Below are 114647 nucleotides of genomic sequence, written 5' to 3' on the forward strand. Positions count from 1 at the left end.
AGCGTCTCGAACGTCCGGTCCACCTTGAAGATGGGGTTGAACGAGCTGAACGGGTCCTGGAACACCCCCTGGACCTTGCGGTAGTACTCGCGCCGCGCCCGGAAGCCGAGGTGGGTGACGTCGCGCCCGTCGAAGGTGATGGTGCCGCCCGAGGAGTCGAGCAGGTGGAGCACCATCTTGCCGATGGTGGACTTGCCGCTGCCGGACTCCCCGATGAGCGAGACCACCTCGCCGCGCTGCACGTCGAGCGTGACCTGCCGTACGGCGTGCAGGTCGGACGTGCCGAAGGTGCCGGTGCGGTAGACCTTGTCGAGCCGGTCGAGGGTCAGCATCAGCTCACCGCCCAGCAGGCGACCTGGTGGCCCTCGGCCACCTCGCGGAACGGGGGTGCCTCGGCGCACCGGTCGTGGGCGAGGGGGCAGCGGTCCCGGAACCGGCAGCCCGTCGGCGGGTTCAGGAGCGACGGCGGCCGCCCCTCGATGCCGCTGAGCTGCTGCTCGTCGTACCGGTCGCCCACCTGGGGCAGCGCCCCGATGAGCATCTTGGTGTACGGGTGCAGGGGCTCGTCGATGATGGTCCGGGCGGGGGCCTTCTCGGCGAGGTGCCCGGCGTACATGACCAGGATGGTGTCGGCCACCTGGAACAGCACGGAGATGTCGTGGGTGATCACGACCATCGACCGGACGAACCCGTGGTCGCGGAACTCGACGAGCGCCCGTGCCACGGCCTTCTGCGAGGAGACGTCGAGCGCGGACGTCACCTCGTCGCCGATGAGCAGCGACGGGTTGAGCAGGGTGGAGAGCACGAGCACCACGCGCTGCTTCATGCCGCCGGACAGCTCGATGGGGTACCGCTTCAGCACCTCGGCGTCGAGGCCGACGAGCGCGAGACGCCGCTCGAGCTCGGGCAGCACCTCGGCGTACCGCACGCCGTGCGCGGCGAGCAGGTCGCGGATCATCTTGCCGATCTTGCGGGTCGGGTTCATCGCCGACATCGCGTACTGCGGGATGAGGGACACCTCGCGGTAGCGGTGCCGCCGCATGGCGGCGTCGTCGGCGATCGGGAGCTTCTCGCCGTCGAGGGCGACGGTGCCGCCCGCGTGCCGCATGCGGTTGTCGAGCCGGATGAGGGCCTTGCCGAGCGTCGTCTTGCCGCAGCCGGACTCGCCGGCGATGCCCATGATCTCGCCGTCGGCCACGTCGAACGTGACGCCGTCGAGGGCCTTCACGTCCCCCTTGAGCGTGCGGTAGTAGACCCGGAGGTCGGTCACGGAAAGTGCCATCACGTCTCCCGCAGCTTGGGGTTGAAGACCTCGTCGAGCCCGACGTTCATGATGTAGAGCGAGCCCACGATGAGCGTGATGCCGAGCCCCGGTGGCACGAACCACCACCACAGGCCCAGGTGGAGCGCGCTCCACTGCACGGCCTGGTTCATCATCAGGCCGAGCGACATCGCGTTGGTGGGCCCGAGCCCAATGAAGTCCAGCGAGGCCGCCGTCAGGATGGACCCGCCGAACAGCAGCACGAACGTCATGAAGAGGTAGGAGTACATGTTGGGCGCGACCTCGCGCCGCAGGATGGTGCCCACCCCCACCCCGGACAGCCGCGCCAGGTCGATGAAGTCCCGCGAGCGCAGCGACAGCGTCTGGGAGCGCACGGCGCGCGCGACCCAGGGCCAGCTGAAGATGCCGATGTACAGCGCCTGCATGGGCACGCTGCGCACGCCCAGGTAGGCGTTGATGATGATGAGCACCACGAAGCCGGGGATGACGAGCACCACGTTGGTCAGCATGTTGAGCAGCTCGTCGATCAGGCCGCCGCGGTAGCCCGCGACGAACCCGATCGTCATGCCGATCACCGCGGCGACGGCGCCGCCCAGCACGCCCACGAGGAACGTGGACCGCAGGCCGGCCACGAACTGCGCGAACACGTCCTGCCCGAACGTCGTGGTGCCCAGCGGGAAGTCGCCGCCCGGCGGCGCCATCGGCGGCCCCGCGTAGTCCATCGGCGCGTACCGCAGGAACGCGGGCCCGATGAGCCCCAGCAGCAGGAAGGCGAGCACCACGAACCCGCCCACCAGCACCTTCGGGTTGCGCAGCGCGAAGTACAGCGTCTCGCGCACGTCTCCCCCGGGCTTCCGGCTACCCGACGGCGCTCCGGTCACCCCGGGCTGCTCGGTCGCCTCGGTCCCGGGTCCCGTGGTCGGTTGTGTCGCGGTCATGCCGTCGCCCCCGTCAGCCCGGTCCGCGTGCGGGGGTCGACCAGCACGTAGACGATGTCGATCACGAAGTTGGCCACCAGCACGCCGATCACCACGAACAGCAGGGTGCCCTGCAGCAGGAAGAAGTCCTGGTTCTGGATCGCGGACAGCACGAGCTTGCCCAGGCCCGGGTAGGCGAACACGATCTCGGTGACCAGGGCGCCGCCCAGCACGGTGCCGAGCTGGAGCGCCAGGCCCGTGATCTGCGGCAGCATCGCGTTGCGGAACGCGTACCGCCGCACGAGCCGCCGCGGCGCGCCGAGCGCGGACAGGTAGTTCGAGTAGTCCGACTCCAGCTCGTAGATGATGAGGTTGCGCATGCCGATCGCCCACCCGCCCAGCGAGACCAGGAAGAGCGACAGGAAGGGCAGCACCCAGTGGTGCAGCAGGTCGGCCGCGAACGACCACGACCACTGCGGCACCAGCCCGAAGTCGTACCCGCCCGCCACGGGGAACCAGCCGAGCGCGACGCCGAGCCCCCAGGCGAGCAGGATCGCGAGCCACATGTACGGCATGGCCGTGATCAGGTACCCGACGGGCAGGGCCACGTTGTCGAGCCAGCGGCTGCGCGCCGCCATGGCCCCCACGGTGTTGCCGATCACGAAGCTCAGCACGATCGCGGGGATCATGATGCCGAGCGTGTAGGGCACGGCGTCGAGCACCACCTGGCTCACGGGCGTGGGGAACAGCCACACGCTCGTACCCAGGTCACCGCGGAACAGCGACCCCCAGTAGTTCAGGTACTGCTGCCAGATCGGCAGGTCGAGCCCGAACATGCGCTCGTAGTACACGGTCATCGACTCGATGGTCTCGGGATGCTGCACGGCGGCGCGGGCCACCATGCGCTGGACCGGATCCCCCGGCATGAGCCGGGGGATCAGCCAGTTCAGCGTGACCGCGACGACGAACGTGAGCCCGTACACCAGGGTCTTGCGGGCGAGGTAACCGCGCATGCGTCAGGAGGCGGGCTCGAGGGCCAGCAGGGTGTTCAGACCACCGAGCTGCACGTACCCGTTCCACAGGACCGGGAAGTACGCGTCCTCGCGACCCTCCTTCGGCCAGTTGGTCCACTGCGACTCGTTGTACTGGGCCCAGGCGCCGTTGTACCAGAGCGGGATCAGCGGCAGGTCGGTCATGAACTTCTCCTGCACGGCCGACAGGGCCTCGGTGAACTCCGGGGTGCCGCTCTCGGTGCGCGACAGCGCCTGCACCAGCTCCCACGCCTCCTTGTCCTCGTACCGGCCGAAGTTGCCCGCGAGCATCTGCTCCTGGATCGGCTGGTAGAACGCGTAGTTGTAGTACGTCCACGGGGTGTTGCTCACGCCGGCGTTGCCGTTGATGAGCAGGTCGAAGTCGCCCGTGGCACGGGCGTCGTCCAGGGCACCGGCGTCGGGGAAGTCGGCGGTGACCTTGATGCCGGCGGCCGAGGCGTCCTCCGCGATGACGCGGGCCGCCTCCATCCAGTCGGTCCAGCCCGCGGGCACGATCAGCTTGAGGTCGATGGCCTCGCCGTCCGGCGTCTCGACGAACCCGTCGCCGTCGGTGTCCTCGTAGCCGGCGTCGGCCAGGATCGACCTGGCCTCGTCGGCGTCGAACGCGAAGCCGTGCTCCGCGGCGACGTCCTCGTCGTAGTACTCCTCGAACGCGGGCACCAGGCCGGACGGGTGCGCCTTCTGCACCAGGCCGCCGTACGCGTTGGTGACGATCTTGTCGACGTCGATCGAGCGGGCGAGGGCCTGGCGGAAGTCGACGTCGTCCATCGGCGCCCGGGTCTGGTTCGGGATCAGGTTCGCCGACGCCGCGGCGAGCATGTACGGCTTGCCCTCGTAGTAGGTGCTGACCTGGCCGGAGTCGGCGAGCGTGTTGACGCCGGGCAGGAAGTTGTTGCTCAGGTCCAGGCTGCCGGAGAGCATCAGGCCGAGCGCCACCTCGTTGGACGTGTTCACCACGTCGACGATGTACTTCATCGGCATCTCGAGGCCGAGCTCGCTCTTGGCCCACCAGTCGTCGTTGCGCTCCCAGACCATGCGGTCCTGGCCGACGGCGGAGAACTTGAACGCGCCGGAGCCGACCGGGTCCTCGTTCGGGTTGGACAGCAGCTCGTCGTCCGACCAGTCACCCATGATGTGCTCCGGCACGATCATGGTGGTGTACAGCCAGTTGTCCCACTCCTGGTAGCGCGGGTCGGAGAAGGTGAACTCGACGGTCGTGTCGTCGGTGGCCTCGACCTTGTCGAGCCAGGTCCACAGGTTGCTCCACGGCACGGCGTCGACCTTGCCGAGCTCCGCGGTGAAGACGACGTCCTCGGCGTCGAGGGTCTCGCCGTCCTGCCAGGTGAGGCCGTCGCGGAGGGTGAGCTCGTAGGTGTCGTCGCCGGTCCACTCGCCGCCCTCGGCGAGCCACGGCTTGAGCTCGAGGCTGATCGGGTCGAACTGGAAGAGCGGCTCGTAGACGAGCCCGCCGAGGCCGGTCGCGCCGCCCGCACCCGGGATCGGGTTCCACGACGACGGCGGACCCCACTGGGTGCCGCTGGTGAAGACGGTCTCCTCGCGGGGGTACTCCCCCACGAGCTCGTTGGCCGCATCCATACCTTCCGCGGAGGCGTACGGGTTGGACGTGGGTGCGCTCCCACCGCCGCCACCGGAGCAGCCGGCGAGCAGTGCGCCCGCCGCCGTGGCCGCCACCAGGGCCGCCACGCCCCGGGACCTGGTCTGTCGAAGGAACATCGTCGATCCTCTCGTCCAACCCCGCACGGCCGTCGTGCGGACCGGCCGCTCCGTCGCGTCCGGGTTGGTGAGCATCGTTCTAGCCCCGGCGCGGGTTGGTCAAGGTTTGTCACCTATGTTGCGCAATTGACACCTTCGCCCGGTCCGGCGCTTCGCGCTCCGCACCGGGCGGACGTTAGGCTGTGTGCGCTGGTCCGGGCTCCTCCGGACCGAGCGCCTGTAGCTCAGTGGATAGAGCACCGCTCTCCTAAAGCGGGTGTCGGCAGTTCGAGTCTGCCCAGGCGCACCAAATCAGTGACTTTCAAACTTCCACCCCCTGCAACAGGGGTGGCAAGTTCCCACCGAAGCCCCCCGGTAGCGCCCAACGCTCCGGGGGTATTCGCGTTGGCTTCGTTGTCGGCGATGTTGTCCAGGACCTCCGCCATGGACGGTGCGCCCTGCCCGTTCTTCTCCTCAATCACTCGGCCGACGTCGAGGACGTTGTCGGCAAGGAGCGTGGCGAACGGTTCGGCGTACTCGCCTTGGATGCTGGCCTCGTCGATGTAGAGGTGGGTGAAGAACGCCTGGTTGAAGAGTCGGCGAAGGCGGGGCTCAGCCTCGACGTACGCGGCGTAGCAATCACGGGCTAGATCGAGTGCGCGGGCGAGGTTCGCGTTGATCACGTTGAGTGTCGTCGCCGCAGCGTTCAGTCTTGCCTCGATGGCGGTGAGCTGGTCGGTGATGCGCTGTTGCTCACCGGCGATTAGGTCCATCGGCACTGCGCCCGTGTAGATCGCGTCCAGCAACTTCTTGCGCTGGTTGTTGAGCTTGATCTTCTCTGCCGCTAGGTGCCTCTGCTCGTCCTCCGCCTCTTTGCGGTGTGCTGCGATCTCAAGCTTCAACCCTGCCTCGATCGCGTCTCGAAGCTCGGGGGCTAGACGCACGGTGGCCCAGTAGTCCTCGACCAACTCTTCGAGCTTTGTCACAAGCATGGCCTTGCGGGTACAGGAGGTCCGCTTCTGATGCCTCCCAAGGCACACGAAGTACGGATAGATCGTTCCAGATGGGTTCTTGGCGTTCGTGATGATCAGGCGACTGCCGCAGCTCCCGCAGAACACGCTCGACTTCAGATAGTGGTTGTGCTCGCGTTGCTTCTCTCCGGCCGCGTGCGAGGCAAGCACATCTTGAACCTTCTGCCAGGTGATCGAGTCGATGAGTGGCGTGTGATGGCCAGGGTAGAGGACACCCTGATAGGTGACTTCGCCCTTGTAGTAGGGGTTCGTGAGGATGCCGTGCAGCCCGTTGGGACCGATCGCCCGGGAGGGCAACTTTGGGGTTCGCCTGGTGGTCAGCCCTCTGGCTTCAAGCTCGTTCGTCATAGAACGGAGCGTCCACTCGTCGGTGGCGAAAGCGGTGAAGGCCCAGCTGATCAGTTCACCCCGCTCGCGATCGACGATCACGGTGCGTACCTCACGCCCATCGCTGGTTCGCTCCGACACGTTGATGTACCCCAGCGGTGCCCTGCCGGGCGTGCCGCCCGACATGGCCTTCTGGCTCATCCCCTTGTGGACCTCAGTCGCAAGGTTGCGTGAGTAAAACTCTGCAATCGAGGACATGATGCCGTGCAGCAACATGCCGGAAGGCGTCTCATCGATGTTCTCAGTGGCGGAGACCAGCTTTGCGCCAGCCTTCGTGATCGCCATCGTAATTCCGACGTCATCCACCCGGTTCCTCGCGAGGCGATCCACCTTGTGGACAAGCACGTAGTCCACCGGGTTCACGGTGAGGTAGGCCAGCATCCGCTTGAGGTCGGGGCGGTCGGCAGATTTGGCTGACTCGCCGGCGTCTACGAACTCCTCGATGATCACCGCCCCTAGGCTCTCAGCCTTTCGTCGGTTAGCCTCGCGCTGTGCGGGGATGGAGAAGCCCTCCACCTGGCCGCCCTTCTCCGCCTGCTCCTTCGTCGATACGCGAAGGTAGGAGACTCCCGTCTTCATGGTCTGGGTCGCGTCGTCGGCCATCACAGCCCTCCTCCCCTTGATGCACATGCACCATGACTCGCGGCCGGATTCCCAGCCGTCTGGTCCTGCTCGATGTGGTCTGCCTCCATGGCAACGTTCGCGAAGTGGCTCGCCAGGGCGTCCCACTCTGGTTCTCCAAGTTCGCTGCGCTTCTTACGCAGCGGGTGATCCACGATTCGCTTGAGATGCCAGAGCACCGTGAAGGTCTTCACGTGAGCTGGATCCTCCTCGCGCAAGTGGATATGCCAGCGGTGATTCGCCCAGTAGGTGATTCCCTCGGCGGGCAGACGGGCAACTTGCACCACCACGATGCTCGGAATGAGTACTGAGATGCGGGCAGGGAGCTTGTGGATCGCTCCTGCCAAGGCTTCACGCAGCAGGTGCGCCTGCCCCGAGGCGATGCGGCGCATCTCGGCGGCCGAGGCCGTTCCGGAGTTCCCGAGGTTCCGGAGCGTTGTCAGGAGACCGGTTGGCGAGATAGGGACGGAGCTTTCATTTGTAGTGATCACGTTGTTATTCCTCCTTCCCCGCCCCTAGTTATTCTTGTGACCGCTTTTCGTCTTCGCGCGGGCCTGGTCCGTTTGGCTGCAGGCCCTCCTCGTTGACAAGACGGTTCACGTAGTTGTTAATCGAGGCCACGGTCTCGTCAGAGAGATTGCCGTGACAGATACGCAGGTAGGTGCTCATGTTCGGTAGGTCGGATGGGGCGAGGTACCCGACGGCAGCGAACAGGTCACCAGATGGCACTTTTAGGGCCAAGGCCAGCGCTCTGAGGGTGTCTGGCCCGGGCGAGCGTGAGCCCTTTCCTTGCTCCAAACGAACGAGCCCGCCATTGTCGAGGCCTGATCGTCGTGCAAGTTCGCGGATGCTGATATTGCGCGCTTCGCGTAGTTCTTTGAGATACTTACCAAATTCGGTCGGCGTGTCGCGCTTCATTGTTCACTAAACTCCTTTATCTGCTTATTTTGCCTATCGTCCCATTTTACCTCCTTTGCTGAGGGAAGTCAGCGGTTGTTGATGATTCCGCAACGCTTTCTTTTCTCCCGTGGAGAACACTGGTCGTCGCTATTTGTTGAACACGTACCAGCTCTGGCCGATCTGAACGATGTCCCAGGTTTCTCGTGCCATAGCCTCAATGCGGGTCGAGTCCAGCTGGACGTACCCGTTGATTCCTAGGCGGTCTTCGAGCTCCGAGACGGCCCGCCGCCAATGTCTGATGTCGGTCAGGTCGATGAGCAGTTCGTCCATGCCGGGGTATGTGCCGATGTAGAAGGCGCGGAACCGATCCAGCAGGTCAGAGGCCCGGGAGTCGGTGTCCGGGAGCGTCAGGAAGGCGCGGAAAGCGTCGCCATGTTCGCGAATGCCCTCGGCAACTTGTGGATGTTCCTCCCGATGCGGGGCCTCTGCGGGCGGTGATGCATCCGCGTGCGCCACAAGATATTGCTGCAGGCGCACGGCCCAGGTGTGGAGATCGGGCGAGCGCCAGCTGCGCTCTACGAGCCGCCGACATTCGTCGAGGGCAGCGGGATCAGTCTCACCCGTGTCAGCGAAGCGCCGGATAGCAGCGTCGGGCGGGAGCAGCGGTCCGAGCATGGTCGCGATGGCTTGGGCGTCTTCCTGGGATATGGGTTCGCCACGCTCGTCGGCTTCTGCAAACGCGATGCGGAGGTAGGCGCGGACCTGGTCCAGTGGTGTCCCGCCGATGGGCACCTCCTCCGCTGGTGGTGGGCCGGGTTCGGGTGCGTCGTCGGACGGCAGGCTGGTGATGTAGCGGTCAAAGTGAGCGATCCACTCCACGATCTCGGCGTCCCTGGTGCTCGTGTAGATGCTCATCAGCTCGGTGCCGATCATCGGCTTGTCGACGCGGCCGGTGATGGCGAACCGATGCAGGGCGCCGCTCTGCGGGTCGGGGAGCTCGTTGGCGAGGGCACGAGCTAAGGTGCGCGCGCCCCATTCAGGCACGGGGTTCTCTGTTCCCTCGACCTCACTGATGGCGTCGTAGATGACGTCGACGAGTGCGTCGTCCTGGGAGACAGCGCCGGTGAGATCAATCTCGCCGGGCCAGAGGCGTTCCTGTTCGGGGACGTCGTCATCCGGGTTATGTGGCGGTTGTTCCATAGGCATTCCTCCTTTCGGTGGTTACTGGTTGGGTCATCGGGACAGGGTGGTCGGGCGGGTCCGGGGTATCGACCGCGACCACCTCCTGGAATCGGTCGACGGTCGTGATCCGGAACAGATCCGTCTGAACTGCGGGGTCGGCCGAGAGAGCGGCCTCTAGTGCCTTCTTCCGCCGGTCGTCTGGCACGACCCACAGGACGGCCGGGAACACGCCGTGCCGATCCTGGTAAGCGCCGGTGGCGGCGTAGCGCTGGTAGACCTTCGCTTTGTTGACAACTTCTGGCGGATGCTCGGTAGAAAGGTCTGCCTCCACGAACCAGTGCGATTCGTACTCCGCGGTGGCGGTAATGGCGCTCAAGTCAGGCTTGAGCCACTCCCGCGTCCCGTGCGGGCCGACGAACGAACGCCAGCAGTCCGGTTCGGTCTCCAGATTGAGGAGCTCGATGGCCTCAGTCTCTGCCAGCTCGTGGAGCTGGATGGCGAGCTCGGCCTTGAGCAGCGTGTGCTTGACGAAGGCGCCCGACGGCTCGACGTACCGGCGACGCTTGGTCTCGCCGTGCATCCGGCGCAGGAGTCGTTCACCAGTGGCACCGAGCTGCCAGGTAATACCGGTGGAGCCTGCCCGTACCCCGCCGATGCGTCGCATCAGGCGAGCGACCAGGCCATGGTCCTCGAGGCGGGTCAGGACACGCATCGTCGCGCCGGACGCTGCGCCGAGCGTGGCGTGGCCACGAGCGAAGTGCAGCCGGCGGATATGGGCGGTCGTGAGGAGCCGATGGATGCGCAGTGACTCCAGCACCGCCAGGTCGCGCTCGGACAGGCGCTCCAGGAGCGCGGAGATGTCCTGGGGGCTCATGAGGTACCTCCTAGCTGGCCTTCGTTGACGAGGTTGCAGGAGCTGCGTCTGGCTCGGGGACCCCCGGAACGGGGGTCAGTCCCATCCCAGAAAGGTCCGGACAGGGCCAGTGAGCTGGGACGACCCGAACGGGCGGACGTCGTGAACCGAGGGGCGAACCTACGGGCGAGCAGACCGATACGGAGACGACGCGGGAACCTCATGGCTGCCTCCGCTTCCTGCCGACCTGCTCAGCAACAACGGGCGGTGATGCAGCCACCGAGCGTCGCTTCGGTCGGTCTGGCTTAGCGGGCTCTGCGGTCGGCTCGGCTTCCGGCGATGTAGCGCCGTAGCCAGCACGGCTGGCTGCCCGCACCTCGTCGGAGTCGGTGATGGCGGGTGGAGGCGGCAGCGTCTTGATCAGCGCCCAGCCAGACGGGTGGCCGAGCGCCACGAGGTTGGCGTAGGCGTGGTATTTCGGGAGCGCCATGAAGTCCTCGGGCGTGAGGTTGCTGGCGAGCTTGGCGGTGTCGCGCGCGTCCTCATATTCCGTTGAGAACACGATCTTGGAGCGAGCATTCATGTCCACGGCTGAGCGCAAGGCGGGCGGAAACTGGCTGCGGAACTGGGCGGCCAGGAACCACCCCACCCCGAGCGAGCGGGAGACGGCCAGGGCGTCCGCCAGCGAGGTTGGGAGGTGGAGAAAGCGCGGCGCCTCGTCCACGACGACCATGCCAGGGCGTTTGGCGGGGTCCTTCTCCTCGGCGCGCTCCTGGGTGGCCTGCCAGATCTCAGCGACGGCCAGACTGCCGAGCAGGCCCGCGGTGCCAGTACCCACCAAGCCCTCGTTGAGCGGCATCAGGACGATCTTGTCCTCGCGAAAGAGATTGCGGAGACGGAACTTCCCCGAGCGCTGGTCGAGCATGCGCACCACTGCAGGTCGAAGCAGGAGCTGCCTCAATTTGTTGAGCGGTGCGGCGATGGCGGCGGCCTGGGACCTCGGGGACTGCGCCTCGTACCAGGCCCAGAAACCACCGAGGGCAAGGTCGTCCTGGACTTGGGCGGTCTGTTGCCGACGGAAGCGCGAATCGGTGAGTAGCCGGGGTAGATCGATGAGGGTGGCTGATCGATCAGGCGTGCTGGCACGGGCCAAAGTGCGCAAGGCGGCGCTGAAAATATCTGCCGTCCGAGGGCCCCAGCCATCCGAGAACACAGCTTCGAAGACGGCCAGGATGCCGTCGACGACAACGTCCGGGTCCCGGCCGGCGACGTCGAGGGGATTGAAGCCGACCGTCGGGTCCGCGGCGTCCAGGATGACGACGTCTTTGATCCGCTCCTTTGGCATGCGAGCGAGGATGTCGTCGACGAGCTGCTTCTTCGGGTCGAGGACTGCGACTGGTCGTCCGGCCTTGATGTCCGCCAGGATTAGATGCAGCAGGGTGTTCGTCTTACCTGATCCGCTCGGCCCGTACGCCACGGCATGGAACGTCTGGTCCGCTGGCGATATGCCGACCTGGCGGTCGTCGCCGGGCGCGGCGCTTGTGGCGAAGACACGCGGGCTCGTGTGCACGGCGGCGGCTGGGCGTAGCGGCTTGGGGTGTGCGGGCGGTAGTCCCGGCAGATCGTCTCCGCCGATTGGCCAGCCCAGAAGCCCGATCAGCTCCGTGACGCCTAGGTGTAGCGGCCAGCGCCACGGGAGGCGTACGTCGTTGAGTTGCTTGGCAGGTTGGCGTACCAGGTCGAGCCGGACGCCGGGGCTTTGGGCGGTCGAGAGAGCGCCGAGCAGGTTCATGATGAGCCGTCGACGCCGGCCACGGTCCGGGCTAGCCGCACCGATGCGGATCGTGACGACAAACCCCGCTTGGGAGAGCCGTTCGCGCAGTCGCAGCTTCGTCTCGGGAGCGGCGGGACGGTTCCCGCCAGTGAGGGCCTGGGCGAGCGTCATACCGGGCTCTACGGCACCTCGCGGGACGGGCCGGGGCGCGTGGTGTGGTCCGAGAACCACCTGGAGGACGGCGACCTCCCCGAGCTTGAGCTTGGCGGCCATGGCTGAGAGAAGCGACCGTGTGGTGGCCTCGGGAGCATCGGTTCGCAGTGGCAAACCACCCGGCTTGAGTCGGAGGCGGGCGGCCATCTCGACATCCGGTCGACCATGCTGGCCGCCGCCCTTGAGCTTGGTGAGCAGGCTGCCGGGGATGAGGTCAGCGAGCAGGCGTCGCAGGCGGTGAACGTCTGTGGGGCGGCATCCGAGCAGGTGCTGCACACCGCTGCTGTCCGCCCGCAGTTCGAGCGCGACGCGAGGTGCGTCTCGTTCGGAAGCGATGCGGGTGAGGAACGCGCCGATCTGCGGGGGATCAAGTGGCCGCGGGAGATGGAGCTGAGAGAAGACGAACTCGGTCGGATTAGTCATTGCGAGGTGCCCTCCTCGACTCGTTGGCTCTCGCGCCAGTGCCTCGGGCCTTGCGGGCGGCCTGTTCAGCTTGGGCTTCCCGCTCAGCTTCGGCCCGTGCCAGTTCGATGAGCGCTCTGGAGAGCTTGCGAAGGTCCGGGGGATTGCGGCGGACGCCTCGTACTCTGAGTTGACGCTCGATGCGCCTCCTGTTGATCTGGTTCTTCTTTTTGGACGACAAAGACCACCTCCTTTCTTTGGCGGGGGCGCTGACTGTAATCAGCATCCACTTACCTCTACTTATTCTGATTTTCTGTTTAGAGTCAATACACGTTGTCTATTCCACATCGCTTGACCTCTGAATGCGCAGCGCAGCGTAGGCGCTAGTACTTTGACCGCTGCCAACGAATGATCGCGGCGGTGACCCACGTCCCGGCGATGAGGACGGCGGCGCCAGCTAGCCAGTGTGTGATTGGCCGGAGCCAGGCGACGGCGAGATTGAGCACGATCGCCGTGCCAAGCAGCAGCAGGCTGGCGCGGAAGATCCAGGCGAAGGGATCGTTCGGTAGCGAGCTCTTGTCCTCTCCCACGAGTGCCTCACCGGGCCTTCTGGTCGTGGCTGGCATCGCTTGGCACGGGGTAGCCCGGCAGGCTGATGTCGGCGTCGACCTCGTTGCCCCATACGAACCACTCCCGATTGCTCGGCGGCCGACGTCGGGCGAACAGCTCGAGATAGGGCCCGTCCGAGATGCGCTCGACGATGGCGAACTGCTCCTCGGGCTTGTGGCTGTGGCCCTGGACGGGTGCGTTTATCCAGGTTGGCTGGGAACGGAAGTTCACCGGTGCCTTGCCTCGCGTAGCAAACAACAGATGCTCGGTGGCATGGCGCAGGTAGTTGCCGAGGCCGAGTCGGAACTTGATCCACGTGATGGGTGCGCGCACCGTAAAGCCCCAGGCTTCGGCGACGTCGTAACCGTCGCGCAGGGTGCCGTTGGTGACCCAGAGCCAGAGGTGAGCATTCTCCTCGGCCAGGTCCCGGATGGGCATTGCCTTGATCCGCTCCAGACTCATCAGCGGGTAGTGCTGCGACGCTCCTCGTGCGCCCCGCTGGTCGGTTTGCCATGGCGGATCTGCCAGGATGGTGCGGAACTTCGCCGGTACTGGGTTGATGCTGTTGGTTGTCATGTAGGTGGTTGCCTCCTCTCTGTCCCGGATTCGCTGCGCGGCTCGGGAGCTGGGGCTAGTTATGAACGATGTGGAGCTGGATCGAAACCAGCGGTTCGGGCGAACTGTCGAGCGAAGATTCGCCCGAACCGCTGGGACCTTTCCCCGGAGACACAGCCGCCTCGTGGCTACGGCGGGCACCGGAGAATCCGTTGTGGAATCTGCTACAGGGGCTCGGCGACGTGGCTGCCGGGGCGGTTTGCGATCAGCCCGGCGAAGATCGCCCGCGCCACGACGCCTGGCCGCGATTCGTACGTGACCACCGTCGTGGTGACGCCCTCGTTCAGGACGCCCGCGGGGGGCCGGCCGCCCAGCACGACGGCGTGCACCGTTCCGGGGAAGGCCGCCAGGTCGGACAACACCGCGCCGGGGTCGCTGTCCGTGAGGAAGAAGTCGGAGAGCACGACGAGGGTTGCCTCGTGCTCCGGGTGACGTTCCGTCAGCGCCCTCGCCCGTGTCAGGCTGGGGCCAAGATCGCTCGTCCCTGCACCATCCGCAGGCGGATGCAGGCCAACACGAAGGCCGACGAGGCCTTGCCGTGTCAGAGGTGTCGGTGCGACCTCGCCACTTGAGGGGGTGTCGAAGTGGATGATCGCACCCAGCTCACGAGGCGAGCCCCTGTGTGCGACGACCGAGAACGCATGCTCCACCTCGGCATACCGGTTCGAGAGCGCATCGGTGCCCCGGGGACCCATGACCGAACCGGAGTTGTCGAAGAGGGCGATGAGCAGTGTGGGCACGGCGGCCGGCCTTCCGGGATCACCGAGCCTGTACGACGGGCCGGCCGGCCCCGCCGACCTGCTCGGCATCGGGGTACCGAGCAGGCGGCTAGGCAGCAGGCCGCTCGAAAGCAGCGTGGGCCGGGTGCTCATGCGCTCACGCTCCGACGAGACCGCCGCCCGATCACCCCGCTCTGCTCACCGGCCGCAAACCCGTGCCCGAACACCTGCGGGTTTCGCCGCTGCGCCTGCCAGGACAAGGAGTCCACTCGCTTGCCGGCGGCCCCGGCCCGATACGTGCTCTCCTCGCGGATCGAGCGCGCCATCTCCTCCGAGGCGGCCTTGTCTCGGCCGGCGGCCGAGCGGGTGAGCTCGAGGTAGTGCGTCTCGGCCCCTCGAACCCGCTTGGCAAGCGTGCCGAGCAGGTCCGCCACCTCATCCGCACTGGCGTACCCCAGTAGCCCTGATGCGATCGCCGTTGCGAGCGCGAACAGCCCGAAGGTGAGGCCGGTGAGGCCACCCTCGATACCCGCGCGGAGCGCGAAGATCCCAAGGGCGACCAGCAACGCCACCAGCAGCGACAGCCCACCCATCAGCTTGGTGATGCCGAGACCGTCGCCCCCTGGGACGAACAGACGCCGGTAGCGCTGCTCCTCCTTGGTGAGGCTGTCCGGATCACGCTGCCGTGTCCGCGCCATGCGGATGTCCTTGAGCTCGGACCCCACCAGGCCAGCGCAGGCTGCTGCCAGACCGGCCGCCAGCGCCTGGCCGAAGGCAACGTACGGAACGTCGCCGTTGATGATCGCCGCCGACCAGACACCCGCGGTATCCCCCAGGACCAGGATCGGCCAGCAGATCCAGTACCGCAGTTTCCCGCCCGACTCGCGCCGCACGTACGAGCCGAGCACCTGCGTCGCCCGCTGATACTCCGCATGCGCCTCACGAACCTCGGCCTCGCGCTGGGTCAGGAGGAAGTCGATGCCAGCCACCTGGCGGTCCAGACCGCGTGCCTCCACACCGTAGGGGCGCGCCTCGTCTTCGCCTTCAGCTCGCCAGAGAAGCTCCTGCTCTTCCGCGAGGGCGTGGTACTCCTGCTCGACGTAGCTCGTGCCGACGTTCGAGGGCCGCGGGTGCGCACCCACCTCGTCCAGCCGAGGCAGCGAGATCGCCTCGACCTGCTCCGTCCAGGCGTCCATGGAGCTCGCCGGTCGGACGTTGCGCAGCCCGGCGAACCGGCCCAGGCGCCTCATCGGTTCACCCCGGCGTACTCGGTGACCGAGAGGCAGTTCTCGGCACCGGTCTTGGCGCAGAGGGCGTCGTAGAGCGAGACCAGCCCCTCCACGACCTCCGAGGACGGTGGTGATCCAGCCACTCGTCCCAGGCCGGCGACGGCCACCGAGGCACCCGCCAGCTCCGGCACGCTCGTCTTCTCGGCCAGCGACGTCGCTTCCTGTTCGCTCAGCGCCTTCTTACCGAGCTTGACCCCGCCGACGTTCTGGAAGCCGTCCGTGAAGATGTACAGGTGGAGGTGGGCGTCGCCGTCGAGCTGCCGGGCCCACTCGGCAGCCAGCCGGTACTGGGCGGTGATGTCGCTACCGCCGCCGGGCAGCGCCGCGACTGCTGGCTCGTAGGCTGCCCGGATCTCGGCCATGGTCTCCTCGACGATCTGCGGCACGCGCTTGAGCTTGGCGTTGTCGGTGGCACCGTCCAGCCGCAGGGGCTGGTCGAAGATGGTGGCCGTGGCGGCGCTGGACGCGGAGAACACCTGCACCCGCAGGTGCCCCGAGCAGATCGCCGTCCGACGGACGATCCCCTCGACAGCGGCCATGCGCTCGGCCGCAATCTCCGACGAGGCACTCGACCCCGTGCCGTCGATCTCGACCGAGGAGGCCGGAGCTGCAACGGGGTCACACGAAGCGAGGATCTCCTGGTTCTCGGCCAGCTCGCCGTGGGTCGAGCCCACCCCGCACGCCGCGAGTGCGGCGACCAGGAGCAGTGCGATCGGCGCAGCCACGACCGCCGGCTTCTGACTACGCTTGCGCGCGATCCGAGCCTGACGGCGCTCCTTGACTTCGTTGGTGGCGGGGACGACCGAGGAGTTGGTCGGAAGCACCGAGCGCAGGTCCCGCGCCAAGTGGCGGAGCTCCTTCTCCTGCCGGGCGCGCTGACGATCCTCGATGCTGTGGATGATGCGTGTGTAGCGGTTCCTAGACATGAGAGCCTCCTTCACGGAATCGAGGCGGCTGATGCCAGACGACGTCTGCCACCGCTCGAACGAACGTGCAGGTCAAGCGTCGGCTCCGGGGAGTCTCCCGAGTGGAACAGGCTTGGCAGATTCTTAGAAAGAGCGCACGATTTTGGAATGAGCAACCCGCAGCCAGGCCGAGACGACGTTGGCGACCTCGACGCTCGGCTCCTTGCCGAGCTGGCCTTCTTGCGCAGGAACCCGTTCGGTGGCGGCCCGAAGGTTGACGAACGGCTCGCCGCTACGCAGACACTCTCCGCGCTCGCCGAGCAGCTCTACGGGCCAGCGACCAAGCTCTCCGATCGCGACCAACAGCAACGAGCACTTGTCAGGAGTGCCGCCAAACGTATGGAGGGCACCGGTGGCGAGGCACTTCTTCGCCTCCTCGGTTTGCACGCGGAGACCGTGAATATAAGAAATGTGGGGCCTCGAAGTGAACTCGCTGGTCCCTATGCCCACCCAGACCCGCACTTTGGGAAAACGTTCGGGCGCATCGAGTACTGGAAACCGTTTCTCCAACTTGCCGTGATAGCGATTCAACAGACAGCGCAGGCGGTTCCTCGCCGCAGAGACGGCGACAGCGAACCTCTTCGTGATCTCGCCCTGCCGATTGTCAACCGCGAATGGACCGATATCATCGTCGAATTGGTCAAGTCGTCCGAGGCTGGACACCAGGCCCATGCGCTTTACGGTCTACCCGGCAGCGGTCGGTACACGCTATGCGACCAGGCCCTCGCTCGGGTCACGCCCCAGAACCGTCACATCGTCCGCGTGGACGAACCACTTACCTACCACCGTGACTTGCTCGACATGCTCGAAACATACGGTATCCACGCAGATTCGTGGAGCCTTGCCGCCTGCGAGCGCGAGTTCCGAAGGCTGGTCGAAAACGCCCCTAGTTCGCTGGGTGGTGTGATCCTGCACGGCGGAAAGACGGCCGACCAGTTCGCGCACTTGCTACCGCGGCGGCCAAGAACGCACCTACTCCTTACTACAGAGCGTCCCTCTAAATCTCGCATGGACCACGTCTATGAGCTGGATGCGCCATCATTCATGCCCGAGGAAGCCGTTACACTCTTGGCTTTCGGTCATCAGAATGCCGAGCCGCGAGACTTGTCGCTATTGGCTGAACAGCTCTACCGCCACGTGGGGCTCATCGCGGTCGCGGCTCGATCCCGAATTACGGTAGCCACGTTGATCAGACGGCTCCGTCGCAACCGCACCGCGACAGTACTTCAGCTTGCCTCACTGGGCGGCATGGATCTTCGCCGATACGCGCGGCAGGTAATCCGCGATATTGGCGACGATGCGGATGCGCTCTTTGCTCTTGATGTCGCGTTGTGGCTTACGGGTAACGACAGTTGGAACCTCTACCATGCGGTGGGCTTCCTCTTGCCCGGTCGCGTCTCGCCCGCGCGTGTCAATGTTGCCCTCGATCGGTTTAATAACGCCTGTGGCTACGTAAGCTATTGGGGAAGCAGTCCGCTTGTCCCCATCCTCCGTCAGCTACGTGCCGAGCAAATGACGCCGCTGCTCCACGCTCTGGCAAGCCTCGAGGGCCACGAACGCATTGGACTCAACGGTGATCGTTGGCCAGTTGCGCTGTCCGTTTGGCGACGCTCAGGAGAAACGCCCCCAGTCCTGAACATGGGTACATACGAAACATCCGTCACGGTTTGCCATGCTACTGGTGGGGGGCACGATTTCGCAGCTCTCTTCCATGGGCCAGATGGGCGACCACACGCTCAGCTCTACGAATGGGCACACCTGGGGGAACGGACCCTGGAGGTGTATGAGGATGGGGAGCAACTACCGCAAAGCATCCTGCTCGATCCGGATAACGATACGAGGTGGCCCGAAGTCACGCGCTACATGCTGGGCTTGTTGACGGGCCCGGACCTGTCACGACTGTCCGAACTTGTAGGCGATATACGAGTCGACTACTATGCAGAGCCGGACTACGAGGATTTGCACCCTGAAATCGAACTGGAATGGATTGACCTCGACGACATCACGCCAGAAATGGCCACGATGTGGGATTCGAGACCTGATGAATCAAGTGATCCGCATTCGGGCGAGATTTTTGGGTAGAGTTTCCACCTCTGCGCGACTGTTGCATTACACCTCGGGATATGTCATAAATAGTAGGTAGATGGAGCGTAAACCCCAACCACCAAATCCCGAGTTTGAGTCACGCGGTGAAACCACAGATTCGCGTCGATTCGGCTATTTCCTCAAGACCAATCCGGTTGCGGTTGTTGATACGTGGGAGATGTACTCCAATCGCTTGAGTGCGTACGCCGATTGGACGAGTGTGAACTCCGATGCGGAGGACACCCGAAATATAGACGAGTTCCACGAAGCCGAGGACGTCGGCACCGTATTTAGTCGGGAATTGCCAGAGTTTGCGAAGGCATATCCGCGCCAAGCTGCCGAGCTTGTTGCGGAGATCTTGCACCGCGATGACCATGCAGGCAGTTTTCATTTATGGACGGGTTCTGCGCGCGCCATTCTGTACATAGCCGCCTCTGACCGCGAGCTCGGTATTCAATTGTGGGACATGTTTCGCGAGCTGTCCGAACCGAACGTGAACGAGGCTGCTATCGACATGCAGGATGCAGTCGACCCACGAATCCCCCACGAACTCAGCCGGGAATTGCGTGATATTGAGCAACTGCGTCGAAAAATTGAACATCAAGACGTCGATCGTGTCGCGATGATGCTGTTCTACGTTGAACACGTCAAGCCCTACGCATAACAGGTAGCGCCTTATCGGTAGAAAGAGAATTGGCGGGAGCTCCACCCGGACAACGACAGTATGTCGCGTTCCGAGTGGGCTCCCGCCGTTTGCGTCTCCTGAGCCGGGACGGCTCGAAGGTGACGCCGTGCTACTCGCCAGAGGTCTTGCCTCGGCGGGTTGCCGGACGTGAAGGAGGAGTCTCCTTCGCCTCGTCCGTTGCGGTGTTGCCGCCGAAGATCGCCGTGATGGCGTCGCGTCGGGTCTGAGCTTCGCGCTCAATGCCGGCACGGATGGCCTCGGCCTTCTCGAGCGTGGCGGGATCGGACTTGGTCTTCTCGATCCAGTGCTCCAGGGCCAGGCGGATCTCCTCAGTGGCAGTGCGACCCGTGATCTGGGCAACCACGTCCAACTGAGCGCGCAGCTCGTCGGTGATCCGGACTGCCAGCGTGCGGAGCTGGCTTCCTGACGGCTCGCTCATAGCGAACCACCTCCTCGGTGAATTGCGGCCGACGAACAGGGGACTGTTCATCTCGGAAGCCGCAGGGCACCGACGAAGCGATCGAGGCCTGTAAGCAACTGGAGGTGCTGATTGTTGTCAGCACCCCCAGTTATGAAGCAAATTGCGAACGAAGGCAACCGTAGGTTCGCTCACGTTGTGATTTCTACAGCGTTTCTAAGGTGCTCTGAGCAGCACGGGCCCGTCGAGTCGTCGCATCAAGGAGTGCCAGGTCGCAGAGGTGTCGCACGTCGATCAGGAGCGCGCGCCAGGTTCAGGCTCCGCTGACACTTGGCCGATCGTCTCCAGCACGAGGCTGGGCACGACGCGGACGGCATCCTTCAGGAGCCGTTCTATGGCTACCGCATGACGGCTCGTGTCCACGTTGATGTGAGATGCCCACTCGGCAGGTTGGTAGCGGGCGAGCATCGACAGGGCATAGAGGACCGTCCACCAAGCCATCAGCGGATGAAGGCTGCGACTGTCGTCCGGTGCGACCGATGGAAAGAACTGCATAGACCCTATGTAGCGTCGCGTCAGCGACTCGAGAAGCGCAGCCCTTTCCGCGACTGTGCCTGCGTGACCGCCAGGCAGTTGCCAATGCATCACGAGCTCGCCCCAGCCGTCATTATGGCGACTGAAGTCGGGAGCTGCGGCCGGCTCCCGGTCAACGCGTACGAAACTGTGGTAGCCCTGCGCCGCTGGGAACGCTTTGAGGTAGTTGTCCAAGGCCTGGCGCCCATTGTCAGCGTCCATGACCCACGAGGGAAAGCCAACGACAGGCACGGACGCCAAAGGATGGTTTTCGGGGTACAGATTGCGGTATTCGATCCACAAGGGCGTCCGCCGTGAGGCGTCCTCGCCGAGGAGCGGAGAGTGCTGATTCTCGGGTAGGAGGTCCCAGAGCACATTGAGGGGGATCGACGCCTTACCCCAGACGGGGGAGTCAAGGAGTTCCGACAGTCGGACGTAACTACCGCTTCCGCCAGGTTTGCCGGTCTCGATCCTGACGTCAGAGAGCCCGCCAGCGAGCTCTTTCGCGCTTATGCCGTGGCTACTCAGCTTCCAACCATCCCCAGGCCCGATGCTGGACGAAGCGGCAGTGATCGCACGCCCGGCCTGGCTGAGTCCATAGAAGACGAGGAGTGGCTGTGTAGCTGGACCAACCGTCGCCGCCGCGCGGAACATCTGCTCGGCTTGCTCCAGGGCGAAGACGTATGTCGCCCGCCGCTCGTCGACTACGACAGCCGGAGCTGGTGGGTTCCACCTCGTGGCTCGTAGTTGCTCCCAGACGCCATCGGTGTTGTTGTCGGCGTGCACATGCTGACCATGTGCTCGTTCAGGTGCGCTGTCAATCACGCTCCGGGCTCGATCCCCAATGTGGTCGGTAAGGTCCATCTGTCAATGGCCGTGTTGGACCCCTGGCTCACGGGGACTGGCCGCCAAGAGTCCGGCTCTCTAGAAGTTCCAGCCCTGCGGCTTGGGCCCATACACGACCTCTTGTCCGTGATCTTCAAGGGCGATCCGCACGAACTCGTCGGGCGTCGATGCGGGGACTGTAACCGACTCGTATGGATGTTCGTGGCGGAACAACCGTCCCGCGTTGGCGAGCGGATGGAGTAGTCCGATTGCGCCGCGGGTTCGTCCCCGGCCAGCGAAGACGATCAGTTCGGACACTGTGGGGTCTCCACCAGGTGGCACCTCCAGTGTGAGCTTGAGGTTGCCGTGCTCGAACCGTGCGCTCGTCACCTGCATCTCCGGCATCAGCGCCATGCGGTCGGGAGGAAACAGAAACCCCTCCGTTGGGGTACCCGACGCACGAATCGTGTATCCGCCCACGGTCGATACGGAGTCGAACGATGTCAGTCCTTGCTCCGATGACATGAGCAAGAACGGAACCTCTTGGCCCTCGCCCCACTGGTGGTACTTCTCCTGAAACTCACTGTAGGCGTCCCCGTCCCCACACCAGGCTCGTATACCGCCCGTGCGGGGCTCGACGTTCCCGTCCCGGACCATCCACAGCCGCGCCGGGTCCAGTGCAGCGATGACGAACTCCGCATGACGTTCGAGCCGGAGGCGCTCGAGCATCTCGTCGACGGTGACGTCGCGGACCTCGGTCAATAGACGGATGGTCCCGTGTGGATCGTTCCCGGCAACCCCGACGGCGAGGTCCGCACGAAGGATGACGATCTTGGCCAGGGCGTTTTCGTAGGTGTGTCTTGTCTTGGTCACGTCGCCGGCCCATGTGATCTTCGTGTCGGAAACCATCGTGATCCGGTCTCCGTCGTGGATGTCCGCGACTACAAGGGTCATGCCTACCAACCCTACTCGCGGCCTCCCTCGGCGACACGTGAGGGGCCAACAGTCCGACCCCCCGGGTGCCTCACTAAAGGCAGCGACCTATACTTCAATCTCCAATATTGTTATGCTAGAAACTGTTATGCTCCCCGTCACTCTAAGCACATTCGAGGCAACGTCAAGCTCCAAGCACCTCCCGAAACTCACGCCGTCTAAACTGAAGGCCATCGAAGAGTCTTGCGTCCTTGCGGTTAACGAGAAGGTCCAAATCCTGCTCCTCTTCTTGTATAAGAAGTGGATTGCCGAGGTTGCCATCGGCTTAGAACGCAAGGATGAAAGCACGCGCCTCTTAGACCAGCTCGGACTGCCTTGGTATATCGAAAGTTACCAAGGCCCATACGTTGAGCGTTGGGTTCAGGTCGGTGCCAACCAAGCTGTCCTCGATTACGTCCACGCGCGTCGTGGAGAACTGAGCGACTTAGAATCGGGCATCCTCTATGGATTTCCACCTACACATGTTCTCGGCTACGTGGGAATTATCTCGAAGAAGCCAACGGCACCGAACAGTGTAGCCCTCTATATGTTGGCAGGCACGTACTCGAAGAACTTCCAGGATGCTGAAGTTAAGTATTTCAATGAAATCTGGTGGGAAGTCGAAAAGGTGAGCCCAGTAATCGCGGGGCAGGCGCAACAAGAATATGAGAGCCTGTATCGCCAAACTTCCGAGTAACTGAAGCTGCGGGCTCCGGCAAGCATCAGCGTTGAATGCCTGCCGGAGCTTGGCGACAAGCTAGTCGTGGTACCTGCACCCGTAAGTCGGGTTGTTGCAGTGAGCGTTTGGGTTGTTTGAGCTGCACCGAACACAGCGGCAGGTACACGTACCCATCCGCGGCGTCGAGATGATGGTGCGCAGCGGAGAAAAGGCCTTCAGTTCGATGCGCTTGTTCGGCGTGACGTCCGTCGGGACTGCCGCCAGGGCTGCTGTCATTGAAACCACATCCAGTTCTTGCGTAGTCGCTACACGATGCAGAAGGTGCGTTCGCTTGGGCGAACGAGACTAGAGGCAGCTTCCGGTCTAGCGAGTACAGCCGTGTCCACGCACAGGCGGCTGACGATCGTGGGCGGAGGAACGGGACTCCGCTTCCTTAAATCTACAGTTCGCACCCGACGCGAATCCGGTGAATTCACCCTTGATGATGAAATATCACCCACTACGTTGACGGACTCCCCATGGCTGATCGAGCAGGTGGTGGTCGGGAAATGGCAGCTGGCGGTCGGCTCGGCGGCACTGGGCATGCCCGGTGTGAGCCCTGCCATGCCTTGTTGGGAGTGGATTAGCCCTCAGTCAAGCGGAAGGCCACCGAACGGTGACGACCACCGAGTCGGCTTCCGCCTGCCATGAGTGGTCGATGCCTGGACCCCAGACGACGTAGTCGCCCTGTCGCTCAAGTAGGGTGCTGCCGACGGTCAGGTCGAGCCGGAAGCGGCCGCTCACGAGCAGAAGCATCGTGGTGCGCCGATCGTCAGTGGTCCACTCGGGTCGTTGCTGACCCTCGGGGTGGACGCCCCACTTCACCTCGAGAGCGTCGGTGTTCCGCACCGCCGCCCCGGGGGTCTCGGGGGCGATGAAGTGACCCAGGAGCCAGCCGCGGTGCTGGTCCGCGTCGTCGGTGGCGTTGCCGCTGTACCAGGTGTCTGACATCACGTTTCCCATTCGACGGGCGGCAGATCGACGCGCTCAGGTCCGATCTCGGTGAGGCGGCGGAAGCCCTGGAGTAGAGCAAACAGACCCTCGGTGCTCCATGCCGGTTCGTGCGCGAGTGTATCCAGCAGGAAGCGGTCTCGGCTGGAGTAGCGGCGCAGGTTGTTGGATTCCCAGTTGGCTTCGATCTGGCCTCCGAAACGGGTCCACCACTCCTCGTCGTCGATGACGACAAGGCTGGCGAACTCATAGTTGCCGGTCAGGAGGTTGTAGCCGAACCCGGTGCACTCCATGCGCCAGGTCCGCTCATCGGCACGTTCCATCAGCCACGCCATCGGCTCAGAAAGGCGGCTGAAGTGCATCGGGTCGGCCTGCCGGGACTCGGAGACCGTGGAGTCGACGTCAGCCCGCCCGAAGAGCTCTTCTTCCATCTCTCGCGCAAGTGTTGCCCCGATCGGCGCATCATCAGCGACGTCGACCAGTGGGCCGTGGAATCCCTTGGGTATCACGGAGAGTCGTCGGCTGCCGTTGAGTACCTGGTTGGAACGTTCTTGGATCAGCAGCAGGTAGTCGCCATCGTGGCGCCAGGTCTTCGGTCGAGCGATCGCAGTTAGCGCGAGAGCACCGCCGGCGCATAGCCGTGTGCCGACGTCGAGGACGGCTGACAGGTCGGGTAGGTAGCGGTCGCGCAGCGGAAGGTCACCCGGCAGCGGTCGCGGGTTGGTGGCGATGGCATCCACCAGTTCGTTCTCAAGCAGGTCCAGTGTGAGGGCGTAATGGATGAAGTCCGCCTGGGCGAGACGGCCTTTCATCCCTGCTCGGCTGATCTTGAGGTCGATGAGACGGTACAGATCCCGGTTCACCATCGTTGTTCCGAAGCGCTCGACTTCCGCGGCTCGTCTCAGCGCCGCGTCACGGCCGGTGTCGTCAAGTGACGGTCGGGCAACCGGTGCAGCATCGAGGCGGAGGCCGTCTACCTCCTTGCCGATCGGTAGAGCTAGGTCGAGCCAGTCTGGTCGGGTCAGGACGCTCGTGGACAGTGTGCCGAGCTCTGTGCGCGCCGTGTATGGCCGCCAGCCGTCACGAAACTCGTAATAGCTCGCCAGAGCGGCGACGATCTCCCGCCGACCGACATCGGCACGAACGACTTGCGGCAGGACCTGCGGCCTAAGGTCTCCACCTTGCGACAGTGCCTCGACTCTTCGCTTCGCCTCCCCTGGGGCGAGTCCGGCAGCGTCGTCGATCCATCTGAGTGCTGCGTGCATCCCGGGCGAGATCGGGCGATTGCCCGCTGTGCTCGGCTGGCGCGGGTCTGACACCTCGACACCCGGCGCGACCTTGCCTATCAGGATGGCGGGCTTGGCTTCGACGGCATTAGCGTGGTCCTGGCCCGACTCGACGCTCCGTGTGGTGTGCTCCAGACTTCGGCTGGGCGTCGGCTCGACGGTGAGAAGGTCAGCCAAATCGGCCAGGGTGACCTGGAGTGCCTCGGCCAGCATCGGGCGTGCCCACAGGGCCGGTGCGACCTCGCCCCGTTCCCAGCGCGCCACGGTTGTCCGGTCGATCTGGAGCTGTGCCGCCAAGGCCTCCTGGGACAGCCCGACCAGCTTTCGGCGCGCGACGAGCAGATCGCGTCGTCCCGGTGCTGGTGTTCGTCTGGTTCCCAATGCTCCCCCTGAGCCGCCCCGCGTTTGCCCAGGTCAGCGTCCTGGTGCCACAACCTTGCTACAACCCTGCACCAAACGAGCCCTGGGCGCGATGAAGTACGCCAGGTTCGATGGTCCCCAGAGCGCCGCGGAGCAATCGGCCGCGTGTTCTGGGTGTCGGCATCCGGCGGCACTCTGCCATCCCTTCCGCAGGGTCCTGCGGAGGCAGACCAGGAGGACGCAGATGCAGGAGACGGAAACCTACAGCACCCCCGTGGTGGCCGACCTCGGCTCGGTCGCTGAGGTCACGCTCGGCAAGTACGCCGAGGACTCGCAGGACGAGGGCCGCTACTTCGAGTGATCCACCGGGCGGGGGCGGTCCCAGCACGCCGCCCCCGCTCCTGCACAGACGAGAGGGGCACTGTCATGGTCTGGCTCGCTGGAGCATCGGCCGCGATTCCCGGGCCAGGAGAAGCACGACTGCTGTGGGGTGGAGAGCGGCCTGTCTGGGTTGTCGATGAGCCGGGCCGACCTGAGACGGTCGTGCGCATGCTGGAGGACGGGACGTCCCGCCTTGCCGTCATCGGTGACGTCTGGCTGTCGGGCGGTGACCTGGCCCGTGGGCTGGCGCACGTCCGGCGCAGCGACTGGCACGAGCTGACGCGCTGGCCAGGCTCGTACTGGGTGGTGGCGGACACCGGGACGAGCACGGTGGTTCTGACCGACCTGTGTGGGCAGCGCCCGGTCTACCACGCGCGTTTGGATGACATCGTCCTCTGGGCCACGCAGGCCAAGCCGCTCGCGCACGCTACGAAGGCCGCCGTCGACCAGGCCGGGATGGTGCGTCGGCTGGTGGTCCCCGCGCTCGGCGATCTGGTCGGTGCGCAGACTACGTTCGCCGGCGTTCACCGCGTACCCGGTGGCCACGCCTTGACGTTGACTGCACGCTCGCGCCACGTCGATCCTTACGAGCCGGAGTCCCCGCCGATGACGTTCACGGAGTCCGCCGTGCGGCTGCGGGACGCCTTAGCCACCGCTGTCGAGGCGCGCGCCACCAGTCCCGCCGAGACCATCACCGCCGACTTCTCGGGCGGGCTGGATTCGACCACGCTCGCTCTCCTGACGGCTCGGGCCGGGCGAGACGTGCTGGGCGTGACGCTCGCTGACCGGCTCAACCCGAACGACGATGTCTCGTACGCCGTTCTCGCTGCTACCGCCGAACCGCGACTGCGGCACGAGCTGGTAGCCCCTGAACCGCCGCCCACCTTCTTCAACGACTTGCTCAGCGCCCCGGTTACCGATCAGCCGCACTCGGATGCCGGGCGGTGGGCTCGCAAGTGGTCCTATCAGCGTCACGCCGTCGCGGCTGGCAGCACGCTCCACCTGACCGGGTCGGGCGGGGATCTGCTGCTTGCGACCCCCGCTACCTGCCTGGCGGACCTTGCGGCAGGTGGACACCACCTCACGTTGTGGCGGGCTGCCAGAGCGCGCGCCCGGCTCAGGCACCGGCCCGTCTACGACGTCGCCCAGAATGCCTACCAGTTGGCAGACACCTCCTATCCCGATGCGCTCCGCCAACTAGCAGCGGCCATCCGGGTGGGCGGCCAGCGTGCACACGGGCGTCGGCCACTGCGCTGGCTGGCTCCAAGTGGTGTTGCCGCTTGGCTGACCCCCGATGCTCGGAACGGCCTGCTGACCACCATCTCTGACCTGGCGGCTGTCGCGCCGCGTGGCTACGGCTCGCTCAGCAGACGCCGAGCATGGGACGAGGTGCGCGAGTTCGGCACCTACCAGGTCGAACTCAACACGCAGGCCGCCTCGCTCGGCCTACGGCTGCACGCCCCCTTCCTGGACAACGAAGTTGTCCGGGCGTGCATGGCGCTGCCGCCCTACCTCCATAACCATCCGCACCGCCAGAAGCCGCTCCTGGCTGCCGCTCTGCGCGGTCTGGTGCCGAACAGCCTGCTCGACCGCCGCACCAAGGGCGTCTACGGCGCGGCCGGCTATGTGGGCATCGCCCGAAACATCGAGGTCATCCGGGGCTTGCTCGATGCGTCCGAGCTGGTCGCTACCGGCCTGCTCGACGCCGATGCGGTGGCGCACGATCTCGAGCTCGCTGCCGCTGGCATCCCGACCCGCTTCGCGGCCCTGGAGTCGGTCATCACGACCGAACTGTGGCTCAGCCAGTACCGCGCCGAGACCAGCGTCACGCCATGGGAGGTGACTGCTCATGCGCACTGAGCCGTTGATATTCCTCAGGCCGCCGCGCTACGTGCGTGCCACGATCACCCGACAGGGCGGCATGGTGCTCGACCTGCGCGGGCGGGGACGCTGGCACGCCCTGAGCCCGGTCGCCGCGGTGTGGTGGCAGTGCCTGGCAACAGGCATGAGCGTCACCGCAACTGCCGAGCGCGTCGCCGCGCGGTATGGGGTCAGCCGGGAGCTGGCACAGCGCGACGGTGATGCGCTCGTCCGCGACCTCCACGGGCGCGGCCTGCTGCGACCACCCCGTCGCTCACGAAAGGACCGTGCGCTATGAGCATCGCCATGGCGACCCAGGTCGCACCGCCCCGCCCGGCACTCGGCCAGGCCGCGATGGCCGCCACCAGTCTGCTCGTGGCCGTGGGCATGCTGCGACTGCTGCCGCTGCGTGTCGTCCTCGCACTGGCAGGAGTCGTCCGGCAGGTAGCGCCCCGACATGCTTCGCTGGACACCGCCCGGGAGGTCATCACGGCCCGGGACTGGGCAGCCGCGCACTACCCAGGCCGAGCGACCTGCCTCGACCTCTCGCTCACTGCCTTCCTGATCGCTGCCTGCCGAGGACGCCACGTCAGCTGGTGCATCGGCTGCCGTTTCAACCCGAGCGAGTCGCACGCCTGGATCGAAGTCGACGGCGAGCCAGTGGGTGAGTACGGCATGTTCGACGACCCGTTCCACGTGACCATCCGCCTGTGATCCATCAGCTCCACGAAAGGAACCAACCCGAATGAGCCCCAGCACGACCGACGCCGTGGACGCCGCTGCTCGCGCCATCCCCGCCGAGCTGTACCACGGGAAGGACGGCAAAGCGGTGCGCCCCTGCACCCCGGCGCCTGTCACGCTGCGCCACTTGCGGATGCTTGACGTACGACCAGGGATGCGTGTGCTGGAGATCGGCACCGGGTCGGGCTATTCGGCAGCACTCCTGTCCCACCTCGTCGGGCCGACGGGTGCCGTGGTCACAGTGGACATCTCGGCTGACCTCTCCGAGCGGGCGCGTGGCCTCTTCGCCGAACACGGGCATCGCGTAGAGGCCGTCCACGGCGATGGCCTGCACGGCTGGCGGGAAGGCGCACCGTTCGACCGCATCTTCGTCGGCACCACGCCGCCCCAGATCCCCACCGCCTGGCTCGACCAGCTCGCCCCTGGCGGTGAACTGATTGCCGGCTGCCTGCTGTCGTCGCTCCCCGGCGCCTATGCCGTCGCCCAGATCAGGAACACCACCCACGGTGAACCCGATGTCTTCGTTCACGCCGGCGGCTACACGCCAACCATCGGGGACGAGAAGCCACAGGCAGCTACCTACGTGACTGCTGACGATGACGACCGGTTCGACCTCGCGACCAACGCCGCGATCACCGAGGACGCCGCCCGCGAACTCCTGGCCGCCCTGCGCGTCGGCCGAGCCACCACCTGGACGACCGAGCCGGACGACTACCTGCACCTCAAGAACTGGCTCATCGCCCGAGACCCCGAAGGGCTGCTCGTCGCCACCACCGAACTCGGGACGGGCATCGGGCTCGGGTCTCTTGGCGGCGAGCCGGACGCTGCCTTCGTGACGGGAGCACACCTGGTGACCCGTCCGGCCGACTCGGCCGTGGGTACCAAGCTGCACGACCTCATCACGGCATGGCGCCTGGTCGGCTCGCCCGCCACCCACGAGCTCCCAGCGCGACTCGTCCGCTCGGAGAACGGCTACACCGTCACCGTCCAGCCACTTATTTAGGAGTCGTCATGACACTCGTCAACGTGCTCGCCAGGCTCGGCACCATCCGGACCCGCACGACGCGCTTCCGCTGCTACTGCAACTGCGACACGTGCAAGGTCGGCCGTCACTGTCGGAATCCGGAGAACAACTGCGACTTCTGAGTCAACGCTCCGATCGCCCCTCAAGGCAGTGGCGCCCACGCTTCGGCGGGCGCCACTGTTTGCATTTCTGGCGAACGACCCACTGCCATCGGAGCTCCGGTTCGGACTGGTGTTGCTCCGGCAGGTGGGATTGCGTCGGCTCACTAGAGATCGTCGGATAGGACTCACGAAAGGAACGCAGATACGAAACCGGGCGGCTGCCCCGGCCGGACCCAGCGCACGCAACGGCACGCGATAGCGAAACGCTCCCAAGCCACGCGTCGGCCGAAACCGTCGGGCCGGGTTACCCACCGTGTAAATGATCGAGGCCAACTCTCGGAAGCACGCGCTTCAGCCTCGAATCGCCCCATTAGCTGGAGTAATCTGCAGCCGGTCCCGACAACGTGCCGGCGCTCAATGCGTTGGTCGGCAGTCTGGGACGCCTTCAGTCACGGCCACAGGCACGGATGCCGGGTAGGTGGGTCGATCGATCCTGCGGCGCGCAGCGAGGTGCACCTCCGACAGGAGAACTCCACGGCATGCTGATAGTACGGCCTCCGTCTAGCCTGGCACCGTGGAGGCTTATGAGCAGTTCGTCGCGCTGGCGCTCGAGGCAGAAGGGCTCGTGGTCTCCAGCGCACTGAAGTTCCCTGTAGCCAGGCAGACCCCGAGCGGCCTGCAGACGCACGGCTACGAAGTGGATCTCATTGGAGCACGTGCAGACAAGCTTGTTCTTGCAACCGTGAAGTCCTTCTTCGGGTCGATCGGTGTCATGGCCGACCACGTCAGCGGAGCGGGCGCAAACAAGACGCACACGAGCAGGTACAAGCTACTCAATGATGCTCCGCTTCGGAGCAAAGTCGTCACGTTGGCTGCAGAACGGTTTGGCTACGCCGTCAGCCAGGTCGAGTTGCGCCTGTATGTCGGAAAATTTGGCCCCAAAGATAACGAGGAACGGACCCGCGCTTGGTGCAAGAGTCAGGTCGTCGGTGCAGGCCCGATCAAGGTCCTTGGTGCGCCCGAAGTTGTCAAAGTAGTGCGCCACCTGGCGCGACCTAAGCAGTACCGCGATAGTGCTGTCCTCGCCACAATCAAGGTTCTCAACGCTGCAGGAGCTCTCGTAGAAGGCCCCTAGAAATCCCTAAAGCAGCTGGACCGGATCGCTAATTCGTCACATTTCGCCCGCACGGAGCCAAGGCCGCCTCTCTCCTTTGGGGATGAATACAGCGTGCGCGGCCTAATGATCCGACAATTGGCGACACGCGGCAACTTTCACGGCGCCCTTGGGCCGCCAGAGGTACCGTTACGTGGTAAGTTCCCCAGCGCAGTACCCATCGATCCCGGCAATCATGCAGGCCACGGGGCCCTTGGGTTGGGGCGCCCGTCCGGTTGGCGTGGGTCTCGACTTGCCTGGGCACCGTCTCTCGATGTTGTTGGTAGCCATCGCTGACGTGCGAAGGTCAAGTACCAAGAGTTGTGAGGAACGAACTTCGTGGATTACATCTTCAAGACGATCTACTTCCCCCGCGACCGCGTTCGCAGCGGTCAAGCAACGCGGGTAACCGTGAGCCTGCCGACGGTTGATGGGCCAGCGGATCCGCCTGGGTTTGTCGATTACTTGGCCAGCTTGGGCAGTGCTGAGCTACGTGAGGCGCTCGGTGATCGCACGCTTGAAGATCTTGAACAGATGGCTGCGCGCGAGGATCGCAGCTTCAGCAATGAGTGCGTACGACTCATTCGTGAATCGTTCGTCGCAGACACGCGGGGCAACGAACCGCGGACCGGCGCCATCACGCAAGCGTCAGTACCGTTCGGCGACGCCGCGCCCGGGGTGACATTCAAGGAGAGCAAGCGTCTCCCGATATTCGGCTGGTACCCGTACGTCGAGGGTTTCTCTGCGCCGTACGTCCACGAAGTGGTCAAGCGATATGGAGCTGGTCGCTCAATCTATGACCCGTTCGGCGGCTCCGGAACGACACAGCTCGCGGCATCTGTAGCCGGCATTCCCAGCTGGTACAGCGAAGTCAATCCGTTCATGCGATTTGTTGCAGACACAAAGATCGAGGCATCGAGAGCTGCGCGCAGCAACTTGGAGCGCACCGATGCCCGGCTCACTGAGTTCCAGACTCGGCTTACGACCGAGCTTCCGCAATGGGCATCGAAGGTGGACCTAGCGGGCTACCACGAGGCGTTCCCAGGGCGAGACTTCTTCGTGGAGGGTCATATTCGCGAGCTGCTCGGTGCACTCGACCTGGCAAAGGAAGTGGCGGCGGAGGACGAGGCAGTCAGTTCGCTCCTGCGGCTGGCGGTGGCGGCGAACGCCGTCCACGCATCCAACATGACCCGACGAGCCGACCTAAGGCGCCGACGCGCTGACGAGTACAAGACCCGCGTCGTCGACGTGCCTGTCATGGTCGGATCATCGGTCGAGCGCATGCTCGCCGACTTGCACCAGCACTCGGTCAATGCCGCGCCGACTACGTTCGTCTCCGCTGACTGCCGCCAGGCTCCATCGCAGTTCGACGGCGCCTTTGAGCTCGCCATTACGTCGCCGCCGTACCTCAATGGAACTAACTACTTCCGCAATACAAAGATCGAACTCTGGATGCTCGGGTTTATCGCATCGGAACGCGAGCTGGCTAATTTCCGTGGCCAGGCTGTTGCGGCGGGGATCAACAACGTAAACAAGAAGCGTCGGGAGTATCGAGTGTTCCCGGATGTTGAGTCAGTCGCTGAGCAGCTCGACGAACAAGCTACTGACCAAAGAATCCCACTTCTTATCCGACAGTACTTCTCAGACATGGCCGAAGTTATGGAATCTGTTCATCGAGTCCTTGAGCCAGCCGGCAGGTTCGTGTTTGACATCGGCGACTCAAAGTTTTACGGCGTACACGTACCAACGGATCATCTCTTGGAGTCGATTGCGGAGACGGCTGGATTTGCGGTCGAGTCCAGCACGGTGTTGGCGCGACGGTACTCGCGGGACAAGTCTCCCTTGGTGCAGCGCGAACTCGTCTTCCGGAAGGACGCATGACGGTGACGCTCGATCAGCTCGATGACCGCCAATTGGCCAAGCAGATCTCGGCATTCGGCGCGGAGATGCCCTACCGCAAGGCTCCCTATAACAGCAGGGCGTGGGGAAATTCGCTGCACTCACTCTGCTCATACCAGGGCAAGCTCAAACCCTCGATCGCCTACTGGCTTGTATCAACTTTTACTCAGCCAGGCGACCTCATTATGGACCCGCTCGCCGGTGTCGGCACCATTCCATTCGAGGCGGCGCTTCTCGGTCGACGGAGCATTGCGAATGACCTGAGCCCGCTTGCGGCGACGGTCTCTAAGGCGAAGGTCGCGCCACCGACCTTAAGCGAGGCTCTCGCGGCCGTCGATGGGCTTGCTGATGCAATGTCCGAGGTAAGACTATCGAAGTCCGACCAGGATGCGGCCGACTTTGGTCTGAACGCCACAGTGCGGGACTATTACCACCCGGACACGCTTGACGAGGTTCTTAAGGCACGACGAGTCTTCCTCGAAGGGAAGTTGACAGCTGTCGGCGCCGATTTCGTATGGGCATCGCTCCTGCATGTCTTGCACGGCAACCGCCCGTACGCTCTCTCTCGGACCTCACATCCGATCACTCCCTTTAGTCCGAAGGGTCCGTTCGAATACCGAGGTGTTATTGATCGAACGAGAACTCGGATCGAACGCGCGCTGGCCACACCTTTGCCGGCAGAGTTTGTTCCTGGCCGCGGTATCCACGGGGATTTCAGACAACTCCCTTCGGCCGTCGACGACCTCGCTCAGGTTGACGCAATCATCACGTCTCCGCCGTTCTTGGGCATGAGGTTCGACCGTCCGAACTGGCTGCGTCTATGGTTCTGTGGATGGACTGCTGAGGATTTCCACGTCAGGTCGCTCGGCTTCCTGGAGCGTCAGCAGACCAAGTCCTTCGATTACTACAAGGATTTCTATGACGTCTCTGCCAAGCTGTTGCGTCCGGACGGCCTGCTTGTGATCCACGTTGGTTCAGGCACGAAGGATCGTCTCGTTGACGGCCTCCGGGATCTCGGCACCTCGCAGTTTCGGCTCGTGGGCGAGACTGTCGAGGACGTCGCGGCGTTGGAGCGCCACGGCCTCACTGACAAAGGCTCGCGCACGACGAGCCACCATCTGCTGTTCTTCAGGCGCGACTGACAGCTCCCGATGTGGCCGCTAGAGTCCCTGGACACCTAGCGGCCGCTTGGCCAGCGCATCGACCAACTCCGCATGGACGTATTCGTCCGCAGCCTTGAGCTCCTCGAAAAGATCGACGTGCGGCATCAGCTCGCGCACCTTACGGGCTGTCGCAGCGAAAGTGCGCGGCTCCCACTCGCGCGCGAACGTCACGATGTCGAGCCTGATTCGCTCCAGCTCGTCCTGATTGACGGCCTTCGCAGTGAGCTCGGTGTACGGCAGTCCCGTAATCTGCGACAGCTCGCGCAGCTGGTGGTCGTTATAGAAGTCGACCGGGAACTTGTCGGTCTTCTGGTTGTTGTGCACAGCGCATAGGCAAGTGGCGAACTCGTCGATTGGCCAGAGGTACGCGAGCGGTCGCGTGTGATCCAGCTGAACCTCCGTGAGCTCAAGGCGCTTGCCGCAGTAGAAGCATTGCCGTCCGAACCGCTCCCAGATCTGGGACTTCAGCCCAGCGCCTTCGCGCTTTTTGTATTGCTGCAAACGCTCGGGGTCGCGTAGGAACAGCCGCCGCTCACGGGTGATGAGTGATGACTCGTGGAGCTGATCGGTGGTTCGGAGCGGGTTGAAGCTGTCGTTGATGCGCCACTTCTTGCAGGCTCGGCACTCGTTCTGGTGCTTGGTAGGCTTTGCGTTGTGCTTGTGAAATGCAAGCGTGCCCAGGCGGTCCGAATCGACGGGCAACATTCGCTGGCAGTAGGAGCACTTCTTAAGGGTGACGGTCTCACCAGGAACCTCGGTGAAGATCGTCGACTCCTCTTCGTCGAGATCGAGGCCAAGGGCAACATCCTGCACGAGGTAGAACGTCTCGGGAGCAAGGTGGGTCTTGTTAAGCTCCGAAACCGGAACATCATCAACGAGCGCGTCAGGTAGCTCCAGGGGGCCCGCGGCGAGACCCCACAAACTAACATCAACGTCTCCGTGCCAAGCGAGCTCCACGATGACTTCGTCTGCAGTCACGGCCTCAAGCGCCACGCCAAAGCGGTTCCAGTGGTTGCCACCAAGTTGGACGTCCGTCTGGACCCACTCACCGTCCACTGCCAACGTTACGGTGAGGCTCACAGGAGCCGAGGGATAGGCGTATGCACCGACACCTACCAGGTCGGTGTTCGTCATCTGGCTGCCCTGCGCAACAAGAACGAGTCGATGCGGCCCCTCGCCTCGGACGCAGAATGCCTGCCCCTGCGCCTCGTGGAGCTCCTGGTAGTCCCGCATGGAGGAGTAAACATCCTCGCGCGTCTGCTGTGCCAGCCTTCGCAATCTATGTGCCGCCCTCAGTCGTGTCCTAGTGGTAGACGTCGGACACCCAAGCCCGATGTCTGACGCGTCAAGCCTCGCACGAGACACTGACACTCTGGCAGCAAGTTAGCGGGTGATCCCGTTCGCCTCGTGCCTCTCCGCTACGCACATCGCGCACCAAGGACTGGTCGACGCTTGCTTCGTGCGGAGGGTCGACCCGCCGGCCCAATGCTCGGACAGGGAGCCTTGCTGCACCAGACACGTCGTTGACCGTGGGACGGCAGCATCTGTCAGCATGGCCGGCATGCCGAGAGAGATGAGAGTTGCCGGGCGTGTCGTCGGGGATCCGTTCAAAGAACTCGCCGAGTACGGGCAGCGCTACTGGGACACAGTCGCCCGGTACGACCTGGCTGGCGCCGCTGATCCGGTGGCCCTAAGCGCTGCAGAAGTAGCACGGACGCGTGTCATCGGGAGTCGCATCTCCAACGCGCAGAGCAACTGGTTCGTGAGGAGGTCCATCACCGCACCATGGGACCTCGTACCACCGAGCGTGAGCCTCGCCGATGCCGATCCAGCCCTCGACGATGGCTTGTACACGGCGGCAAACGCGCTCTACGAGCACTTTCGGTCGGATGCGCCCACAGGGATCGCCAGGGCAAAGATCCATAAGGTTCTGCACCTCAAGCGTCCTGGCCTCATCCCGGTCCTTGACTCGCATCTATTGCGTTCCTACGCCACGCCGGCGACTGAAGCGGCCCGGCGCTATCCGCAGCTTGGTGCTACTCGTTTGTACTGGGCCGCGATCCGAGAGGATCTGATCGATGAGACGAATGCGGCCGTACTTGGGCAAGTCCGCGGCGCGCTGGCCAGCCACGACGAGCCCCGGGTTCAGGCAGTATCACGCCTCACGGACCTTCGGTTGCTCGATGTTGTTGCTTGGCGAACTGCCTAGCTGCGGTCGTGACGACCACCACGCATCCATCGGTGACGAGATCCCGTCCCGCAACGATCGTCCGAACGTCCTGGCTCTCGCCCTGGCTATGGCCACTCCTTAAGCGGTGGTGGGAATGATGGATCGGGCGACATGTAGGCAACATTGCTAGCTATAATTACTACAGATTGCCACCCGACCGCGTCAAACGCGATGGATCCGCGGGCGACTATTCTGCCAAAGACAGTCGCGAGATGGGCGGGAGTCGGTGGGGCGGGGATCGGAAGAAGCGCGGTTGACTTCTTGCAGACGATAACCATTACCAGGCACTTCTCGTAGCCAGGTTCCGAGGTGATTATTTGAAAGGCGAACTCCTGCAGGAATTCCGTGCGGCCCAGAACCTGCTTGAACACTTGGCGTCCTTGGGTCAAGACAGGGGTGGAAGCAAAATCCGAGGTTCTTTCGAACAGATCAGGCAGTCGCACGGCGACAGGGCCTTGGTCCAGGGCGTATGTGCCTTCAGTGTCAAGCCACGATTGATCCATGTCGAGTGCTTGGATTGATTGGTGAAAGATTTCGGGTGGCTGTACCCAATTGATATACTTCTCCACTTTGCTTCGTAAGTGTGATGCGATGCTGCCCGAATCGATCAACTTGTTCCGCACATCCTGAGAGAGCTGTGCACTGAACTCATCAGTCCCGAACCTGCGAGCAAATAGCGTGCTTGCAATAGGACTCCAAGATCGAACATCCTCCTTGGCTACATCCAGCCAGATTGTGATGAGGCGACTTCTTGGCCCCACCTCAAGCCAACTGTCAAACTCCGCGGGAGCCCAGATTTTTGCTGGATTGAAGAAGGCTTTTGATAGAACAACAATGCCGACCCGGGAATTATTCATACCCCTATCGAGCTGTTCACGCAAACTGCGCCCAGATTCGAGTTCGTTGTCGTCGTACCAGACTCGAAATCCTTCATTGCGCAGTTCTTCGACTATTGCGCGGACGGTTGGCTTATCCTCCCAGGCGTGTGCCAGGTAGACATCAAACTCGAAGGTCATTCGGTAATCCTAGCGTCCAACCACGCTGATGGCGAGGATGAAAATACTCGGTTTATTGGATCGAATGCTTTGCGGGAATACTGTCCAAGTTCGATCGTCGGGCTCAATGGGTAGGCCGCTCAGTGGTAATATCGCGAAAACCAGGGCAGGGGGTGGGCCGCTCAGCGGGGGCGTGGGAGGCGTGGCTGCCAGTGCCGGGTTGGCCGCCGCGGATAGAAGAACCGCCGAGCGGGCGATCGACTAGCTGGACCAAGGATGTGACGACGACCCCTCATTACACGCCTCGGCTCGGGTGAACTCTTCCTGATGGTGCCAAAATCGAAGCTTCCAATCGTCTTCCTCCTGGGGTCTGTCCCTGCTCGTGGCTAGCGTCAGACCATGCTTCGACGACTCGACATCAAGGACCAATGGCGGTCTCTAGACAAGGGCTTCTGGCCCGACGACCTTCCGTCGGGCAGCCGCACGGTGGTGTATGGCCACAACGGCAGCGGGAAGTCGACACTGTCCGAGCTCCTCCTGAGCCTCGCCGAAGGCACCAGCGCCACTAGCGTCGCTTGGGAGGACGAGAACAGGCGCCGTACCAACGTCAGTATGGGCGGAGCCGGACCCTCGACGTCCATGGCGGTCTTCACCCGTAAGTGGGTAGAAACGAACCTGTCGGCGTTTCTCGGCGGCGCGGGCGCTTCAGCCATCGTGACGCTGGGGAAGGAGGCTATCGACGCTAAGGAGGAGGAAGCCCGACTCGTCGAGGAGATCGGCGGGCTGCGGGACGAGGCGAAAGAAGCCGCCAAGCAGCGGAGGGTAGCCGACGACAAGGTTGGCAAGTTGGCGCGGGAAGTCCAGGACCGCATCGTCTTTGAGCTCAGGGAGTTTGACTACAAGCGCTTCACGAAGCATCGCTATTCTGTAACTAAAGTCCAGGAGGAGTTGCGCAAGTACAAGGGCGACTTCCCCAACGACAACGCCCACGCAGACGCTTTGAAGCGGCTAGGTGAAGGTGCACCATCGGCGGTGCGAGAGGTTACTGCGCCACCCGCTGGCGTCGTTAACGACCTGACTAGCCTGGCGGGGCTGCTGGCCGAAACGCCCACCCGAGTTGCCATCCAAGCGTTGGAACGCAATCCGTCAGCTCAGACGTGGGTCGAGCGAGGCGTTGCTCTGCACGAAGGGCTCGACCACTGCCTCTTCTGTGCTGGGGAGATCGACAGCGACCGTCGTGACCAGTTGGCTCGCCACTTCGACGAGAGCTGGCTCCAGATCCGCGGTAGGGCGAGGGCGATGCTCACCGCTGTCAATGGCGAGAGGCAGGCTCTCGCCGACTGGCACGCTGCACTGCCGGCCACGACGAGTCTGGCTAGCGACCTGCAAGCGGTCTACGAGGGAGCCGCGCAACAGGCCAAGACCGACGTCGACGACCGTGTCGCTGCGCTTGCGACCATTGAAACGGTGCTCGACGCCAAGGCCGCCGACCCCAGCGCCACGCCCGAAGCCCCGGACTGGTCAGTGCTTGGCACTACACCGTCCGCCACCGTCCTCACTCAGGCGGTTGCCGAGCACAACAACCAGGTGCGTCGCCACGCGGAGGCTACCGCCGAGCGAATGCAAATCGTCCTCGATCACCTGGTCGGTTCACAGAGTGAGGCCTTCCGGAGGCTCGAGGAGCAGGCCAAGGAACTGGCTGCACAGAGCGAGACGGCCGAGAGGTCTGCGGAGTTGGCAGATCGACGCCTCGATGAAGTGCGTCAGTCTCGGTTCACTACCAAGGACATGGCCGACACTCTGACTCGCGATCTCGCTCGCGTGTATGGCAAAGACCATCTCAGTGTGGCGGTCACGCCTGACGGCAAGTCATATGCTTGCCGCCGTGGAGACAAGCCAGGCACGGACCTCAGCGACGGCGAGCGAACCACTCTGTCGTTGCTCTACTTCCTGCGGAAGCTGGAGGACGAGCAAGTTCCCGGGCTCGACCAAGCACAGCGCATCGTGGTGATCGACGATCCGTCGAGCTCGCTTGACCGGGAAGCGCTCTTTGCGACTCATCAGTGGCTAATCGACACACTCAAGGGCTTCGGCCAGTACATCGTCCTGACCCACGACTTCAGCTTGCTCCGGCTGTTCATCAAGTCTCACAAGAACGCCTGGGGCAGATCAATGATGCAGATCAAGAAGGGCGACGTCGAAGAAGTCCGCTTCCCAAAGGTCTCGTTCTTGGAGATGTACGCGGCCGCGGTTGACGGCGAGCGTCGTTCCCGCGTTGGCAAACTTCCACGTGTCCTGCTCAACAACACGTCGGAGTACGGCTATCTCTTCTCGATGGTCATGGCGGGGATCACCGACTCCGAGGACCACGAGCGTCTGTTCCTCCTGCCCAACGCTGCTCGCCGTGTTCTTGAGGTGTTCGCCAGCTACAAGGCTCCGCACCGCACCGACTTCCTGCAGCAACTCGAGATCCTCGTCGAGGCTCAGGAGGGCGAGCCGTACCGAGACGTCTACGACTTCTGCAACCGCTTCTCCCACGGCGAGGGCAGCGAGAGCATCGACGTACTCGACGCCCGTGCTGTCCATGGGCAGATCCGCAGGTGCATGGAGTTCCTGCGCGCGATCGATAGCCAGCACTTCGAGCGCATGTGCTCCGCGACTGGAGCCGACCCGACCATGCTCCCGTAGCTGTGTCCGCATCATTGGGACGATCCATGCCGCTCTACCAGTTGCTGGTCTCGCGGTAGGAGAGGGCGCCGTCACCCCAAGCGGGGTCTTCCCCCGGAAAGCCGCTCGGCGGCTCCGCCCCGTCGTACTCCCATTGATCTGGGGGCGGCCCTGCCGCACCTATGGCAAAGCACCAGCCACTCACCGTACGGCGCCAGGCGTACCACGCTTGGCCGTCCTCTCGGATCTTCATCGTGATCCCGTGGCTCGCGGGCAGGCCATGACGATCCTGCTCACCATCGAGGAATGCAAGGACTCGCTTCCGATAGCGCCCACCCTGGTTGATGTACCAGCCTCGTTGCCACATGGAGAGGCGCTGCAAGGTGGCCGTAGTCTCTTTGAACTCCCGCCGATCAAGTCGTCGACCGCGGTCGTCAGTCCCGTCGACGCCTGCGTAGCGCTTCAAGCGCTCCTGCTCGTCGGCGGCTGCCTGTTCCTTGGCTTCTCTCCGCTCCTTGCGGTCCTTCTGGGCCTGGTGGAACCTCGACACGACGTTCCACGCCGCCTTGAAGCTCGGCGTCTCGGCGATCTGCTTGCCCCAGTAAATGTCGAAGTGGTGGACCGTCTTCCCGCGGATGTTCAGCCTCACGATGAGTACGATCTTGGCGCGGACCCGACTCCGGCGAGTGCCCTTGTTATCGAACTCGATCCAGCCAAACGCCAGCTCGTAGTTCGAGTAGAGACTCAGCGCGTAGAGGAATGGCAGAAGACCGACAGTCATCCAGATTGGTAGAGCCAGTTCGAGGAGGATCGCACGGCCGTCGAGTTCATTCCATCCCACGATGATCTGCTGGATGTTGTAGGCGAGAAGGCCGATGCCGATGATTGCAAGGATGCCTTCAGTAAGGCGCTTCGCCTGCCTGTGTTCGGCCTTGCGCGCAGCGACGACCCCCACGACGGCGACCACAGCAACGAACGGCTGAAGGAGCAGTTCTGCGACGAGCGGCAGGACGAACAGATTTGTTAAGAACTCAAGAAACACCGAGATTCCCACCACAGCACCGATTCGATTTCGGATGTAGTGCCGCTCCTTCGTGACCTTGCTGATGTTCAACAATAGGACGAAGCCTGTGACGAAGAACCAAACGATTGTCTCCTTGAGGAGGCTCCAGCTCCAGAGGGATACGAGCGAGCCCAGCCACGCTTCGAGCGCAACGTAGCCCATCAGGAGGCCGACGACGATCAGGATCCTCCGCTCGAGGAAACTCCGAAGAGGACTCCGGAGACCAGCTCGCGCCTTCCTGTTCGAGAGAATCACAACCACCAGCACTACAAGCCAAAAGACTGACGCCCACTCACGGTTATCGAGCACTAAGCATTCCACCCTTTCGAGTGAGCGTGGAATTGGATCAATTGGTCACTCGCTGTGATTATATTTCCTTGCGGTTTACCAGTCCGCCAGCTCCAACTACGCGAGAATGGCATCGGCCACCTCTGACACCCCAGATGTCACGCCGAGTCAGAAAATCGCTTAGTGCGTCCAGAGAGTGGCTGAGAACGAAACTCGAGCGCTGCCATCGTGGACAAAATCTGTGACAACGAGACGTGCTGTCGCACCACCCGAAGTGACCGTGCACAGCACATCTCCTACCTTCAAAGGAGTATTGTCAAAGTTTATCTCAGTAATTGCATCGGCACCTACTGCCTTTTCTTGACAGGCGGCAGGGTCATCTGCGGGAGGCGCCAGTCTTGAGGTAAACATGGCAACGCTACGCACTCCACTGAGATAGCCCAGTCCTGTGCTGAGATCCGGGTCGTTCGGGGTGGTGCTGTGGGCATCCTCGATGGCGAACCACTCATCGGTCAAAACGTCAAACGTCATATCTTGTTCGGTAGTTGCGTCCAGATCCACGGTGGGATAGCGGTCCTGTTGCTCGTTCCGGGTACGAATGCTGTCGAGAACGAATTCCCTGTCCGCGTAGATCAACTCAAAATGCTCGACGGGTGAGCTGGCCTTTGGAGAAGAGGGACCGAAACTCGGCGTTCTCCCATTTTGGCTCGACTCGACCGCCGATGGTTCAGACTCGGTCACAGTGGGCGCACTTTGTGTGTCCGAATCATCCTTGGTGAGAGCATCCTCAACAAGGACGCTGACAACCGCGGCCATCACTGCTGCAAGGATCGCCACGATGCCGCCAACCACTAAGGATCGCCTGGAAGCACCTGAACTATCAGACATATCCTCAATCTACGGCTAAAGGCTGAACCGATCTACTTATCACTTCGAGTTCACCCGATGGCCGATGGCTACATCGACAGCGCCGAGCTGGCCGGCTTCGTGGAGGTGTCATGGCATGCGGCGTACGGTCACTGACCCTCGCAGCTTCATCCCCGCTCGCTTCAACGCCCTAACCACCGTGCTGCCGTCCACACCCAGCTTCTTTCCAATCTGGTTGGTGCTGAGCCCTCGCCGGTAGAGCTCCTTAGCGCTTTCCACGCGAGCTGGTGTCATCTTGAGCACCGGCCGCTTGGCGACACCTGCTGTCTTGAGATGGTGGTCCACGGTCTGGCGATGCACGCCGAACTTTCGTGCGAGGCTCATCTCGGTCTCGCCTAGCCGGTACAGCTCGACCAGCTCTGCCACCTCGTCCGGTGACAACATGCGGTGCTCGCGCACGTTCGTTGCTACGGCCGGGTCTGCGGGAGCGGGCGTGACCTGCGAGAGTACTGAGCGACGAGGATCGTCCAGCGCAGCCAGCAGCTGCTCCAGGGCTCCGCCTCTGTTCGAAAGTGAGTCACAGAGGCGCACAGCTCAGTGGCCTTGGAGAACGACCTGAGGGACCGGATCCGGGCGGATCCGGTCCCTCAGGTCGTTCTCAAAGGGTTCCCGTGAGAGTCAGAGCACCGCGCGGAGGAACTCCTGGGTGCGCTCGTTCTTCGGCGAGGTGAAGATCTCCTCCGGGTGCGCCTCCTCGATGATCTTGCCGCCGTCGAACATCAGCACCCGGTTGGAGACCTCGCGGGCGAACTGCATCTCGTGCGTGACGATCAGCATGGTGATGTCCGTGGTCTCCGCGATGTTCCGGAGCACGGCGAGCACGTCGGCGACGAGCTCGGGGTCGAGCGCCGATGTCACCTCGTCCAGCAGCAGGATCTCCGGCTCCATGGCCAGCGCCCGGGCGATGGCGACGCGCTGCTGCTGCCCGCCCGAGAGCTGGGTGGTCCGGGCGTCCCGCTTGTCGGCCAGGCCCACCTTGTCCAGCAGGTCCTCGGCCGTGGCGACCGCCTCGGCACGGGGCACCCCGAGCACGTGGATCGGGGCCTCGATGATGTTCTCCAGCACCGTCATGTTCGGGAACAGGTTGAACTGCTGGAACACCATGCCGACGCGACGCCGCACGAGGCTGCGCCGCTTCTCGGGGATCGCGACACGCTTGCCGCCGCGGATCTCGTGCGTGTACGGCTGCCCGTCGACGAGGATCAGGCCGTCGTTCGCCTCCTCCAGCGTCATGAGCAGGCGCAGGATGGTCGTCTTGCCGGAGCCCGACGGTCCGATCAGGGTGACCCGGTCGCCGGCGGCGACCGAGAAGTCCAGCCCGTCGAGCACGACGTTGTCGCCGAAGCGCTTGCCGACGCCCTGGAACTGGATGGCGGGGGTGGTGGCGGTCTCAGGCAAGGCGGTTCTCCAATCGGCGGACCAGCAGCGAGGTCGGGTAGCTCACCAGCAGGAAGAGCAGGCCGACCATGGTGATCGCCTCGATGTAGCGGAAGTTGTTCCCGCCGTACTGCTGGGCGGCCGTGTACATCTCGACCACCCCGATCGCGAACAGGAACGGCGTCTCCTTGAACATGGAGATCGCGTAGTTGCCCAGCCCGGGCAGCGTGTTGCGGATGGCCTGCGGCAGCACGACGGCGGTCCACGTGCGGCGCCGGGGCAGGTCCAGCGCGACGGCGGCCTCCCACTGACCCCTCGGCACCGCGTCGATACCGGCCCGGTAGACCTCGGACATGTACGTCGCGTAGTGGACGCCCAGCACCACGCAGCCGATCGCGAGCGACGGGAACTGCGTGAAGACCAGGTTCGCGAAGACGAGCTGGACCAGCAACGGGGTGGACCGGACGAACTCGACCAGGACGGCGACCGGGACGGTCACGACGCGCAGGCCCGACCGGCGCACGACCGCGACGAACAGACCGAGGACCGCGGCGATCACCATGCCGACGACGGTCGCGAGGACGGTGATCCACAGGCCGTCGACCAGCGCGGGCAGCACGGCCGCGGCGTGGTCCCAGCTCCATGCCTCTGTCTCAGTCATCCTGGGCACCTCCCTTCGCGGCGGGTACGGCGGCCGGGGGCGGGGCGACGGAGGCGGCGGTCGCGGACGCCGGCGGCGCCAGACGGAGCACCTCGCGCAGCGACGGTCCGGCACCGATCCGGTGCTTGGCCCGGACCTCGATCGCGTTCATGACCAGCGTGAGCAGGTAGGCCACCGCGAAGTAGAGCAGCAGGCCCACCGTGTAGGAGAACACCGTCTCCGAGGAGCGCTGGCGCAGCTCGCCGATGAAGAAGTTGAGGTCGTGCAGGCTGATGTACGCGGCGAGCGCGGAACCCTTGACGAGCTGGATGAGCAGGTTGGTGAACATCGGCATCATCAGCGGCCACGCCTGCGGCATGATCACGCGGCGGAGCCGGTGCACCGGGCCGAGGTCGAGCGCGGTCGCGGCCTCCCACTGGCCCCGCGGCACGGAGTTGATCGAGCCCCGCACCACCTCGGAGGCGTACGCCCCGTAGTTGAGGCCCAGCGCGACGATGCCGCACGCGAGCGGGTCGAGCTCGACGTAGAACGGCGGGAGCGGCAGCACGTAGTACATCCAGAAGATCTGCACCACGAGTGACGTGCCGCGGAAGAACTCGACGACGATGCGGGACGGGACCCGCGCCCAGCGCGTCCGTGCCCGCGAGGCGAGCCCCAGCGTGAACGCGACGACCAGCGCGAGCAACGCCCCGCCGACGGTGAGCTCGAGCGTGACGAGGATGCCCTCGCCGAGCTGCGGCAGCAGCTCGGCGAGGATCTGCGGATTGTCTGACACGTGCCCGGTCAGCCGTCCAGGCCGAGCTCCGGAGCCAGCTCGGTGGCCAGCGACTCCAGGTCACCCTCGCAGAGCTTCTCGGTGGTCAGACCCTCGACGGGGCGCTCGGCCGCCGTGAACCCGAACGGGCCTACGACCTCCAGCCACCGCTCCTCGTCCGAGACGATCTCCGCGAGCTTCTCGTTGTAGGCGTCGCGCAGCGCCTCCTGCCCCTTGGGGAAGACCTCGGCGCCGGCGCCGATCTGCGGCACGCCGTCGATCTCGGCCACGAACGAGTCGGTCACCTCGACCGGGGCGTCGGTCTTCTCCTCCAGCGTCTTGAGCGAGATCGCGGTCAGGGCCAGGGCGTCGGCGCGGCCGGAGGTGACGGCGTCGAGGCCGTCCTGCGCGGTGCCGACCTCGATCTTGTCGATCTCGAGGTCGTTGGCGTAGCCCGCCTCGATGGCCCCGCTGAGCACGGCGAGCTTGACCCCGGCGTCCTTGGCGGACTGCATGTCCGTCAGGTTGTCGGGGTTGCCCTCCGGCACGAGGAACGACGTCGTGTACATGATCTGCGGCTCGGAGAACAGCGCCTGGTCGCACCGCTCCGGGAGGATCGACATGCCCGCGCTGACGGCGTCGTACCGGCCGGCGGTCAGGCCCGGGATGAGCGAGTTCCACTCGGTCTGGACACCCTCGACGCCCTCGACGCCGAGCTCCCCGAAGATCTCCCGGTCCAGGGCGATCGTGGCGCCGGTGAGCTCACCGGCGTCCTCGAAGCTGTACGGCTCCTCGCCGTTGAAGGCGACGGTGATCGAACCGTCGTCCTGGAGCTCCTGGAGCTTGTCGGTGCCGCTGCCGCCGTTCGCGTCCGGGGCGGTCGAGGAGCAGGCGGCCAGGGCGGCCAGCGTGAGCGCGGACCCTGCGGCGATGACGGCCCGGCGGAGCGGGCGGACGCTTGAAGTAGACATGATTCCCTTCACGCCACCCGGCGCCGTCGGCAAAGCCTGGGTGGGCTGGAGTTCACGGACGAGTGGCACCGTAGCGCGACATCGGACGATCGGACAATCTAGCGTTCGACATTAGTATTGTCTACAATCCACAAGTTCACCCGGCCGACACCCGTTCGAACCTGGCCGGCGCCGCACAGCAGCCCGCGCACCGGGGATGATGTCGTCATCGACGTGCGCTCATGGAAGGAGCACCGATGTCCCACCCGTCGCGGGCGACCCTGGCGACCGCCCCGTCGTTCTCGCGTGTGGCGCGCCCCTCGACCGTGGACCTGATCCAGACCGAGCTGCGCAACGCCATCTACGCCGGGGTGCTCGCCGTCGGATCGCCGATCCGGGAGGTCGAGGTGGCCACCCAGCTCGGCGTGAGCCGCGGCCCGCTGCGGGAGGCGGCCCAGCGGCTGGTCCAGGAGGGCCTGCTCGTGGCGACGCCGGGACGCGGCATGCGGGTGGCGACGATCGGCGCCGACCGGCTGCCCGCGCTCTACGAGGCGCGCAAGTCCGTGGAGACCACGGCCGCGCGGCTCCTGGTCCGGTCGGGCGACGACGCCGCGGTCGACGGCGTGCGCCGCGCCTACGAGGAGCTCGTCGCCGCCGCGGCCACGGAGGACGCCCGGCAGATCGGCGGAGCGGACCTCACCCTGCACTGGACGCTCGTCGCGGCGGCCGGCAACCCGTGGCTGACCCGCTGGATGACGACGCTCATCGTCGAGGTGCGGATCGCCACGTTCACGGTGAGCGAGGAGTACGTGGTGCGCGCGGACTCGGCGCAGTCGCACGCCACGATCGTCGAGCGTCTCGAGGCCCGCGACGAGGAGGGCCTCGTGCGGGTCCTCACCGACATGCTCGACGGCACCGTCGCGCGGCTGCTGGGCCGCGAGGACGACGCCGTCGAGACGTTCGAGGAACCTGCCGACGCGCCCGAGATCACCCTCGGCCCGATCGACGCGCCGGACGAGCCCCCGATCGGCTGACGGAGGGGGTCAGACCCAGGCGGACGGGTCGGCCAGCACCCGGGCGAGCACCTCGCGGGCCCCGCCGGTGAGCGCCGCATGGGGGCCGGCCTGGGCGGCCCGCACCTGCAGATCGACGAAGGGCGCAGCGAGCACGCGCTCGGTGAGCGCGGCCTCGACGTCGGCGCGCAGCCACGGCAGCAGCTCGGTGTAGGCGCCGCCGAGCACGATCGTGCCGATGTCGATGAGGTTCACGAAGTCCGCGAGCGCCGAGCCGAGCGCGCGTCCGGCGGGCAGGTCGGCGTCGTCCGCCCGCAGGCGTGCCACCAGGTCGGCGAGCGGGGCGTCGGCCGGCAGGCCGGCCGCGCGCATCATCGCCTCCTTGCCCGCGTACTGCTCCAGGCAGCCGAAGGCGCCGCACGAGCAGCGCGGCCCGGCCGGGTCGACGACGACGTGCCCGATCTCGCCGTTCCAGCCCCGTTCCCCGAGGAAGAGCCTGCGGTCGACGACGATCGCCGCACCGATGCCGACGTCGCCGGAGACGAAGACGAACGAGTCGGGTGCGGCGACGTCCGACCCGCCCGCGAGCTCGGCGAGCGCCGCGAGCTTGGCCTCGTTGGCCACCTGCACGTCGAGGTCGAGGCCGAGGAGCGGCACGGGTTCGATCGAGGACCAGCCGAGGTTGGGGGCCACCTGGAGCGTGCCCGCGCGCGGGTCGACGAGGCCGGGCAGCGCGAGCCGGGCGCCGGCCACGGTCATGCCGGAGGCGGTGACCTCGTCGGACAGCTCGCGGGCGAGGGCACCGAGACGGGCCAGCACCGCCGTCGGGTCGCTGTCGTGGAAGGAGCCGGGGACCACGCGCTCGGCGACGACGTCGCCCGTGAGATCCAGCACACGCGCGCCGAGGTAGTCGACGTTCACCTCGAGCCCGAGGCCGACGACGGTCCGCGGCGCGGGCACCAGCGGGACGGCGGGCCGGCCGGCGCGCCCCCCGGTCACCGCCGGCAGCTCGCGCACGAGCCCGGCGGCCACGAGCTGGTCCACCAGGGTGGACACCGTGGCGCGGGCGAGGCCGGTCGCGGTGGCGACGCCCGCGCGGGACAGTGGTTCAGGCACCTCGAACACGGCGCGGGCGACGAGCTCCAGGTTGTGCTCGCGCAGGGAGTGCTGGCGGGCCGCGGCCGGACCTGGGCGCGTGGTGGTCTCGTGGGCGGTCCCGGCTGTGGTCACGCCTTGACTGTAGCCGAACCCCGGGTAATAGTTCAGTCGTACAACTAATGCGGCGCCGCATGCCGGGGCCGCCCTCGACGAGGAGACCCCGTGAGCGACATCAAGTACTCCTTCGGCCTGTGGACCGTCGGCTGGCCCGCCAACGACCCGTTCGGTACGGCGACCCGCCCCGACCTGGACCCGGCCGAGTCCGTCCGGAAGCTCGCCGACCTCGGCGCCTGGGGCTTCACGTTCCACGACAACGACGTCTACCCCTTCGGCTCCGGCGACGCCGAGCGCCAGAAGCACATCGACTCCGTCAAGAAGGCCGCCGCCGACACCGGGCTGGTCTGCGAGATGGTCACCACCAACACCTTCACGCACCCCGTCTTCAAGGACGGCGCGTTCACGTCCAACAACCGCGACGTGCGCCGCTTCGGCCTGCGCAAGGTGCTGCGCAACGTGGACCTGGCGGCCGACATGGGCGCGTCCACGTTCGTCATGTGGGGTGGCCGCGAGGGCACCGAGTACGACAACTCGAAGGACCTCAACGCCGCGCACGCGCGCTACGCGGAGGGCATCGACACCGTCGCGTCCTACATCAAGGAGAAGGGCTACGGGCTCAAGATCGCCCTCGAGCCCAAGCCCAACGAGCCGCGCGGCGACATCTTCCTGCCGACGATCGGCCACGCCATCGCGCTGATCGACTCGCTCGACAACGCCGACATCGTGGGCCTCAACCCGGAGACGGGCCACGAGCAGATGGCCGGCCTCAACTACACGCACGGCATCGCCCTGGCGCTGCACGTGGGCAAGCTGTTCCACATCGACCTCAACGGCCAGCACGGCCCGAAGTACGACCAGGACCTGGTCTTCGGCCACGGCGACCTGCTCTCGGCGTTCTTCACGGTGGACCTGCTGGAGAACGGCTTCCCGAACGGCGGCCCGCGCTACGAGGGCCCGCGCCACTTCGACTACAAGCCCTCGCGCACCGAGCACCTCGACGGCGTGTGGGAGTCGGCCAAGGCCAACATGAAGACCTACGACATGCTGGCCGCCAAGGCGAAGCAGTACCGCGAGGACCCCGAGGTCCAGGCGGCGTTCGAGCACGCGGGCATCTTCGAGCTCGGGCAGCCGACGCTCGCCGAGGGCGAGTCGTTCGACTCCTTCCTCGCCGAGGCCGACCCCGACGTCGACGCCCTGGCCGAGCGGGACTACGGCCTGGTGCGCCTGCACCAGCTCGCCCTGAACCACCTGATCGGCTGACGATCGGCGGGGCTCACCCCGCCCCCCTCCCCTTCGAGACCGAGGTTTCTTCGCTCTGGACGACTCCAGAGCGAAGAAACCTCGGTCTCGAAGGGGATCCGCTCTGCCGGCGGCCGCTGCCGTCGGAGCCACGCTGTACCGTGGCTGCCGCCTTCCCCCGAACCTTCTGGAGCACCGATGCCCCTCGTCGCCGGCGTGGACACCTCCACGCAGTCCTGCAAGATCGTCGTGCGCGACGCCGAGACCGGCGCCCTGGTCCGCACCGGGTCCGCCAAGCACCCGGACGGCACGGAGGTGGACCCCCGCCACTGGTGGGACGCCTTCCAGGAGGCGGCCGCGGCGGCCGGCGGCCTGGCCGACGTCGCCGCGCTGGCCGTGGGCGGTCAGCAGCACGGCATGGTCGCGCTCGACGCCGAGGGCAACGTCGTCCGCGACGCGCTGCTGTGGAACGACACGCGCTCCGCGGCGGCCGCGGAGGAGCTGATCACCGAGCTCGGCGACGGCGACCGCGACGCCGGCGCCCAGGCGTGGGCGGACGCCGTCGGCTCCGTGCTCGTGGCCTCGCTGACGGTCACCAAGCTGCGCTGGCTGCGCGACAACGAGCCGGAGAACGCCGCGCGCGTCGCCGCCGTGGCGCTCCCCCACGACTGGCTGTCGTGGCGCATCGCCGGGTACGGCCCGGCGGGCGACCCGACGGCCCCGCTCGGCCCGCAGCTCGACGCACTGTTCACCGACCGCTCGGACGCGTCCGGCACCGGCTACTACGACGCCGCCTCCGGACAGTACCGGCCTGACCTGCTCGAACGCGCCCTGGGCCGCACCGACGTGGTGCTGCCGCGCGTCGTCGGGCCGGCCGAGGCGGGCGCCGTCGCGCACCCGGACGTGGCGGGTTCGGCCGTCGGCGGCGGGGCGCTGATCGGGCCCGGCGCCGGCGACAACGCGGGCGCGTCCCTCGGCCTTGGCATGACCCCGGGTGACATCGCGATCTCGATCGGCACGTCGGGCGTGGTCTCCGCCGTCGCGCCGGAGCGCACGGCCGACGGGTCCGGTGCGATCAACGGTTTCGCCGACGCCACGGGCAACGCGCTCATGCTGGCCGTCACCCTGAACGCCGCCCGCGTGCTCGACGCCGCGCGCGAGGTGCTCGACGTCGACTTCGACGAGCTGGCCGAGCTCGCGCTCCAGGCCCCGCCCGGGTCCGACGGGCTCGTGCTCGTGCCGTACCTGGAGGGCGAGCGCACCCCCAACCGGCCCGACGCGACCGGAACCCTGCACGGCATCCGCCTGGCCACCTCGACCCGCCCGCACCTGGCCCGCGCCTACATCGAGGGCATGCTGTCCGGCCTCGCCGACGGGCTGGACGCGCTGCGCGCGCAGGGCGTGGCCGTCGAGCGCGTGATGCTCATCGGCGGGGCGGCGCAGTCGCCGGCCGTGCAGCAGATCGCGCCGCAGGTCTTCGGCCTGCCGATCGGCATCCCCGAACCGGGCGAGTACGTGGCCGACGGCGCCGCGCGGCAGGCCGCCTGGACGCTCGCCGCGGCGTCGGACGCCGGCGCGGACGCACCCGCCTGGTCGACGACGATCGCGACGACCCTGCCGGCCGACCCGCGACCGGTCATCCGCGAGCAGTACGCCGCGGTGCGCGACCTGGTCTGACCGCCCCCAACCCCGCCGAGATAGAACTGCAGCGAGATAGAACTGCAGCGAAGTAGAACCAGAGCGGTAGCTGCGGTTCTACCTCGCTGCGGTTCTATCTCGCTGCAGTTCTACTTCGGCAGTGAACGGTGGTAGGTCAGGTGGCGGAACCGGAGGCCCGAGCGCGACGTCGTCCATCCCGTCGTGGACACGACCGTCCACTCCGGGCCGATCTCCGGGGCGAACGCGTCCCCCTCGACCTCCGTGTTGATCTCGCTCACCTCGAGCACGTCGGCGATCGGCAGCGTCTCGTCGTAGATCTGCGCACCGCCCATCACCCAGATCTCCTCGCCGCCGGGGGCGTCGGCGGCCACCGCGAGCGCCTCGCCGAGCGTGGTGACCGGCACCACGTCGCCGTCGGCGTCCGGGACGCCCTGCGCGCCGCGTGACGAGACCACGATGTTGGTGCGGCCGGGCAGCGGCCGGCGCGGCAGCGACTCCCACGTGAGCCGGCCCATGACGACCGGGTGCCCGGCCGTGACGCCCTTGAAGTGCGCGAAGTCCTCCGGCACGCGCCACGGGATGTCGCCGCCGGCGCCGATCACCGGCCGGCCCGCGGCGTCGCGCGCCTGCCCCCAGATGAGCCCGATCATCAGACGGCGATCGGGGCCTTGATGGTGGGGTGCGAGACGTACCCCAGCACCTCGACGTCCTCGTACTCGTAGTCGAAGATCGAGTCGCGCGGCGCGAGCCGCAGGGACGGGTAGGGGTACGGGTCGCGCGCGAGCTGCGTCTCGACCTGCTCCACGTGGTTGTCGTAGATGTGCACGTCGCCGCCGGTCCACACGAACTCGCCGACCTCGAGCCCGGTCTGGGCCGCGACCATGTGGGTGAGCAGCGCGTAGGACGCGATGTTGAACGGCACGCCGAGGAACAGGTCGGCCGAGCGCTGGTAGAGCTGGCAGCTCAGCTTCCCGTCGGCCACGTAGAACTGGAACAGCGCGTGGCAGGGTGGCAGCGCCATGTCGTCCACCTCGGCCGGGTTCCACGCCGTGACGACGTGGCGCCGGGAGTCCGGGTTGGTGCGGATCTGCTCGACGACCTTGGCGATCTGGTCCACGTGCCCGCCGTCGGGCGTGGGCCAGGAGCGCCACTGCACGCCGTAGACCGGGCCGAGCTCGCCCGACTCGTCGGCCCAGTCGTCCCAGATCTTGACTCCCCGCTCCTGCAGCCAGCGCACGTTGGAGTCGCCGCGCAGGAACCACAACAGCTCGTACACCACGGACTTGAGGTGCACGCGCTTGGTGGTGACCAGGGGGAAGCCCTTGGCCAGGTCGTACCGGATCTGCCGCCCGAACACGCTGCGCGTGCCGGTACCGGTGCGGTCGCCCTTGCGGGTGCCGGTCGCGAGCACGTCGCGGAGCAGGTCCTCGTACGGGGTCTCGATCTCGGTCATGCGGCAAGCCTATGCCGGACGGCGCGGGCGCCGGCGGACCGTCCGCCCGGCGCGCGTCCGCACCGTCGTGGAGGGCAGGCGGCTCGCCTGACATACTCGGCGGCACCGACGAGGAGGAAAAGCATGGCTGAGCAGGTGGGTTCACGGGTCCGGCGGTCGCCCGTGCTGTGGGTGGCGCTGGTCGCGGTGGCGCTGGCCGCGGCGATCCGGCTCGCGGGCGGCATCGCCGGGACGTCGGCACTGTGGCCGGTCGCGATCGGCATCGTCGCGGTGGCGGTCATCGTGGTGCTCGTCTACGCGCTGCTGGACCGGAGCGCCCGGGGTGCCGTGCGGCGTGTGTCGGCGCTGCGTCCCGGCGCGCCGGTGCACCTCACGGTCCCCGCCACGGAGCTCGTGGAGACGGCGGCCCGGCTGGGTGTGGACCAGCGCGCCGTCCGGCCGGACGGGTCCCGGTACACCGTGGTCGCCGTGCTCCCCGACCGGGTCGAGATCTGGGACCGCGACGGCCGGCAGCCGCTCTGGTCCGTGCCGCCGCCGCGCGGCGCCGGCGACGTCCGCGTGGTGCTCACCCGGATCGGGCTCAGCTCGATGGACGCCCTGCGCATCGGGTCGGACGGCGACCAGAACGCCCTCCTCGTGCGGCCCGTTCCGACGCCGGTCTGGCGTGACCTGAGCCGGCGGCACCGGCAGGCCGCCATGGAGCAGCTCGTCCGCGACCTCGGCCACGACCCGGCGCACGTGCTCGTCTGACGGCGTGCCGGGCCGGGGTCAGCCCTGCTGCTGCGCCCGCAGCTCCCGGAGCTGGCGACCTCGCCGCCGGTACAGCGCGCCCGTGGTGATGATCGCCGCCGCCGCGAGCGCCCCGATCACCGCGCCCCAGCCGGTGCCGCCGCGGAACGCCGGCCCGTCGACGTCGAGGATGCGCTCGCCCGCGTGCGCCGCCGCCGACGTGCCCAGCACGATGCCGAGGGTGAGCAGGTTCGGCACCGCGAACAGCGCCGCCACCAGCACGAACCCGCCGCGCACGGCCCACGTCCGGTTCGGCATGGCGGCCTGGGCCAGGAACAGCAGGGGGACGAGCGTGAACACCGCGCCCGTGACCAGGCCCCACCACGCGCCCGCGGCGAACGAGCCGTCCACCGCGTTGCCGATCACCTGGGCCCACCAGCGCGGCAGGAACGCCGACAGGAAGAGGTAGACCAGCCACACGGCCACGATCACGGCCACCACACCGGCCAGGCGCTTGGCCATGTCGCGCCAGTCGGGGCGCCAGCGGGCGGCCGGGGGCGTGCCCGGGGTCGTGGCCGGGGGCGTGCCCGGGGTGGCGTGCTCGGGAACGGGCGCGCCGCCCTGTTCGGCACCACCGTGTTCGGCACCACCGTGTTCGGCACCACCGTGCATCGCACCGTCCAGGCGGTCCTCGCCCGACGACGGGCCCGTGGCCGCCGGTCCGCCGCTCGCGTTCTCCGCCATGGAACCGATCGTCGCAGCGTGCGGGCGGCTCCGCCCGCCGAACGGTCGCCGCACACCGACCCGCGTCGTGTGACGCGCGGAACGGGAACGCCAGGGGCCTTGTCCGCGTTGAACTGCAGGCCGACCGACCGGGCCGCACGACCCGGCTCCGTGAACGTGTCGGTGACCAGTGGAAGGATGATCCCTATGACGGAGCAGACCACCACCCCGGGTGCGACGAGCACCGCGGAGCCCGCGACCCCTTCGCCCACCGACCCGCTGTGGGTCGAGCGCAACGGCACCCGCACCTACACGGGCTTCTCGGCCCGCGGCGCGCGCGTCGAGATCGGCCCGGCGAGCGCCGGTGCGGTGTTCACACCCGGCGAGCTGCTGAAGATCGCGCTCGCGGCGTGCGCCGGCATGAGCAGCGACAAGGCGTTCTCGCGCCGCCTGGGCGACGACTACCGGACGACGATCCGCGTCGAGGACCCGAAGCTCGTCGAGGAGGACCGGTACCCGGTGCTCACCGAGAAGTTCGAGATCGACCTCTCGATGCTCGACGACGACGAGCGGGCGAAGCTCCTGACGATCGCGCAGCGCTCGATCGACAAGGCCTGCACCGTCGGGCGCACGCTCAAGGCGGGCGCCCAGATCCCGGACGCGCAGTTCGAGCAGCCGACAGGAGGCTGACATGGCTGATGACAAGAAGCTGACCGCCGCCGAGCAGAACGGCCGGGCGACGCCGGGCGACGCCGTCCTGAAGCCGGACCACTCGCTCGAGGTCACACCGGCGGACTGGGCGAGCTACAAGCCCGACGGTCCGCTGGACTACCTGGTCAACCGCGCCGTGACCATCCCGTCGGCGACGATCCACAAGCATGTGGACAAGGTGCGCGCCCGGAACCCGGGCGCCACCCCGGCGGAGGTCGTGCGGCTCCTGGAGAAGGAGTACCTGCGGGTCATCCAGACGACGGGTGGCGCGGTCGGCGCGGCCGCGGCCATCCCGGCGGTCGGCACGGCGGCGAGCATCGCCCTGTCCACGAGCGACGTCGCGACCTTCTTCGCGTCGTCGGCGGCGTTCTCGCTCGCCGTGGCGGACGTGCACGGCATCGACGTGCAGGACGTGCCGCGCCGTCGGGCGCTCCTGCTCGCGACCGTGCTCGGCGACAAGGGCGCGCAGGACGTCGAGGACGCCATCGGTGGCTCGGGTGTGGCATGGGGCAAGGTGCTGCTCACGAGCATGCCGCGCACCACGCTGCACCGCGTGAACAAGGCGCTGACGCACCGGTTCGTGCAGCGTCAGGTGGCCAAGCAGGGCAGCCTGATGCTGGGCCGCATCCTGCCGTTCGGCGTCGGCGCCGTGGTCGGCTGGTTCGGCGCGCGGGCGCTCGGCCACACCGTGATCGCCCAGTCCCGCATCGCGTTCGGCACCCCGCCGGACCGCTTCCCCCGGGTGATCGAGCAGAAGTAGCACCCCATCCGGGTGCGAGTGGGCCCGATATATGCTGTTGACCGGCACGATCGCGGGACCGGCTCTAGGCTGCGACCCATGGCGGACACGACGCACGGCGCACTCGCCCCGACGTACCAGCCCCTGCCGATCACCATCGCGCGAGCGCAGGGCACGCACGTGTGGGACACCGACGGCAACGAGTTCCTCGACTTCCTGTCGGGGTACTCGGCCCTGAACTTCGGGCACCTGCACCAAGGGCTCGTCGCCGCCGCGATGTCCCAGCTACGTCAGGTGACGCTGACGTCCCGCGCGTTCGACCACGACCGGCTCGAGGAGTTCGCGCAGCGGCTCGTCGAGGTGGTCGGTCCGCTGACCACCGGCGGCGAGGACAGCCTCGTCGTGCCGATGAACACCGGCGCCGAGGCCGTGGAGACCGCGATCAAGGCGGTCCGCAAGTGGGGCTACGACGTGCGTGGCGTGCCGGCCGACCAGGCGACGATCGTGGTCGCGGGCGGCAGCTTCCACGGCCGCACCACCACGCTGGTCGGTCTCTCGGACGACCCGGTCACCCGCGACGGCTTCGGCCCGTTCGCCCCCGGCTTCCGCCGGGTTCCCTTCGGTGACCTCGCCGCGGTCGCCGACGCCGTGGACGACACCACCGTGGCCGTGCTCATGGAGCCGGTGCAGGGCGAGGCGGGCGTCGTGGTGCCGCCCGACGACTTCTGGCCCGGCCTGCGCGAGCTCACGACCAGTCGTGGCATCGCCCTGGTGGCCGACGAGGTCCAGTCCGGCCTGGGCCGTGCGGGGGCGACGCTCGCGTGCGAGCTGTGGGGCGTGCAGCCCGACCTGGTCTGCCTCGGCAAGGCTCTGGGCGGCGGGATCGTGCCGGTCTCGGCGGTGGTCGGCCGGCCCGACATCCTCGGCGTGCTGACCCCGGGCACGCACGGCTCGACGTTCGGCGGCAACCCGCTGGCCTGTGCCGTGGGCGTCGCGGCGCTCGACCTGCTCTCGACCGGGCAGTACCAGGCGCGGGCCGCGGCGTCCGGCCAGGTGCTCAAGGAGCGGCTCGACGCCCTGGTGGAGCGCGGCCTGCTGACCGCGGCCCGGACCGTCGGGCTGTGGGCGGGCGTGGACGTCGACCCCACGCTCGGCACCGGCCGCGACCTGTGCGAGGCCCTGCTGGAGCGCGGCGTGCTCGCCACGGACACGCACGGCGCGACGATCCGCCTGTCACCGCCTCTGTCGATCGTGCAGCCGGAGCTCGAGATGGCGCTCGACATCCTGGAGGAGTCGCTCGTGTCGCTCCGCGAGGAACGCGACGCGACGGGGGCCGCGGCGGGCGGCGCGGAGACGACGGGCGCGCCGGAACCCGAGGCGGAGGCGTCCGGCTCGTCCGACGACGAACCGCGGACCGCCGACGCGCAGGGTGACGCCGGGCCGCCCGAGAACGGAACGCCTGAGCACGCGACACCCGCTGACGGGACGACCGAGAACCCGAGCAGCGCAGTGGCCGCGGACGCCACAGATGCCGAGCCGACGGCGGCGGATCCCGACCCCGCTCCCGACGCCGCAGCAGCCGGCGCTCCCGGCGCCGCTGACGGCGCCCACGCCGAGGCCGTCGTCGACGGAGCACCTGAGACCGACGCACCTGAGACCGACGCACCTGAGGCCGACGCGGCGCCCGAGGCCGACGCCGGCACTCCCGCAGCGCCCGAGACCGAGCCCGACGCCGCCCCCGACGCCCGCCCCGCCGCGGAGACCCCCGAGGACGCCCCGTCCGCAGCACCCGCCAAGCGACGCGCCCCGTCCGCCAAGCGCCGTCAGGGCTCGCCCCGCCGCGGCTCGACCGCGGCCGCCGCCGACGCCGGCGACAGTCCTGCCGAGACACCGGCCGAGGGCCCGGGCGGGCGCTCCGAACTGTCACCGACCGCCGGCTGAGCGTAGGCTCCGGGAGGTGACCACTACGACGTCGTCCCCCGCTACCGCAACGCTCCCGCCGCTGGCCGAGCTCCAGCAGGCTTACGCCGAGCTCCAGGCCCGTGGCCTGAAGCTGGATCTCACGCGCGGCAAGCCCTCGGCCCAGCAGCTCGACCTCGCCGAGCCGATGCTCGACCTGCCCGGTGCGGGCACGCACACGGACGACGCGGGCACGGACACGCGCAACTACGGCGGGCTGGACGGCGGGCTCGCGATCCGCCGCATCTTCGCCGAGCTGCTGGACGTGCCGGTGGAGCAGCTCCTCGCGGGCGGCAACGCGTCGCTGACGCTGATGCACGACGTCGTCGCGTACGCCGAGCTGTTCGGCTTCCCCGAGTCCCCGAAGCCGTGGGCGCGCGAGGAGACGGTGCGGTGGATCTGCCCGGTGCCGGGCTACGACCGGCACTTCACGATCTGCGAGGCGCTCGGCATCGAGATGATCCCCGTGCCGATGACCGTGGACGGGCCCGACGCCGAGGCGGTGGCCGCGCTCGTCGCCGACGACCCCACGGTCAAGGGCATGTGGGTGGTGCCGACGTACTCCAACCCGGACGGTGCGGTCATCACCGAGGACGTCGCCCGCGCGCTCGTCTCGATGCCTGCCGCCGCGCCGGACTTCCGCATCCTGTGGGACAACGCGTACGCCGTCCACCACCTGACCGACGACGAGGTGACCAGCCCGAACGCGCTCGCGCTGGCCGCGCAGGCCGGGAACCCGGACCGCGTGGTCATGTTCGCCAGCACCTCGAAGATCACGTTCGCCGGCGCGGGCGTCTCGTTCCTCGCCGGGTCGCCCGCGACCATCGCCTGGTACAAGAAGCACCTGTCGGCGGCGTCGATCGGCCCGGACAAGATCAACCACCTGCGGCACGCGATGTTCTTCGGCTCCGCCGACGGAGTGCGCGAGCACATGCGCAAGCACCGCGAGATCCTGGCGCCCAAGTTCGAGGCTGTGGTGCAGATCCTGGCCGAGCGACTGGGCGCGTACGGCATCGCGTCGTGGACCGAGCCCAAGGGCGGCTACTTCGTGTCGCTCGACGTGGCGCCGGGCACGGCGTCGCGCGTCGTGGAGCTCGCCAAGGATGCCGGCATCGCGCTGACGCCCGCCGGCGCGACGCACCCGTACGGCAAGGACCCGGAGAACATGAACGTGCGCCTCGCGCCGTCGATGCCGCCGCTGGACGAGGTCCGCACGGCGATGGACGGCGTCGCGACCTGCGTGCTCCTGGCCGCGGCCGAGTCCCGCTCCTGACTGACCCACGAACGCGTCAGACCCTCAGGCCACCGGAGTGGCCTGAGGGTCTGACGCGTTTCGCGGGTCAGTCCGGGCAGTGCTTGTTGACGACCAGGACCGGGCAGGCCGAGTGGTGCAGCACCGCCTGGCTCGTCGAGCCCAGGAGCAGCCCGCGGAACCCGCCGCGGCCGCGCGAGCCCACCACCACCAGGTCGGACGCCGTCGAGAACTCGGTGAGCAGCTCGGCGCCGGTGCCGTCGAGCACGATCCGCCGGATGCGCAGCCCGGGGTTCTGGGCCTCGTACCGGTCCACCAGCACGTCCATGCCTGCACCGATGTCCGCGAGCACCTGCTCGCGGTCGATCGACGACGGCAACCATGCCAGGATCCCGGCGTTCCCGACCGGCACGCCCGTGACGGCGGTCAGCTCAGCGCCCCACGCGGTGGCCTGGGTGATCGCGTGCTGCAGCGCACGCTCGGCCTGCGGCGAGCCGTCGACGCCGACGACGATGCGCCGCACCTCGCGGACCTCTCCCGGCCCCGACGTGCCGGCGGGCTCGGCCTCGGCCTCCCCGGGCTCGCCCCAGGACACGCCGCGGTTGGCCTCCGCCCGCAGCGGCACGACGACGACGGGACACTGCGCGTGCGCGGGCAGCGCGGACGAGACCGTGCCGAGCAGCCGCTCCGTGAACCCGCCCCGGCCACGCGTGCCGACCACGGCGAGCCCGTAGTCGCCCGAGAGCTCCACGAGCACGCCGGCGGCGTCGCCGGTCGCGACCTCCGTGGTGGCACGCACCCCGGCGTCGGCCACCCGGGCCTCCGCCTCGGCCAGGACGGACTTCGCGCCCTCCTGGATGGTGGTGTCGTCGAGCGCGGCGTAGCCGCCGTCGAGGGATGCCGCCGTGAACGAGGGCAGCGAGTAGCTGCAGACGATGTGCAGCGACCATCCCACGCGGTGCGCGTAGGCGGTGGCCCAGTCCAGCGCGTGCAGGCTCGCGGCCGATCCGTCCACCCCGACCAGTACGACCTCGGATCGTGTCATCGGCAGCCCTTTCCTCTGCGGTGCACCCTTGCACCTCCCACGCTACCGGCGGCGGGGCCGTCGTGGGACGTCAGTCGCAGGAAACCGGCCCACCCGCCGCGACCTGCACGGCGGCACAGCAGAGCGCCTGCCCGGCCGCACCCCGGCGCAGGGGTGACGGCGGACAGGCGCTCGGCTCGCGCGGCTGGATCAGCCCAGGCGGATGAAGGTGGGGTTCGACTGCCAGATGGGGCGGAAGTCGACGACGGTGCCCGGCTTGGACGCGTCGATCATCGTGTTGCCACCCGCGTAGATCGAGACGTGCCCGGGGGTCCACATCAGGTCGCCCGGCTGCGCCTGCGACGCCGGCACGACCGTGCCGTAGCCGGCCTGGGCCGACGACGAGTGCGGCAGCGCGATGCCGAGCTGGCCGTACACGTACTGGGTGAAGCCGGAGCAGTCCATGCCGCTCGGGCTGGCGCCGCCCGAGACGTACGGGACGCCGATGTAGCGGCTCGCGATGGAGATCACGGAGTTGCCGATCGCCGACGCGGGGATGTCGACCGACGTCGACGCGGTGCTGGCGGCCGTGGCCGCGGCCTCTGCCGCCTCGGCGGCGGCGGCCTCGGCAGCCTCCTCCGCCTCCTGGGCGGCGAGCTCTGCCTGGTACTCCTCGTTGTCGGCGGCCGAGACCACGGAGACCGCGGACTTCTCGACATCGAGCTGGGCGTCCGGGGCGACGGTGACCACAGGGGCGTTCGACAGGGCCTCGCGGGCCTGCGTCGTCAGCGCGTTGAGGTCGACCGAGTTCATCTTGGCGTGGCCGGTCTCCATCGGGGCGGCCTGGGCGGCCATGGCGCCACCGAACGTCGAGACGAGGAGCGCTCCACCGGCGGCGGCGACCGCGGTACGGCGACCGACGGCGGCGTTCTGGGCGAGCTCGGTGAGCGGCGTCACGGGGCGTCGCGCCGCACGATGGCGTGCGCGGGTCGTACGTGCAGTCACGTAGTACCTCTCCTTGTACGCCTTCGAGGTCAGCTGTCGGGTTCGGGTGGGAGAAATCACCCGGCCGTGCGTCCCGAAGGACTGCCCGGCTTCACCCCGAGGACGCACCCTGGCGCCCGATGGTGGGTCCCCCGCCTCTGTCATGCGGTCGTCTTGGGGCCCCGGCCGGTGACAGAGTTCGGCGTCCGTCCGAGGACTCTCGCGGATCAACTCCATGAGAGCGCTCTGAACGTACCGGACGTCACCCGCGATGTCACGTTCCGGCAACGAATGCCATGACGTGTCGGACCTGCGGTGGCATCTTCCCGGCAAACCGGGCGTCCGGACCGGCCCCGGCGGCGCTCAGGCGGTCGCGACGAAGAGGTGCCGCGCCAGGTCCTCGCCCAGCTCGAGCGCCGTCGCGGCACCGTCCACGGTCACGGTGTAGATGCCGTCGCGGTACATCGCCGTGATGCGCGAGCCCGGCACCAGGCCGGCGTCCGCCAGGCGCGCGAGCAGCTCGACGTCGGTCTGCAGCGGCTCGGCGATCCGGGTGAGGGACGCCGCGAGCGGCTCGCCCCGCACGCCCTTCTTCGCCGCGGCCTCGAACGCCGACGGCAGCGAGATCACGCCGGACAGGAACGGCACGTCGGTGTAGGCCTCGCCGAGCTCGGACAGGCCGGGGATCGGGTTGCCGTACGGGTCGTGGTGCGGGTGGTCCAGCAGGCCGACCAGGCGCTTCTCCACCAGGTCGCTCATCACGTGCTCCCAGCGGCAGGCCTCGACGTGCACGTGCTCCCAGTCGAGCTTGATGACGTCCGTCAGCAGGCGCTCCGCGAGCCGGTGCTTGCGCATGACCCGCATCGCCTTGTCGTGGCCCTGCTCGGTCAGCTCGAGGTGCCGGTCGCCGGTGACGATCACGAGGCCGTCGCGCTCCATGCGCGCGACCGTCTGCGACACCGTCGGCCCGGAGTGGCCCAGACGCTCCGCGATGCGCGCGCGCAGAGGCGTGATGCCTTCCTCGTCGAGCTCGTAGATGGTCTTGAGATACATCTCGGTGGTGTCGATCAGATCCGTCACGTCTGCTCCCGTCGTGCGCCCAGCCGCCAGGTCGCCCTGGACACGTACGGCCCGGGCGTCGGCCCAGGTTCTAGTCTAGTTCTGTGCCACTGACAATCCCGCCACACCTGCTGCCCGCCGACGGCCGTTTCGGCTCCGGACCGTCCAAGGTGCGCCCCGGCCAGGTCGATCATCTCGTGGCGAACGCGCACGTGCTCGGCACCTCGCACCGGCGCCCCCCGGTCAAGGACCTGGTGCGCCGCATCCGCGCGGGCGTCACGGAGCTGCTCGGCGCGCCGGACGGGTACGAGGTGGTGCTCGGCAACGGCGGCGCCACGGCCTTCTGGGACGTCGCGACGCTGTGCCTCGTGGAGCGCAGGGCCCAGCACGCCGCGTTCGGCGAGTTCGGCGGCAAGTTCGCCACCGCCACGTCGCGCGCCCCGTTCCTCGAGCCGTCGCAGGTGATCACGGCGGAGCCGGGCTCCGTGGCCCACCTCGAGCCGGCGGACGACGTCGACACCTACGCCACGCCGCACAACGAGACCTCCACCGGCGCCATGGCCCCGGTGCGGCGGCCGGCCGGGCCGGACGGCGCCGTCGTGCTCACCGACGCGACGTCCGGGGCCGGCGCGCTGCCCGTCGACCTGAGCGAGACGGACGCCTACTACTTCGCACCGCAGAAGGCGTTCGCGGCCGACGGCGGCCTGTGGCTCGCCGTCCTCTCCCCCGCGGCCGTGGAGCGTGCCGCGCGGATCGAGGCCTCGGGCCGCTGGGTACCGGAGTTCCTCTCGCTCACGACGGCGGTCGAGAACTCGCGCCAGGACCAGACCCTCAACACGCCCGCCGTCGCGACGCTGCTGCTCCTGGCCGACCAGGTGGAGTGGCTCCTGGCGCAGGGCGGGCTCGCGTGGTCCGCGAAGCGGAGCGCGGCGTCCGCCGAGATCCTCTACTCCTGGGCCGAGCAGCGCGACTGGGCGACGCCGTTCGTGGCCCGCCCCGAGGAGCGCTCCACGGTGGTGGGCACCATCGACCTGGCCGACGAGATCGACGCCGGCCGGATCATCACCGAGCTGAGCGCGAACGGCGTCCAGGACGTCTTCGCGTACCGGAAGCTGGGGCGCAACCAGCTGCGCGTGGGAATGTACCCGGCGGTCGATCCGGACGACGTCGCCGCGCTCACCGCATGCGTCGACTATCTCGTCGAAACCGTGTGACCAGGCCGATCACGTCCGCAATATCCCTTCGGCGCCGGGTTCCCCGTATTGTCCGAGGCACCGGAACTCTGTAACGTTTCCGCAACAGAGGGAACCATTTCGAGGGGCTGTTCAACACCATGCCAGTGATCGACCACTTCACATTCGGGATCGTGACGCCTCTGCTGGCGTACGCGATCTCGTGCACCGGCGCAGCGACGGGCCTCGCGTGCACGTCCCGCGCCCGAGGGGCCTCAGGCGGTGCGCGCGCGGCATGGCTCATCTTCGGCGCCATCGCCATCGGCGGTACCGGCATCTGGGTGATGCACTTCGTCGCCATGCTCGGCTTCTCCGCCTCCGGTGTGACCATCAGGTACGACATCCCTCAGACCCTGCTGAGCGCGGCGATCGCCATCGTCGTGGTCGGCGCGGGTCTCTTCATCACGGAGCTGGGCAAGCGCAAGCTCCCGGCGATGCTGGTCGGCGGGGCCCTCGCGGGCGCCGGCGTGGCCGCCATGCACTACATGGGCATGGAGGCCATGAACATGTCGGCGGAGGTCACCTACAACCCCGTCTACGTGGTCGCCTCCGTGGTGATCGCCGTCGTGGCGGCCACCGCAGCGCTGTGGTGCACCGTCCACATCCGCGGGACGCTCGCCACGATCATCGCCACCCTGGTGATGGGCGTGGCCGTGACCGGCATGCACTACACGGGGATGGCCGGCGTGTCCGTCATCAACCCCGTGAACAGCGTGCCCGCCGGCGCGTCGACCATGCAGCTGCTCGTGCCGCTCGTCATGGCCGTCAGCGTCGTCACGTTCCTGCTCATCCTCGGCATCGGCCTCTGGCCCACCGAGGAGGAGCTGCGCACCCAGGCCGAGTTCGAGAACCGGCTCAAGGCGCACACGGAGCAGGGCGCGCGGTACGAGACCGTCCCGCAGGAGCTGCAGCCGAGCGCCGCGCAGTTCGCGCAGACGAACCGCTCGGTCTGAGCTCGCACCGCACAGTCGCGACGCAGCGCCCGGTCCCTCGTGGGCCGGGCGCTGTGTCGTGTGACCACACCCACGTACCGTTAGCCGTGCTAATGATCTAGACTGCTGTAGATGTCGTCGAGCTCCCAGAAGCGCGGCCGTAACCCGGCCACCGTCGGGGGCGACCTGCGCGTCGCCCTCACCCGGATCTCCCGCCGCCTGCGCGCCGAACGAGGCGAGGCCGACCTCCCCGAGGGCCAGTTCGGGATCCTGACGGTGCTGCACAAGCACGGCGAGATGTCCCCCGGCTCCCTCGCCGAGCACGAACGGGTCCGGCCGCCGTCGATGACCAGGGCCGTGAACACCCTGGCGGAGCTCGGCCTCGTCGAGAAGGTGGAGCACGCGACCGACCGCCGCCAGGTCGTCGTCCGCCTCACCCCCGCAGGCGCCCGCGAGGTCGCCGAGACCAGGCGACGCCGCGACGCCTGGCTGACCAAACAGCTGTCCACCCTGACCGGAGAGGAGAGAGAGATCCTTGCGGGAGCCAGCGAGCTCCTGATCAGGATCGCCGCTCGATGAGCGCAACCTTCGCCAGCCTGAAATACCGCAACTACCGTCTCTGGTTCGCCAGCGCCCTCGTCGCCAACATCGGCACGTGGATGCAGCGCGTGGCGCAGGACTGGGTCGTCCTGACCGTCCTCACCAACAACTCCGGCGTCGCCGTCGGTATCGTCACGGCGCTGCAGTTCATCCCCCACATCTTCCTGTCCGCGTGGGCCGGCCTGCTCGCCGACCGCGTCGACCGCCGCAAGCTCCTGATGACCACGCAGGGCGGCATGGGCGTGCTGGGCCTCGGGCTCGGTGCGCTGGTGCTGTCCGGCGCCGCGGAGCTGTGGCACGTGTACGTGTTCGCCGGCCTGCTCGGTGTGGTGAGCGCGATCGACGGGCCGGTGCGCCAGACCTTCGTCGCCGAGCTCGTGCCGGCCCAGCGCCTCGCGAACGCCGTCGGGCTCAACTCGACGAACTTCAACGCCGCCCGCCTGATCGGCCCGGGCCTGGCCGGCCTGCTGATCGCCGCCGTCGGCACGGGCTGGGTGTTCATCATCAACGGCGTCGCCTTCGGCGCCGTGATCCTGGCCCTGACCCGGATGCGCGACCTGCGCGTGCAGCCCACGGCGTCGCGCGCCAAGGGGCAGATCCGCGAGGGCCTGTCCTACATCCGCCGGCGCAGCGACATCGTGGTGATCATGGTCGTCATGGGCGTGGTGTCCACGTTCGGCCTGAACTTCCAGCTCACGTCGGCCATGATGGCGCGCGTCGAGTTCGGCCGAGGTGCCGGCGAGTACGGCATCCTCGGCTCGGTGCTGGCGATCGGCTCGCTCGCGGGTGCGCTGATGGCCGCCCGGCGCGAGCGGCCCCGCGTGCGGCTCGTGCTCGGCGCCGCGTTCGCGTTCGCGATCTCGATGGGCGTCCAGGCGCTCATGCCGACCTACGTGGGTTACCTCATCATGTGCATCCCGGTCGGGTTCGCCTCGCTCACCATGCTGACCTCGGCCAACGCCGCGATCCAGCTCTCGGTGGCGCCGGAGATGCGCGGCCGCGTCATGTCGCTCTACATGATGGTGCTGCTCGGCACCACGCCCCTGGGCTCCCCGGTCGTGGGCTGGATCGGCGAGGCCTTCGGCCCGCGGTACGCCGTCGGCATCGGCGCGGTGGCCACGCTGCTCGTCGCCGCGGTCGCGACCGTCTGGGCCTACCGCACCTGGCACGTGCGGGTGCGTGCCCGCCTCTCGCGCACCCGCCGCATCCCGCGTCCGTACCTCCAGGTCACCTACCCGGAGACGCCGACGCCGGAGCCGACCGCCCAGGCCCTGGCGGCCTGACGGGCGTGGGCCGCGCCGGCGCCCGCCCGCGGCGCCCGAGCCCGCGGCCGCGCCCGCGCCAACCCAGCCATTGTGCCCAGATTCCCCCGGCATTCTGGGCGCAATGGCTGGGTGGACGGGGCGGTGTAGGCGTGGGCGGAGCGTGACCACATTGGCGCTGCCGGCGCGGTTGTCCACAGATCAGGGCTGGGGGGTGTGATCCCGGTCGACCGGCTGGTGGAGTGGTGGCGTGTCCACGACCTCAACCATCCCGGCGGCCGCCGTGCGCCTCGCCCGGCGCCAGGCCGGGCTGCTGTCCGTCCTCCAGTGCGAGGAGCTCGGCATCGGCCGGGACGTGCGACGTCGGATGGTGCGCCAGGGGCGCTGGTCCAGCCCCGCCCGCGGGGTCGTCGACACCGATCCCGTACCGCTGGACGGCCGGGTCCGGGACGACTGGTTCCGGCACGCTGCGTGGTGGCGCACGTGGTTCGCCCTGCTCGTGCACGGGCCGGACGCCGTCGCCACGGGCTGCTGCGCGCTCGTCCTGCACGGCGTCGCCGGCCTGCCCCGGGACTTCCCGCTCGAGGTCGCGCGCGAGGACGGCTCACCGCGGCGGACACGGTACGGCGTCCCGGTCGTGCTGTACGAGCCGTTCCCCGTGGTGTCCCGGAGCGGACGGACGGTCGCCCAGCTCGACCACGCCGCCGCCCAGGCGCTGCCACGGCTCTCGCGGCAGAACGCGCTCGCTGTGCTCGACGACCTCGCGCGCTCGCACGGGTTCGACCCGGACAGGCTGGCCGCCCTGCACGAACTGGTCCGCCGACGGCGCGGCGCCGCCCGGCTGCACGAGCTGTTCCCGCTGGTCGACCCGCGTTCCGAGTCACCCGCCGAGTCGTTCGCACGCCTCTCGTGCATCGACAACGGCGTGCCCCCGGACAGCGTCCAGGCGGCGATCTCGCACCGGGGCCGGATCATCGCCCGCGTCGACTTCCTGTGGCGGCTGCCGGACGGACGCTACCTGGTAGTCGAGATCGACGGCGTCGGGCCGCACAGCACGCCGCAGGCGCTGGTCCGTGACGCCCCGCGGCAGAACCAGCTGCTCGCGACGGGCCGCGTGATCATGCTGCGCTTCAAGCCCGCGGACAACGCCCGCCCGGGCGGCGTCGGCGCGCAGATCGCGGCGACGCTGCGGGCCCACGGCTGGACGCGCCCCACCTCCGCAACGCGCCAACCCAGTCATCATGCCCAGATCCACCCCGGATCCTGGGCACAATGACTGGGTTGGCGGAGAACTACGGCGGCAGCGGCCTCAGATGCCGAACGCCGAGCGGATCGGGCCCATCAGGAAGTAGACGACGAACAGCGCCGCCGCGACCCACAGCAGCGGGTGGACCCGGCGGGTCTTGCCGACGGCGATCTTGATCAGCACGAACGAGATCACGCCCGCCCCGATGCCCACCGTGATCGAGTACGCGAACGGCATCAGCACCATGGTGAGGAACGCCGGGATGGCGACCTCGAGGTCGGTCCAGTCGATGCCCGTGACCTGGACGACCATGAGGAAGCCGACGATCACGAGCGCGGGCGTCGCGGCCTCGTGCGGCACCACCGTGACGAGCGGCGACAGGAACGTGGTCAGCAGGAACGCGACGCCGGTCGTCACCGCCGCCAGGCCCGTGCGGGCGCCGTCGCCCACGCCGGACGCCGACTCGACGTACGCCGTGTTGGACGACACCGACCCGACACCGCCGCCGACCGCGGCCAGCGAGTCGACCACGAGGATCTGCGTGGTGCGGGGCGGGTTGCCCTTCTCGTCGAGCAGCTTGGCCTCACCACCGATGGCGACCATGGTGCCCATCGTGTCGAAGAAGTCGGCGATGAGCAGCGTGAACACCAGGAGGATCACGGCGACGGGACCGATCGCCTCCCACGAGCCCAGCAGCGAGAACTGGCCGATGAGCGAGAAGTCGGGCAGCTGCACGACCGACTCCGGCAGAGCGGGCACGTTGAGGGCCCAGCCGCCCGGGTTGTCCTCGCTGCGCCCGCCGATGCCGCCGATGGCCTCCACGATGACGGCCAGCACGGTGGAGACCACGATCGCGATGAGGATGCCGCCGCGCACCTTGCGCACCACGAGCACGGCCGCCAGCAGCACCCCGATCGCGAACACGAGCAGCGGCCAGGCGCCGAGCGAGCCGCCCATGCCGAGCTCGGTCGGCGTGGCCAGCGAGGCCGGGATGCGCACGAAGCCGGCGTCGTACACGCCGATGAACGTGATGAACAGGCCGATGCCCACGCTGATCGCGATCTTCAGCTCGCGCGGCACCGCGCGGAACACCGCCTCGCGGAAGCCGGTCACCACGAGGAGCAGGATGACCAGACCCTCCATGACGACGATGCCCATGGCGTCGGCCCAGGTCATCCCGGGCAGGGCGGCCACGGAGAACGCGACGACGGCGTTCAGCCCGAGCCCGGCCGCGAGCGCCAGGGGGAAGTTCGCGACGACGCCCATGAGGATCGACATGACGCCGGCCACGAGCGCGGTGGCCGCGGCGATGGCGGTGAGGTCACCTCCCTCGGTGCCGCCGCCGAGGAACTGGCCGGTGCCGTCGGGCACGTTGCCGAGGATGAGCGGGTTGAGCACGACGATGTAGCTCATCGTGAAGAAGGTGACGAGCCCGCCGCGCACCTCCGTCCACACCGTGGACCCGCGTTCGCTGATCTTGAAGAACCGGTCGACGGCGCCGCGCGCCTGGGCCTGGTCGTGAGCCATGCTCCGATGCTCCTCTTCGTTACCTGATGTTGCTCGACGTGCCGCGCACGGCGTCGGTCAGCATGCGCTCGACCGAACGGACCTGGCTGAGCACGTAGTCCGCACTGAGGTGGTGGTAGTCCCGGTAGACGGGGTGTTGGACGTCGCCCACGCGGCACCTGGTGTCGTCGCAGGTCTCGGACCAGACCCCGTCCCAGACGGTCACACCGTACGCGGCCCATATTTCGGCGCTGATACGCGGGAGCTCGCCGTTGGACCGTTCGGCCTCGGCGCGGCTCATGCTGCAGTCGCCCAGGCCGGGCCAGGGCCGGGTGAGGCACTCGAGCGGGTCGAGGTCGAGCTTCGGGTTGTCCTGGACGGCCACGACGTTCGGGGTGAGGGCGGTGAGCCGGGCGAACAGCTCGTCGTTCGCCGTGGTCCAGGCGTCGAGCGCCTCCTGGTCGTGCACGCGGGAGCCGTCGGGGCGCTGCATGCGGCCGCCGTAGATCTGGGCCTGGCTGACGACGACGGCGTCGGGCCGCAGGTCCTCGACGAGCCGCAGCGACTCGGCCTGGAAGTCGTCGCAGGGGCCGCGGTCGGTGGGCTGCACCACGCCGACCTCGGCGGCGGGGCAGCCGTGCCGCCAGCGGACGGCGAGGCGCAGGCCGGCGTCCTGGGCCGCGGCGTCGAACGCGGGGATCCACTGCATGGCGTGCGAGTCGCCCAGCAGCAGCACGGTGGAGGAAGCGTCGACGTCGCCGAGCAGGCAGAGCTCGATGTCGGACGCCGTCCGGCTGGTGGCGGCGCACCCGTACGACGAGGGTTCGGCTCGCGTGGCCGCCGCGGTGGCGTACGGCTCGTGCTGCAGCACCTCCGCCGTCGCGACCCGGGTGCCCGCGGCGAAGCCGCCCACGACGATCCCGATGGCGAGCGTGACGGCGGCGGTGCGACGCCAGGACCGCAGGGCGCGGCTGAACCGGACGGGGTTCTCGACCCAGCGGTAGGTGGCCACGGCGGCGCCGAGCGCGGCGACGGACGCGAGCACCTTGATCCAGACCGCGTCGTCCTGCACGGCGGCGGTCGTGAGCACCACGAAGGGCCAGTGCCAGAGGTACCAGGAGTAGGAGACGTCGCCGAAGCGCTGCAGGAGCGGCAGGCCGAGCACGCGGTCCACCCACGTGCCCGACGCCGGGACGCTGCCCGCGGCGAGCACGAGCAGCGCGCCGCCCACGGGCAGCAGCGCGACGGTGCCCGGGAAGGGGTCGGTCTCGCGCACGACCGCGAACGACAGCGCGAGGAGCGCGATCCCGGCGGTGCCGAGCAGGGTGCGCAGCACCCAGGGCCGCAGCGGCACGGCACGGGCGAGGCGGTCCCAGGGCAGGGTCGCGACGAGCGCCGCGCCCGCGAACTCCCAGGCCCGCGTGGGCAGCACGTAGAACGCCCAGTCGGGTGCGGTCGCCGTCAGCCAGGCGGAGAACGCGAGCGAGACCACGAACGTGCCGCCGAACAGGAGCCGCAGCGTGCGCAGCGCGGGCAGGTTCGAACGCCGCGCGACGGCGACGGCGAGCAGCACGAGCAGCGGCCAGAAGAGGTAGAACTGCTCCTCGATGCCGAGCGACCACGTGTGCAGGTAGGGGCTCGGGGTCGCGGACTCGGAGAAGTAGTCCTGCCCCTGGTACGGGAACAGCAGGTTGGAGACGAAGAGCATGGCGGCGGCGCCGTGCGCGGCCAGCCTGCCCCAGACCAGCGGCGACAGCAGCACCAGGCAGGCGAGCAGGGTGACCATGACCACGAGCGCGAGCGCCGGGACGAGCCGTCGCATGCGCCGGGTCCAGAACGCGACGAGGTCGACGGTGCCGGTGCGGTCCACCTCGCGCAGCAGCAGGGAGCTGATGAGGTAGCCGGAGATCACGTAGAAGACGTCGACGCCCGTGAACCCGCCGGGGACCGCGATACCCGCGTGGTAGACGACGACGGCGAGCACGGCGACCGCCCGCAGGCCGTTGATGTCCGTCCGGAACGAGTGGCCGGAGCCCTGGCCGGGGCCGGCGTCCCGCCCCGGGCTGCGAGGTTCCGGAGCGGGTCCGGATCGGTCGACGGCGGGGGTCGTCGCCTGCGCCAAGGTGTCTCCTGCGGTCGGTCCGGACGGGTGCGCGGCACACACCATAACGGGCGCGGGCGGTCCCGCCGTCCGGGGTCCGGGCCCGCTGTGGAAAACCGTGCCCCGTCAGCCGATGAACACGTGGGAGCAGACCAGCACGGGCTCGGCGTCCGTGCCGCCGTCGCGCACGCAGCCGATCGCGCTGCGCACGAGGTCGACGCTGACCAGGTTGTCGCGGTGGCTCGGTGAGTCGAGCCAGGCCTGCACCACGTCCTGCGGGGGCCGGTCGGTGCGGCTGAGGTTCTCCGCCGCGACGGTGCCGCCGGGGCACCGTCGCTGGACGGGCGGCAGCGGAGCGTGCACCAGCTCGGCCGCACCGATCAGCGCAGCTGCCCGGTCCTCGGCGACGGCTTCGAGACAGGGGTCGTGCTGCAGCGGACGTGCGCCGAGCTGGGTCCGGGCCGCGTTCACGCCGTCCTCGAGGGCGGCCGCGTACTGGGCCCGATCGGCCAGGTCGGTCTCGGCGGGCGGGGTCCAGGCGGGCTGTGGTCCGGGCGTCGGCGCGGTGTGCGTCGGTGCGGTGTGCGTCGGTGCGGTTCCGCGGTCGTCGAACGACTTGTCGGGGCTCGCCGTCCGCCCGGATTCCTGCGGGGGCGCGAGCTGCTGCGCGGGGCCGGGCCCCGAGCAGCCGCAGAGCAGCGCGCCCGTCAGGAGCAGTCCCGCGACGCGGGCCGGGACATGGTGCACGACGTCGATTCGACACCGCCGCCGGGCCGTCCACAACCGGAGCACCGCCGACGCCCTTGCCCGCGCCCACTGCAGACTTCCTCACGCCCGGCCGTCGACTGCAGACTTCGTCCCAGCCCGAACACCCCGGGCGCAACAAACACTGCAGTCGACGGCTGGCTGAGAGGAAGTCTGCAGTGGGCGGTGACGGGGGCCGTCATGCCCCGGTCAGGCCAGGAAGACGTGGGCGCAGATCATGACCGGGGCGGACGGCGCGCCGCCGTCGGGCACGCAGGCGATGGCGCCGCGGGTCAGGTCGCCGTTGAGGATGTTGGCACGGTGGCCCTCGGAGTCCATCCAACCCTGCGCCGCCTCGGCCGGGCTCCAGCCGCCCTTGGCCAGGTTCTCGGCGACGGCCACGGTGGGGCAGCGCTGGAAGATCGGGTCCAGCGGCGCGTGCGCCAGCTCCTGGCCGATCAGGGCCTGCGCCCGTTCGAGGGCGACGTCGTAGGCACACGTGTCGTGAACCAGGGTCGGCAGTCCGTTGGCGGTGCGGTGCCCGTTGACGGCGTCCTCCAGGGCTGCGGCGTACTGGACGGAGTCGGTCAGATCAGGTGCGGTGCCACCGTCCGAGCCCCCGCCGGACCCCGACCCCGATTCCTCGTCCGAACCCCCATCAGCCCCGGACGCCGACCCCGCATCGGACTCCCCCGGCCGCGGATCCCGCTCCGAACCCCGGGAGGCCGAGCCGCTGGGCGCCGGCTGCACGTCCACCGCCGCGGACTCCTGCGGGCGCTCGCCCGTGATCGCGCCCACCGACGTCGGGCGCGGCGACGGCGCCCGCTCCACGGGGGCGGCTACACCGACCACGCCGGGTGCGATGCCCGGCGCGGGCATCGGCTCCGCCCCCGGCATCATGAGGCCCGCGCAGCCGGTGAGCAGCCCGGTACAGGCGGCCAGGAGCGCGCGGCTGAGGGCCCTGCCCGGGGTGCGCCCCGGGCGGGTCGCGGACGACGTCGTACGGTGTGCTGGGGACACAAGTGCGGACAATACCGACGTTCACCCCGCTGCGGAACGCCCCGTGGGCGCAGATCCAGAGCAGGGCACGCCGCAGGGAGGCAGTTCCCGGATCGCGCAGGCCGGAATTCCGGGACATCACAACGACCGGACGATTCGGGTCGCACGCGGACCATTCATCGCATATTTTTGCCACGCACCAGCGACACCATTCCAGCGACCAGCTGAGGTTTCCCATGCCCGGATCGAGCGCCGAGAGCCTGCCCTGGGGCGACCACCGCCTGGCTTTCGTGGGCGGCCTGCACCGCAGTGGCGCCACGCTTATTGCCCGAATTATTGCCGCTAGCCCGAATGCCTCTGGATTGACCGGAACCGGCGCCCGCACGCACGAGGGGCAGCATATTCAGGACACCTATCTCGGCGGACCGGGCAATACGTCCGAATGGTCTTTCCACCCGCACGCGCACCTCACCGAGGAGGACGCACAGCGGACGCCGGAGGCCGGCGCGCGACTCTGGGCCAGCTGGTCGCCGCACTGGAACCTCGACCGCGAGGTGCTCGTCGAGAAGTCGTCACCCAACCTGGCCCGGATGCGCTACTTCCAGGAGATCTTCCCGGGATCGCGGTTCGTCGTCGTCACGCGGCACCCCGTGGTGCAGGCCCTCGCGGTGCGCAAGTGGGCCGCCCGGACCCGCGGCCGGTTCACCTACGGCTTCCCGCGTCTCGTGGAGCACTGGGTGCACGCGCACGACGTGTTCGCGGAGGACGCCCTGCGCATCGAGAGCCTGCTCGTGCTGCGCTACGAGCACCTGATGCGTGACCCGGAGGCAGAGCTGGGCCGGCTCGCGAAGTTCCTGGGCATCGAGCTCGGCACCGGCGCTGTGGACGCCGTCGACGCCGGGCGGACCAACCGGTACGCCGAGCTGTGGCGCACGGGCGGCCGGGCGGAGCTCGCCGGGCGCATGCGCCACCACGTGACCCGCCTCGGGTCCCGGCAGGGCACGCCGCGCGCGGACCTGCTCCGCGACGTCACGGACGCCGCGCTCCTGCCGCGGTACCGCAACGTCGTGGGGGAGCACCTCGGCGAGCGCATCCGCGCCCACGGCTACGACCTGGACACGTTCGACGAGGCGGCGCCGTGGTCCCCGGTGGTGCGTGTCCCGACGCTGACGGCCGACCGATGAGTACCGTCCGCCGCGTCGTCCACGTGACGGGCACGGACCCCGCCGGCACCGGCACGCTCGCGGGCGTGCTGCGCGCGTTCGGCCTGCGCGTGCCCGGGCCGGAGACCTCGGCGCACGGCCCGCAGTGGGTCGGCGACCTCCACGAGGGGCTGCTGCGCGCGGCCGACGTGCGGACGTCGGACCCGCGTCCGCTGGCCTGGCACCTGGTGGACCGGGCCGCCGTCGAGGCGAACGCGGCGGGCCGGATGCGGGCCTGGCTCGAGACCCAGACGGCGCAGCACGGCGACCTGGTGATCACCGACCCGCGGCTGCTGTGGTTCCTCGAGACCTGGCTGGAGGCCGCGACGCGCGCAGGCGTCCGCGCGTCGTGCCTCACGCTGCTGCGCCCGCCCGCCGAGGCGGTGGCCGCCGCGGCCGCCGACGCCGCAGGCCGCGACCTGGTGGACCACGTGGCCGGATGGGTCAACCTCATGCTGGGCACCGAGCTTGCGACCCGGACGACGCCGCGGGCCTTCGTGCGGCACGCTGACCTGCTGCACGACTGGGACGAGCCGGTGTTCGCCGCGGCGGCAGCCCTCGACCTGCCGATGGTCCACCCGGGCGACCTGGCCGCCGTCCACCGCGTGGACGCGCTCATCGACCCCACGCGCCGCCCGGCCACGACCACGTGGGACGACGTGCCCGTCCCGGGCCCGCTACGGACCCTCGCCGACGACACGTGGGCCGCGCTCGACGCGCTCCCCGAGCACGACGACGCCGGCACACGCGCCGAGTTCGACCGGCTCCGCGCGCTGTACCCCTACGTGCACCGCAAGGTCACGGCGTCGCCGGCCCGGCGGTTCGCGCGCATGATGCCGCCCGAGGTGCCGCACACGGTGCGGCGGGGCGTCGCCGGGATGCTCCGGCGGTCGCCGGACCCCACAGGCTGAAGCGCCCTCAGGCCGGGCGCGGCGCGTACATGATGACGGCGACGCCGACCAGGCAGATCAGCGCCCCCGTGACGTCCCACCGGTCGGGCCGGAAGCCGTCGACGACCATGCCCCACGCCAGCGACCCGGCCACGAACACCCCGCCGTAGGCGGCCAGGATGCGGCCGAAGCTCGCGTCGGGCTGCAGGCTCGCGAAGAACCCGTAGATCCCGAGCGCGACCACGCCGGCGCCGATCCAGACCCAGCCGCGGTGCTCGCGCACGCCCTGCCACACGAGCCACGCCCCGCCGATCTCGAACAGCGCGGCGCCCAGGAACAGGACCACCGACTTGAGCAGCATCATGCGGCCGACGGTAGACGGCCCTCCGGCCTTGTGCCGTGACATCGATGGATGTCAATATGAGCTGCCCGTCCCCCGCCGCAGCCCCGGAGCGACCATGAGCACCACCGAGACCACCAAGCCGTCCGCCCTGTTCGTGTGCGTGCACAACGCGGGCCGCTCCCAGATGGCCGCGGGATTCCTGCGCGCGCTGTCGGGTGGCGCCGTCGAGGTGCGGTCGGCCGGGTCGATGCCCGCCGCGATGATCAATCCCGTTGCCGTGGAGGCGATGCTCGAGAAGGGCATCGACATCCGCGCCGAGACGCCGAAGGTGCTGACCGCCGAGGCGGTCGAGGCGTCGGACGCCGTCATCACCATGGGCTGCGGCGACGCCTGCCCGTACTACCCCGGCAAGGACTACCAGGACTGGGAGCTCGACGACCCGGCCGGCCAGGGCATCGAGGCGGTGCGGCCGATCCGGGACGAGATCGAGCGGCGCGTGCGCGGGCTCCTCGCTCAGCTCGGCGTGGAGCCCGTCGCGTAGCGCCTAGCGGCGCGCGCCGATCGTGACCGGCTGCGGGCCGGACGGCGTGGCGCAGCACCCGCCGTCGACGTCGACCGGAACACCGGCCGGGACGACGCCGTCCGCGTCCGCGGCGAGCGACCGGTCCGAGGAGCAGACGCCGGTCTGCGGCAGGTTCAGCTCGACGGCGTCGGCGGCGGCCCGGTCCCCGGCGAGCGCCGCGACCACGGACCGCACCTGCTCGTAGCCGGTGGCCAGCAGGAACGTGGGCGCCCGGCCGTACGACTTCATGCCCACGAGGTAGAAGCCGTCGTCGGGGTGCGCGAGCTCCGCCTCGCCGTGCGCGGGCACGGTGCCGCAGGAGTGGAGGTTCGGGTCGATGAGGGGCGCGATGCGGCGCGGCGCCTCGACCACCGGGTCCAGGTCGAGACGGATCTCGCGCAGCATGGCCAGGTCGGGCCGGAAACCGGTCGCGTTGACGATCGTGTGCACCGCGAGGTCCAGGGCGGCGTCCGCTGTCGTGCCCAGCACCCGGACGGCGTCCGGCGCGGCGGGCTCCAGGCGCTCGATCGCGACCTCGGTGAGCAGCTCCACGGCGCCAGCCTCGACGGCGTCGCGCAGGCGGGTGCCGAGCAGGCCGCGGGCGGGCAGCTCGTCGTCGGCCCCGCCGCCGTAGAGACGCCGGGGCGACGCGCCCCGGATCGCCCAGACGATCCGCGTGGCGGGCTCCTCGCGCCGCAGCTCGACCAGGCTGAGCAGCGTGTTCGCGGCCGAGTGCCCCATGCCGACCACGAGGGTCGTACGCCCGGAGAACCGCTCCCGGTCGGCACCGAGCACGTCGGGCAGGGCTCCGGCCAGGTGCCCGGCCGCGCGCTCCTCCCCGATCGCCGGCAGGCCCGAGGGGCCGAGCGGGTTCGGCGTGCCGAGCGTGCCGGAGGCGTCGATGACGGCGCGCGCCCGGACCTCGTGGACCTCCGTGCCGGTCGTGTGGCGCACCAGGTACGGGCGCTGCTCCCGGTCCCGTGACCGGGTCCGGTCGGCCCCGTCGCGGGCCACTGCCACGACGCGCGTTCCGTAGCGGACACGCTCGCCGAGCACGTCGGACAGGGGCGCCAGGTACTTCTCGACCAGGTCGGCGCCGGTGGGCAGCGCGTCGGGGTCAGGGTGGGTCCAGCCGGTGCGCGCGAGCAGGCGGCGGGCGGCGGCGTCGACGTCGTACCGCCACGGCGAGAACAGGCGCACGTGCCCCCAGGAGGCGACGGCCGCGGCGGGGCCGGGACCGGCCTCCAGCACGAGCGGCTCCAGGCCGCGTTCCAGCAGGTGTGCTGCGGCGGCGAGGCCTACCGGCCCGGCCCCGATGACGACGACGGGCAGGTTCTCGTTGGGTGCTGGGGGCATGGCCGACTCCTCAGATCGAACTTCTTCGATATGTTCCCGCACAACATATCCACACACTTCGATACGTGGCAAGATGTGTGTCATGGCCACCACGCTCACGCTGACGGACGTCTCACGCCCCGCACCGGAGTCCGGCGCGTGCTGCGCGCCCCTGGTGCGCGAGGCCGCGGACCCGCAGACCGCCGCCGACCTGGCGCGCGTGTTCAAGGCCCTGGGTGACCCCACCCGGGTGCGGCTGCTGTCCATCGTCGCGGCGCACGACGGCGGCGAGGCGTGCGTCTGCGACCTCACCGAACCCGTCGGCCTGTCCCAGCCGACGGTGAGCCACCACCTCAAGCTGCTCGTCGACGCCGGCCTGCTGGCGCGGGAGCAGCGGGGGAAGTGGGCGTACTACTCGGTGGTGCCGGGGGCGCTGAACCGGCTGGGGGCGCTGTTGACGGAGGCGGCGGGCTGAGGTCGCTCATCACCCACCCATCGACGTGTCAGCCCCTCAGGCCACCCGAGCGGCCTGAGTGTCTGACAGCGGAGGGGCGGGACCAGTCGCCGCGCAGCAACCGGCGTGGTCTCCTGGAAGCCGGCCCGCCGAGGTAGCCGCAGCATCGAGGAGTCCCGTGCCCGTCACCGTTGTTCACTGGAACCCCCGCCGGCCGGTGCTGCGCGGCACGCTCGGCCGGGTCGTGCCGTGGCGGCGGGCGGTCAACAACTTCGGGGACCTCCTGGGGCCGCTGATCGTCGCGCGGCTCGTGGCCGACAACGAGCTCGTGGAGTCCGACAGCCCCCGCCGGCTGCTCGCCGTCGGGTCGATCCTGAACCTCGCGCGGGCCGGCGACGTCCTGTGGGGCATCGGCGCGAACGGCAAGACGCTCGACCAGACGGCGCCGTACCGCGAGCTCGACGTCCGCGCCGTCCGCGGGCCGCTCACCAGGGAGTTCCTCAGGCAGAAGGGCTACGACGTACCCGCGGTCTACGGCGATCCGGGGCTGCTGGTAGGCCGCCTGTGGCCGCGGGAGGACGTCGCGCGAGGGACCCGCCCCCGTGCGGTCACCGTCATCCCGAACCTGCACGACCTGCACCACGCCCGGAACCGCTCGGACGCCGTCGCCCCGACCACCGAGCTGTGGAAGACGCTCGCCGCCATCGCGGCCAGCGACCTGGTGGTCGGCAGCTCGTTGCACGCGATAGTCGTGGCCGAGAGTTTCGGCGTGCCCGCCCGTCTGGTCAGCTCGTCGGTCGAACCGCCCTTCAAGTATGAGGACTACTACCGTGGCACCGGGCGGCCGGACTTCCGGCCCGCACCCGATGTCGACACAGCCGTCGACTGGGGTGGCGAGCCGCTGCCGTCGTGGGACCCGGGACCGCTCCTGGCGGCGTTCCCCCGCGACCTGTGGAAACCGGCGTCCTGAGACCTCAACCCGCGGCGACCCGCTCCCTGCGCAGGAGGGAACGCGTTCGGGCGACGTCGCGCAGGTCCCGGCGGAAAGCGGGCCAGACCAGCGCCTCGAGCGCCAGGGCCGCGACCGCCGTCGCGAGCGCCAGCCCGATGGCGGCCCACGGCGCCTCCGGGCCGACCAGGCGGACGACGCCCGCCGCGCACAGAGCAGCGACGCCGTGCGCGGCGAGGGTGCGGCACCCGCTCAGCAGCCACTGCCGCGCCGGCAGGCCCGCCGCCCGTCCAGCCCACCACAGCGACACGGGCCACAGCAGCGCGGACGTCGTCCCGTAGGCGACCGCCACGCCCATGACGCCCCACAGGCTGCCGAGGACCACGGCGAGCACGACCAGCGGGCGCGACCAGAGGGCGAAGCGGAACTGCGACCGCATCCTCCCGGTCGCCATGAAGACCCAGCCCGAGGTGAACGTCGCCGCCTGGAACACGCCGCCCAGCGCGAGGACGGCGAAGAGCGGTGCCACGTCGAGCCAGCGCTGCCCCAGGACGACCTCGACGACGGGCTCGGCCACGGCCGCCGTCAGCATCATCGCCGGCGCGAGCAGGTTCAGGAGGATCACCTGGCCGCGGACCACGAACGCGCCGAAGGCTGCGGCGTCGTCCTGCAGGCGGGACAGGACGGGCATGGCCACGCGCGTGACGGGGTACTGCAGCTGCCGGACCGGGAGCATCATCATCCGGAAGGCCCGGTCATAGATGCCTGCTGACACCGTGCCGAACCGGGCCCCGACCACGACGGTGTCGGCGTTCATGCTCGCGTAGGTGAGCAGCTGGGCGCCGAGCTGGTGCAGGCCGTAGGAGATGAACGACCTGACGGACTCCTGCCGTCGGGGCAGGCCGGGCAGCCAGCGGGCGGCGACGACCGAGCCGACCGCGAGGACCCCGGCCGTGACGAGCTGCTGTGCGACGAGCGCCCAGTACGAACCGTCGAGGACCGCCACCCCGACCGCGACGACCAGCCCCACGGCTGATGCGGCCACGTCGATCACCACGATCGACGTGAACCGCAGGTCCCGCATGAGCGATGCCCGGAACTGTGCCGCCAGGCCGCCCAGCAGGAACGGGACCGCCAGCCACCGGGTGATGTCCACCAGAACCGGTTCCCCGTAGAACGCTGCCAGGGCGGGCGCGCCCGCCACGACGACAGCGGCTGCCGCCGCACCGCACGCCAGATTCAGCCAGAACAGGTTGTCGCGCTGGCCACGGGTGATGGACGGCGCCTGGACGGCGGCCCGCGACAGCCCGAAGTCCTGGAGGATGGTCGCGGCCCCGACCACCGCACCGATCATGGCGACGTAGCCGTAGTCGGTGGGGCCGAGCAGCCGCGCCAGGACGATGATCGACGCCGCCTGGAGCAGCGCGCGGATTCCCTGACCCGCCAGCGTGACGACCCCTCCACGGGCCGCGCTGCGCCCGAGTGCCTCGACGCGAGGCCGGGTCTGCGGCGCGCTCATCCGGTGCGCTCCCTCACGACCGGGTCCGGCTCAGCACCCGCCGGTAGACGTCGGCGTGGCGCCTGCCCACCGTGTCCCAGTCGCGGCCCCTGAGGTCGGGGCTGCCTCCGGACCTGACGGTCGCCGCCGCCCGGTCGACCGCAGCCTCGAGCGCCTGGGCCGTCAGGTCGCCGTCGAACAGCAGCACCCACTCGGTGCCCGCCTCGCCGCGCAGAGCCTCGGACGACGGGGTGCGGGGCATGAGCACCGGCCGGTCGAGCGACAGGGCCACGAGGGCGACCCCCGAGTTGTGCAGCTCGCGGTAGGGCAGCACCACGAGCTCGGCGGCGCACACCTCGCGCGCCAGCGTGTCGTCCGGCACGAAGGACAGGGACAGGGTGACCCGGGCGTCCCGGGCGGCGCGCGTCTCGACCTCCCGGCGCATGGCGTCGTCGATCGGCTTGCCGACGATCCGCAACGACAGGTCGGGACGGTCCAGCGCGGTGAAGGTGTCGATCAGCCGGTCCACGCCCTTGTACGGCCGGATCATGCCGAACTGCAGGACGCGGCCGGGCACCGGTGGCCCGTCGTGGCGGCCGAACCGGTCGCGGTAGTGGCCGTGCAGGATCACCGACGAGGCCGCGCCCGGCGGCAGCTCCGTCGTGGGGTTGAGGGCGATCCAGTGCGCCGTGCGCCGGTCCAGGGCAGCGAGCAGCCGCCGCTCCCCCGGGTCGCCTGCTTCGTGCGGCGCGAGGTTGTGGGCGGTCCGGACCAGCGGGGTCCGGGTGGCCCACAGTCGGAGCAGCAGCATCCGGGTCAGGAACCGTTTCACGGCCGAGCCGAGCCGGGTCGGGTGGCGGACGAGCGACTCCGGCCAGTGCAGCTGGAAGACGTCGTACGACCCGACCAGCGCGCGCGGCCAGGAGAAGGTGCGGACCGAGACCTCGGGCGGCGCAGTTGCGATCATCTGGTCGACGTACCTGGTCGTGCCGTCCGGGGGGCGGAGTGAATGGAGCACCCGGATCCCGTCCGTCGGATGGGCTGCGGTCACCCGTCGTCCTTCAGGTCGGCCCGCACGTCCCTGGGCCCTACGCTCTCGCGGTCGACCAGCACGAACGGCTGCGCTTCGGGCAGGCCGGCGGGCACCTCAGCAGACACGGGTCGCGCCTCCCCACCGGCGAACCACCGGTGGGGGCGCACGTGCCGAGGAGCTCCGTCCTCGACCGGGAGCTCGTCCTCGGGGCGGTTGCCGGCCTCGTGGAGTGGCGCGTACCCGTAGTCGCCGTAGTGGTAGCCGCCCTGCTCCTCGAGGGCGAGCCGGTTGATGACGATCCCGTGCACCTTCGCGCCCACCTTGGCCAGGGAGTCGAGTGCGCCGGCGAGCTGCTGCCGGTGGGTGAGACCCGCCCCGATCACGATCACCGCCCCACCGATCAGCTTGGCCAGCACGGCGCCGTCGGTCACCGGGAGCAACGGGGCCGTGTCGACGATGACCACGTCGTAGCGTTCTCCGAGCTCGTCCATCAGGGAGGTCATCGCGGCCGACCCGAGCAGCTCGCTCGGGTTCGGCGGGATCTGCCCCGACGCGAGCACGTGCAGGTTGCGGTGTCCCCAGGGCTGGATCGCGTCATCGAGCGACGCCCGCCCGATGAGCACCGTCGTCAGACCGACCGCACCCTCCAGCCCCAGGTAGTTCGAGACAGAGGGACGGCGCAGATCGGCGTCGACCACGAGGACCCGGGAACCTGCGTCGGCGAGCGTGATGGCGAGATTGACGCTGGTGGTCGACTTCCCTTCGCCGGGTAGCGCCGAGGAGATGACGAACGTCCGCGGCCCGCCCCCGGCCTCCAGGAACTGCAGGTTGGTGCGCAGGCTTCGGAACGCCTCGGCCCGGGGGCTGTGCGGGCTCCCCTGGATGATCAGCGGATGGTCGGCCGCGTCCTCTTCGTAGGCGATGGCCCCGATCACCGAGGCGTCGGTGACCGCCGCGACGTGCGCTGCCGAACGGATGCGGGTGTCGAGCAGGTCTCGGAGCACGGCCAGCCCCACTCCGAGCAGCAGCCCGAGGGCGATGCCGAGCGCCAGGTTGAGTCCGGCCCGCGGTGCGACCGGATCCGTCGGGATGGCCGCCTCACGTACCGTGCTGATCTGGACAGGCGAGTCCTCCTCCGAGCCGGTCGCCTGCTCGAGCTCCTGCACCACGGTGGCCAGGCTCTCGGCGACGCCGTTGGCGATCCTCGCGACCAGGTCGGGAGACTCGTCCCGCACCGTGATGTCGATCAGCACCGTCTTGGCGGGCTGCTCGGCGGACACGCTGGACGCGAGCTCGTACGGCGTGCTGTCCAGCCCGAGCTCCTCGATCACCGGTTCCAGTACCCGCGGGCTCGTCGCGAGCGCCGCGTACGACTCGACCTGGCGGCCCGTGTAGGCACTGCCCTGCGCGAGCTCGTTGACGGACGCGCCGCCACGGACCGAGACGTACACCTGGGACGTCGCCTGGTAGACGGAAGTGGTGAGCATCGTGACGAGAAGCGCGGCGCACACACCGACTGCCGCTGTCGCGGTGATCGACAGCCAACGCTTTCGAAGAATTCCGATGTATTCGGATAATCCCATGACGCTCCCCTGGCATTCGAGTCAATATGGGCAGAACCGAGATTGCGGGCCGCCGACCTACGCGTCACGAGCGGCCAGATCTCGCCGATGCGCCCCGAGCGCGCGCAGTCTCACCGCTATCACTATGGTGGTTTTCACTCGATTGCGCCCGCGATAACTCACTACTTCCTTCTGCATGTATTTGCGCCCCTCGTGCGCGGCGAAAAACGCACTGGAATTCATGGATGAGAACTCTGGAGGATCTGAATGGCTCGTGCACCGTACGCAGCCCCCCGGGTCTCCGTGGTGCTGCCGACGTACAACCGCGAGGCGGTCCTGCCGACCGCGATCGCGACCGTCCTGGACCAGACCGTCCCCGTGCACGAGCTCCTGGTGGTCGACGACGGGTCGACGGACGGCACCGCGGCCGTCGTGGACCGGATCGCCGGACATGACCCGCGCGTCCGCTACCTCCATCAGCCGAACAGCGGCGCGTCGGCTGCCCGCAACCGTGGCATCGCCGAGGCATCCGGCGACGTGATCGCTTTCCAGGACAGCGACGACCTCTGGCGGCTCACGTTCCTGGAGACGCTGCTTCCCCACCTCGGCCCGGACCGGCTCGTCTTCGGCTCCCACGTGCTGCACTCGCGCGACGGCAGCTCGCACGTGGTCCCCCGGGGCATGGTCACCGACCCGGTGCGGGTGCTTCGGCGACGCAACATAGCGTCCACGCAGACGATCGTCGCCGACGCCGGTTTGCTGGCCCGGATCGGCTTCGACACCGCACTGCGGCGCTTCCAGGACTGGGACCTCTGCCTCGCCGTGCTGGCGGTCCCCGGTGCCCGGGTCGTCCACGTACCTCGTGTCGTCGCGGACGTGCGGCGGGAGGCCGACAGCATCTCGGAGGGCTCGGCCGCCGTGCGGGACCAGGCGCTCCGCACCGTCTTCCGCAAGCACCGCCGCCAGTTCCTGCGCGACCCGGTCGCGCTCGCGCGAATCGTCCTGCGCGCCTGGGGGCGTCCGTTCCTGCGCGGCCTCGTCGGCCTCGATCCACCGCGCCCGAGGCCGCGTACAGGTCCCGTCCCCGTGGCGCCAGGGCCCCGGTCGTGAGCGTCGCCGGACCGGTGCACGCACCGGAGAGCACGGACACGGAGGACGGCCTCGCGGCCGACGCCTCCGGCGGGGCACCGACACGCGCAGCCCGACTGACGACCGCCGCGACCGTCGTCCTCGTGCTCGGGATGCTGGTCAGCTTCAAGCTGACCGGCCGCTTCGCCGTCTCGAACGTGGCCCAGGTCGTGGCGCTCGTCCTGCTGTTCATGGCGCACCCCCGTCTGCTGCACCCCAAGGACGTCGGCCTCCTCCTCCTCGGTCTCGGCTCGGTCGCCGCCGCTGCGTACTCGGTCTCGGCCCAGTACGGCTACGTGATCCGTCTGGAGCACACGCTGTTCTTCGCCCTCGTCGCGCTGCACCTGGTGGCCATGTACCGGGTGTGCCGCGACCGGGGGAACGGCCCGGCGGTGGCCGAGGGTCTCCGCAGGGCGATCCCGGTGGCGCTCGTCCTGATCCTCGTGCTGCTGGCACTCGACCTGGCGTCCGGCACGGCACGCCGGCGGCTCGGTTTCGACGACAAGTCGCACGCCTCCGTCGCGCTCTGCTTCCTCGCCTTCGCCACCCTGCGGTTCAGCAGGTCACCGCTGCGGATCATCACGTCCCTGGTGTTCTTCGTCGTGAGCCTGCTGACCATCTCGCGGCTGCCGTACCTGTTCGCGCCGACGTACCTCCTCGCCTTCGTCCTCGAATACCGGAACATCCGAGCGCGTGCCGCCCACGCCTGGCAGGTGTACGGCGCGCACCTCCTGCTCCTCGCCGCCGTCGCGGCACCCGTCGTGATCGCGGTGCGGGCCGGGGACTACTTCGACTCGTTCCGGCGCCTGGTGGAGAGCGACGACGTCACCGGACGGTCGACGGATGCCCACCTGCTGCTCCTGCAGTACGCAGCGGAGCTGAAGATCGACAGCGTCGCGAACCTGCTGCTCGGTGTGACGCCCGGCGGCTTCTCCGAGGTGACGTACCGCAGCGGCATCGACGTCAGCGAGCTCGCCGTGACCGACCCGGCCGCCTTCGAGAAGTTCGTGCTCGGCGACGCCCCGATGCACTCCGCGGTGGGGTCCGTCGCGCTCGAGTTCCCGTTGTGGGTGGCGCTGCTGTTCCTGACAGTCTCGGTGGTCACGTTCGTTCGTCTGGTCCAGCGCCGCGAGGCCGTGCTGTGGCTCTACGCCGCACCGCTCGCGGTCGCGTGCCTCTTCTACTCCAGCCACAACGAGGTGCACCACCTCGTCTCGTGGACCGTACTGATCGCAGCCGCGTTCAGCCGACCACCGTTGTCGCGCGGATCAGCGATCCCTGTCCGTCGAGGAGAACCGTGAGCGGTCCCGCACCCCAGATCTTCCTCTGGCTCACCGGACAGGAGGACAACGTCGGCGACTCCGCCCTGCGCAGGCCCTACGCCCGCGCCCTGGCCGACGCGGGACCGGTCACGGCCTGGTGCGGCGGGCCCGGGACGGGATACCAGAGAGGTCTGGCCCTGCCGCCCGACGTCACGGTGTCACGCAGTCTCCTGCGATGGTGGACCGCGCTCGTGGCGTCGGGCCTGCGACGGCCGACGGTTCTCGCGTTCAACGCGGGCGAGTTCGACGTCACGAAGGCCTACCTCGTCGGTGTCGTCGCGCTCCTGCCGCTCCTGCCTCTGATCAGGCTCCGTGGCGGCAGCGTCATCTGGGTGGGAGCCGGGGTCCGCCGTCGTAGAAGGGGCCTGATGTGGCCGTTCGGAGCCCTGGCGCGTCTGGCCGACGTGCTGGTCTGGCGCGACGACCGGTCCGGGGCGCTCCTGCGGGCGGCACCCGCGATGCCGGACTGGGCGTTCGCGCTGCCACCAGGTGGGCTCCTGGAGGAGCGCCGGGGTAGCGGGGACCGTGACTGCGTGGTCGTCTCGCTGCGTTCCGACCGGCCGATGCCGTCACCCGGATGGATCGCGTCCGTCGGACGACTGGCAAGGCGCCTGAGCGCCGAAGTGGTCGTGGTGGCGCAGGTGGAGCGCGACGACGCTCGCGCCCGGCACGTGGGGCGACTGCTGGGTGCCACGGTGGTCGGCTGGAGCTCCGCCGACCACGCGGTGCAGGAACGTGCGCTCCGGGACGTCTACCGACGCGCGCACGTGGTCGTCTCCGACCGCCTGCACGTGCTGGTGCTCGCCGCGACCGAGGGCGCCGTGCCGCTGGGCTGGTGCGAGCAGGCCACCGAGAAGATCGCGAGCCACTTCGCGGTCGTGGGGGCGGAGTGGGCCGGTCCCGGCGCGGACGGGTCGGCCGCACGGCTCGACACGCTCGACGCCGCGACGGTGAACGCGCTGAGCCGCCGGACGGCCACCGCCGTGCGCGACGCGGCCGCCGAGGTCCGGCGGACCGCCCACCACATGGGCTCCGTGATCAGCGCTCGCGCCGACGGCGTCCGGACCTCACGCGACACCCAGCCGACGTAGGCGCCGCGTGCTCCGGTCCGGGAGCGGCAGCAGGCAGTACGGGTGCGTGCCGTAGAACCGCGCGGCGGAACGCAGCTCGTTGCGCCAAGCCCTGACGGTGACGTTCCGCCGGGTCTCCCTGCGCCAGCCGTGCACCCAGCGGACACCGCCGTCAACCCGGACCGGCAGCCCGAGCGCGCGGCTGCGCAGGCCCAGGTCGTGGTCCTCGTAGTAGAGGAAGTACGCGGGGTCCCATCCGCCGACGCGGCGGAAGTCGGCTCTTGTCATCGCGAGCGCCGCGCCCATGACCCAGGCGACGTCGATCACCTCCGACGCCTCGGCTCGCTTCACGTACCTGGGACTGTCGTACCCCAGCAGGTGGCCCACCTTCCGGTGCAGGTACGGGATCCCCCGCCCGTTCTCCTGAAGCGTCCCGTCCGCGTTCACGAGCTGGGGCGCCACGATCCCCCCGTGCCGCCGTACCTGTGCGGCGAGCGCCGCGATCCCGTCGGGGGTCACGGTGACGTCCGGGTTGCAGAAGATCAGTACTTCCGATTCTGTGGCGGCGGCGCCCACGTTGTTCGCGGTCGAGAACCCGCGGTTGGTCTCGAGCTCGATGACCTGCGCGCCGAGCCGGCGGCCGACCTGTGCGGAGCCGTCCGACGAGGAGTTGTCCACGACCGTCCACGCATAGGGCCCGAACGGCCGACCTGCCCAGAAACGTTCGAGGGTGGGCGCGCTGTTGTACGTGACGGTGATCAGGCTGACCTCGGTTGTCACAGGTGCTCCCAGCTCAGTAGGACCCGCTGGGGGCGAGCACCTCGCGCGCCGTCCGCAGCATGATCGCGATGTCGCCGAGCAGGCTCCAGTTCTCCACGTAGTAGAGGTCCAGCCGCGTGCCCTGGTCGATGGTCAGGTCGTTGCGGCCGCTCACCTGCCACAGGCCGGTCAGGCCCGGCTTGACGAACAGCCGCCGCCGCAGCGCGTCGTCGTACTGCGCCACCTCGAGCGCCACCTGCGGGCGCGGCCCGACCAGGCTCATGTCGCCCTTGACGACGTTGAGCAGCTGCGGCAGCTCGTCGAGCGAGTACTTGCGCAGGAACCGGCCGAGGCGGGTCACCCGGGGGTCGGCCTTCGGCTTGTAGTAGACGCCGACGGCGCCGTCGAGCACGTCGGCGAGCTGCGCCTCGGCGTCCTGCCGCATGGTGCGCAGCTTGTAGAGGGTGAAGGGCCGGCCGTACTGGCCGATCCGCTGCTGCGTGAACAGCGCCGGTCCGGGGCTGGTCAGCCGAATCAGTCCGGCGAGGGTGAGGACGGGGAGCACGGCGACCAGCAGGAACAGGCCACCCACCACCACGTCGAAGGTCCGCTTCAGGACGTGCTGGATGCCCGTGTGACCCGGGGGCGAGACCTGGACCACCGGCACCCCGTCGACGGGGGTGATCATCAGCCGGGGGCTCGCGACGTCGGCGAGGCCGGGAACCACCATGAGCTCCGCCCCGGTCCGCTCCAGGTCCCAGGCGAGGCGTTTGAGCACCTGCGGCGTCGCGCCGTCCCACGCCGTGACCGCGACCGCGTCCACGTCGTGCGCGTGGGCGGCCTCCGCCGCGTGCTCGATGTCGCCGAGCACGGGGACGCCGTCGACCGGGGACGGCAGCGTCCGGCCGCCCGGCAGGCACACGCCGACCACCCGGAACCCGGCCTGGTGGTTGCGGTCCACGCGGCGGCACAGGTCGACGACGGCGCCCCGGGCGCCGACGACGAGGGTGCGCCGGTGGAACTCTCCGCGGGCCCGTTCGCGGTGCAGCAGCGTGGTCAGCAGCCACCGGCCGCCGACGACGAGGGCGATCCCGATCGGGAGTGTCACCGCGACGTAGGACCGGGCGAGGTCGAACTTGATCAGGTAGCAGACGATCGCGGTGAGCCCGAAGAGCCCGACGGTCGCCCGGACCACCCGGAGGTACTCCTCCCGGCCGGAGCCGAGCACCCGGGGGCTGCGCCCGCCGGAGAGGCCGATGGCCAGCACCCACGCCTCGGCCAGGACCACGGAGATGAGCACGTACTGCCCACCGCGCGGTTCGAAGAGCTGTACCTCGGTGCTCCGGTCGAACCGGAGCACGTAGCCGAGGGCCACCGCCACCATGACGGCGCCGAGGTCCATGACGACCGCCCGCAGCACGAGCACGTCCTGCCAGCGTGCCGCGGGGCCGGTGCGTCGCCGAGGTCCGGCGGCCGGCTCGCCCAGGTCGGCGTGGACGTCCTCGAGGTCGGAGGGAGCTCTGCTGTCGATGGTCAAGACCGCTCCTGGGTATCGCGTCCGGGTATCGCGTCGGGCCTGTCCGTCTGGGGGTCGCGGCCCGCGCACCGCATGCTCCCCGTGGTCGTGCGGGTGCGGTGCGCGGGCCGGCCGGGAGGCCGCCCGGGGGCGGCCGGAGCAGGATCAGCCGCGGCGTGCCCGGATCCGGGACGCCACCAGCGCGAGGGCTCCGACGACCAGCAGGCCGCCGGCGATCGCGAGGTAGGGCAGGCTCGTCGAGCCGGTCGCCGCCAGGCCACCGCCCCCGCCGCCGTCCGCGTCGTCGTCGTCCCCGCCCGCCGCGGTGACGGAGATCGTGTAGACCTCGGAGAGCGGCTCGCCGTTGCTGTCGAGCACCTGGACGGTGTAGTCCCCTGGCGCGGACAGCGTCAGCGTGTCGGTCGCCGTGCCGTCCTCGTCGAGCGTGAGCTCGGTCGACGACGTGCCGGCCACGTCGACCGCGCCGTCCTCCGCCGCGGCCTGGCCCGCGAAGGAGACCTGCTCGGTGATCGTGGCCCCGGCCAGGTCGGTGCACTGGATGGTCAGGTCGAGGGGTTCGCCCGCGGCCACGGTCAGGCTGTCGAAGGTGATCGTGCACGGGAACTCGGTGGGCCCGTACTCGTCGTCGGCAGACGCGACCGATGTCGAGCCCAGCACGGCGACGGCGCTGAGGGCGATAGCGCTGATGAGGCGTCGAAGCATTTCTCAGTCCTCTGGTGTTCGGGGAGATGTAGATCCACTTTCATGCAGTGCTCGTGCACCGGGTGGCGCATCCCGGATATCCCGCCCGGGTGCGCGGACCATCAGTCGGTTTTCGTTCGGAAACTACTCGTTGATCGACACCTCTACGGGCCTTGGGCCCGGCGTCGTCCGGAGAATTACGTTTCGGTCCTGATGTTTCCCGGTGATGATTGCATAGGTCATGGAAGATGTCGCGCCTGGCATGAGTTCCAAATCATGAAATGAAAGCCACAACCCGTCATGCTTCTGCGGGGATAGCCCGATTTTTTGTGAATTCTCCGACGCCGACAGTATTCGGCCTCCCGCGGGTGCGTAGACGAGGCTCCGCAGGCGCACCGCGCCCGGCTCCGCCTCCCCGCTGCCCACGACGTACTCCGGGAGGTGTGGCGCCTCACCTGCGTCGACGTGTGAGGTGTAGGTGACGGTGACGGACAGCTCCCGCGAGCCGTCGGGCCGCGCCTCCCGCTCCGTCACATGCACCTGGGTGTCGACGTACCACCCGATCTTGGCCATCTGGATCGACTGGGTGAAGACTCCCACCACCGGGTGCCCGTCGTTCACGCCGCGCAGGGCGCCGTCGAGCACCGTACCCTCCAGCAGCTCGGCCTCGGCCGCCACGCTCGACCACACCAGCAGCCGGCCCTCGCGCGCGGCGCCGGCCAGGGCGTCGATCATCCGCGCCGGCTGCCCCACCCCCGACGACAGGTCCGCGAACGCCGCCTCGGCGGTCTGCGCGAAGATCTCGTTCTGCTCCTCGGGGCTCTGCGTCAGGTAGACGCCGTTCAGCAGGTAGGCCACGAGCGCGTCGCCCTGCAGCACCCCGCCGGGACCCGTGTCGACCTCGTCCAGCAGGCCCGCGAGGAGCACCGGATCGGCGGCCAGCACCCCGTCGACGGTCTGGCCGGTCTCGCGCCGCCACATCTCGCGGGCCACCTGGGCCGCCCGGGGGAAGTCCGGCGTCGCCGTCGCGTTCTGCATCCATCGGCCCAGGTCAGCGCCGCCCAGGACCCGCCGCTCGTCCTCGGTCAGCTCGAGCACGGGCTGGTCGAACGAGCCCACCTGCGACCCCGGCCGCTGGTCCGTCAACGTGATCCTGCCCTGGTCGGCGTGCAGCAGCAGCACGGTGCCGGTGATGCCGCCCAGAGCCCGGGGCTCGGCGTTGTTCTGCACCAGCACCAGGTAGTCGCGCGCACCGTCGGCGCCCAGCATCGGGGGCAGGAGCTGCGCCGCACGGGAGGCGGTCGCGGTGGACATCCGCAGGTCGGCGAGCTGCTCGCGCAGCGCGCCGACGGCGTCGGACACCTGCGGGAGCATGGGCGAACCACCGATGCCCGCGACCCGCTCCTGCGCGTACCCGACCGACCGGTCGGCGCGTTCGACGTCGGGCGCCACCTCCTCCAGGGGCGCCAGGTCGACGCGGCCGCCACTCGGCATCAGCGTGGCCGGATCGGCCACCGTCACCACGTCCGCGAGCTGCGGCAACGGCCCGCGGGCCAGGCCGTCGACCACCGCCGACATGTCCGCGACGGCCACCACCGTCGGTCCGATCACGGGCAGGCGTCCGACGACCGACCAGTGGGGCCCCTCGGTGGCCGTGCGCGCGCCAGAGGCGTGTCGTTGCAGGTCAGCAACGGTCCGGCTCAGTTCCTCGGGGTCTCCCGCGAGCACGCCGGCCTGCAGCGCGGCCACGTCGTGCGCGGCCCGCTCGAGCTGCCCCCGGGCGCGGACGGCGTCGACCACCACCCACGCGACCAGTACCGCCAGCACCAGGAGCGCCGCGGCGACGAGCCACGCCACAACCCGCAGCCGGCGGCGCGTCCTCGGGCTCCGGCGCCCCTGGACGCGTGCGGTCGTGCCGCGGGGCGGCTGCACCGGCCACGGCGGGGCAGCCACCGGTGCCTCGGTCTCCGCCTCCGCGGCACCGGACGGCGTGGGCCTGCGCAGGGGTACGACATTCCTGACCCCCGCGACCCCGGTGTCGCCACGCGCATCTTCCGACAATCGGGTTCCCGATCGCTCGGGAGCCCCTGACCATTTGTCACCCCAGCCAGGATGCGTCACCGAGCCTCCCGATGGTTATGCCTGCGAAGTACGCGTTACGTTACCTGTGACGTGTCCGACGAGCGCGCCGAATAGGCCGGATGAATTCGCATGTTCTTTCGCCCCGCCGAAAACGCTGAACGCGGTCCGGAGAATTCATATGCGTGTGCATGCGAGAGGCCGCAACGGCATGAAAATGAATATATTCACTTTGCATATTTGCTGATCATGTCCCCGTTCACCCGCCCGGAGGCTCCTGTGCCTTTCACAGTGCTCGCCGTATGCACCGGCAACGTCTGCCGCTCCCCCGCCGTCGAGACGCTCCTGCGCGGTGTGCTCGACGCGTCCGTCACCGTCGCGAGCGCCGGCACCAGCGCCGTGGTCGGGCACCCGGTGGCCCGGCCGATGGCCGATCTCCTCACGGCGAACGGGTTCCCGCCGGACGGTTTCGCCGCGCGGCAGCTCACGCCGGACCTGGTGCGGGACGCCGATCTCGTGCTGGCCCTGACCCGGGCGCACCGCACGCGCGTGGTCGAGGAGGTCCCGGCGGCGGTACGACGCACGCTCACCCTCACCGAGCTGGGCCGCCTCTCGAGCACGGTGCCACCGGGCGCCGTCTCCGGGCCCGACGACGCCTCGCGCCTCGCCACGCTCGTGACCGCCGCGCTGGGCGAGCGCCCGCGCCACGTGGGGGCCAGGACCGAGGACGTCGTGGATCCGTGGGGTCGGACCATGGCCGTCTACCGGACGTCGTACGAGCAGATGATCAGCGCGCTGACCGCGGTGATGGCGGCGATGCGCGCCTAGGCCGGTCCACGGCGCGGGGAACGCTGCTCACCGCCGGCCGGCGGCGTCGGGAGCCACCCGCCGGTACACGTCGGCGTGCCGTCGGCCCACCAGCTCCCAGTCGCGGTCGTCGAGCCGGGGCGGGACCCCGCGCTCCCGGGTCAGCCGTGCGGCGGCGAGGGCCCGCAGCAGGTCGCCGCGCTGGAGGGCGCCGTCGAACATGAGCACCCAGCCCTCACCGACCTCGCGGGCGAGGGCGTCGGTGGCAGCGCCGCGGGGCACCAGGACCGGCCGGTCCAGCGACAGGGCGATCAGCGCCGCTCCGGCGTCGTGCACCGGGGCGCAGGGCAGCACCACGAGCTCGGCATGCCGCACCTCGCGCGCGAGCTCGTCGTCGGCGAGGTGGTCCAGGCGGAGGGTCACCCGGACGTCCGCCGCCGCTGCCGCGGCCACCTGACCCGCGAGCGCGTCGTCCTGGGGTCTGCCCGCGACGGTGAGCCGCAGCGACGGGTCGTCGATGGCTCCGAACACCTCGAGCAGCCGGTCGGTGCCCACGTCCCGGCGGATCGGACCGATCTGGGCGAGCCGGCCCGGCTCCGGGGTGGTGCCCGGGCGGGGCGGGAACGCCGACCGGTAGTGGCCGTGCGGGATCGTCGCGGTCCGTACGTCGGGTGGCAGCGCCGTGGTGGGGTCGAGCCGGATCCACAGGGCCGTCCGGCGGTCGAGGGCGTCGAGCAGCCGTCGTTCCAGGCGGTCGCCGGCCGCGTGCGGCACGCGATCGTGCACGGTGCGCACCACCGGCGTCTCGGTGAGCTCCAGCCGCAGGAGCAGCACGGCGGTGAGCAGCTGCCCGGCGAGCCGTCCCCCACGGGCCTGCCGCACCAGGAGTCTTGGCCGGTGCAGGTGCAGCACGTCGTAGGCGCCGAAGATCGCGCGCGGCCAGGAGAACGTGAGCGTCTCGATCTCGGGCGGCGCGCCGCCGATCAGGTGGTCCACGTACTGCGTGGTGCCGTCAGGTCCCGGGAGTGCGTGGAGCACCCTGATCCGCCCGCTGGGCCGGGTTCCGGCACTCGTCGTACGCACCACGCCCCCCGACACCCAGCGAGTTCTCCGAGCCGCGACCGCGTGGCACACCCCAGGAACAGGTCACGGAAACCCTATTCGGGCCGCTCGTGGGGCGCATCCGCACGGTCGATATCACCCGGGCCCCGCGGCGCGGCCACCGGGCTTGACAACCCCTTGTCCGTACACTGGCACGGTGCCAACCATCCGCTCCCTGCTGGCTCACCCGGAGGAGCGCAGGCCCAGCCCCCCGGCCCCGCGCGCCGATCTCTTCCGGGTCTTCGGCGCGGGTGTCGGCATGTTCGCGGTCGGCCTGGTGGTGTCGCTGATCCTCCTGCTCACCGGGAGCGGCAGCACGGAGACGACGGCGATCTGCGGTGCGGGCATGGTGCTCGGCGGCCTCGGGCTGCTCTGGGCGCGCCACCGCCGCTGACCCCCGCCACGGCTCAGGGCCAGGCCCGCTCCGCGACCAGCCGCTCCGCCCGGTCAGGATCGCGCAGCGCCGCCTCCAGCAGCAGCGCGTCGGTGCCCGTGATCTCCGCCAGGGCGCAGGCGAGCCCTGCGGCCGAGGACGCGTGCGGCACCACCGCGCCGCCGGCCTCCGCGACCCACCACGTCACAGGCGTGCCCTCGACGGTCAGCCGGTCGTGGCGGCGCCAGGTCGCCGGGGCGCCGGGTACCAGCGCGCGCACCCGCGGGTCCAGCTCCACGGGCTCTCCCGGTCCGTCGGGGGCGACGCCGGGGTCGCCGTCGTACGGCAGGTCCAGCAGGTCGGCGAGGTCCTCGGCGACGTCCGCCGGGGCGGGTACCACCGGACCGAGCTGGGCCCACCGGGGTGATCCCGCGACCGCGAGGTCGTCGGCGCTCTCGACCGTGACCCCCTCCGGCCCGAGCGCGGGGAGCCGCGCGGCGGTGACGGGGCGCGGGTCGGCGGCACGCGCGAGCGCGGCCAGGCCCGACCACACCGCCCGCGCCACGGCGGCGGGCAGGCGCACCGGCTCCGCGCCCTGCCGCGCGGGCAGCCGCTCCAGGATCGCCGACCAGTCCCGTCCGGGCAGGTCGGCCAGGTCGCGCAGGCCGCCGAGCGCCACGAGCGTGGCGGCGTCGAGCCCCGCCGTCTCCGGGGGCGCGGGCGGGAGCAGCGGTGTGTCCCCGACCGCGAACGGGGCGCCGAGCAGCCGCCGCAGGAACCAGGCCGTGTAGGACACCGCCTCCCGGCTCGGAGCGTCCGGCGAACGCACGGGGGTCAGCAGCGCGCGGCGCAGGACCGGGTCAGCGGCGATCCGGCCGAGCGCGGCGGCCAGCGGCGCGGGCTCCGCTCCTGTGCCGTCCCGCAGCACGTCCAGGTCGGGGACCGCCTCGACGTCGCCCACCCACGCCCCCGGGCCGAGCTCGTCGGCCAGGTGCTCCACGTACTCGTCCCAGGACGAGAGCCAGCCCGCGGGGTCGTCGGGGCCGTGGTCGGGGTCGTCGGACCCGTCGGGCGTGAGGACGTCGGTGACGCGGTACACGCCCAGGTCGGCTCGCGCCCCCGCGGCCGCGAGCACCTCGCGCCCCCAGCGGCCGACGACGTCGCCGCGCACCAGGGCGAGATCCAGGTTCCCGGCGGCCCACGTCCCGGGCAGGGCGGCCTCGCGCAGCGGCACGACGTCGTCGTCGGCCACCACGGGGAGCTCGCCCAGCCAGAACGGCAGGCCGCGTGGGTCGTCCGCGGACACCGTCCGCCCCTCGCCCTCCCCGACGGCGAGCCGGGCGAGCTCGAGCACCGCCCGCACGGTCTCCTCCGGAGTCGGCGCGACGTCGTCCGCCGGGTCGAGGCCGACGCCCGCGGACAGTACCCGTGCGAGACCGCCAGGGTCGCCGTCGTCCAGCACCTCCTCGGCGGCGGCGAGCGCGGCGGTGCGGACGGCGGCGTCGGCCAGCAGCCGCTCCGGCGACGTGGGTGTGGCGCCGACGCGCTCCAGGAGCGGGTGGGCGACGTCGGGGTGCACCACCCGCACACCCAGCGCACGGGTGATCCCGGCGAGGTGCGGGGCGTCGAGCAGCACCGTCCCGCGCGCGCCGCGGGCCACGCGGCCGTCGGCGAGCGGCAGCGGGACGCCCGCCACGGCCTCGAGCACCAGACGGTCGCCGGCATGCTCCGCCAGGGCGTCGAGGGCCGCGCGGACGGTGCCGGGGTCGGGCGGCAGCGCCTCGACCAGCTCGGCGAGGTCCGCCGGACGCCCGCCGAGCGACCGCACCAGGGCCTGGTACCGCACCGGCACCGTGACCGAGACCGCGGGCGACCCCGCGGCAAGCGCCCGGGCGAGGGCCGCGTCCTCACCCAGCGGGCCGGGCAGATAGGTGGCGTCCTCCGGGGCGGTGCGCAGGGCGCCGGACAGGTCGTCGGCGGGCAGCGGCAGCAGTGCGGTGGCGCGCAGCGCGGCGTCGGCGGCCGCGCGCACGGCGGCGTCGACGTCGCTCGCGGGGAGCCCGGTCGGCACGAGCCCGAGCACGTCCCGCTCCGCGGCGAGCTCGCCCAGGAAGTCGGCGTACGCCCGCCCGGCCTCGGCGGCGACCCGGTCCGCCGTCGCGCCGGGGAGCACGCCACGCCGGCCGGGGTCCACCGGGAACGACGCGACGAGCAGCGCCGGGAACGAGAGGCGCACGTCGGTGGGCGTCGGGGCGTGCAGGACGGCGGCCGCCGTGCCCGCCGGCTGCCCCGTGGGCGTCTCGGTGGGCAGTGCCCAGAGCACCGACCAGTCCGGGCGGCGCTCCTCCGTCGGCAGCGTGTCGTCGGCGGGCAGCGTGCCGGACGCACGGTGCACCCGCCAGCGCGACGCCGCGTCGCGCAGCACCCGCGCCACCGGTCCAGAACCCTGCTGACCTGCGAAGTCGTCGTGGATCAGCACCTCGTCGAGGGCAGGGAGCGCGAGCAGGAGGGCGTCGTCGAGCGCGGCGAGCTGCGCGCTGACGGCGGCCGTGGCGGAGGCGTCCCGCAGCGCCAGCTCGACCGAGGTGTCCACCCCGCCGTCGGCCACCCCGTCGACGGGATACGGCAGCCGCAGCACGGGCAGCGAGTCACCCCGTCGCCCGGCCTCGCGCGCGAGATGCTCGCCCCCGCCTCCGGCTTCGGTCGGTTGGCTCGAGATCGGTCCATCGACGGACCGATCTCGAGGCAACCGACCGATCTCGGGGCCGGTCGGCAGGGACCGGCCCAGGTCCTCGCGCACCTGCTGCAGGGAGAAGCGGACGCCGCCCGTGCGGGAGCGCACCACCACCTCGTCGGACACCGACCGCACCGCGGCGAAGCCCACCCCGAACCGGCCCACGACGCCCGGGGCGGCACCGGACTTCGCGGAGGCCCGGAGCGACGCCAGCGACGCGACACCCTCGGCGTCCAGCGGGGCACCGGTGTTGCCGGCGACGAGCCGCCAGCCGCCGTCGGCCGCCTCGAGCCGCAGCTCCAGCCGCCCGGGAACACCGGCCCGCGCCGCGGCGTCGGCGGCGTTCTGCGCGAGCTCCACGACCACCCGGTCGCGGTAGTAGCCCCGCGCGTGGTCCTCCTCCGCGTTCGCGTCCTCGCGGAACCGGGTCGGGGACGCGAGCCACGCGTCGAGCACCGCGCGCCGCAGCGCGCCGGTGCCGAACGGGTCGTGGGTCACCACGGGTCGCGGGTCACGCGGTGGGTTCGCCCTCGCGGCCGGCGTCGTCCGTGGCGACCGGCTCCACCTCGTTCTCGTCGATGAGCGGCGCCGGGGCCGGCCAGTCGGTCGGGTGCTCCTCGACGTCGGTCTCGGAGTGCGCCCCGCAGCCGTGGTCGAGCGAGACCACCTTGCCGTCGTCCGGCGACCACTCGTTGGCGCAGACGCCGAAGAGCTGACCCATCGAGCCGGACAGCGGGATGAGGAAGGCGCAGGTCATGCACTCCGCGGCCGCGGCGACGGCGCCCGCCGTCGTGGGCCCGCGCGAACCGCGGTACCAGCGCTCGGCCGCCTCGGCGCGACCCTGCGGGGACAGCACACGGGCCCGGGCGAGCGCGAGCTCGTCGATGGCGACCTCGTCCACCTCGGGGTCGCCCGTCGGCGTGTACCCCGGCTCGAGCCGGGGGTCGTCGGCGCGGAAGGGCAGCACGTCACCCGGGCCGACGTCGCCCGGGCGCAGCCGCTCGGCCCACGGCAGCCAGGCCGGGGCGAGGATCGCCTCGTCGCCGGGCAGCAGCTCGACCTCGCTGATCGTGGCGGTCCGGCCGCGCGGCACGCGCGCGACGGTGACCGTCCAGTGCCAGCCCCGGTAGCCCCGCATCGTGGCCGCGAACCGGTGGGAGGCCACCCGCTCGTCCTCGAAGACGGTGCCGAGGTGCTCGCCGACGTCCTCCGGTCGCTCGGCCACCTCCTGGGCGGCGGCACGCGCGAGCTCGGCGGCGCCGTTCAGCACCGCGTCGCGGCTGGTGCGTGCGGTGACCCGCCGGGTGGACGTACGTGCGGCGGGCGCGATGGTCGTGACCATGTTCCTCGGGACCTCGTGGGGTTTCAGGCGTCGAAGTCGTCTGCGACCTTGCGCAGCATCTTGGCGAGCGTCTCCGTGTTCTTCGGATACCGCCCCTTGCGCAGGTCGTTCGCCACCCGGTCCAGCATCTGCGTGAGGTCCCCGACGATCACTGCCATGTCCACGGGGTCCTTGCGCTTGGCCTTCGCGACCGACGGGGCGGCGTCCAGCACCTTGACGGCGAGCGCCTGGGGTCCGCGGCGGCCGTCGGCCACCCCGAAGTCCACGCGCGCGCCGGGCTTGGGCACGACGCCCGCGGGCAGCGCGGAGGCGTGCAGGAACACCTCGCCGCCGTCCTCGCTGGCGATGAAACCGAAACCCTTGTCGGTGTCGAACCACTTGACCTTGCCGGTAGGCACTGCGACCTTCTTCTGTGCTTGTCGATACTGCTCGCGAAACTGCTCATGGCGGTCGGGGCTGCTGCGAACGGGCGCGCCACCTCTGACCGAAGTACAAGGTTACCGGGCGGAAGCGTGACACGTCGCATGCATTCGACGCTCGTCGTGCGCGTGGCGCGCCACGAACGGCCCGGGAGCCCGGCCGGGCCGTGACACGCCGGGCCCCGGGCCGGGCGGACGCGCGTAACATCGTCAGGATGGCCTCCTCGCTCCCCGCAGCGCCGGCGGCGGCCACGCGGCACTTCGCCGACGACCTCCGGCAGCGCTCGGACACCGCGCTCGCCGCGCTCCTGCGCGCCCGCCCCGACCTCGCCACACCGTCTCCCTCGACCCTTCGTTCGCTCGCGGCACGCGCCTCCAGCCGGACGTCGCTCGAACGCGCCCTCGCGCGCACCGACGCCCTGACCCTCCAGGTCCTGGAGGCCGTGCTGGCGCTCGAACCGCTGGTGGACCCGTCCGCGCCGCTGGACGCCGACGTCGTCGCCCGGGTCCTCGGCGCCTCACCGACCGAGCTCCCGCGCGTCGAGGCGGTGATCACGCGGGCCGTCGAGCACGCCCTGCTGTGGGACGCCCGTGAGGTCCCCTCGGACCCCGCGGACCTGCGCGCCGTACCCGGGCTCGACGAGCTGCTCGGCCCCTACCCCGCGGGCCTCGGTCCACACCTGACCCCCGCCCCGGACGGGCTGACCGAGGCGGTCGGCCGCGCGCTCGGCCCGGGCGGGCCCGCCCCGGGTGCCGCGCTCGACGCCCTGCTGGCCGAGGCACCCCCGGGATCCCGGACGATCCTCGACGCCCTGGCCTGGGGTCCGCCGGTAGGCCTCGTCCCCGCGGCGGGCACGAGGCCGCGGGACGCCGTGAACTGGCTCGTCACCCAGCACCTGCTCGTGCGGTCGGACGCCCGTCACGTGGTGCTGCCGCGCCTGGCCGGCCTGGCGCTCCGGGACGGGCGCACGCACCGCGAGCCGCGGACGGCGCCGCCCGAGCCGTCCGGGCGCGACGTGCCTGCCGCGACCGCCGACGCCGAGGCCGCGAGCGCCGCGCTCGAGCTCGTGCGGCGGGTGCGGCTGCTGCGCCGCACCTGGGACGAGGAGCCGCCGTCGGTGCTGCGGGCCGGTGGCCTGGGCGTCCGTGACCTGCGCCGGCTGGCGGCCGTGCTGGAGACGGACGAGCCGGGGGCCGCGTTCGTGGTCGAGGTGGCTGGACAGGCGGGCCTGGTACGGGACGACGGCGACGCGCCGCCGTCGTACGTCCCGACCGTCACGGACTGGGACGACCTGGACGACGCCGCCCGCTGGGCGCGGCTCGCCCAGGCCTGGCTGTCCTCCCGGCGGGCCCCGTGGCTGGTCGGTTCCCGGGACGACAAGGGCGCGCTGCGCGCAGCGCTGTCGCCGGACCTGCGGCGTCCGTGGGTGCCGCGCCTGCGCGACGGCGTGCTGGGGGTGCTGGCGGACGCGAGGCCGGGCGAGGGACTGCTGCTCGCCCCCGAGCCGCGGGCGGTCGTCGAGGTGCTGACGTGGCACACCCCGCGGTCGGTGCCGCCGGCGTCCGCGGTCGAGGGGCTGCTCGCCGAGGCGGGGTGGCTGGGTGTGACGGGTGCGGGCGCCCTGTCCGCGCCGGGCCGCGCCCTGCTCGCGGACGACGACCCCGCGGGCGCCCTGCGCGCCGTCCTGCCGCACGAGGTCGACGAGATCCTGCTGCAGGGCGACCTCACGGGCATCGTGCCCGGCCGGCCGTCGCGCGACCTGGCGCGCCTGCTCGAACGGACCACGGACGTCGAGTCGCGCGGCGCCGCGACGACCGTCCGGTTCAGCCCGGCGTCCGTCACCCGGGCGCTGGACCAGGGCGAGACCGCCGACACGCTGCTCGACGAGCTGGCCCGTCGCTCCCCCGTGCCGGTGCCGCAGCCGCTGGACTACCTGGTGCGTGACACGGCGCGGCGGCACGGGGCGGTGCGCGTGGGGTCGGCGTCGGCATACCTGCGCGCGGCGGACGCGACGGTGCTGGCCGGGCTGGAGCACGACCCGACGCTGGCCGGTCTCGGCCTCGTGCGGCTCGCACCCACGGTGCTCGCGGCGTCGGTGCCGGCCGCGGCCCTGCACGAGGCGCTGCGGGAACGCGGCCTGGTCTCGGCCCTGGAGGGGCCGGACGGGCGCGTGCTGGTGGCGCGCCGCGGCGTGACGGGCCGGGCGATGCCGGCGCCGCGCTCGGCCGCGGCGATCCGCATGGGTTCGGGCGGTGACGTCGCCTCCCGCACGCCCGACCCGGACGAGCTGGTCGCGGAGCTGCGTGCGGTCGAGGAGGCGGCCCGGGCCGGGGCGCGGGCGCGTGCGGAGGCCGCGGCGGTCGCGCGGTCGGTGGCCGACGCCGGGATCCCGCGTCCCGCGAGGACCGGTACCGACGGACCGCCTCCCGACGCCGGCGAGAGCTCCGCGCGGCTCGTCGTCGACCCTCCCGACGACGAGCCGGGAACACAGCACCCCGCTGACGGGTTGGCACTGGTGCGCGACGCGCTGCGCACCGGGTCCACGGTGATCATCGAGATGGCCGGGCACACCGGCCGGCTGGAGCGGCGCGAGCTCAAGCCCCTGAAGCTCGACGGCGGCCGGCTCCGCGCGCTCGACCCGGACCGAGAGGCCGAGCTGACCATCGCCGTCCACCGCATCGCGTCGGTCCTGCCGACGTCGTCCGCGCCGTAGCCCCGCACTTCCACCGAGGCAGTACCACCGAGGGAGACTTCATGCCCGACGGCCCCCTGATCGTCCAGAGCGACAAGACCCTCCTGCTGGAGGTCGACCACCCGAGCGCCGAGCAGGCGCGGCGCTCCATCGCGCCGTTCGCCGAGCTGGAGCGCGCGCCCGAGCACGTGCACACCTACCGCCTGACGGCGCTGGGCCTGTGGAACGCGCGCGCGGCCGGGCACGACGCCGAGCAGGTGGTCAACACGCTCATCGAGTACAGCCGGTACCCGGTGCCGCACGCCCTGCTGGTCGACGTCGCCGAGACGATGGCCCGCTACGGGCGCCTGCAGCTCGTGCAGGACCCGGCCCACGGCCTCGTGCTGCGCACGACCGACCGGGCCGTGCTGGCGGAGGTGCTCAAGTCGAAGCGCACGTCCGGCCTCGTGGGCGAGCGGCTGGACGAGTCGACCGTCGTGGTGCACCCGTCCGAGCGTGGCCACCTCAAGCAGGTGCTGGTCAAGCTCGGCTGGCCGGCCGAGGACCTCGCGGGGTACGTCGACGGCGAGAAGCACCCGATCGGCCTGAGCCCCACGACCCACCCGCGCACCCCGCACGAGCAGCCCGCCCCGTGGGAGATGCGTCCCTACCAGGCGCAGGCCGTGGACGGGTTCTGGCACGGCGGGTCGGGCGTCGTGGTGCTGCCCTGCGGCGCCGGCAAGACCATCGTCGGCGCGGGCGCCATGGCGAAGTCGGGGACGACCACGCTGATCCTGGTGACCAACACCGTCAGCGCCCGCCAGTGGCGTGACGAGCTGGTGCGACGCACCACGCTGACGGAGGACGAGATCGGCGAGTACTCCGGCACCAAGAAGGAGATCAAGCCGGTCACGATCGCCACCTACCAGGTGCTGACGACCAAGCGGAAGGGCGTCTACACGCACCTCGAGCTGCTCGACGCCCGCGACTGGGGCCTCATCCTCTACGACGAGGTGCACCTGCTGCCCGCGCCCGTCTTCCGCATGACGGCGGACCTGCAGGCGCGCCGCCGTCTCGGCCTGACCGCGACGCTCGTGCGCGAGGACGGCCGCGAGGACGAGGTGTTCAGCCTCATCGGCCCCAAGCGGTTCGACGCGCCGTGGAAGGACATCGAGGCGCAGGGCTACATCGCGCCCGCCGACTGCGTCGAGGTGCGGCTCACGCTCCCGGAGAGCGAGCGCATGACGTACGCGACGGCCGAGATGGAGGACAAGTACCGGCTGGCCGCGTCGGCGTCGGGCAAGAAGAAGGTCGTCGAGCAGATCGTCGCGCAGCACCCGGACGACCAGGTGCTCGTCATCGGCCAGTACATCGACCAGCTCGAGGAGCTGGCCGAGCACCTCGGCGCGCCGATCATCACGGGGGCCACCACGAACAAGGAGCGGCAGCGGCTGTTCGGTGCGTTCCGCGAGGGCGAGATCTCGCGGCTCGTGGTGAGCAAGGTCGCCAACTACTCGGTGGACCTGCCCGAGGCGTCGGTGGCGATCCAGGTGTCGGGCTCGTTCGGCTCGCGGCAGGAGGAGGCGCAGCGGCTCGGGCGCATCATGCGGCCCAAGGCGGACGGGCGGACGGCGCACTTCTACGCCGTCGTCGCACGCGACACGGTGGACCAGGACTTCGCCGCCCACCGGCAGCGGTTCCTGGCCGAGCAGGGCTACGCGTACCGCATCGTCGACGCCGAGGACCTGACCACCCCGACCCCGTGAAAAACCCCTTCACGTACCGCGTTTACCTGGGGATTCATTGCATATGCGCAATGCACCGGCTTCCGATTGCGATGTCTTGAACCCGGGGTGACGATCAGGGACGTGACCGAGTCCCCCGCAACACACGAGCACGCGCGCGAAGGCGGTTCCCGGCCCTCCCGGGGCTGGACGCTGGCCGCGTTCGCGGGCGCGGCCGGCGTCGTGCTGGCAGCCGGCTCCCAGGTCGCGAACGCGACCGTCACGGCGCCCGCCGAGCCGCGGCCGTCCGTGTCGCCGAGCCTCACGGCGGCGATGCAGGCCGAGATGATGTCCGACGTGCTGCCGGCCTCGCCGCCGATCCGGCTCACCGACCCCGTGACGGACGGCGTGGACGCGCTGACCGACGCCGAGCGCGAGGGCGTGCAGGACGCGCTGGACCGCCTCGCCGACGAGTCCGACCTGCGGCTGTTCGTGGTCTACATCGAGAGCTTCGACGGTACGCAGCCCGTGGACTGGGCCAACGCGAGCGCGAACCAGTCCGGTTTCGGCACGCAGGACCTGCTGCTGGCCGTCGCGACGGCCGACCAGGAGTTCGGGCTGTCCGCGGACACCAACGTGCCGCTCACCGACGCGCAGCTCGCCGGCATCGACGACGCGGTCGCCGCCGCCGTCGGGGCGGAGCGCTGGGCCGACGCCGCGACGGACGCCGCCGACGCCGTCCGCGCGACCGGCGCGGGCGGGCCGGCCCCGCTCCTCGTGGCCGGCGTCGTGGCAGCCGCGGTGCTGCTGCTCGCCGCGCTCGCCTGGGCCGTGTGGCGCTTCGGCGTCCCGCGGTTGCGGCCCCGCCTCGCGCGACGCACCCCCGTCGTCACCGGCCCGACGCCGGACGAGCTGGCCCACCTCACCCCTGCCGAGCTGGACGCGCGCGCGGCCGCCGCGCTGGTCGGCATCGACGACGCCCTGAAGACGTGCGAGCAGGAGCTGGGCCTCGCCCGGGCGGAGCTGGGCGCCGACGCGACGCGTGACTTCGAGCTCATCCTCGCCCGCGCCACGGCCGACGTGCGGGAGGCCTTCGCGATCCGGCAGGAGCTGGACACGATCGCGGCCGCGCGGGCCGACGAGGCGGAGGGCGAGTCGCCCGAGCCGCCGCAGACCGAGCCCGAGGACCCCGCCCGGCGGGAGCGGCTGGCCCACCTCCTGGCGCTGTGCGAACGCGCCGCGGACACGCTCGACGCGCGCACCCGCGCCTTCGACGACCTGCGCCGCCTGCAGCAGCGCGCCCCCGAGCTGCTGGACGACGTCGTCGCCCGCGCACCCGAGGTCGCCGGCCGGGTAGGCGTCACGCGGTCGGTGCTCGAGGAGCTCGCGCAGACGTACCCGTCCGGCACGCTGGCGCTCGTCTCGGGCAACCCCGAGCAGGCCGAGCTGCTCCTCGCCAACGCCACGGAGGCGGTGGCCGCGGGACGCTCGGCGCTGGAGGCCGGTCAGAAGGCCGTCGCCGTCTCGCACGCCCGCGGGGCGCAGAACGCGCTCGGCCAGGCGATCATGCTGCTCGACGCCGTCGACGCGACCGCCGCCCACCTGGAGCTGGCCACGAGCCGCCTGGACAAGGCCGTCGCCTCGCTCACCCAGGACGTGACGTCGGCGCGGTCCGTCGAGGGCGACTTCCGGGTCACCCTCGCACGCACCGCGGCGCAGGCCGCGCTCAAGCACGTCGAGGTGACGCGCCAGGGCGGCGACCCGCTCGCCGGCCTGCAGCGCATCGCCGCGGCGGAGGGCTCCCTGGACGCCGCCCTGGCGTCCACCCGCGACACCACGGAGGTCAAGGCCCGGGCGTCTGCGCTGCTGCGCGACACGCTGGGCCGGGTCGACGAGCAGCTCCGGCAGACCGCCGACTTCGTCGCGACGCGCCGCGGCGCCGTCGGCGCGACGGCCCGGACGCGGCTGGCCGAGGCCGTCCGCCTGTCCGAGGCCGCCCACGCGCTCCAGCCCGCCGACCCGGCGGGAGCGCTCGGCGAGGCCCAGCGCGCGAGCACCCTGGTGCTCGAGGCGGCGCGGCTCGCCCGGGCGGACGCCGACGCCGCCGTCGCGGCTGCCGCTGCCGCCGCAGCAGCCGGGGAACCGGACGACGGCGCCGCGGTGGCCGACGCGAACGGCCCGATCACGGGCGGCATGATGCTGGGCGGCATCCTGCTCGACCCGAACCTCGTCCGCTCCCGCCGGCGCGCAAGCACGGCGCGCATCGGCGGCGGGTTCGGCGGGGGCGGGTTCGGCGGCGGGCGTCCGATCACGCTGCGCCGGCTGGGGTCGCTCAGGGTCCGGCGCTGACGGTCCGCCCTCCTCAGTGGGCCAGGACCACCGTGCCCCCGGCGGGGTGCCGGTCGCCCTCCGGCTGCGTCGTGCGGGCGTTGTGCCCGTGCGAGGCCTCCTCGAGCACGGCGAGCTGGTCGGCAGACAGCTCGACGGGCGTCGTGTACACGACCCAGCGGACGCCCTCCGTGCACGGCGGCGTCGTGAGGCTGCCCAGGTAGGTCTCGAAGGTCGGGTCCGCCGGCAGCATCGCCTCGACGTCGAGCGCCAGGCCGTCCGTGCCGGGCGCCTCCGCACCCTCGACGAACGGCTGCCACGCGGCGTTCTGCTCCGGCCCCTCCTGTGCGAGCACGCCGACGACGAGAGTGTCCCCGGCCGCCGTGGTGTGCACCAGGTGGAACTCGGCCGCCAGGGCCTCGCCGTCCACCGTGTGCTCGGAGGGAGCGTGGAAGTGCACCTGCGCCAGGTCGTGGTCGAGGCCCTCCCACTCCACGGCCGAGCCGGCCCCCTCGGGGACGAGCTGGACCGTGTGGCCGGTGTCCACCGACTCCGCCTCGGTGGGCTCCGCCGTGACGCGCAGGTGCTCCGGCGTGGTCTCGGCCGCATGCGCGGGCAGGTCGATCGGGGACTGGGCGTTCCCGGACGAGCACGCCGCGAAGTCGTCCGACAGGCCGCCCCACGCGTCCTGGCCGGTGTCGCCGTCGTACGTCCAGTGCACCTCGGCGGTGTCCGCCGGGGGTGCGTCGCCGCCGTTCGTGGGACCGGTCGCGCAGGACGCGAGCAGGGGGAGGATCAGGAGGGCGGGCAGCGCACGCTTCGTCATGGGATGAATTATGCGCTCGGACCGACCTAAAGGTAGCGAAGCGGGTCGAACTCCTCGATCGGGATGATCCGGACGCGAGGCAGCATCGTCGTGAAGGCGTCGGCGTCGCCCTCCAGGTCGTACATGACCAGGCCACGCTGCTCCAGCTCCGTGAACCGGGCGTTGACGAACTCGCGGAAGCCGAGCAGGCCCACCCGGCGGTCGTCGTCGGCCAGCAGAGCCTCGATCTGCGGCAGGAAGTCGCCGTCGTGGCTCGCGAGCAGCACGTCGCCGGGGCGGTCCAGGAGCGCGTCGAGCGTGCGCTGGATACCGACGTCGACCACCTTCTCCGTACCCTGCGCGGCCAGCGGGATCGGCTTGTAGCCCATGGCGAGCAGCGCCTGCACGAACGGCATCGGCATCTGGCCCGAGGTGGCGTTGAGGAAGAACAGCGGGACGACGTCCTGCGACCAGACCTTCTGCGCGAAGCCGGAGATGCGGTCCCAGCGCGGCCGCTCCTCGGGGGCCGGACGGCGGTTCAGCACGTTCATACCGAGCGTGGCGTCGATGTTCTCACCGTCGACGATGAGATACGTGCGCCGGGGCGTGGCCCCAGGGTCCTGGGAGAACGGTGCTGACATGCGACACAGCGTAGCCCTGCACGGGGTTCCGGGCCGGACGTCCCGGCGGCCCGTTCGTCCCGGGCGATTTCCCGGGCGAAACTCAGGCATCGTCCAGGAACCGGAAGCACACTGGATGCATGGCTACTGCAGAGGCGCGTCTCGTCGTCGTCGACGACGAACCGAACATCCGTGAGCTCCTGTCCACGTCGCTGCGGTTCGCGGGCTTCGAGGTGCATGCGGCCGCGGACGGCAACGGCGCCCTCCAGCTCGTCCGCGACGTGGAGCCGGACCTCGTGGTGCTCGACGTGATGCTGCCCGACATGGATGGGTTCACCGTCACGCGCCGGATGCGGGCCACCGGCCGGCACACGCCCGTCGTCTTCCTGACCGCGAAGGACGACACCCAGGACAAGGTGCAGGGCCTGACCGTGGGCGGCGACGACTACGTGACCAAGCCGTTCAGCCTCGAGGAGGTCGTGGCGCGGATCCGCGCGGTGCTGCGCCGCACGGGCGTGCCCGCCCCCGAGGAGGAGGCCGTGCTGCACGTCGGCGACCTCGAGATGGACGAGGACTCGCACGAGGTGCGGCGGGCCGGCGTCGAGGTGGACCTGTCGCCCACCGAGTTCAAGCTGCTGCGCTACCTCATGCTCAACTCCGGCCGCGTGCTGTCCAAGGCGCAGATCCTGGACCATGTCTGGCAGTACGACTGGGGCGGCGACGCCAACATCGTCGAGTCCTACATCTCCTACCTGCGGCGCAAGATCGACACGCTCGAGGTCGACGGCGAGACCCTGCCGCCCCTGATCCACACCAAGCGCGGCGTGGGGTACCTGCTGCGCGCCCCGCAGCCTGCCCGTGCTTAGGGAGCGACTCGCCGGTATACCCCTGCGCGCCAGGCTCGTCGCGATCATCTCGCTGCTCCTGGCAGCGGGTCTGGGCATCGCGGGCATCACGACGACGACCGTGGTCTCCACCTTCCTCGTCGGCCAGGTCGACGAGGACCTGGAGTCCGCGGCGCTGAACCTGTCCTCCACCCTGGACTCCCTCCAGCCGAGCACCCAGCAGCAGGGCCTGCCCAGCGACTACTACGTGCGGATCGTGCGCGAGCGGAACGAGCCCGAGACCCTCGGGTACTGGGCCGTCGCCCAGTTCGGCGCCCCGCAGCTCCCCGAGACCACGTACGCCGAGGCCGTCGAGGCGGTGGCGGCCCACCCCAAGCCGTTCACCACCCGCGGTACGAGCAGCGGGTCCGGCGCCGACACCTGGCGCGTGGTCACCGTGCCCGCCGTCTACCCGACCGGCGAGCGGGCGGTCGTCTACATCGCTCTGCCGCTGGTGGGCATGAACAACACCGTCTCGATCGTCACCCGCACCCTGATCATGTCGGGCCTGGGCATCGTGCTGCTCGGCGGGCTCACGGCGTGGCTGCTCGTGGAGCGGTCGCTCCGCTCGCTGCGGTCCGTGGAGTCCACGGCCGCGCAGATCGCGGCCGGCGACCTCACGCTGCGCGTCCCGGCCGCCGCGCCGGGCACCGAGATGGGGTCGCTGGCGGCGTCGCTCAACGCGATGCTCGCCCAGATCGAGCGCGCGTTCGCGGCACAGGAGGCGTCCGAGGCCCGGATGCGGCAGTTCGTCTCCGACGCGTCGCACGAGCTGCGCACCCCGGTCGCGACCATCCGCGGCTACGGCGAGCTCTATCGCATGGGCGCCCTGGACAGCCCCGACAAGGTCGACGACACGATGACCCGCATCGAGGACGCCGCCCGCCGCATGGGCACGCTCGTCAACGACCTGCTGGTGCTCGCACGCCTCGACGAGGGGCGCCCCATCGCCCGGGAGGACGTCGACCTGGTCGCCCTCGCGCACGACTCCGCCCAGGACCTGCACGCCCTCGACCCGACCCGCGAGGTGACCGTGACGGCGCTCGACGACGGCGACGACGTGCCAGACACACTCGTCGTGGAGGGCGACCGCGACCGCCTGCGGCAGGTGGTCACCAACCTCATCGGCAACGTCTCACGGCACACGCCCGCAGGGACGCCGGCCGAGATCGCGCTCGGCGCACGGCCGGACGACGGCGTCGCCGTGCTCGAGGTGCGCGACCACGGGGCCGGCCTCACGGAGGAGCAGGGGCGGCGCATCTTCGAGCGGTTCTACCGGGCGGACTCGTCGCGCACCCGCGAGTCCGGCGGCTCGGGGCTGGGCATGGCGATCGTCGCGGCGATCGTCGGCACGCACGGCGGTCACGTCGAGGTGGCCGACACCGCCGGCGGCGGCCTGACGGTCCGGGTCACGCTCCCCCTGTGACACGCTGACCAGAGTTCAAGACGGTGGTAGCCGCGGCTGACCCGTCCGGTAATAGGCTGAGAACGCAAGTCATCGATCTCGACCGTGAGGCGGACATCACATGGGCGTGCTGGGGGCCGACGCGCCGCAGTGGTTCCTCAAGTCCTTCGTCCGCAGTGCTGCGGGCGCGGGCGCCACGGCGGACACCGACGCGATCGAGGAGGTCGGCCAGGCGCTCCTCGACCGGTGGTCCGACGAGCACCGGCACTTCCACAACCTGCGTCACCTGGCCTCGGTGCTGCACCGCGTGGACGAGCTCGCCGAGGAGACCCACGAGCCGGACCTGGTGCGCCTCGCCGCGTGGTACCACGGCGCGGTGTTCAGCGCCGAGCGCAAGGTCGCCGACGCCTCGCAGGGCGGTGAGCAGTCCACGGAGTCAGCGGTGCTGGCGCACGACGAGCTGACCACCCTGGGCGTGCCGGCGCGGGCGGCGGACCGGGTCGCGGAGCTGGTCAACGCCATCGTGCGGCACGCGCCGGACCCGGCGGACTTCGACGCCGCGGTGCTCAACGACGCCGACCTGGCGATGCTGGCCGCCGAGCCCCAGCGCTACAAGGAGTACAAGTCCGCGGTCCGCGCCGAGTACGCGCACATCCCGCCCGAGGACTACCTCCGCGCGCGGATCCGCGTCATCGAGCGGCTGCTCGCGCGCAAGTCGCTGTTCCTCAGCCCGATGGGCGCCGCGTGGGAGGAGCCCGCGCGGCAGAACCTCGACATGGAGCTGCACCGGCTGCGCAAGGAACAGGCGCAGCTCACCGCGCCCTGACCGGCCCCTGGCACGGCCGCACAGCGGTCCGAGCGGGACCACACCCTCGGTCTTCCCTCGCCTGTGCACAGACCCGCCCGGCGGAGCCCCGGCGTCCGGCCAGCCCTGCCTACGGTCGGGAAGACGCCGGACGGGCCGGCGCACGGGAGGTGAGGACCATGCGGTTCCAGGTGGACAGCGAGCAGGTGGCGCAGGCGAGCGCGGCGGTCGCGGGGTCGGTGGCGGCGGTGCGCACGGAGGTAGGGGCGCTGGTGCGCAACCTCGACGCGCTGCAGGCCACCTGGCAGGGCCCCGCGGCCGCCGCCTTCGGCGGCACGGTGGGCCAGTGGCGCGGCGCGCAGGCGCAGGTGGAGGCGGCCCTGGACGCGATCCAGACCGCTCTCGCGACGGCGGCGCGCACCTATGCGGAGGCGGAGGCCGCGGCGACCCGGATGTTCTCCTGAGGGTCGGCGCCGAAACGGCCGACGCCGGCCGGTCACCCTCCGCGTGAGGGGGTGACCGACCGGCGTCGGACGGGTTCCCGGGCCGAGGCCCGAGGGGTCAGGCCGGACTCAGAAGTCCATGCCGCCCATGCCACCGGACGGGTCGCCGGCCGGGGCCGAGACGGGCTCCGGCTTGTCGGCGACGACAGCCTCGGTGGTGAGGAACAGCGCGGCGATCGACGCGGCGTTCTGCAGCGCGGAGCGCGTCACCTTGACCGGATCGTTGACGCCCGCGGCCAGCAGGTCCTCGTAGTCACCGGTCGCGGCGTTCAGGCCCTGACCGGAGGGGAGGTTGCGCACCTTCTCCGCCACGACGCCGCCCTCGAGGCCGGCGTTCACGGCGATCTGCTTCAGCGGGGCGTCGATCGCGGCACGCACGATCGAGGCACCCGTCGCCTCGTCACCCTCGAGCTCCAGCTTCGAGAACGCGACGGCACCGGCCTGGATGAGGGCCACGCCACCACCGGCGACGATGCCCTCCTCGACGGCGGCCTTCGCGTTGCGGACGGCGTCCTCGATGCGGTGCTTGCGCTCCTTGAGCTCCACCTCGGTGGCCGCACCGGCCTTGATGACGGCCACGCCGCCGGCCAGCTTGGCGAGGCGCTCCTGCAGCTTCTCGCGGTCGTAGTCGGAGTCCGACTTGTCGATCTCGCTGCGGATCTGGTTCACGCGACCGGCGATGAGGTCGGCGTCGCCGGCACCCTCGACGATCGTGGTCTCGTCCTTGGTGACGACGACCTTGCGCGCCTGGCCGAGCTCCTCGAGCGTGGCGTTCTCCAGCTTGAGGCCCACCGTCTCGGTGATGACCTGGCCGCCGGTCAGGATCGCGATGTCCTGCAGCATGGCCTTGCGGCGGTCGCCGAAGCCCGGGGCCTTGACGGCGACGGACTTGAAGGTGCCACGGATCTTGTTCAGCACCAGGGTCGCCAGGGCCTCGCCCTCGACGTCCTCGGCGATGATGAGGAGCGACTTGCCCGACTTCATGACCTGGTCGAGCAGCGGCAGCATGTCCTTGACGTTCGAGATCTTCGACTCGACGATCAGGACGTACGGGTCCTCGAGCACGGCCTCCTGGCGCTCGGGGTCCGTCTCGAAGTAGCGGGCGAGGAAGCCCTTGTCGAAGCGCATGCCCTCGGTGAGCTCGAGCTCCAGGCCGAAGGTGTTCGACTCCTCGACGGTGATGACGCCTTCCTTGCCCACCTTGTCGAGGGCCTCGGCGATGAGCTCGCCGATCGCCGGGTCGCCGGCCGAGATCGCGGCCGTGGCGGCGATCTCGTCCTTGGTCTCGATCTCCTTGGCGGCGTTCAGGAGCTGCTCGGTGACAGCCTCGACGGCCTTCTCGATGCCGCGCTTGACGGCGATCGGGTTGGCGCCGGCGGCGACGACACGCAGGCCCTCCTTGACGAGCGCCTGGGCGAGCACGGTGGCGGTGGTGGTGCCGTCACCCGCGACGTCGTCCGTCTTCTTGGCGACCTCCTTGACGAGCTCCGCACCGATCTTCTCGTACGGGTCGTCGAGCTCGATCTCCTTGGCGATGGAGACACCGTCGTTCGTGATCGTGGGGGCGCCCCACTTCTTGTCCAGAACGACGTTGCGGCCCTTGGGGCCGAGCGTGACCTTCACGGTGTCGGCGAGCTGGTTGAGCCCGCGCTCCATGCTCCGACGAGCTTCCTCGTCGAAAGCGATGATCTTGGCCATGGGGATGAATCCTCCGCTGGTGGCTTGTCCAGGCCGGCCGGTGCCCGCGACGGACGACAACCACCCCGACGATCACGTCTCGCCGCGGCAGAAGCCTCACCGTTCGACCCTGCTGTCACTCTCCAACGGAGAGTGCTAAGACATTATTGGCACTCTGGCCTGGAGAGTGCAAGACGCGGCCCGCCCGTTCGCTCACGGCCGCAAGGAGGGCTCGGAGCGCACGTCGAACTCGCGGCGCAGCGCCCGCCGGGCCGCGTGCCAGCCACCCATCCCGTGCACACCTGGCCCGGGCGGGGTCGACGCCGAGCAGAGGTACACCCCCTCGGCCAGCAGGTACGGGTCGGGCGCGGACGTCGGCCGGGCGATCATCTGCCACATCGTGGCGGCGCCGGCGGAGATGTCACCCCCCGGGTAGTTCTCGTTGTGCCGCTCCATCTCCGCGGCAGGGATGCACCGCGAGCCGACGACGACGTCGCGGAACCCCGGCGCGAACCGCTCGATCTGCCGGACGACCTCGTCCGTGACGTCCTGCGGCGACCCCGCCGGCACGTGCGCGTAGGCCCACAGCGGCCGGACGCCACCGCGGACCCGGCCCGGGTCGGCCACCGACGGGTCGCTCACCAGCACGGTCGGCCGGTCGGCGTGCAGCCCGTTGGCCACGGTGTCCTCGGCGATCACCATCTCGGCCCGGGTCCCGCCCACGTGCACGGTCGCGGCCCGGCCGACGTCGGGCACGCGCCACGGCACGGGACCCGACAGGACGAAGTCGACCTTGGCCGCGGCGTTGCCGTACCGGAACCGCCGCAGGGCCGCCCGGCGCGCGCGGCCGATCCGGTCGCCGGCCACGGCCAGCGCGGTGGCCGGCGTCGTGTCGAACAGGACGGCGCGGGCCGGCGGCAGGTCCGACCAGCTCGCGACCCGGCGCCCGGTCTCGACCGTGCCACCGTGCGCCTCCAGGTCGCGGACCAGCGCGTCGATGATCACCTGCGACCCGCCGACAGGGATCGCCCACCCGCTGTCCGCGTGCGCGAGCGCCGCCAGGAGCAGCGCCGTGCCCGCGCCGCCGAGCGACGGCAGGGGCGTGATGTTGTGCGCCGCAACCCCGGTGAGCAGGGCTTTCGCCTCCTCGGTGAGGAACCGCCGGTCCCAGCGCGGGCCACCCTGCTCGAGCACGGCCGAGCCGAACCGTAGCCCGGGCCCCACCATCGAGGCGAGGGCCGCAGGCCCGCTCACCCCGGCCAGCATGCCGCGGACCGTCCGCTTGTCACCGAGGGCGAGGGCCGTGACCTGCCTCCACTGCTCGGCGAGCGGGCCGAGCAGGTCGCGCCAGGCGTCGCCGTCGGGCCCGAGGCGCTCGGCGGTCCGGTCGAGGTCGCGGAACGCCAGCCCGGCCCGGCCCCCGTCGATGGGCTGTGCGTAGGCGACCTCCGGGGCGACCAGCTCGACGCCGCGCGCGCCGAGGTCGAAGGCGCGCAGGAACGGTGACGCCCAGGCCATGGGGTGCACGGCGGAGCAGAGGTCGAAGAGCAGGTCGTCGGCGAGCTCCGGGACCCGGACGGTGCGTGAGCCGCCGCCGACCGTCGGCTGCGCCTCGAGCACCCGCACCCCCATCCCGGCGCGGGCGAGCGTCACCGCGGCCGCCAGGCCGTTGGGCCCGGAGCCCACCACAACCGCGTCGAGCAGGGTCATCGCTCCATCGAATCACGAGGAGCCCGGGATGTGGTCGGTGACATCGGTCGCACGGCGCGTCGCCCGCCCGCCGCCCCTCCCCTTCGAGACCGAGGTTGCTTCGCTTTGAGGCGCGTCAAAGCGAAGCAACCTCGGTCTCGAAGAGAAGTTGTGCGGCCGGCGTCGGGGCGGGGCGGCGGGACGGGGCGGCGGGGCGCGGGCAGCAGTGCGGGACGACGGCGGCGGCGCGGGCGGGGGTCCCGCGCAACGGAACGAGCAGCCGCGGTACGGGGCGGCTGCTCGTGGGCCGGGCATCGTCGTCCGGTGAAGTACGAGGGCGGTCGTCGTCGGCCGCCGGGGGTCGGACGCCGGGGTCTGGGTCCCGGCAGTCCTGTGGGGGGAGTTCGGCGGGCGACGGGCGGGCCCTTCCCGCCCGTCGTCCCATCGATATCAGAGCGGACGAACCTGCTCTGCCTGCGGACCCTTCTGCCCCTGCCCCACCTCGTACTCGACGTTCTGACCCTCATCGAGGGACCGGTAACCGTCGGTCTGGATCGCGCTGTAGTGAACGAAAAGGTCCTGGCCGCCGGCGTCCGGGGTGATGAACCCGTACCCCTTCTCGGCGTTGAACCACTTGACGGTGCCCTGGGCCATGCGTAGTTCTCCTTGTACCTCTGCACGGGACACTCGGTCGACCCGTGGTGGTTCGAGCCTAGTGGTCCGGCTCACACCAGGGAACCCTCTATGTCCGGTATGAGGCATTAAGCGCAGGGCGAACGCGCAGGTCAGAGCGCCGCGCGGCGACTCCGGTAAGCGAATATCAAGGTAGTGGTACAAGTTGGCGACAACATCCGCCAGCCTGTCAGCCCGCCAGCGGAGTCACCAGGATCACCCACACACCCTCGGTCGGGTGCGCGGAGACGTCCTCGGACGGCTTCACGTTGGCGGCGTCGATGCCGAGCGTCTGTGCGATCGCGGTCGCCGTGTCCGCGCGGTCGCCGCCGTAGAGCACCGTGTTCGCGGTGACCGAGCCGGCGGCCGGGCCACCCTCGACCCCGGTGTTCTTCGGCTCGATCTGGCCCTCGAACCCGGCCGCCTGGAGGTTGGTCTGGGCAACGGTCGCCATGCCGTCCATACCCTCGCCGCCGTTGTTGTACACACCGATGATCGTCTCGGCGGACTTGTTCGCCTTGGCGGGGTCACCGGGGTACTGGGCCGCGGGTGCGGACTGGGAGGTCGACGGCGAAGGGCTGGGGGAACTGCTCGGCGGCGCCGAGGCCGACGTCGAGGGCGACGCGCCACCCGACGCCTCTGCCGGGTCGTCACCTCCCGACAGCAGTGTGATGCCGCCCCACGCCACGGCGGCGCACACGACGGCGACGAGCAGGAACGGCCAGGCCGAGCTCCAACCGCTGCGCGGCGCGCGGTGCACACCCACAGGTGCGCCCCCGGGGACGGCGACGTCGAACTCGTCGGGCGGGTAGGGGTAGCCACTCTTCGTCACGGCAGAGAGAGTAGCGGGTCGTTGTGACGGATCGGTGCCGTCTCAGTGGTTCTCGTCGGCCAAACGGCGCCCGGAACGGCTCCGCTGCCGGGTCGCGCGGAGCCTGCGCAGCCGTGTGACCAGCATCGGGTCGTGCTCGAGGGCGGCCGGGGAGTCGATCAGCGCATTCAACACCTGGTAATACCGGGTGGCCGTCATCCCGAACAGCTCGCGTGCCGCCTCCTCCTTCGCGCCCGCGTACTTCCACCATCTCCGCTCGAACGCGAGGATCTCGCGGTCGCGGTCCGAGAGCTCGGTCCGGGGCGCGGCGGGCTCGACGTCCCGGACCGCCTCGGAGGCACCCGACGGCGCCTCCTCGGTGACCGGGACGTCGGCGACGTGCAGCAGGGAGTCCCTCACGGAAGGCGCCAGTCGACCGGCTGGGCGCCCTGCTGCTCCAGGAGCGCGTTCGCCCGGGAGAACGGACGGGACCCGAAGAAGCCGCTGCGCGCCGACAGGGGGGACGGGTGCGCGCTCTCGACGACGGGCACGTCACCCAGCCACGGCTTCAGGTTGCGGGCCTTCGCTCCCCACAGGATCGCCACGAGCGGCCCGCCCCGGGCCACGAGCGCGCGGATCGCCGCCTCCGTGACGGCCTCCCAGCCCTTGCCGGCGTGCGAGTCGGAGGAGCCGGGCCGGCAGGTGAGCGTCCTGTTCAGCAGCATGACGCCCTGGTCGGCCCACGGGCGCAGGTCGCCGTTGGACGGGAGCGGCACACCGAGGTCGGCCTGCAGCTCCTGGTAGATGTTGGCCAGCGACCGCGGCACGGGCCGCACGTCCGGCTGGACCGAGAACGACAG

General features: G+C 69.7%; 105 protein-coding genes, 1 tRNA gene, 1 pseudogene and 1 riboswitch (2 of these 108 only partly in view). Of the genes and pseudogenes, 45 read left to right on the top strand and 62 right to left on the bottom strand.

Annotated elements, in window-relative coordinates; genetic code table 11:
- The 5 genes in view from APR03_RS09850 to APR03_RS09870 are tightly spaced (at most 3 nt apart) and all read right to left on the bottom strand, a layout consistent with a single transcriptional unit that may run on beyond the window.
- Positions 1-332, bottom strand: the start of a protein-coding gene (locus APR03_RS09850) for an ABC transporter ATP-binding protein (protein WP_253835192.1). It extends 655 nt beyond the left edge of the window; only the first 332 of its 987 coding nucleotides appear in the window; the start codon lies at positions 330-332; its stop codon lies off the left edge, out of view.
- A complete protein-coding gene (locus tag APR03_RS09855; RefSeq protein WP_253835195.1) occupies positions 332-1282 on the bottom strand; it encodes an ABC transporter ATP-binding protein in 951 nt (316 codons plus the stop codon). The genes APR03_RS09850 and APR03_RS09855 overlap by 1 nt, the downstream gene beginning before the upstream one ends.
- On the bottom strand, positions 1282-2220 hold the full coding sequence (locus APR03_RS09860) for an ABC transporter permease (protein WP_253835196.1): 939 nt from the start codon (positions 2218-2220) through the stop codon (positions 1282-1284). Before APR03_RS09860 ends, APR03_RS09855 begins: the two co-directional genes overlap by 1 nt.
- Positions 2217-3212: an ABC transporter permease gene (locus APR03_RS09865; RefSeq protein ID WP_253835198.1), complete on the bottom strand. Its 996-nt coding sequence runs from the start codon at positions 3210-3212 to the stop codon at positions 2217-2219. The genes APR03_RS09860 and APR03_RS09865 overlap by 4 nt, the downstream gene beginning before the upstream one ends.
- Before the next feature lie 3 nt (positions 3213-3215).
- The gene (locus APR03_RS09870) at positions 3216-4985 is read right to left on the bottom strand and encodes an ABC transporter substrate-binding protein (RefSeq protein ID WP_253835200.1); all 1770 of its coding nucleotides are present in this window, start codon (positions 4983-4985) and stop codon (positions 3216-3218) included.
- Between the two features lie 213 nt (positions 4986-5198).
- On the opposite strand from APR03_RS09870, the gene APR03_RS09875 reads away from it, so the two are divergent.
- Positions 5199-5274 (top strand) — tRNA-Arg (locus APR03_RS09875).
- 652 nt (positions 5275-5926) lie between these two features.
- Here APR03_RS09875 and APR03_RS25440 read toward each other — a convergent pair.
- The 11 genes and pseudogenes from APR03_RS25440 to APR03_RS09925 all read right to left on the bottom strand — a co-directional run.
- Positions 5927-7012: pseudogene (locus tag APR03_RS25440) on the bottom strand (recombinase family protein); the annotation flags it as partial.
- The gene (locus APR03_RS09880; RefSeq protein ID WP_253835202.1) at positions 6985-7395 is read right to left on the bottom strand and encodes a hypothetical protein; all 411 of its coding nucleotides are present in this window, start codon (positions 7393-7395) and stop codon (positions 6985-6987) included. The gene APR03_RS09880 and the pseudogene APR03_RS25440, both read right to left, overlap by 28 nt.
- 127 nt (positions 7396-7522) lie before the next feature.
- Complete coding sequence (locus APR03_RS09885) at positions 7523-7921, bottom strand: helix-turn-helix domain-containing protein (protein ID WP_253835204.1); 399 nt, start codon at positions 7919-7921, stop codon at positions 7523-7525.
- Positions 7922-8050: 129 nt separating this feature from the next.
- On the bottom strand, positions 8051-9103 hold the full coding sequence (locus APR03_RS09890) for a hypothetical protein (protein ID WP_253835206.1): 1053 nt from the start codon (positions 9101-9103) through the stop codon (positions 8051-8053).
- Positions 9084-9959: a replication-relaxation family protein gene (locus tag APR03_RS09895; protein ID WP_253835208.1), complete on the bottom strand. Its 876-nt coding sequence runs from the start codon at positions 9957-9959 to the stop codon at positions 9084-9086. The genes APR03_RS09890 and APR03_RS09895 overlap by 20 nt, the downstream gene beginning before the upstream one ends.
- Before the next feature lie 199 nt (positions 9960-10158).
- On the bottom strand, positions 10159-12348 hold the full coding sequence (locus APR03_RS09900) for a type IV secretory system conjugative DNA transfer family protein (RefSeq protein WP_253835209.1): 2190 nt from the start codon (positions 12346-12348) through the stop codon (positions 10159-10161).
- Between the two features lie 362 nt (positions 12349-12710).
- Positions 12711-12917, bottom strand: a complete 207-nt coding sequence (locus APR03_RS09905) for a hypothetical protein (protein WP_253835211.1) — start codon at positions 12915-12917, stop codon at positions 12711-12713.
- A gap of 7 nt (positions 12918-12924) precedes the next feature.
- Positions 12925-13512 (bottom strand): MT-A70 family methyltransferase, encoded by a 588-nt coding sequence (locus APR03_RS09910; protein WP_253835213.1) that lies wholly within the window; start codon positions 13510-13512, stop codon positions 12925-12927.
- A 203-nt stretch (positions 13513-13715) separates the two neighbouring features.
- Positions 13716-14423 (bottom strand): hypothetical protein, encoded by a 708-nt coding sequence (locus APR03_RS09915; RefSeq protein ID WP_253835215.1) that lies wholly within the window; start codon positions 14421-14423, stop codon positions 13716-13718.
- Positions 14420-15466: a hypothetical protein gene (locus APR03_RS09920; RefSeq protein ID WP_253835216.1), complete on the bottom strand. Its 1047-nt coding sequence runs from the start codon at positions 15464-15466 to the stop codon at positions 14420-14422. The genes APR03_RS09915 and APR03_RS09920 overlap by 4 nt, the downstream gene beginning before the upstream one ends.
- Before the next feature lie 50 nt (positions 15467-15516).
- Complete coding sequence (locus APR03_RS09925) at positions 15517-16500, bottom strand: hypothetical protein (protein WP_253835218.1); 984 nt, start codon at positions 16498-16500, stop codon at positions 15517-15519.
- Positions 16501-16632: 132 nt separating this feature from the next.
- On the opposite strand from APR03_RS09925, the gene APR03_RS09930 reads away from it, so the two are divergent.
- Together APR03_RS09930 and APR03_RS09935 are read left to right on the top strand one after the other, a co-directional pair.
- On the top strand, positions 16633-18606 hold the full coding sequence (locus APR03_RS09930) for a hypothetical protein (RefSeq protein ID WP_253835220.1): 1974 nt from the start codon (positions 16633-16635) through the stop codon (positions 18604-18606).
- 61 nt (positions 18607-18667) lie between these two features.
- Positions 18668-19273, top strand: coding sequence for a hypothetical protein (locus APR03_RS09935; protein WP_253835222.1), 606 nt, complete (start codon positions 18668-18670; stop codon positions 19271-19273).
- Between the two features lie 130 nt (positions 19274-19403).
- On the opposite strand, the gene APR03_RS09940 is transcribed toward APR03_RS09935, so the two are convergent.
- The 3 genes from APR03_RS09940 to APR03_RS09950 form a co-directional block, all read right to left on the bottom strand.
- Positions 19404-19733, bottom strand: coding sequence for a YlcI/YnfO family protein (locus APR03_RS09940; protein ID WP_253835224.1), 330 nt, complete (start codon positions 19731-19733; stop codon positions 19404-19406).
- Positions 19734-20006: 273 nt separating this feature from the next.
- Complete coding sequence (locus APR03_RS09945; RefSeq protein ID WP_253835226.1) at positions 20007-21071, bottom strand: YaaC family protein; 1065 nt, start codon at positions 21069-21071, stop codon at positions 20007-20009.
- Between the two features lie 138 nt (positions 21072-21209).
- Positions 21210-22064 carry a hypothetical protein gene (locus APR03_RS09950; RefSeq protein WP_253835228.1) on the bottom strand — a complete coding sequence of 285 codons (855 nt, stop codon included), beginning with the start codon at positions 22062-22064 and terminating at the stop codon, positions 21210-21212.
- A gap of 127 nt (positions 22065-22191) precedes the next feature.
- On the opposite strand from APR03_RS09950, the gene APR03_RS09955 reads away from it, so the two are divergent.
- Positions 22192-22779, top strand: coding sequence for a hypothetical protein (locus APR03_RS09955; RefSeq protein WP_253835230.1), 588 nt, complete (start codon positions 22192-22194; stop codon positions 22777-22779).
- 615 nt (positions 22780-23394) lie between these two features.
- Here the strand turns inward: APR03_RS09955 and APR03_RS09960 are convergent.
- Positions 23395-23751 (bottom strand): signal peptidase I, encoded by a 357-nt coding sequence (locus APR03_RS09960; RefSeq protein WP_253835232.1) that lies wholly within the window; start codon positions 23749-23751, stop codon positions 23395-23397.
- Positions 23751-25418, bottom strand: coding sequence for a helix-turn-helix domain-containing protein (locus APR03_RS09965; protein WP_275977337.1), 1668 nt, complete (start codon positions 25416-25418; stop codon positions 23751-23753). Before APR03_RS09965 ends, APR03_RS09960 begins: the two co-directional genes overlap by 1 nt.
- 223 nt (positions 25419-25641) lie before the next feature.
- Here APR03_RS09965 and APR03_RS09970 point away from each other — a divergent pair, with 223 nt between their 5' ends.
- The 9 genes from APR03_RS09970 (at position 25642) to APR03_RS10005 (ending at position 33698) form a co-directional block, all read left to right on the top strand.
- Positions 25642-25758 carry a lasso RiPP family leader peptide-containing protein gene (locus APR03_RS09970; protein WP_182619444.1) on the top strand — a complete coding sequence of 39 codons (117 nt, stop codon included), beginning with the start codon at positions 25642-25644 and terminating at the stop codon, positions 25756-25758.
- Positions 25759-25823: 65 nt separating this feature from the next.
- Positions 25824-27638, top strand: coding sequence for an albusnodin/ikarugamycin family macrolactam cyclase (locus APR03_RS09975; RefSeq protein ID WP_253835236.1), 1815 nt, complete (start codon positions 25824-25826; stop codon positions 27636-27638).
- Positions 27628-27936 carry a PqqD family protein gene (locus APR03_RS09980; RefSeq protein ID WP_253835238.1) on the top strand — a complete coding sequence of 103 codons (309 nt, stop codon included), beginning with the start codon at positions 27628-27630 and terminating at the stop codon, positions 27934-27936. The genes APR03_RS09975 and APR03_RS09980 overlap by 11 nt, the downstream gene beginning before the upstream one ends.
- Positions 27933-28352: a lasso peptide biosynthesis B2 protein gene (locus APR03_RS09985; protein ID WP_253835239.1), complete on the top strand. Its 420-nt coding sequence runs from the start codon at positions 27933-27935 to the stop codon at positions 28350-28352. Before APR03_RS09980 ends, APR03_RS09985 begins: the two co-directional genes overlap by 4 nt.
- 31 nt (positions 28353-28383) lie before the next feature.
- Positions 28384-29382, top strand: coding sequence for a protein-L-isoaspartate O-methyltransferase family protein (locus APR03_RS09990; RefSeq protein WP_253835240.1), 999 nt, complete (start codon positions 28384-28386; stop codon positions 29380-29382).
- Between the two features lie 8 nt (positions 29383-29390).
- Entirely contained in the window at positions 29391-29525 is a 135-nt protein-coding gene (locus tag APR03_RS24820) for a hypothetical protein (protein ID WP_275977338.1), read from the top strand.
- Positions 29526-30078: 553 nt separating this feature from the next.
- Positions 30079-30639 carry a hypothetical protein gene (locus APR03_RS09995; RefSeq protein WP_253835241.1) on the top strand — a complete coding sequence of 187 codons (561 nt, stop codon included), beginning with the start codon at positions 30079-30081 and terminating at the stop codon, positions 30637-30639.
- Positions 30640-30996: 357 nt separating this feature from the next.
- Complete coding sequence (locus APR03_RS10000; RefSeq protein WP_253835242.1) at positions 30997-32538, top strand: hypothetical protein; 1542 nt, start codon at positions 30997-30999, stop codon at positions 32536-32538.
- Positions 32535-33698 (top strand): hypothetical protein, encoded by a 1164-nt coding sequence (locus tag APR03_RS10005; protein WP_253835243.1) that lies wholly within the window; start codon positions 32535-32537, stop codon positions 33696-33698. Before APR03_RS10000 ends, APR03_RS10005 begins: the two co-directional genes overlap by 4 nt.
- Before the next feature lie 18 nt (positions 33699-33716).
- Here APR03_RS10005 and APR03_RS10010 read toward each other — a convergent pair whose 3' ends face one another.
- On the bottom strand, positions 33717-34952 hold the full coding sequence (locus APR03_RS10010) for an HNH endonuclease (RefSeq protein WP_253835244.1): 1236 nt from the start codon (positions 34950-34952) through the stop codon (positions 33717-33719).
- A 328-nt stretch (positions 34953-35280) separates the two neighbouring features.
- Between APR03_RS10010 and APR03_RS10015 the strand changes: the two genes are divergently transcribed.
- The gene (locus APR03_RS10015) at positions 35281-35928 is read left to right on the top strand and encodes a DUF6308 family protein (RefSeq protein ID WP_253835245.1); all 648 of its coding nucleotides are present in this window, start codon (positions 35281-35283) and stop codon (positions 35926-35928) included.
- 86 nt (positions 35929-36014) lie between these two features.
- Here the strand turns inward: APR03_RS10015 and APR03_RS10020 are convergent, their stop codons facing one another.
- Positions 36015-36965 carry a toll/interleukin-1 receptor domain-containing protein gene (locus APR03_RS10020; protein ID WP_253835246.1) on the bottom strand — a complete coding sequence of 317 codons (951 nt, stop codon included), beginning with the start codon at positions 36963-36965 and terminating at the stop codon, positions 36015-36017.
- A gap of 378 nt (positions 36966-37343) precedes the next feature.
- Between APR03_RS10020 and APR03_RS10025 the strand changes: the two genes are divergently transcribed.
- Positions 37344-39632, top strand: a complete 2289-nt coding sequence (locus APR03_RS10025) for an AAA family ATPase (RefSeq protein WP_253835248.1) — start codon at positions 37344-37346, stop codon at positions 39630-39632.
- A gap of 34 nt (positions 39633-39666) precedes the next feature.
- On the opposite strand, the gene APR03_RS10030 is transcribed toward APR03_RS10025, so the two are convergent.
- The 7 genes from APR03_RS10030 to APR03_RS10060 form a co-directional block, all read right to left on the bottom strand.
- The gene (locus APR03_RS10030) at positions 39667-40983 is read right to left on the bottom strand and encodes a hypothetical protein (protein ID WP_253835250.1); all 1317 of its coding nucleotides are present in this window, start codon (positions 40981-40983) and stop codon (positions 39667-39669) included.
- A gap of 159 nt (positions 40984-41142) precedes the next feature.
- Positions 41143-41799 (bottom strand): hypothetical protein, encoded by a 657-nt coding sequence (locus APR03_RS10035; RefSeq protein WP_253835252.1) that lies wholly within the window; start codon positions 41797-41799, stop codon positions 41143-41145.
- Positions 41800-41958: 159 nt separating this feature from the next.
- Positions 41959-42288, bottom strand: coding sequence for a helix-turn-helix domain-containing protein (locus APR03_RS25220; protein ID WP_253835254.1), 330 nt, complete (start codon positions 42286-42288; stop codon positions 41959-41961).
- A gap of 219 nt (positions 42289-42507) precedes the next feature.
- Complete coding sequence (gene ehuA / locus APR03_RS10045) at positions 42508-43287, bottom strand: ectoine/hydroxyectoine ABC transporter ATP-binding protein EhuA (protein ID WP_253835256.1); 780 nt, start codon at positions 43285-43287, stop codon at positions 42508-42510.
- Positions 43280-43927, bottom strand: a complete 648-nt coding sequence (gene ehuD, locus APR03_RS10050; RefSeq protein ID WP_253835258.1) for an ectoine/hydroxyectoine ABC transporter permease subunit EhuD — start codon at positions 43925-43927, stop codon at positions 43280-43282. The genes ehuA and ehuD overlap by 8 nt, the downstream gene beginning before the upstream one ends.
- A complete protein-coding gene (gene ehuC / locus APR03_RS10055; protein WP_253835260.1) occupies positions 43920-44702 on the bottom strand; it encodes an ectoine/hydroxyectoine ABC transporter permease subunit EhuC in 783 nt (260 codons plus the stop codon). Before ehuC ends, ehuD begins: the two co-directional genes overlap by 8 nt.
- Positions 44703-44710: 8 nt before the next feature.
- Positions 44711-45652, bottom strand: coding sequence for a transporter substrate-binding domain-containing protein (locus APR03_RS10060; RefSeq protein ID WP_253835262.1), 942 nt, complete (start codon positions 45650-45652; stop codon positions 44711-44713).
- A 236-nt stretch (positions 45653-45888) separates the two neighbouring features.
- Here APR03_RS10060 and APR03_RS10065 point away from each other — a divergent pair, with 236 nt between their 5' ends.
- Complete coding sequence (locus APR03_RS10065; protein WP_253835264.1) at positions 45889-46665, top strand: GntR family transcriptional regulator; 777 nt, start codon at positions 45889-45891, stop codon at positions 46663-46665.
- Between the two features lie 9 nt (positions 46666-46674).
- Here APR03_RS10065 and APR03_RS10070 read toward each other — a convergent pair whose 3' ends face one another.
- On the bottom strand, positions 46675-47874 hold the full coding sequence (locus tag APR03_RS10070) for an ROK family transcriptional regulator (protein ID WP_253835267.1): 1200 nt from the start codon (positions 47872-47874) through the stop codon (positions 46675-46677).
- Positions 47875-47964: 90 nt separating this feature from the next.
- Between APR03_RS10070 and xylA the strand changes: the two genes are divergently transcribed.
- Positions 47965-49119 carry a xylose isomerase gene (gene xylA, locus APR03_RS10075; protein WP_253835270.1) on the top strand — a complete coding sequence of 385 codons (1155 nt, stop codon included), beginning with the start codon at positions 47965-47967 and terminating at the stop codon, positions 49117-49119.
- 177 nt (positions 49120-49296) lie between these two features.
- Entirely contained in the window at positions 49297-50775 is a 1479-nt protein-coding gene (gene xylB, locus APR03_RS10080) for a xylulokinase (RefSeq protein ID WP_253835272.1), read from the top strand.
- A gap of 110 nt (positions 50776-50885) precedes the next feature.
- Here the strand turns inward: xylB and APR03_RS10085 are convergent, their stop codons facing one another.
- Together APR03_RS10085 and APR03_RS10090 are read right to left on the bottom strand one after the other, a co-directional pair.
- Positions 50886-51407, bottom strand: a complete 522-nt coding sequence (locus tag APR03_RS10085) for a dihydrofolate reductase (RefSeq protein WP_253835274.1) — start codon at positions 51405-51407, stop codon at positions 50886-50888.
- On the bottom strand, positions 51407-52210 hold the full coding sequence (locus APR03_RS10090; protein WP_253835276.1) for a thymidylate synthase: 804 nt from the start codon (positions 52208-52210) through the stop codon (positions 51407-51409). The genes APR03_RS10085 and APR03_RS10090 overlap by 1 nt, the downstream gene beginning before the upstream one ends.
- Positions 52211-52333: 123 nt before the next feature.
- On the opposite strand from APR03_RS10090, the gene APR03_RS10095 reads away from it, so the two are divergent.
- Entirely contained in the window at positions 52334-52960 is a 627-nt protein-coding gene (locus APR03_RS10095; protein ID WP_253835278.1) for a hypothetical protein, read from the top strand.
- A gap of 18 nt (positions 52961-52978) precedes the next feature.
- Here APR03_RS10095 and APR03_RS10100 read toward each other — a convergent pair whose 3' ends face one another.
- On the bottom strand, positions 52979-53683 hold the full coding sequence (locus APR03_RS10100) for a hypothetical protein (protein ID WP_253835288.1): 705 nt from the start codon (positions 53681-53683) through the stop codon (positions 52979-52981).
- Positions 53684-53869: 186 nt separating this feature from the next.
- Here APR03_RS10100 and APR03_RS10105 point away from each other — a divergent pair, with 186 nt between their 5' ends.
- The 4 genes from APR03_RS10105 (at position 53870) to APR03_RS10120 (ending at position 58344) form a co-directional block, all read left to right on the top strand.
- Positions 53870-54352: an OsmC family protein gene (locus APR03_RS10105; protein ID WP_253835292.1), complete on the top strand. Its 483-nt coding sequence runs from the start codon at positions 53870-53872 to the stop codon at positions 54350-54352.
- Between the two features lies 1 nt (position 54353).
- On the top strand, positions 54354-55133 hold the full coding sequence (locus APR03_RS10110; RefSeq protein WP_253835293.1) for a hypothetical protein: 780 nt from the start codon (positions 54354-54356) through the stop codon (positions 55131-55133).
- 78 nt (positions 55134-55211) lie between these two features.
- Positions 55212-57053, top strand: a complete 1842-nt coding sequence (gene rocD / locus APR03_RS10115) for an ornithine--oxo-acid transaminase (protein ID WP_308216478.1) — start codon at positions 55212-55214, stop codon at positions 57051-57053.
- Between the two features lie 16 nt (positions 57054-57069).
- Entirely contained in the window at positions 57070-58344 is a 1275-nt protein-coding gene (locus tag APR03_RS10120) for an aspartate aminotransferase type Ic (protein WP_253835294.1), read from the top strand.
- 67 nt (positions 58345-58411) lie between these two features.
- On the opposite strand, the gene APR03_RS10125 is transcribed toward APR03_RS10120, so the two are convergent.
- The 3 genes from APR03_RS10125 to APR03_RS10135 all read right to left on the bottom strand — a co-directional run bounded on the left by APR03_RS10125 (position 58412) and on the right by APR03_RS10135 (position 61411).
- Positions 58412-59368 carry a universal stress protein gene (locus tag APR03_RS10125; RefSeq protein ID WP_253835297.1) on the bottom strand — a complete coding sequence of 319 codons (957 nt, stop codon included), beginning with the start codon at positions 59366-59368 and terminating at the stop codon, positions 58412-58414.
- A gap of 189 nt (positions 59369-59557) precedes the next feature.
- Positions 59558-60352, bottom strand: coding sequence for a C40 family peptidase (locus APR03_RS10130; protein ID WP_253835299.1), 795 nt, complete (start codon positions 60350-60352; stop codon positions 59558-59560).
- 2 nt (positions 60353-60354) lie between these two features.
- A riboswitch (cyclic di-AMP (ydaO/yuaA leader) is annotated at positions 60355-60541 on the bottom strand.
- A gap of 153 nt (positions 60542-60694) precedes the next feature.
- Positions 60695-61411: an iron-dependent transcriptional repressor DtxR gene (locus tag APR03_RS10135; RefSeq protein WP_253835300.1), complete on the bottom strand. Its 717-nt coding sequence runs from the start codon at positions 61409-61411 to the stop codon at positions 60695-60697.
- Between the two features lie 89 nt (positions 61412-61500).
- Between APR03_RS10135 and serC the strand changes: the two genes are divergently transcribed.
- From serC to APR03_RS10160, 5 genes are all read left to right on the top strand, one after another.
- Positions 61501-62604 (top strand): phosphoserine transaminase, encoded by a 1104-nt coding sequence (gene serC, locus APR03_RS10140; protein WP_275977398.1) that lies wholly within the window; start codon positions 61501-61503, stop codon positions 62602-62604.
- A gap of 152 nt (positions 62605-62756) precedes the next feature.
- On the top strand, positions 62757-63575 hold the full coding sequence (locus APR03_RS10145; protein WP_253835302.1) for an MHYT domain-containing protein: 819 nt from the start codon (positions 62757-62759) through the stop codon (positions 63573-63575).
- Positions 63576-63686: 111 nt separating this feature from the next.
- Positions 63687-64133, top strand: a complete 447-nt coding sequence (locus APR03_RS10150; protein ID WP_253835303.1) for a MarR family winged helix-turn-helix transcriptional regulator — start codon at positions 63687-63689, stop codon at positions 64131-64133.
- Positions 64130-65437, top strand: coding sequence for an MFS transporter (locus APR03_RS10155; RefSeq protein WP_253835304.1), 1308 nt, complete (start codon positions 64130-64132; stop codon positions 65435-65437). Before APR03_RS10150 ends, APR03_RS10155 begins: the two co-directional genes overlap by 4 nt.
- A gap of 229 nt (positions 65438-65666) precedes the next feature.
- Positions 65667-66692, top strand: a complete 1026-nt coding sequence (locus APR03_RS10160) for a putative endonuclease domain-containing protein (RefSeq protein ID WP_253835305.1) — start codon at positions 65667-65669, stop codon at positions 66690-66692.
- A 33-nt stretch (positions 66693-66725) separates the two neighbouring features.
- On the opposite strand, the gene APR03_RS10165 is transcribed toward APR03_RS10160, so the two are convergent.
- The 4 genes from APR03_RS10165 to APR03_RS10180 all read right to left on the bottom strand — a co-directional run bounded on the left by APR03_RS10165 (position 66726) and on the right by APR03_RS10180 (position 72033).
- Positions 66726-68189 carry an NCS2 family permease gene (locus APR03_RS10165; protein ID WP_253835307.1) on the bottom strand — a complete coding sequence of 488 codons (1464 nt, stop codon included), beginning with the start codon at positions 68187-68189 and terminating at the stop codon, positions 66726-66728.
- Positions 68190-68208: 19 nt separating this feature from the next.
- Positions 68209-70290, bottom strand: a complete 2082-nt coding sequence (locus APR03_RS10170) for an acyltransferase family protein (protein WP_253835309.1) — start codon at positions 70288-70290, stop codon at positions 68209-68211.
- A gap of 105 nt (positions 70291-70395) precedes the next feature.
- A complete protein-coding gene (locus APR03_RS10175) occupies positions 70396-71016 on the bottom strand; it encodes a CAP domain-containing protein (RefSeq protein WP_253835310.1) in 621 nt (206 codons plus the stop codon).
- Positions 71017-71223: 207 nt separating this feature from the next.
- A complete protein-coding gene (locus APR03_RS10180; protein WP_253835312.1) occupies positions 71224-72033 on the bottom strand; it encodes a CAP domain-containing protein in 810 nt (269 codons plus the stop codon).
- A gap of 215 nt (positions 72034-72248) precedes the next feature.
- On the opposite strand from APR03_RS10180, the gene APR03_RS10185 reads away from it, so the two are divergent.
- Positions 72249-73196, top strand: coding sequence for a sulfotransferase family protein (locus APR03_RS10185; RefSeq protein ID WP_253835314.1), 948 nt, complete (start codon positions 72249-72251; stop codon positions 73194-73196).
- Positions 73193-74125, top strand: a complete 933-nt coding sequence (locus APR03_RS10190; RefSeq protein ID WP_253835316.1) for a sulfotransferase family protein — start codon at positions 73193-73195, stop codon at positions 74123-74125. Before APR03_RS10185 ends, APR03_RS10190 begins: the two co-directional genes overlap by 4 nt.
- A 7-nt stretch (positions 74126-74132) precedes the next feature.
- Here APR03_RS10190 and APR03_RS10195 read toward each other — a convergent pair whose 3' ends face one another.
- A complete protein-coding gene (locus tag APR03_RS10195) occupies positions 74133-74468 on the bottom strand; it encodes a YnfA family protein (protein WP_253835317.1) in 336 nt (111 codons plus the stop codon).
- Positions 74469-74562: 94 nt separating this feature from the next.
- Here APR03_RS10195 and APR03_RS10200 point away from each other — a divergent pair, with 94 nt between their 5' ends.
- Positions 74563-74988: an arsenate reductase ArsC gene (locus APR03_RS10200; RefSeq protein ID WP_253835319.1), complete on the top strand. Its 426-nt coding sequence runs from the start codon at positions 74563-74565 to the stop codon at positions 74986-74988.
- Positions 74989-74991: 3 nt separating this feature from the next.
- Here the strand turns inward: APR03_RS10200 and APR03_RS10205 are convergent, their stop codons facing one another.
- On the bottom strand, positions 74992-76365 hold the full coding sequence (locus APR03_RS10205; RefSeq protein ID WP_253835321.1) for an FAD-dependent oxidoreductase: 1374 nt from the start codon (positions 76363-76365) through the stop codon (positions 74992-74994).
- A gap of 82 nt (positions 76366-76447) precedes the next feature.
- On the opposite strand from APR03_RS10205, the gene APR03_RS10210 reads away from it, so the two are divergent.
- Positions 76448-76819 carry an ArsR/SmtB family transcription factor gene (locus APR03_RS10210; protein WP_253835323.1) on the top strand — a complete coding sequence of 124 codons (372 nt, stop codon included), beginning with the start codon at positions 76448-76450 and terminating at the stop codon, positions 76817-76819.
- 157 nt (positions 76820-76976) lie between these two features.
- Complete coding sequence (locus APR03_RS10215) at positions 76977-77768, top strand: polysaccharide pyruvyl transferase family protein (protein ID WP_253835325.1); 792 nt, start codon at positions 76977-76979, stop codon at positions 77766-77768.
- Positions 77769-77772: 4 nt separating this feature from the next.
- On the opposite strand, the gene APR03_RS10220 is transcribed toward APR03_RS10215, so the two are convergent.
- The 3 genes from APR03_RS10220 to APR03_RS10230 all read right to left on the bottom strand — a co-directional run bounded on the left by APR03_RS10220 (position 77773) and on the right by APR03_RS10230 (position 81861).
- Complete coding sequence (locus APR03_RS10220; protein ID WP_253835326.1) at positions 77773-79266, bottom strand: lipopolysaccharide biosynthesis protein; 1494 nt, start codon at positions 79264-79266, stop codon at positions 77773-77775.
- A gap of 13 nt (positions 79267-79279) precedes the next feature.
- Positions 79280-80212 (bottom strand): glycosyltransferase, encoded by a 933-nt coding sequence (locus tag APR03_RS10225; RefSeq protein WP_253835328.1) that lies wholly within the window; start codon positions 80210-80212, stop codon positions 79280-79282.
- Positions 80213-80292: 80 nt separating this feature from the next.
- Positions 80293-81861, bottom strand: coding sequence for a tyrosine-protein kinase domain-containing protein (locus tag APR03_RS10230; RefSeq protein WP_253835330.1), 1569 nt, complete (start codon positions 81859-81861; stop codon positions 80293-80295).
- 246 nt (positions 81862-82107) lie between these two features.
- On the opposite strand from APR03_RS10230, the gene APR03_RS10235 reads away from it, so the two are divergent.
- The 3 genes from APR03_RS10235 to APR03_RS10245 are packed head-to-tail and all read left to right on the top strand — an operon-like array spanning position 82108 to position 85381.
- On the top strand, positions 82108-82950 hold the full coding sequence (locus APR03_RS10235; protein ID WP_253835332.1) for a glycosyltransferase family 2 protein: 843 nt from the start codon (positions 82108-82110) through the stop codon (positions 82948-82950).
- A complete protein-coding gene (locus APR03_RS10240) occupies positions 82947-84269 on the top strand; it encodes a hypothetical protein (protein ID WP_253835334.1) in 1323 nt (440 codons plus the stop codon). The genes APR03_RS10235 and APR03_RS10240 overlap by 4 nt, the downstream gene beginning before the upstream one ends.
- Entirely contained in the window at positions 84266-85381 is a 1116-nt protein-coding gene (locus tag APR03_RS10245; protein ID WP_253835336.1) for a hypothetical protein, read from the top strand. Before APR03_RS10240 ends, APR03_RS10245 begins: the two co-directional genes overlap by 4 nt.
- Here APR03_RS10245 and APR03_RS10250 read toward each other — a convergent pair.
- The 4 genes from APR03_RS10250 to APR03_RS10265 form a co-directional block, all read right to left on the bottom strand.
- Entirely contained in the window at positions 85358-86140 is a 783-nt protein-coding gene (locus tag APR03_RS10250; protein WP_253835338.1) for a glycosyltransferase family 2 protein, read from the bottom strand. The two genes, APR03_RS10245 and APR03_RS10250, sit on opposite strands and share 24 nt — an antisense overlap.
- 13 nt (positions 86141-86153) lie before the next feature.
- On the bottom strand, positions 86154-87656 hold the full coding sequence (locus APR03_RS10255; RefSeq protein WP_253835340.1) for a sugar transferase: 1503 nt from the start codon (positions 87654-87656) through the stop codon (positions 86154-86156).
- A 144-nt stretch (positions 87657-87800) separates the two neighbouring features.
- Positions 87801-88358, bottom strand: a complete 558-nt coding sequence (locus APR03_RS10260; protein WP_253835348.1) for a hypothetical protein — start codon at positions 88356-88358, stop codon at positions 87801-87803.
- 123 nt (positions 88359-88481) lie between these two features.
- Positions 88482-90194: a DUF4012 domain-containing protein gene (locus APR03_RS10265; protein WP_253835350.1), complete on the bottom strand. Its 1713-nt coding sequence runs from the start codon at positions 90192-90194 to the stop codon at positions 88482-88484.
- Between the two features lie 501 nt (positions 90195-90695).
- On the opposite strand from APR03_RS10265, the gene APR03_RS10270 reads away from it, so the two are divergent.
- Positions 90696-91244, top strand: a complete 549-nt coding sequence (locus APR03_RS10270) for an arsenate reductase/protein-tyrosine-phosphatase family protein (RefSeq protein ID WP_253835352.1) — start codon at positions 90696-90698, stop codon at positions 91242-91244.
- 27 nt (positions 91245-91271) lie between these two features.
- Here the strand turns inward: APR03_RS10270 and APR03_RS10275 are convergent, their stop codons facing one another.
- Positions 91272-92261 carry a glycosyltransferase family protein gene (locus APR03_RS10275; protein WP_253835354.1) on the bottom strand — a complete coding sequence of 330 codons (990 nt, stop codon included), beginning with the start codon at positions 92259-92261 and terminating at the stop codon, positions 91272-91274.
- 220 nt (positions 92262-92481) lie between these two features.
- On the opposite strand from APR03_RS10275, the gene APR03_RS10280 reads away from it, so the two are divergent.
- Entirely contained in the window at positions 92482-92718 is a 237-nt protein-coding gene (locus APR03_RS10280) for a DUF2530 domain-containing protein (protein WP_253835356.1), read from the top strand.
- Between the two features lie 13 nt (positions 92719-92731).
- On the opposite strand, the gene APR03_RS10285 is transcribed toward APR03_RS10280, so the two are convergent.
- From APR03_RS10285 to APR03_RS10295, 3 genes are read right to left on the bottom strand one after another with little or no spacing between them, the layout of a single operon-like run.
- On the bottom strand, positions 92732-95932 hold the full coding sequence (locus APR03_RS10285; RefSeq protein ID WP_253835358.1) for a sacsin N-terminal ATP-binding-like domain-containing protein: 3201 nt from the start codon (positions 95930-95932) through the stop codon (positions 92732-92734).
- Between the two features lie 10 nt (positions 95933-95942).
- On the bottom strand, positions 95943-96773 hold the full coding sequence (locus APR03_RS10290; RefSeq protein WP_253835360.1) for a DUF3027 domain-containing protein: 831 nt from the start codon (positions 96771-96773) through the stop codon (positions 95943-95945).
- A gap of 23 nt (positions 96774-96796) precedes the next feature.
- A complete protein-coding gene (locus APR03_RS10295) occupies positions 96797-97171 on the bottom strand; it encodes a cold-shock protein (protein ID WP_253835362.1) in 375 nt (124 codons plus the stop codon).
- A gap of 236 nt (positions 97172-97407) precedes the next feature.
- Between APR03_RS10295 and APR03_RS10300 the strand changes: the two genes are divergently transcribed.
- The 3 genes from APR03_RS10300 (at position 97408) to APR03_RS10310 (ending at position 103937) form a co-directional block, all read left to right on the top strand.
- Positions 97408-99906, top strand: coding sequence for a helicase-associated domain-containing protein (locus tag APR03_RS10300; RefSeq protein ID WP_253835364.1), 2499 nt, complete (start codon positions 97408-97410; stop codon positions 99904-99906).
- 41 nt (positions 99907-99947) lie between these two features.
- Positions 99948-101630 carry a DNA repair helicase XPB gene (locus APR03_RS10305; protein WP_253835366.1) on the top strand — a complete coding sequence of 561 codons (1683 nt, stop codon included), beginning with the start codon at positions 99948-99950 and terminating at the stop codon, positions 101628-101630.
- Positions 101631-101732: 102 nt separating this feature from the next.
- Positions 101733-103937 (top strand): TPM domain-containing protein, encoded by a 2205-nt coding sequence (locus APR03_RS10310; protein ID WP_253835368.1) that lies wholly within the window; start codon positions 101733-101735, stop codon positions 103935-103937.
- Positions 103938-103950: 13 nt separating this feature from the next.
- Here APR03_RS10310 and APR03_RS10315 read toward each other — a convergent pair whose 3' ends face one another.
- Together APR03_RS10315 and APR03_RS10320 are read right to left on the bottom strand one after the other, a co-directional pair.
- Positions 103951-104742 carry a carbonic anhydrase gene (locus APR03_RS10315; protein ID WP_253835369.1) on the bottom strand — a complete coding sequence of 264 codons (792 nt, stop codon included), beginning with the start codon at positions 104740-104742 and terminating at the stop codon, positions 103951-103953.
- A 26-nt stretch (positions 104743-104768) separates the two neighbouring features.
- Positions 104769-105362, bottom strand: coding sequence for an NYN domain-containing protein (locus tag APR03_RS10320; RefSeq protein WP_253835372.1), 594 nt, complete (start codon positions 105360-105362; stop codon positions 104769-104771).
- A gap of 119 nt (positions 105363-105481) precedes the next feature.
- Between APR03_RS10320 and APR03_RS10325 the strand changes: the two genes are divergently transcribed.
- The 4 genes from APR03_RS10325 (at position 105482) to APR03_RS10340 (ending at position 108899) form a co-directional block, all read left to right on the top strand.
- Positions 105482-106207 carry a response regulator transcription factor gene (locus APR03_RS10325; protein WP_253835374.1) on the top strand — a complete coding sequence of 242 codons (726 nt, stop codon included), beginning with the start codon at positions 105482-105484 and terminating at the stop codon, positions 106205-106207.
- Entirely contained in the window at positions 106200-107651 is a 1452-nt protein-coding gene (locus tag APR03_RS10330; RefSeq protein WP_253835382.1) for a sensor histidine kinase, read from the top strand. The genes APR03_RS10325 and APR03_RS10330 overlap by 8 nt, the downstream gene beginning before the upstream one ends.
- Positions 107652-107751: 100 nt before the next feature.
- On the top strand, positions 107752-108456 hold the full coding sequence (locus tag APR03_RS10335) for an HD domain-containing protein (RefSeq protein ID WP_253835384.1): 705 nt from the start codon (positions 107752-107754) through the stop codon (positions 108454-108456).
- A 158-nt stretch (positions 108457-108614) separates the two neighbouring features.
- Positions 108615-108899, top strand: a complete 285-nt coding sequence (locus APR03_RS10340; protein WP_253835386.1) for a WXG100 family type VII secretion target — start codon at positions 108615-108617, stop codon at positions 108897-108899.
- A gap of 108 nt (positions 108900-109007) precedes the next feature.
- On the opposite strand, the gene groL is transcribed toward APR03_RS10340, so the two are convergent.
- The 6 genes from groL to APR03_RS10370 form a co-directional block, all read right to left on the bottom strand.
- Entirely contained in the window at positions 109008-110636 is a 1629-nt protein-coding gene (groL, locus tag APR03_RS10345; protein ID WP_253835389.1) for a chaperonin GroEL, read from the bottom strand.
- A gap of 192 nt (positions 110637-110828) precedes the next feature.
- On the bottom strand, positions 110829-112325 hold the full coding sequence (locus APR03_RS10350; protein WP_253835391.1) for a phytoene desaturase family protein: 1497 nt from the start codon (positions 112323-112325) through the stop codon (positions 110829-110831).
- A 429-nt stretch (positions 112326-112754) separates the two neighbouring features.
- Positions 112755-112958, bottom strand: a complete 204-nt coding sequence (locus tag APR03_RS10355; RefSeq protein WP_119141903.1) for a cold-shock protein — start codon at positions 112956-112958, stop codon at positions 112755-112757.
- Positions 112959-113166: 208 nt separating this feature from the next.
- A complete protein-coding gene (locus APR03_RS10360; RefSeq protein ID WP_253835393.1) occupies positions 113167-113808 on the bottom strand; it encodes a LytR C-terminal domain-containing protein in 642 nt (213 codons plus the stop codon).
- 42 nt (positions 113809-113850) lie between these two features.
- Positions 113851-114207 (bottom strand): DUF3263 domain-containing protein, encoded by a 357-nt coding sequence (locus APR03_RS10365; RefSeq protein WP_253835395.1) that lies wholly within the window; start codon positions 114205-114207, stop codon positions 113851-113853.
- Positions 114204-114647 carry the 3' portion of a uracil-DNA glycosylase gene (locus APR03_RS10370; RefSeq protein WP_253835458.1) on the bottom strand. The gene runs 219 nt beyond the window's last position, so the window shows 444 of its 663 coding nt (coding positions 220-663); its start codon lies beyond the right edge, outside the window; the stop codon is at positions 114204-114206. Before APR03_RS10370 ends, APR03_RS10365 begins: the two co-directional genes overlap by 4 nt.

This window comes from Promicromonospora thailandica, from assembly GCF_024171955.1.
Classification (GTDB): domain Bacteria; phylum Actinomycetota; class Actinomycetes; order Actinomycetales; family Cellulomonadaceae; genus Promicromonospora; species Promicromonospora thailandica.

What these genes read in the sequence shown, in the direction of transcription:
- APR03_RS09855 (WP_253835195.1), bottom strand. Translation starts at nt 1,282, where the DNA reads ATGGCACTTTCCGTGACCGACCTCCGGGTCTACTACCGCACGCTCAAG.
- APR03_RS09860 (WP_253835196.1), bottom strand. Translation starts at nt 2,220, where the DNA reads ATGACCGCGACACAACCGACCACGGGACCCGGGACCGAGGCGACCGAG.
- APR03_RS09865 (WP_253835198.1), bottom strand. Translation starts at nt 3,212, where the DNA reads ATGCGCGGTTACCTCGCCCGCAAGACCCTGGTGTACGGGCTCACGTTC.
- APR03_RS09870 (WP_253835200.1), bottom strand. Translation starts at nt 4,985, where the DNA reads ATGTTCCTTCGACAGACCAGGTCCCGGGGCGTGGCGGCCCTGGTGGCG.
- APR03_RS09880 (WP_253835202.1), bottom strand. Translation starts at nt 7,395, where the DNA reads ATGCGCCGCATCGCCTCGGGGCAGGCGCACCTGCTGCGTGAAGCCTTG.
- APR03_RS09885 (WP_253835204.1), bottom strand. Translation starts at nt 7,921, where the DNA reads ATGAAGCGCGACACGCCGACCGAATTTGGTAAGTATCTCAAAGAACTA.
- APR03_RS09890 (WP_253835206.1), bottom strand. Translation starts at nt 9,103, where the DNA reads ATGGAACAACCGCCACATAACCCGGATGACGACGTCCCCGAACAGGAA.
- APR03_RS09895 (WP_253835208.1), bottom strand. Translation starts at nt 9,959, where the DNA reads ATGAGCCCCCAGGACATCTCCGCGCTCCTGGAGCGCCTGTCCGAGCGC.
- APR03_RS09900 (WP_253835209.1), bottom strand. Translation starts at nt 12,348, where the DNA reads ATGACTAATCCGACCGAGTTCGTCTTCTCTCAGCTCCATCTCCCGCGG.
- APR03_RS09910 (WP_253835213.1), bottom strand. Translation starts at nt 13,512, where the DNA reads ATGACAACCAACAGCATCAACCCAGTACCGGCGAAGTTCCGCACCATC.
- APR03_RS09915 (WP_253835215.1), bottom strand. Translation starts at nt 14,423, where the DNA reads ATGAGCACCCGGCCCACGCTGCTTTCGAGCGGCCTGCTGCCTAGCCGC.
- APR03_RS09920 (WP_253835216.1), bottom strand. Translation starts at nt 15,466, where the DNA reads ATGGACGCCTGGACGGAGCAGGTCGAGGCGATCTCGCTGCCTCGGCTG.
- APR03_RS09930 (WP_253835220.1), top strand. Translation starts at nt 16,633, where the DNA reads ATGAGCAACCCGCAGCCAGGCCGAGACGACGTTGGCGACCTCGACGCT.
- APR03_RS09935 (WP_253835222.1), top strand. Translation starts at nt 18,668, where the DNA reads ATGGAGCGTAAACCCCAACCACCAAATCCCGAGTTTGAGTCACGCGGT.
- APR03_RS09940 (WP_253835224.1), bottom strand. Translation starts at nt 19,733, where the DNA reads ATGAGCGAGCCGTCAGGAAGCCAGCTCCGCACGCTGGCAGTCCGGATC.
- APR03_RS09950 (WP_253835228.1), bottom strand. Translation starts at nt 22,064, where the DNA reads ATGACCCTTGTAGTCGCGGACATCCACGACGGAGACCGGATCACGATG.
- APR03_RS09955 (WP_253835230.1), top strand. Translation starts at nt 22,192, where the DNA reads ATGCTCCCCGTCACTCTAAGCACATTCGAGGCAACGTCAAGCTCCAAG.
- APR03_RS09960 (WP_253835232.1), bottom strand. Translation starts at nt 23,751, where the DNA reads ATGTCAGACACCTGGTACAGCGGCAACGCCACCGACGACGCGGACCAG.
- APR03_RS09970 (WP_182619444.1), top strand. Translation starts at nt 25,642, where the DNA reads ATGCAGGAGACGGAAACCTACAGCACCCCCGTGGTGGCCGACCTCGGC.
- APR03_RS09975 (WP_253835236.1), top strand. Translation starts at nt 25,824, where the DNA reads ATGGTCTGGCTCGCTGGAGCATCGGCCGCGATTCCCGGGCCAGGAGAA.
- APR03_RS09980 (WP_253835238.1), top strand. Translation starts at nt 27,628, where the DNA reads ATGCGCACTGAGCCGTTGATATTCCTCAGGCCGCCGCGCTACGTGCGT.
- APR03_RS09985 (WP_253835239.1), top strand. Translation starts at nt 27,933, where the DNA reads ATGAGCATCGCCATGGCGACCCAGGTCGCACCGCCCCGCCCGGCACTC.
- APR03_RS09990 (WP_253835240.1), top strand. Translation starts at nt 28,384, where the DNA reads ATGAGCCCCAGCACGACCGACGCCGTGGACGCCGCTGCTCGCGCCATC.
- APR03_RS24820 (WP_275977338.1), top strand. Translation starts at nt 29,391, where the DNA reads ATGACACTCGTCAACGTGCTCGCCAGGCTCGGCACCATCCGGACCCGC.
- APR03_RS10005 (WP_253835243.1), top strand. Translation starts at nt 32,535, where the DNA reads ATGACGGTGACGCTCGATCAGCTCGATGACCGCCAATTGGCCAAGCAG.
- APR03_RS10010 (WP_253835244.1), bottom strand. Translation starts at nt 34,952, where the DNA reads ATGCGGGACTACCAGGAGCTCCACGAGGCGCAGGGGCAGGCATTCTGC.
- APR03_RS10015 (WP_253835245.1), top strand. Translation starts at nt 35,281, where the DNA reads ATGCCGAGAGAGATGAGAGTTGCCGGGCGTGTCGTCGGGGATCCGTTC.
- APR03_RS10020 (WP_253835246.1), bottom strand. Translation starts at nt 36,965, where the DNA reads ATGACCTTCGAGTTTGATGTCTACCTGGCACACGCCTGGGAGGATAAG.
- APR03_RS10025 (WP_253835248.1), top strand. Translation starts at nt 37,344, where the DNA reads ATGCTTCGACGACTCGACATCAAGGACCAATGGCGGTCTCTAGACAAG.
- ehuD (WP_253835258.1), bottom strand. Translation starts at nt 43,927, where the DNA reads ATGACTGAGACAGAGGCATGGAGCTGGGACCACGCCGCGGCCGTGCTG.
- APR03_RS10060 (WP_253835262.1), bottom strand. Translation starts at nt 45,652, where the DNA reads ATGTCTACTTCAAGCGTCCGCCCGCTCCGCCGGGCCGTCATCGCCGCA.
- APR03_RS10065 (WP_253835264.1), top strand. Translation starts at nt 45,889, where the DNA reads ATGTCCCACCCGTCGCGGGCGACCCTGGCGACCGCCCCGTCGTTCTCG.
- xylB (WP_253835272.1), top strand. Translation starts at nt 49,297, where the DNA reads ATGCCCCTCGTCGCCGGCGTGGACACCTCCACGCAGTCCTGCAAGATC.
- APR03_RS10085 (WP_253835274.1), bottom strand. Translation starts at nt 51,407, where the DNA reads ATGATCGGGCTCATCTGGGGGCAGGCGCGCGACGCCGCGGGCCGGCCG.
- APR03_RS10090 (WP_253835276.1), bottom strand. Translation starts at nt 52,210, where the DNA reads ATGACCGAGATCGAGACCCCGTACGAGGACCTGCTCCGCGACGTGCTC.
- APR03_RS10095 (WP_253835278.1), top strand. Translation starts at nt 52,334, where the DNA reads ATGGCTGAGCAGGTGGGTTCACGGGTCCGGCGGTCGCCCGTGCTGTGG.
- APR03_RS10100 (WP_253835288.1), bottom strand. Translation starts at nt 53,683, where the DNA reads ATGGCGGAGAACGCGAGCGGCGGACCGGCGGCCACGGGCCCGTCGTCG.
- APR03_RS10105 (WP_253835292.1), top strand. Translation starts at nt 53,870, where the DNA reads ATGACGGAGCAGACCACCACCCCGGGTGCGACGAGCACCGCGGAGCCC.
- APR03_RS10110 (WP_253835293.1), top strand. Translation starts at nt 54,354, where the DNA reads ATGGCTGATGACAAGAAGCTGACCGCCGCCGAGCAGAACGGCCGGGCG.
- rocD (WP_308216478.1), top strand. Translation starts at nt 55,212, where the DNA reads ATGGCGGACACGACGCACGGCGCACTCGCCCCGACGTACCAGCCCCTG.
- APR03_RS10125 (WP_253835297.1), bottom strand. Translation starts at nt 59,368, where the DNA reads ATGACACGATCCGAGGTCGTACTGGTCGGGGTGGACGGATCGGCCGCG.
- APR03_RS10150 (WP_253835303.1), top strand. Translation starts at nt 63,687, where the DNA reads ATGTCGTCGAGCTCCCAGAAGCGCGGCCGTAACCCGGCCACCGTCGGG.
- APR03_RS10155 (WP_253835304.1), top strand. Translation starts at nt 64,130, where the DNA reads ATGAGCGCAACCTTCGCCAGCCTGAAATACCGCAACTACCGTCTCTGG.
- APR03_RS10165 (WP_253835307.1), bottom strand. Translation starts at nt 68,189, where the DNA reads ATGGCTCACGACCAGGCCCAGGCGCGCGGCGCCGTCGACCGGTTCTTC.
- APR03_RS10185 (WP_253835314.1), top strand. Translation starts at nt 72,249, where the DNA reads ATGCCCGGATCGAGCGCCGAGAGCCTGCCCTGGGGCGACCACCGCCTG.
- APR03_RS10190 (WP_253835316.1), top strand. Translation starts at nt 73,193, where the DNA reads ATGAGTACCGTCCGCCGCGTCGTCCACGTGACGGGCACGGACCCCGCC.
- APR03_RS10195 (WP_253835317.1), bottom strand. Translation starts at nt 74,468, where the DNA reads ATGATGCTGCTCAAGTCGGTGGTCCTGTTCCTGGGCGCCGCGCTGTTC.
- APR03_RS10200 (WP_253835319.1), top strand. Translation starts at nt 74,563, where the DNA reads ATGAGCACCACCGAGACCACCAAGCCGTCCGCCCTGTTCGTGTGCGTG.
- APR03_RS10205 (WP_253835321.1), bottom strand. Translation starts at nt 76,365, where the DNA reads ATGCCCCCAGCACCCAACGAGAACCTGCCCGTCGTCGTCATCGGGGCC.
- APR03_RS10210 (WP_253835323.1), top strand. Translation starts at nt 76,448, where the DNA reads ATGGCCACCACGCTCACGCTGACGGACGTCTCACGCCCCGCACCGGAG.
- APR03_RS10220 (WP_253835326.1), bottom strand. Translation starts at nt 79,266, where the DNA reads ATGAGCGCGCCGCAGACCCGGCCTCGCGTCGAGGCACTCGGGCGCAGC.
- APR03_RS10225 (WP_253835328.1), bottom strand. Translation starts at nt 80,212, where the DNA reads ATGATCGCAACTGCGCCGCCCGAGGTCTCGGTCCGCACCTTCTCCTGG.
- APR03_RS10230 (WP_253835330.1), bottom strand. Translation starts at nt 81,861, where the DNA reads ATGGGATTATCCGAATACATCGGAATTCTTCGAAAGCGTTGGCTGTCG.
- APR03_RS10235 (WP_253835332.1), top strand. Translation starts at nt 82,108, where the DNA reads ATGGCTCGTGCACCGTACGCAGCCCCCCGGGTCTCCGTGGTGCTGCCG.
- APR03_RS10260 (WP_253835348.1), bottom strand. Translation starts at nt 88,358, where the DNA reads ATGCTTCGACGCCTCATCAGCGCTATCGCCCTCAGCGCCGTCGCCGTG.
- APR03_RS10290 (WP_253835360.1), bottom strand. Translation starts at nt 96,773, where the DNA reads ATGGTCACGACCATCGCGCCCGCCGCACGTACGTCCACCCGGCGGGTC.
- APR03_RS10300 (WP_253835364.1), top strand. Translation starts at nt 97,408, where the DNA reads ATGGCCTCCTCGCTCCCCGCAGCGCCGGCGGCGGCCACGCGGCACTTC.
- APR03_RS10305 (WP_253835366.1), top strand. Translation starts at nt 99,948, where the DNA reads ATGCCCGACGGCCCCCTGATCGTCCAGAGCGACAAGACCCTCCTGCTG.
- APR03_RS10315 (WP_253835369.1), bottom strand. Translation starts at nt 104,742, where the DNA reads ATGACGAAGCGTGCGCTGCCCGCCCTCCTGATCCTCCCCCTGCTCGCG.
- APR03_RS10320 (WP_253835372.1), bottom strand. Translation starts at nt 105,362, where the DNA reads ATGTCAGCACCGTTCTCCCAGGACCCTGGGGCCACGCCCCGGCGCACG.
- APR03_RS10325 (WP_253835374.1), top strand. Translation starts at nt 105,482, where the DNA reads ATGGCTACTGCAGAGGCGCGTCTCGTCGTCGTCGACGACGAACCGAAC.
- APR03_RS10335 (WP_253835384.1), top strand. Translation starts at nt 107,752, where the DNA reads ATGGGCGTGCTGGGGGCCGACGCGCCGCAGTGGTTCCTCAAGTCCTTC.
- APR03_RS10340 (WP_253835386.1), top strand. Translation starts at nt 108,615, where the DNA reads ATGCGGTTCCAGGTGGACAGCGAGCAGGTGGCGCAGGCGAGCGCGGCG.
- groL (WP_253835389.1), bottom strand. Translation starts at nt 110,636, where the DNA reads ATGGCCAAGATCATCGCTTTCGACGAGGAAGCTCGTCGGAGCATGGAG.
- APR03_RS10350 (WP_253835391.1), bottom strand. Translation starts at nt 112,325, where the DNA reads ATGACCCTGCTCGACGCGGTTGTGGTGGGCTCCGGGCCCAACGGCCTG.
- APR03_RS10355 (WP_119141903.1), bottom strand. Translation starts at nt 112,958, where the DNA reads ATGGCCCAGGGCACCGTCAAGTGGTTCAACGCCGAGAAGGGGTACGGG.